Source organism: Desulfonatronum thiosulfatophilum (assembly GCF_900104215.1).
Classification (GTDB): Bacteria; Desulfobacterota; Desulfovibrionia; order Desulfovibrionales; family Desulfonatronaceae; genus Desulfonatronum; species Desulfonatronum thiosulfatophilum.
The window spans coordinates 57672-173014 of sequence record NZ_FMXO01000008.1 but is presented as its reverse complement, the minus strand read 5'-3'; the positions used below and the strand labels follow the sequence as shown (position 1 = coordinate 173014).

At 55.9% G+C, this 115343-nt stretch carries 96 protein-coding genes, 1 tRNA gene, 2 pseudogenes and 1 riboswitch (2 of these 100 cut by a window edge); of the genes and pseudogenes, 61 read left to right on the top strand and 38 right to left on the bottom strand.

What is annotated here, in order from left to right; all coding sequences use genetic code 11:
* Positions 1–1510, top strand: partial view of a putative bifunctional diguanylate cyclase/phosphodiesterase gene (locus BLP93_RS08335; protein ID WP_161946248.1) — the 3' portion only. The gene continues 566 nt to the left of window position 1, outside the view; the window shows 1510 of its 2076 coding nt (coding positions 567–2076); the start codon falls outside the window, past its left edge; it ends in the stop codon at positions 1508–1510.
* A gap of 1 nt (position 1511) precedes the next feature.
* On the opposite strand, the gene BLP93_RS08330 is transcribed toward BLP93_RS08335, so the two are convergent.
* A complete protein-coding gene (locus BLP93_RS08330) occupies positions 1512–3212 on the bottom strand; it encodes an AAA family ATPase (RefSeq protein WP_092119880.1) in 1701 nt (566 codons plus the stop codon).
* Between the two features lie 160 nt (positions 3213–3372).
* Here BLP93_RS08330 and BLP93_RS08325 point away from each other — a divergent pair, with 160 nt between their 5' ends.
* Genes BLP93_RS08325 through BLP93_RS08300 form a run of 6 tightly spaced genes read left to right on the top strand, consistent with a single transcriptional unit; the run spans position 3373 to position 7788 of the window.
* Positions 3373–3921, top strand: coding sequence for an RNA polymerase sigma factor (locus tag BLP93_RS08325; protein WP_092119878.1), 549 nt, complete (start codon positions 3373–3375; stop codon positions 3919–3921).
* Positions 3922–3981: 60 nt separating this feature from the next.
* Complete coding sequence (locus BLP93_RS17015; RefSeq protein ID WP_161946247.1) at positions 3982–4605, top strand: hypothetical protein; 624 nt, start codon at positions 3982–3984, stop codon at positions 4603–4605.
* On the top strand, positions 4580–5035 hold the full coding sequence (locus BLP93_RS08315) for a prepilin-type N-terminal cleavage/methylation domain-containing protein (protein WP_161946246.1): 456 nt from the start codon (positions 4580–4582) through the stop codon (positions 5033–5035). The genes BLP93_RS17015 and BLP93_RS08315 overlap by 26 nt, the downstream gene beginning before the upstream one ends.
* Positions 5032–5409, top strand: a complete 378-nt coding sequence (locus BLP93_RS08310; protein WP_092119869.1) for a prepilin-type N-terminal cleavage/methylation domain-containing protein — start codon at positions 5032–5034, stop codon at positions 5407–5409. The genes BLP93_RS08315 and BLP93_RS08310 overlap by 4 nt, the downstream gene beginning before the upstream one ends.
* 25 nt (positions 5410–5434) lie before the next feature.
* Entirely contained in the window at positions 5435–5908 is a 474-nt protein-coding gene (locus BLP93_RS08305; protein WP_161946245.1) for a type II secretion system protein, read from the top strand.
* Between the two features lie 26 nt (positions 5909–5934).
* Positions 5935–7788: a hypothetical protein gene (locus BLP93_RS08300; protein ID WP_092119863.1), complete on the top strand. Its 1854-nt coding sequence runs from the start codon at positions 5935–5937 to the stop codon at positions 7786–7788.
* A 113-nt stretch (positions 7789–7901) separates the two neighbouring features.
* On the opposite strand, the gene BLP93_RS08295 is transcribed toward BLP93_RS08300, so the two are convergent.
* Positions 7902–8591 carry a S1C family serine protease gene (locus BLP93_RS08295; protein WP_092119861.1) on the bottom strand — a complete coding sequence of 230 codons (690 nt, stop codon included), beginning with the start codon at positions 8589–8591 and terminating at the stop codon, positions 7902–7904.
* Positions 8592–8801: 210 nt separating this feature from the next.
* On the opposite strand from BLP93_RS08295, the pseudogene BLP93_RS08290 reads away from it, so the two are divergent.
* The 4 genes and pseudogenes from BLP93_RS08290 to BLP93_RS08275 form a co-directional block, all read left to right on the top strand.
* A pseudogene (locus tag BLP93_RS08290) lies at positions 8802–9239 on the top strand (PD-(D/E)XK nuclease family transposase); the annotation flags it as partial.
* 1099 nt (positions 9240–10338) lie between these two features.
* A complete protein-coding gene (locus BLP93_RS08285) occupies positions 10339–11574 on the top strand; it encodes a TolC family outer membrane protein (RefSeq protein WP_161946244.1) in 1236 nt (411 codons plus the stop codon).
* Positions 11575–11986: 412 nt separating this feature from the next.
* On the top strand, positions 11987–12655 hold the full coding sequence (locus tag BLP93_RS08280) for a transglutaminase-like cysteine peptidase (protein ID WP_092119962.1): 669 nt from the start codon (positions 11987–11989) through the stop codon (positions 12653–12655).
* A 15-nt stretch (positions 12656–12670) separates the two neighbouring features.
* Positions 12671–14647 (top strand): bifunctional diguanylate cyclase/phosphodiesterase, encoded by a 1977-nt coding sequence (locus tag BLP93_RS08275; protein ID WP_092119852.1) that lies wholly within the window; start codon positions 12671–12673, stop codon positions 14645–14647.
* Between the two features lie 12 nt (positions 14648–14659).
* On the opposite strand, the gene BLP93_RS08270 is transcribed toward BLP93_RS08275, so the two are convergent.
* The gene (locus BLP93_RS08270; RefSeq protein ID WP_092119849.1) at positions 14660–14989 is read right to left on the bottom strand and encodes a hypothetical protein; all 330 of its coding nucleotides are present in this window, start codon (positions 14987–14989) and stop codon (positions 14660–14662) included.
* Between the two features lie 102 nt (positions 14990–15091).
* On the opposite strand from BLP93_RS08270, the gene BLP93_RS08265 reads away from it, so the two are divergent.
* Genes BLP93_RS08265 through BLP93_RS08255 form a run of 3 tightly spaced genes read left to right on the top strand, consistent with a single transcriptional unit; the run spans position 15092 to position 19303 of the window.
* Positions 15092–17272 (top strand): type I secretion system permease/ATPase, encoded by a 2181-nt coding sequence (locus BLP93_RS08265; RefSeq protein ID WP_092119846.1) that lies wholly within the window; start codon positions 15092–15094, stop codon positions 17270–17272.
* A 14-nt stretch (positions 17273–17286) separates the two neighbouring features.
* A complete protein-coding gene (locus tag BLP93_RS08260; RefSeq protein WP_208596597.1) occupies positions 17287–18681 on the top strand; it encodes an HlyD family type I secretion periplasmic adaptor subunit in 1395 nt (464 codons plus the stop codon).
* Positions 18682–18685: 4 nt separating this feature from the next.
* Complete coding sequence (locus tag BLP93_RS08255) at positions 18686–19303, top strand: response regulator transcription factor (protein ID WP_092119843.1); 618 nt, start codon at positions 18686–18688, stop codon at positions 19301–19303.
* A 152-nt stretch (positions 19304–19455) separates the two neighbouring features.
* Here BLP93_RS08255 and BLP93_RS08250 read toward each other — a convergent pair whose 3' ends face one another.
* The gene (locus BLP93_RS08250) at positions 19456–20970 is read right to left on the bottom strand and encodes a retention module-containing protein (RefSeq protein ID WP_092119840.1); all 1515 of its coding nucleotides are present in this window, start codon (positions 20968–20970) and stop codon (positions 19456–19458) included.
* A gap of 834 nt (positions 20971–21804) precedes the next feature.
* On the opposite strand from BLP93_RS08250, the gene BLP93_RS08240 reads away from it, so the two are divergent.
* The 5 genes from BLP93_RS08240 (at position 21805) to BLP93_RS08220 (ending at position 24195) form a co-directional block, all read left to right on the top strand.
* Complete coding sequence (locus BLP93_RS08240; RefSeq protein WP_092119956.1) at positions 21805–22077, top strand: BrnT family toxin; 273 nt, start codon at positions 21805–21807, stop codon at positions 22075–22077.
* A gap of 3 nt (positions 22078–22080) precedes the next feature.
* Positions 22081–22356, top strand: a complete 276-nt coding sequence (locus BLP93_RS08235; protein ID WP_092119837.1) for a hypothetical protein — start codon at positions 22081–22083, stop codon at positions 22354–22356.
* 34 nt (positions 22357–22390) lie between these two features.
* A complete protein-coding gene (locus tag BLP93_RS08230; RefSeq protein WP_092119834.1) occupies positions 22391–23077 on the top strand; it encodes an Rpn family recombination-promoting nuclease/putative transposase in 687 nt (228 codons plus the stop codon).
* A gap of 14 nt (positions 23078–23091) precedes the next feature.
* Positions 23092–23568 carry a nucleoside deaminase gene (locus BLP93_RS08225; protein ID WP_092119831.1) on the top strand — a complete coding sequence of 159 codons (477 nt, stop codon included), beginning with the start codon at positions 23092–23094 and terminating at the stop codon, positions 23566–23568.
* Between the two features lie 138 nt (positions 23569–23706).
* Complete coding sequence (locus tag BLP93_RS08220) at positions 23707–24195, top strand: TspO/MBR family protein (protein ID WP_092119827.1); 489 nt, start codon at positions 23707–23709, stop codon at positions 24193–24195.
* Positions 24196–24255: 60 nt separating this feature from the next.
* On the opposite strand, the gene BLP93_RS08215 is transcribed toward BLP93_RS08220, so the two are convergent.
* The 9 genes from BLP93_RS08215 to BLP93_RS08175 all read right to left on the bottom strand — a co-directional run bounded on the left by BLP93_RS08215 (position 24256) and on the right by BLP93_RS08175 (position 33210).
* On the bottom strand, positions 24256–27684 hold the full coding sequence (locus BLP93_RS08215) for a PAS domain-containing hybrid sensor histidine kinase/response regulator (protein ID WP_092119824.1): 3429 nt from the start codon (positions 27682–27684) through the stop codon (positions 24256–24258).
* Between the two features lie 304 nt (positions 27685–27988).
* Positions 27989–28369 carry a hypothetical protein gene (locus BLP93_RS08210; protein WP_092119821.1) on the bottom strand — a complete coding sequence of 127 codons (381 nt, stop codon included), beginning with the start codon at positions 28367–28369 and terminating at the stop codon, positions 27989–27991.
* Between the two features lie 66 nt (positions 28370–28435).
* Positions 28436–28879 carry an Lcl C-terminal domain-containing protein gene (locus tag BLP93_RS08205; RefSeq protein WP_161946243.1) on the bottom strand — a complete coding sequence of 148 codons (444 nt, stop codon included), beginning with the start codon at positions 28877–28879 and terminating at the stop codon, positions 28436–28438.
* A 565-nt stretch (positions 28880–29444) separates the two neighbouring features.
* Positions 29445–29531: transfer RNA gene (locus tag BLP93_RS08200), tRNA-Leu, on the bottom strand.
* Between the two features lie 9 nt (positions 29532–29540).
* The gene (gene secG, locus BLP93_RS08195; RefSeq protein ID WP_092119815.1) at positions 29541–29912 is read right to left on the bottom strand and encodes a preprotein translocase subunit SecG; all 372 of its coding nucleotides are present in this window, start codon (positions 29910–29912) and stop codon (positions 29541–29543) included.
* Positions 29913–29932: 20 nt separating this feature from the next.
* Positions 29933–30706 carry a triose-phosphate isomerase gene (gene tpiA, locus BLP93_RS08190; RefSeq protein ID WP_092119812.1) on the bottom strand — a complete coding sequence of 258 codons (774 nt, stop codon included), beginning with the start codon at positions 30704–30706 and terminating at the stop codon, positions 29933–29935.
* Positions 30706–31893, bottom strand: coding sequence for a phosphoglycerate kinase (locus BLP93_RS08185; RefSeq protein WP_092119809.1), 1188 nt, complete (start codon positions 31891–31893; stop codon positions 30706–30708). Before BLP93_RS08185 ends, tpiA begins: the two co-directional genes overlap by 1 nt.
* Positions 31894–31938: 45 nt before the next feature.
* A complete protein-coding gene (gene rimI / locus BLP93_RS08180; RefSeq protein ID WP_092119806.1) occupies positions 31939–32379 on the bottom strand; it encodes a ribosomal protein S18-alanine N-acetyltransferase in 441 nt (146 codons plus the stop codon).
* A gap of 9 nt (positions 32380–32388) precedes the next feature.
* Positions 32389–33210, bottom strand: a complete 822-nt coding sequence (locus BLP93_RS08175; protein WP_341844795.1) for an inositol monophosphatase family protein — start codon at positions 33208–33210, stop codon at positions 32389–32391.
* Between the two features lie 535 nt (positions 33211–33745).
* On the opposite strand from BLP93_RS08175, the gene BLP93_RS08170 reads away from it, so the two are divergent.
* Complete coding sequence (locus BLP93_RS08170) at positions 33746–34516, top strand: TlyA family RNA methyltransferase (protein WP_092119801.1); 771 nt, start codon at positions 33746–33748, stop codon at positions 34514–34516.
* Between the two features lie 137 nt (positions 34517–34653).
* Here BLP93_RS08170 and BLP93_RS08165 read toward each other — a convergent pair whose 3' ends face one another.
* From BLP93_RS08165 to BLP93_RS08155, 3 genes are read right to left on the bottom strand one after another with little or no spacing between them, the layout of a single operon-like run.
* The gene (locus BLP93_RS08165; protein ID WP_092119798.1) at positions 34654–34860 is read right to left on the bottom strand and encodes a hypothetical protein; all 207 of its coding nucleotides are present in this window, start codon (positions 34858–34860) and stop codon (positions 34654–34656) included.
* Between the two features lie 24 nt (positions 34861–34884).
* Complete coding sequence (locus tag BLP93_RS08160; protein ID WP_092119795.1) at positions 34885–35265, bottom strand: RidA family protein; 381 nt, start codon at positions 35263–35265, stop codon at positions 34885–34887.
* A gap of 3 nt (positions 35266–35268) precedes the next feature.
* Positions 35269–35577 (bottom strand): hypothetical protein, encoded by a 309-nt coding sequence (locus tag BLP93_RS08155; protein WP_092119792.1) that lies wholly within the window; start codon positions 35575–35577, stop codon positions 35269–35271.
* A gap of 294 nt (positions 35578–35871) precedes the next feature.
* Here BLP93_RS08155 and BLP93_RS08150 point away from each other — a divergent pair, with 294 nt between their 5' ends.
* Together BLP93_RS08150 and BLP93_RS08145 are read left to right on the top strand one after the other, a co-directional pair.
* Positions 35872–36165 (top strand): hypothetical protein, encoded by a 294-nt coding sequence (locus tag BLP93_RS08150; protein WP_092119789.1) that lies wholly within the window; start codon positions 35872–35874, stop codon positions 36163–36165.
* A 502-nt stretch (positions 36166–36667) separates the two neighbouring features.
* Positions 36668–39895, top strand: a complete 3228-nt coding sequence (locus tag BLP93_RS08145) for a PEP/pyruvate-binding domain-containing protein (RefSeq protein ID WP_092119786.1) — start codon at positions 36668–36670, stop codon at positions 39893–39895.
* Between the two features lie 15 nt (positions 39896–39910).
* Here BLP93_RS08145 and BLP93_RS08140 read toward each other — a convergent pair whose 3' ends face one another.
* The gene (locus BLP93_RS08140) at positions 39911–41212 is read right to left on the bottom strand and encodes a VgrG-related protein (RefSeq protein ID WP_092119783.1); all 1302 of its coding nucleotides are present in this window, start codon (positions 41210–41212) and stop codon (positions 39911–39913) included.
* Positions 41213–41364: 152 nt separating this feature from the next.
* Here BLP93_RS08140 and pgm point away from each other — a divergent pair, with 152 nt between their 5' ends.
* The 12 genes from pgm (at position 41365) to gap (ending at position 56603) form a co-directional block, all read left to right on the top strand.
* On the top strand, positions 41365–43014 hold the full coding sequence (gene pgm, locus BLP93_RS08135; protein ID WP_092119781.1) for a phosphoglucomutase (alpha-D-glucose-1,6-bisphosphate-dependent): 1650 nt from the start codon (positions 41365–41367) through the stop codon (positions 43012–43014).
* 66 nt (positions 43015–43080) lie between these two features.
* Positions 43081–44697 carry a B12-binding domain-containing radical SAM protein gene (locus BLP93_RS08130; RefSeq protein WP_139162955.1) on the top strand — a complete coding sequence of 539 codons (1617 nt, stop codon included), beginning with the start codon at positions 43081–43083 and terminating at the stop codon, positions 44695–44697.
* 323 nt (positions 44698–45020) lie between these two features.
* Positions 45021–46490, top strand: coding sequence for a cardiolipin synthase (gene cls / locus BLP93_RS08125; RefSeq protein WP_092119775.1), 1470 nt, complete (start codon positions 45021–45023; stop codon positions 46488–46490).
* 700 nt (positions 46491–47190) lie between these two features.
* Positions 47191–47409, top strand: coding sequence for a dodecin family protein (locus tag BLP93_RS08120; protein ID WP_208596596.1), 219 nt, complete (start codon positions 47191–47193; stop codon positions 47407–47409).
* Positions 47410–47599: 190 nt separating this feature from the next.
* Positions 47600–49741: a VTT domain-containing protein gene (locus BLP93_RS08115; protein ID WP_092119773.1), complete on the top strand. Its 2142-nt coding sequence runs from the start codon at positions 47600–47602 to the stop codon at positions 49739–49741.
* A gap of 6 nt (positions 49742–49747) precedes the next feature.
* Positions 49748–50452, top strand: coding sequence for an endonuclease/exonuclease/phosphatase family protein (locus tag BLP93_RS08110; RefSeq protein WP_092119770.1), 705 nt, complete (start codon positions 49748–49750; stop codon positions 50450–50452).
* Between the two features lie 539 nt (positions 50453–50991).
* Complete coding sequence (gene ppsA / locus BLP93_RS08105; RefSeq protein ID WP_092119767.1) at positions 50992–53385, top strand: phosphoenolpyruvate synthase; 2394 nt, start codon at positions 50992–50994, stop codon at positions 53383–53385.
* A gap of 37 nt (positions 53386–53422) precedes the next feature.
* Positions 53423–54376, top strand: a complete 954-nt coding sequence (locus BLP93_RS08100; RefSeq protein WP_092119765.1) for an L-lactate dehydrogenase — start codon at positions 53423–53425, stop codon at positions 54374–54376.
* A gap of 33 nt (positions 54377–54409) precedes the next feature.
* Positions 54410–54730, top strand: coding sequence for a sll1863 family stress response protein (locus BLP93_RS08095; RefSeq protein ID WP_139162954.1), 321 nt, complete (start codon positions 54410–54412; stop codon positions 54728–54730).
* A 35-nt stretch (positions 54731–54765) separates the two neighbouring features.
* Positions 54766–55014 (top strand): ferredoxin, encoded by a 249-nt coding sequence (locus BLP93_RS08090; RefSeq protein ID WP_092119760.1) that lies wholly within the window; start codon positions 54766–54768, stop codon positions 55012–55014.
* A gap of 246 nt (positions 55015–55260) precedes the next feature.
* Positions 55261–55614 carry a sll1863 family stress response protein gene (locus BLP93_RS08085; protein ID WP_092119757.1) on the top strand — a complete coding sequence of 118 codons (354 nt, stop codon included), beginning with the start codon at positions 55261–55263 and terminating at the stop codon, positions 55612–55614.
* Positions 55611–56603, top strand: a complete 993-nt coding sequence (gene gap, locus BLP93_RS08080; protein ID WP_092119754.1) for a type I glyceraldehyde-3-phosphate dehydrogenase — start codon at positions 55611–55613, stop codon at positions 56601–56603. The genes BLP93_RS08085 and gap overlap by 4 nt, the downstream gene beginning before the upstream one ends.
* A 203-nt stretch (positions 56604–56806) precedes the next feature.
* Here the strand turns inward: gap and BLP93_RS08075 are convergent, their stop codons facing one another.
* The 6 genes from BLP93_RS08075 to BLP93_RS08050 all read right to left on the bottom strand — a co-directional run bounded on the left by BLP93_RS08075 (position 56807) and on the right by BLP93_RS08050 (position 60905).
* The gene (locus tag BLP93_RS08075) at positions 56807–57397 is read right to left on the bottom strand and encodes a PRC-barrel domain-containing protein (RefSeq protein WP_092119751.1); all 591 of its coding nucleotides are present in this window, start codon (positions 57395–57397) and stop codon (positions 56807–56809) included.
* 27 nt (positions 57398–57424) lie between these two features.
* A complete protein-coding gene (locus tag BLP93_RS08070) occupies positions 57425–57628 on the bottom strand; it encodes a DUF3185 family protein (RefSeq protein ID WP_092119748.1) in 204 nt (67 codons plus the stop codon).
* Between the two features lie 121 nt (positions 57629–57749).
* Positions 57750–58652 (bottom strand): PRC-barrel domain-containing protein, encoded by a 903-nt coding sequence (locus BLP93_RS08065; protein ID WP_092119745.1) that lies wholly within the window; start codon positions 58650–58652, stop codon positions 57750–57752.
* Positions 58653–58697: 45 nt separating this feature from the next.
* Complete coding sequence (locus tag BLP93_RS08060; protein WP_139162953.1) at positions 58698–59282, bottom strand: hypothetical protein; 585 nt, start codon at positions 59280–59282, stop codon at positions 58698–58700.
* 281 nt (positions 59283–59563) lie between these two features.
* The gene (locus tag BLP93_RS08055; protein ID WP_092119738.1) at positions 59564–60097 is read right to left on the bottom strand and encodes a PRC-barrel domain-containing protein; all 534 of its coding nucleotides are present in this window, start codon (positions 60095–60097) and stop codon (positions 59564–59566) included.
* 337 nt (positions 60098–60434) lie between these two features.
* Positions 60435–60905, bottom strand: coding sequence for a PRC-barrel domain-containing protein (locus BLP93_RS08050; protein WP_092119735.1), 471 nt, complete (start codon positions 60903–60905; stop codon positions 60435–60437).
* A gap of 155 nt (positions 60906–61060) precedes the next feature.
* On the opposite strand from BLP93_RS08050, the gene BLP93_RS08045 reads away from it, so the two are divergent.
* The 10 genes from BLP93_RS08045 (at position 61061) to BLP93_RS08000 (ending at position 73589) form a co-directional block, all read left to right on the top strand.
* The gene (locus BLP93_RS08045; protein WP_092119732.1) at positions 61061–62218 is read left to right on the top strand and encodes a hypothetical protein; all 1158 of its coding nucleotides are present in this window, start codon (positions 61061–61063) and stop codon (positions 62216–62218) included.
* 930 nt (positions 62219–63148) lie between these two features.
* Positions 63149–63352 carry a DUF1328 domain-containing protein gene (locus BLP93_RS08040; protein WP_092119729.1) on the top strand — a complete coding sequence of 68 codons (204 nt, stop codon included), beginning with the start codon at positions 63149–63151 and terminating at the stop codon, positions 63350–63352.
* A gap of 51 nt (positions 63353–63403) precedes the next feature.
* Positions 63404–63607 (top strand): PLD nuclease N-terminal domain-containing protein, encoded by a 204-nt coding sequence (locus BLP93_RS17685; protein WP_092119726.1) that lies wholly within the window; start codon positions 63404–63406, stop codon positions 63605–63607.
* A gap of 109 nt (positions 63608–63716) precedes the next feature.
* Positions 63717–64115, top strand: coding sequence for a PA2779 family protein (locus BLP93_RS08030; RefSeq protein ID WP_092119723.1), 399 nt, complete (start codon positions 63717–63719; stop codon positions 64113–64115).
* Positions 64090–64647 carry a cysteine peptidase family C39 domain-containing protein gene (locus BLP93_RS08025; protein ID WP_092119720.1) on the top strand — a complete coding sequence of 186 codons (558 nt, stop codon included), beginning with the start codon at positions 64090–64092 and terminating at the stop codon, positions 64645–64647. The genes BLP93_RS08030 and BLP93_RS08025 overlap by 26 nt, the downstream gene beginning before the upstream one ends.
* Before the next feature lie 72 nt (positions 64648–64719).
* Positions 64720–65232 carry a tetratricopeptide repeat protein gene (locus BLP93_RS08020; protein ID WP_244148686.1) on the top strand — a complete coding sequence of 171 codons (513 nt, stop codon included), beginning with the start codon at positions 64720–64722 and terminating at the stop codon, positions 65230–65232.
* 212 nt (positions 65233–65444) lie between these two features.
* Positions 65445–68690, top strand: coding sequence for an AfsR/SARP family transcriptional regulator (locus tag BLP93_RS08015; protein ID WP_092119717.1), 3246 nt, complete (start codon positions 65445–65447; stop codon positions 68688–68690).
* A 317-nt stretch (positions 68691–69007) separates the two neighbouring features.
* Positions 69008–71104 carry an AfsR/SARP family transcriptional regulator gene (locus tag BLP93_RS08010; protein ID WP_092119715.1) on the top strand — a complete coding sequence of 699 codons (2097 nt, stop codon included), beginning with the start codon at positions 69008–69010 and terminating at the stop codon, positions 71102–71104.
* A gap of 575 nt (positions 71105–71679) precedes the next feature.
* Positions 71680–72534 (top strand): Coenzyme F420 hydrogenase/dehydrogenase, beta subunit C-terminal domain, encoded by an 855-nt coding sequence (locus BLP93_RS08005; RefSeq protein WP_161946242.1) that lies wholly within the window; start codon positions 71680–71682, stop codon positions 72532–72534.
* 92 nt (positions 72535–72626) lie between these two features.
* On the top strand, positions 72627–73589 hold the full coding sequence (locus BLP93_RS08000; protein WP_161946241.1) for an LVIVD repeat-containing protein: 963 nt from the start codon (positions 72627–72629) through the stop codon (positions 73587–73589).
* 123 nt (positions 73590–73712) lie between these two features.
* Here BLP93_RS08000 and treZ read toward each other — a convergent pair whose 3' ends face one another.
* The 3 genes and pseudogenes from treZ to BLP93_RS07985 form a co-directional block, all read right to left on the bottom strand.
* Positions 73713–75566, bottom strand: coding sequence for a malto-oligosyltrehalose trehalohydrolase (treZ, locus tag BLP93_RS07995; RefSeq protein ID WP_092119707.1), 1854 nt, complete (start codon positions 75564–75566; stop codon positions 73713–73715).
* Positions 75567–75578: 12 nt separating this feature from the next.
* Positions 75579–77993: a glycoside hydrolase family 65 protein gene (locus tag BLP93_RS07990; protein ID WP_092119704.1), complete on the bottom strand. Its 2415-nt coding sequence runs from the start codon at positions 77991–77993 to the stop codon at positions 75579–75581.
* A gap of 201 nt (positions 77994–78194) precedes the next feature.
* Positions 78195–78548, bottom strand: a pseudogene (locus BLP93_RS07985) (response regulator); the annotation flags it as partial.
* Between the two features lie 327 nt (positions 78549–78875).
* Here BLP93_RS07985 and BLP93_RS07980 point away from each other — a divergent pair.
* From BLP93_RS07980 to BLP93_RS07930, 11 genes are all read left to right on the top strand, one after another.
* Entirely contained in the window at positions 78876–79808 is a 933-nt protein-coding gene (locus tag BLP93_RS07980; RefSeq protein WP_092119699.1) for a 1-phosphofructokinase family hexose kinase, read from the top strand.
* Positions 79809–80135: 327 nt separating this feature from the next.
* Positions 80136–81089 (top strand): TIGR03885 family FMN-dependent LLM class oxidoreductase, encoded by a 954-nt coding sequence (locus BLP93_RS07975; RefSeq protein ID WP_092119696.1) that lies wholly within the window; start codon positions 80136–80138, stop codon positions 81087–81089.
* Between the two features lie 301 nt (positions 81090–81390).
* A complete protein-coding gene (locus BLP93_RS07970) occupies positions 81391–83313 on the top strand; it encodes a glycoside hydrolase family 15 protein (RefSeq protein ID WP_092119694.1) in 1923 nt (640 codons plus the stop codon).
* 331 nt (positions 83314–83644) lie between these two features.
* Positions 83645–84826 carry a D-arabinono-1,4-lactone oxidase gene (locus BLP93_RS07965; protein WP_092119691.1) on the top strand — a complete coding sequence of 394 codons (1182 nt, stop codon included), beginning with the start codon at positions 83645–83647 and terminating at the stop codon, positions 84824–84826.
* Positions 84827–85183: 357 nt separating this feature from the next.
* On the top strand, positions 85184–85546 hold the full coding sequence (locus BLP93_RS07960; protein ID WP_208596595.1) for a sensory rhodopsin transducer: 363 nt from the start codon (positions 85184–85186) through the stop codon (positions 85544–85546).
* Positions 85543–86934, top strand: a complete 1392-nt coding sequence (locus tag BLP93_RS07955; RefSeq protein WP_092119686.1) for an Nramp family divalent metal transporter — start codon at positions 85543–85545, stop codon at positions 86932–86934. Before BLP93_RS07960 ends, BLP93_RS07955 begins: the two co-directional genes overlap by 4 nt.
* Positions 86935–87166: 232 nt before the next feature.
* A complete protein-coding gene (locus BLP93_RS07950) occupies positions 87167–89278 on the top strand; it encodes a heavy metal translocating P-type ATPase (RefSeq protein ID WP_208596594.1) in 2112 nt (703 codons plus the stop codon).
* A 204-nt stretch (positions 89279–89482) separates the two neighbouring features.
* Positions 89483–89971, top strand: a complete 489-nt coding sequence (locus BLP93_RS07945) for a universal stress protein (RefSeq protein WP_092119680.1) — start codon at positions 89483–89485, stop codon at positions 89969–89971.
* 293 nt (positions 89972–90264) lie between these two features.
* Positions 90265–91893, top strand: coding sequence for a hydroxylamine reductase (gene hcp, locus BLP93_RS07940; RefSeq protein WP_092119947.1), 1629 nt, complete (start codon positions 90265–90267; stop codon positions 91891–91893).
* 375 nt (positions 91894–92268) lie between these two features.
* Positions 92269–92360: riboswitch (cyclic di-GMP riboswitch) on the top strand.
* A gap of 161 nt (positions 92361–92521) precedes the next feature.
* The gene (locus BLP93_RS07935) at positions 92522–97453 is read left to right on the top strand and encodes a chemotaxis protein CheB (protein WP_161946240.1); all 4932 of its coding nucleotides are present in this window, start codon (positions 92522–92524) and stop codon (positions 97451–97453) included.
* A gap of 400 nt (positions 97454–97853) precedes the next feature.
* Positions 97854–98162, top strand: a complete 309-nt coding sequence (locus BLP93_RS07930; RefSeq protein WP_092119944.1) for an isoamylase early set domain-containing protein — start codon at positions 97854–97856, stop codon at positions 98160–98162.
* A 440-nt stretch (positions 98163–98602) separates the two neighbouring features.
* Here the strand turns inward: BLP93_RS07930 and BLP93_RS07925 are convergent, their stop codons facing one another.
* Positions 98603–99535: a cation diffusion facilitator family transporter gene (locus tag BLP93_RS07925; protein WP_161946239.1), complete on the bottom strand. Its 933-nt coding sequence runs from the start codon at positions 99533–99535 to the stop codon at positions 98603–98605.
* 86 nt (positions 99536–99621) lie between these two features.
* Between BLP93_RS07925 and BLP93_RS07920 the strand changes: the two genes are divergently transcribed.
* The 6 genes from BLP93_RS07920 (at position 99622) to BLP93_RS07890 (ending at position 104551) form a co-directional block, all read left to right on the top strand.
* On the top strand, positions 99622–100941 hold the full coding sequence (locus BLP93_RS07920; RefSeq protein ID WP_208596593.1) for a multiheme c-type cytochrome: 1320 nt from the start codon (positions 99622–99624) through the stop codon (positions 100939–100941).
* 75 nt (positions 100942–101016) lie between these two features.
* Positions 101017–101685 carry a hypothetical protein gene (locus BLP93_RS07915; protein WP_139162951.1) on the top strand — a complete coding sequence of 223 codons (669 nt, stop codon included), beginning with the start codon at positions 101017–101019 and terminating at the stop codon, positions 101683–101685.
* Entirely contained in the window at positions 101675–102508 is an 834-nt protein-coding gene (locus tag BLP93_RS07910; RefSeq protein WP_092119669.1) for a formate dehydrogenase subunit gamma, read from the top strand. Before BLP93_RS07915 ends, BLP93_RS07910 begins: the two co-directional genes overlap by 11 nt.
* Positions 102509–102930: 422 nt before the next feature.
* Positions 102931–103731 carry an ATP-binding protein gene (locus tag BLP93_RS07900; protein ID WP_092119664.1) on the top strand — a complete coding sequence of 267 codons (801 nt, stop codon included), beginning with the start codon at positions 102931–102933 and terminating at the stop codon, positions 103729–103731.
* Positions 103732–103934: 203 nt separating this feature from the next.
* Positions 103935–104249 (top strand): cupin domain-containing protein, encoded by a 315-nt coding sequence (locus tag BLP93_RS07895; RefSeq protein ID WP_092119661.1) that lies wholly within the window; start codon positions 103935–103937, stop codon positions 104247–104249.
* A gap of 107 nt (positions 104250–104356) precedes the next feature.
* Positions 104357–104551: a ferredoxin gene (locus BLP93_RS07890; protein ID WP_092119658.1), complete on the top strand. Its 195-nt coding sequence runs from the start codon at positions 104357–104359 to the stop codon at positions 104549–104551.
* 117 nt (positions 104552–104668) lie between these two features.
* On the opposite strand, the gene BLP93_RS07885 is transcribed toward BLP93_RS07890, so the two are convergent.
* The 11 genes from BLP93_RS07885 to BLP93_RS07835 form a co-directional block, all read right to left on the bottom strand.
* Positions 104669–105760 carry an AI-2E family transporter gene (locus BLP93_RS07885; protein ID WP_208596592.1) on the bottom strand — a complete coding sequence of 364 codons (1092 nt, stop codon included), beginning with the start codon at positions 105758–105760 and terminating at the stop codon, positions 104669–104671.
* A gap of 28 nt (positions 105761–105788) precedes the next feature.
* Positions 105789–106751, bottom strand: coding sequence for a YbgA family protein (locus BLP93_RS07880; RefSeq protein WP_092119653.1), 963 nt, complete (start codon positions 106749–106751; stop codon positions 105789–105791).
* 84 nt (positions 106752–106835) lie between these two features.
* On the bottom strand, positions 106836–108017 hold the full coding sequence (locus BLP93_RS07875; RefSeq protein ID WP_092119650.1) for an ATP-binding protein: 1182 nt from the start codon (positions 108015–108017) through the stop codon (positions 106836–106838).
* The gene (gene lysA, locus BLP93_RS07870) at positions 108002–109255 is read right to left on the bottom strand and encodes a diaminopimelate decarboxylase (protein ID WP_092119647.1); all 1254 of its coding nucleotides are present in this window, start codon (positions 109253–109255) and stop codon (positions 108002–108004) included. The genes BLP93_RS07875 and lysA overlap by 16 nt, the downstream gene beginning before the upstream one ends.
* Positions 109256–109316: 61 nt before the next feature.
* Entirely contained in the window at positions 109317–111995 is a 2679-nt protein-coding gene (gene mutS, locus BLP93_RS07865) for a DNA mismatch repair protein MutS (RefSeq protein ID WP_092119644.1), read from the bottom strand.
* Positions 111988–113109, bottom strand: coding sequence for a tetratricopeptide repeat protein (locus BLP93_RS07860; RefSeq protein ID WP_092119641.1), 1122 nt, complete (start codon positions 113107–113109; stop codon positions 111988–111990). Before BLP93_RS07860 ends, mutS begins: the two co-directional genes overlap by 8 nt.
* Positions 113093–113392: a hypothetical protein gene (locus BLP93_RS07855; protein WP_092119638.1), complete on the bottom strand. Its 300-nt coding sequence runs from the start codon at positions 113390–113392 to the stop codon at positions 113093–113095. The genes BLP93_RS07860 and BLP93_RS07855 overlap by 17 nt, the downstream gene beginning before the upstream one ends.
* A gap of 73 nt (positions 113393–113465) precedes the next feature.
* A complete protein-coding gene (locus BLP93_RS07850) occupies positions 113466–113963 on the bottom strand; it encodes a LapA family protein (protein ID WP_092119635.1) in 498 nt (165 codons plus the stop codon).
* A 10-nt stretch (positions 113964–113973) separates the two neighbouring features.
* Positions 113974–114474: an HIT family protein gene (locus BLP93_RS07845; protein WP_092119632.1), complete on the bottom strand. Its 501-nt coding sequence runs from the start codon at positions 114472–114474 to the stop codon at positions 113974–113976.
* Positions 114475–114504: 30 nt separating this feature from the next.
* Positions 114505–115245 carry an amino acid ABC transporter ATP-binding protein gene (locus BLP93_RS07840; protein ID WP_092119629.1) on the bottom strand — a complete coding sequence of 247 codons (741 nt, stop codon included), beginning with the start codon at positions 115243–115245 and terminating at the stop codon, positions 114505–114507.
* Positions 115232–115343, bottom strand: partial view of an amino acid ABC transporter permease gene (locus tag BLP93_RS07835; protein WP_092119626.1) — the end only. It continues 716 nt past the right edge of the window; the window shows 112 of its 828 coding nt (coding positions 717–828); its start codon lies off the right edge, out of view; the stop codon is at positions 115232–115234. Before BLP93_RS07835 ends, BLP93_RS07840 begins: the two co-directional genes overlap by 14 nt.

Here is a 115343-nt window from a genome sequence, read left to right as displayed (position 1 = left end):
CCGCTGTTTCGAATCCGCCCTGCAGTGCAAGAACGGCGAGAACAAACACTTCTACGTGACAATGGCCACCATTCTGGGCAGACCCGAAGTCCTTGTTTCCCTGGTGGACATTTCCGAGTTGAAACAGGCCGAGCGCAGGCTCTTCCACCAGGCCTTCCACGATCCCCTGACGGACCTGCCCAACCGGGCCCTGTTCATGGAGGTTCTGGACATGACCCTGAGGCGGTCACGGCGCAATCGAGAATGCCTTTTTTCGGTCCTGTATCTGGACATCGACCGCTTCAAGTATGTCAACGACTCCATGGGCCACCTTTTCGGAGATCAACTCCTGGTGCGCTTTGCCAACGCCATCAAGACGTGCCTGCGGGATTCGGACACGGTGGCCCGCATGGGAGGGGATGAGTTCGCGGTCCTTTTGGATAATGTACAGGGCCTGGAGTATACGGACGTGGTGGTGGAAAGAATCACCACGATGCTCCGCAAGCCCTTGGATATCAACGGTCATGAAATCTTCTGCGCCGTGAGCATGGGCATCATGGCTGATTGCCGCGCCTACGAGAATGCGGACGACATCATCAGGGATGCGGATGCGGCCATGTACGAGGCCAAGTCGGCCGGAGGGGACTGCTGCAAGATGTTCGAGAAACGTATGTACCGGCGTTTCAAGCGCGTCCTGGAGTTGGAAACAGCCATGCGCAAGGCCCTGGAGAACGAGGAGTTCGTCCTGCACTATCAGCCCATCGTGTCCATGAAGTGCGGCGGGGTTTCCAGTTTCGAGGCCTTGGCCCGCTGGCAACGGAAGGGCTTCGGGCTGACCCCCCCCGCGGAGTTTATCCCCGTGGCCGAAGAGACCGGCCTGATCTTGCCTCTGGGCCGTTGGGTCCTAGCCAAGGCCTGCGAGCAGATGAGCCTGTGGCAGAAGACTTATCCCGCCTTGGCCGATTGCTCCGTGTGCGTGAACCTATCCGGCCGCCAATTCAAGGATCCGGACCTCGAAGAGCATATCATGCAGGTCCTCCAAGACACCGGACTGTCTCCGAAAAGCCTCAAGCTGGAGATCACGGAAAACGAGGTGATGCACAATCCGGAGCGGGCCATTGAACTGCTGGGCCGAATTCGCAAGCTGGGCATAAAGATCATGGTGGACGACTTCGGCACCGGTTATTCGTCCTTGAGCTACCTGCATCGCTTCCCCATCGACGTGCTCAAGCTGGACCGCAATTTCGTGGATCGCCTGGACACCTCCACGGTCCCCAGCGACCGCAAGATCGTCGAGGCCATCGTTGCCCTGGCCCACGGCCTGAACCTGGAGGTCGTGGCCGAGGGCGTGGAACGGGTCGCGCAGCGCGAGTTCTTGGCCAAGCTCAACTGTCAGTTCGCCCAGGGTTTTCTGTACTACCGCCCCATGCCCCCGGAAATGATCCGGGAAGGGTACTTGGATAAGAGTTCGGGGAAAATCCTTATGCCTCCGAATACTCATCACCCGTCACTCATCTCTCATCACCCATAACTCATCTATACGGATCAGCGTAGAACACCGCGTCTTGCGGCCATTGATTAAAGACCAGGGTTTCGTATCCCCGATCCCGGGGTACGAGGCTCTGAAGGCGGACGGCCTCGTCTCTGCTCCGGACCGGCTGTCCGAGGACGATCCGGAATTTGTATTCCCGGTTGGTGGAAAACGGGACCAGTAGAGCCGGGGGAGCGCCGGTCGGATATCCGCGCAGCAGCGTGACCGCGGATTGCAGGGTTTCGGTTTCCGCGATCTGAACCCAATGCCACGTTCCGGTCTGCTGACTCACGGGGGCGGGGATGGCCGGAAAGTGCAGCCTATCGCCCCTGAGAATGGTGTCCGGGTGCCCCACCTGCGGATTGGCCCGCAAAACCCGCTCCATGGCGGCCAGGGTGAAGGCCCCATAGATGCGTTGCATCAGGCTGCTTATGGTTTCCCCGGGCAACACCGTGACGACTCCCAGCAAGCCATCTTTCTGGAACATGCCCTGGTCCGGGTTCAGAGCGGGCTCTTGAGCCGTGCTTTGCGTCGTACCCCCTTCATCCTCCGGGGCAAATACTTCACCCGCCGGCGTTTCCTCGAGAAAATCGTCCGGAGCGCTTTCCTCTTTATGAGACAACGCGACCTGATTCTCATCAGTTGCCGCCTCTATCTGGGCCGGAACAGGCCTGAACGTCTCCAAGGCACGGAGCTTTTCGTTCTTTTGCCCGGCCGTGGCGGGCTCGCCTTCGACCACGGGAAGCGTAAGCGCGGCAACCGTGTCCGGATTGCTCGCCGGCCCCCTGACAACCCAGTGGTATGTCGGGATCGCCACGGCCACGGCCAGCAGGATTGCGGCCAGTCCCGCGAACAAGCGCCGTGGGGGCGCGGAAAGTCGGCCTTCCCTGTGGTGCCGAACGCAGAAGGCCACTATTCTGGCGCCAACCCTGGTCTTGTTCTGGATGATCATGGTCAGCAGACAATGATGGCACAGGTGGATGATCCGTCGTGGATATCCCTTAGTGGCTCGATGAATGGCCCAAAGGGCCAGTGGAGTGAAAAGCTCGGCCGACTTGGCCTGGCCGCCGGACAACGCCAGCCTGGAGCGGATCATGCGCGCGGTGTCCCTGAGACTCAACGGACCAAGGCGGTAGGTCAGGTTTACACGATCCGCGAAATTTGGAAATTTATTGACCATATCGGCGAATTCAGACTGCGCGAAGATGACGATCTGCACCAGCTTGTGGTCGTTGGTCTCGTAGTTCAGAAATTCCCGCAGAAATTCCAGGCTGGTTTCCCTGATCTTCTGGCCTTCGTCGATGATCAGGGTCACGGTGCGGCCTTTTTCCACGCCCTCCTGAAACAGATGGTGTTTGATCCGTTCCTTGAGAGTCCACTCGTCCGCATCGCCGGCATCGATGCCCGTGACGGCCTCGGAAACCGCCGAGAGAAACCGGGAGTCGCTGGCGTACAGCGGGTCCATGATCAGGTGGGTGCTGATCATGTCGTCCTCCGCGAGCCTGCGGATCAGCTCCCGGCACAACGTGGACTTGCCCGTGCCTACCTCTCCGAGAATGACGCACAGACCGCGCTTCAGGCGGATGGAGATTTCTATCTTGTTCAGGCACTCGTGGTGCTGCCTGGAATGAAAGAAAAACCGCGGATCAGGGGAATTGGAAAAAGGTTCCCGGTCGAAATTGAGGATGCTGTAGTATTCCATGAGCGTGATCCTTCTTGTAAAGTCAATGTATGAGCGTTACTACTCGGGTCGGAAAGAATGTGTCAATGATGCATGATACGTGAGGAACAATGTCTCATGCGTTACGAACGATGCGTGATGAATAATGCCATGACGAGAAATGAATGATGAGTGCTGAGTGATGGAGGACAAGGTCGCCAAAGCCCTGGTCCGGGAGGTGCTGCAGGGACAAACGCCTTGCTTTGCCGAGCTGGTCAAGGGATTTGAATCCCCGGTGTACAATCTGGCTTTGCGCATGACCGGTTCACCGGCCGACGCCGCGGACCTGTCTCAGGAAACCTTTGTCCGGGCCTGGCTGCACCTGGACAAGTACGACCTGGAGCGCAAGTTTTTCACCTGGCTGTACACCCTCTCCCTGAACCTGATCCGCAACCACCTGGCAAAAACTGGCCGCGCCGTGCTCAGCGGGCAGCCCCATCCAGACCGGGAACTCGTCGAGGAAGCGCGTAATGCCAACCCGGCCCAGTCCCTGGCCGCAAAGCAGGACGGCCTCAAGGTTCAGGACATGTTGCAACGCCTGCCCCTGGAACAACGCGAGGCCTTGTTGCTGCGCTTCTTCCAGGACGTTTCCTTCAAGGACATGGCCGTGATTCTGGGCGTGACCACGAGCGCGGCCAAGATGCGGGTCAGACGGGGGTTGGAGACGATGCGGCGGATGGGTGATGAGTGATGGAAGGACGGATTTATTGGCGGGTTGTGACTTTTTTTCCTCCGGCATTGTATAGCGGGTATGCATCACAATAATTCCTCTCCCGTTGATTTCAAATCCCTGACCCAATCCTTGCGAACCCTCCCCGTTGCCCCAGTGCCCGGCGACCTGTCCGAAAGGATCATGGCCGCCCTGCCGCGCCGCAGGGGGAGGCTGGGCAGCCTGGAGGTCGCGTTGACACGAGACTTGGCCCCAAAGTTCTCCGGATCAAACACGAAGCTTCTGCCCTCAACACCCGGAGAGTTCGGCATAACCACATTCATTGCCGGGTTCTTCTTTTTCCTCCTAGGGCTAGTCTTTGTGATCGTATCCCACAGCACCGGGATGCACGGCATCCTCGCCCACGCCCTCTTTGCCCTGTCTCCGGCCCTGCTTGGGTCAATCCTTCTGGTTATCGCCGGACTGGTGCAGATCAAGTCCCCGCAAGTTGTCGTTCAGCAGAACGCCAGATTCGCGGTGGCGTGTTCCCTGTTCAGCCTGAGCGCGACCATCGGCCTTGTTTCCGGCGGGCATTACCTCGCAAACCTGTCAGCAGCCTTGCTTGGCCTGTCAGGCCTGCTCATCGCCCTGGGCTTATTCTCGATTCCCAAGTTTTCACTTTTCACACGGGAGGTCTACTGTGAAAGAAAACCGTTTACTGCTTAAACACCGCTCCTCCAAAGGCTTCACCTTGCTTGAAGTCGTTGTTGTGCTCATCCTGCTGGGCATCCTGGCGGCTGTAGCTATTGCTCGGGTCGGTAACCATGGGGCGGATGAGCGCGCTGCTGCGGACAAACTCAAGGTGCATTTGCGGTATGCACAAGGGATGGCCATGAATTCGGATATTTCATGGGGAGTCAGTGGAGATGGCACATCCTATTTTCTATTTGACGACGTCAATGATCCTGAAGGCAATAAACGGTTCTTTCCAGGCGAGGATGCTGTAGATGTTGATAATTCACACGCATCTTTTTACGTTCACTTTGATAGTTGGGGCAGACCGAATGACATAAGTTCTGCAATAACAACGCCTATGTCAATATCATTAAATACTCAGACAATTACCATAACACCTGAAACGGGGTTTATACCATGAAAATGATACATCCTCAGAAAGGTTTCACCTTGATCGAGGTGATCATCACCATTGTTATCACCGCTCTGATGGGAGTGGTTGTTTTTACATACATGGGCAACGTATTAACGAGAAGTCATCTGCCTCTGACTGAGGTTAGAAATTTAAGCGAGACGGTAGGGGTAGCGGAGCGTATTGTCAATTCCTACGAGAATTATGTGAAAGATGAGATTGACTGGAATGATTTCAAAGTCGTTTTGGCTACCTACGATGGTGTTCAATGGGTGCCCATTGATAATATAGGAACCGACTTTGAAGATGCCACATTCGAAATCTTGAATGTGACCGTGATTAGAAATAATCAACATGTCTCATTGCTTTTTACGGAAAGGTAAACTTCAGCTTTTGGGAGCATATAAAATGAATAAAGAGCAAGGATTCACCCTTATTGAAGTTATCGTTGTTCTGGTTCTCTTTGGCATCATGGTCGCACTGGCGGGATTAGGGCTCACCACTGGAGTGCGAGGATATCTCATGGCTGCAGAAAACGCCGAAATGACCCAGAAAGCCCAGTTAGCCATGAACAGGCTGAGCCGTGAGGTACGTCAATGCACCACATGTGACTCGGGAACTGTCCTTCTTACGTCTGGGTCTTATGAATACAGCATTTTTACCGAAGAGGAAGATGAGGTAATCGAACGAGAATTGCTGCTTGATGGCACCACATTAAAAATCAGTTCAAGTGGAGGAACACCAAGAATTTTGATTGATCAAATAAACAACTTTGCTTTGATAAGAGAGAGCGACGGCATGATCACCATCACATTGGAACTGGCTCATTCCTTTGGAGCAATACAAGTTTTTGAAACAAGAATACTGCCACGCAATATCTGACGTGGCGTCCCGTATGGAGGTCAGTTATGTTGAGTACAATCAATTCCCATTCGCAGGGTAAATATTGTAGAATGCGCGTTTCCAGGTCGGCAGGCAGTATACTTATCGGGGCTATCGTAGCGATGGTCGTGATGGGGGTCTTGGGGGCCGGAATGGTTTCCATGCTTGGAACTTCGGCTATTTCGGAAGTTAGGGCTAACTACGGAGAAAGGGCCTATCATCTTGCGGAGTCAGGCTTCCGTTTTGCCGCATCCAGTCTGCCACACGTGAATGACCCTCTTGTTGATCTCAATAATATTTATAATGTTCCAAGTGGTGGGACATTTACGCTCCAGTTGACTAATATTTCTGAAGTTGCAGGTTACGATGAAGAAGCAACCGTGATCAGCGATCAAACCATCAATCCCGCGGAAGAGAATGGACAAGCTTTCCTCCAACTAATGGGCGCTCCCAAATTGCCACCCAAATATGGCGCATTCCGCTACGAGGGCAGTTGGTATCGCTATCAGGGCTTTCGTACTGTTGAGGGAATCCCGACAATCACAAAAGTAATGCCTGTTTACACGAAGCGGGTTGTAAGTGTGGAGACGCCGATTGATGATGGAGGCAATTTGCCCCTGAAAGAGGGCCCCTCTATAGCTGCCTCAAATGGGAGCTTCACATACAATGATGGCACTGTAAAACACTATCAATATGTCAAATATGCTAATGGAGTGATGGAAGGAATAACCAGTGCTGATGGTTCATTGCCTATTACATTTGCCGAGAACGCAAAAGTGATCGTTCCTTCTAATTTTCCTCTTTCAACCGCGACCGGAGGCGTAATCACTCTCTCGCCTATTCTTCAAATCCAATCGACAGGCCAATACCCAGAAAGTGGTTTCTTGGCGGCTAGAAGGACGGTGACATATACGTGGCCGGGTGGCCTGCCAAACGTCGCTTCGAGCGGTGGCGAGTTTGGCCCAGGTGATGAACAGAATCTGTTTGAACTTGAAGATATGCAAGGTAGTCTTGTTAAAGATGAGCGATTCCATGTTACCCCAGGAAAATTTCAACAAGAAGCAGTTAGTCACGAACAAGTTGGATTTCCGAATGAGCAAAACCAGCCTGGGATCAAAATTAAACTGCAAAATACCGACAGGGTGTTAGTTAACATAAACTGGTGGGAGATTGACGGTTTCAGTGTTAATGATGCATACCAGCATCAGTCGAGAACTCTAAGCTACGATTTGCAAATTAAGATAGGAGTGGGGGGGAACCATCCGCAATTTAAAACCCTGCTTACTGGAGTTACTGTTCGAGTCGATTCGAACGACATGGAAACCGCTTCCTATTATGGCATGTCTATATTCTATTATGAGAGCAATTTTGATTACAATGACAAAAACAAGGGTGCCCCATGGCTTGCGAAGAGCTCATCGTTAAGAGGACTGGCCCCTGACACATCCTATCTTGTTTTTTGGAAGATGACAGGAAATGATATAGAGGTTTTGGAATCAAAGCCGGTAACATATGATACTAATTGGATAACAGTTATTCTCAGAATTGAAGAAACATTAGCAGGAGATTGGCCATCAAAACAAAATAATATTATTGGAATATTTCAAGATGATAAAAGTCGCAAAGACACGAGCTGGCCCGAAGATTGGGGAACATACACTTTGTCAAAACATTATTCCGAGATTCAAGAACCGGAGCTATCAACAGGAGATACGGATATTATAGAAGAAGATAGGCCCGAGATAGGCTTTCATATATTCTCGAACTTTGGAGCAGCAAATGAACTGCTGATGGATGATTTTGCGGTTCGTATGCGCGGTTCTGGGGGGGGAGGTGAGGAATCAGAAGAATTTCCCTACACCCCGCCAATTCAAAATTAAGGTTCTTCAGGCGATTCCGAATCTGACTCCTAAGATATGTAAAAACAACGAAGGCCGAAACTGGCTTATGTGTGTGCTGGCACGTTTTGAATCTATGCGACGGTCAACCTTTTTCAATCGGTAATGCGGATGACCTTTTGGCCATCCGCATTTTCCGTGATATCCACTCGAAACGCGGAAGGGCGTTGATTCCCGTGACGGTCAAGCAGCTCCGCGATCCACTCAACAGGCAAGGCGAAGTTCAAATTCTGTCCCTTTTCCACGGTGAAACTCATCAGCCCGACCAGCCGGCCATGCTCGTCATAGAGCCCGCCTCCGCTGGAGCCCGGGGAAACCGGCGTCGTCGTCTGGATGTATCGCCCGGTCTTGTCCTGGCGAAAGCCTGAGACAATGCCTTCGGACAAGGTCAGTTCAAGCCCGTGGGGAGTGCCGACGGCGTAGACCCGCGTGCCCACCGTCAGGTTCCCGGAGTTTCCGATGGTCGCCGGGTCGGCGCTGACGTTGCTGACAGTGAGCATGCAGAGATCCCTTTTCGGGTCGGCGAATCCTCTTGAAGCAGGGTACTCCCGTTGTTCAAAACGAACCAGCAGCGAGACCGCCCCGTCGATGACGTGGCAGTTGGTAGCGATGACCCTGTCAGAGAGCACGACCCCGGTGCCGACACTCGTCGAGCCCCGCATACCGTGCGCGAACACGACGACCGTGCTCCTGGCGGCGATCTGAAAGACCGAGCCGGCAGTGCCGGCATGGGCGGGGAGAACACAGAACATGCTTAGCATGGCGAATACGAGCGCCTTTTTCACGAAAAATCCTCCAGCGTTGCATTGATAACGGCGATCTTGGGAATCAGGTTTTTATGATGATTTCCCAGGATAGTATTTAACGCCAAGTTCGTCCACGGCGTCCCCTAGCAAGTGCCGCCATGGCAGATCACCCTGAAGTCTCCTTGATATCCCTGAAGATCGACTACGTCTTCAAGCTGTCTTCGGCGACCCCCGGCAAAGGAGAACACCGTCGCCTTGCTCAGCGCCGTTCTGGGTCTGCCCAAGGAAGACCTAGTCGATTTGGAAATCACCAATTCCGAGCTGCACCGGGAGTTCCGGGAGGACAAGAAGGGCATCCTGGATGTCCGCATCCAGCTCCGGGACGGTCGGCAGATCAACGTGGAAATCCAGATCCTTCCCACGGACCCCATGCCCGAACGAGCCCTGTTTGTTCGCCCGAGGCATGTCTCAGGACGACGTAGCGGCCATCACCGGATTGGACAGGGAGCAGGTGGCCGGACTGCAAGGACAGATGCAGTTTGGGCGGGAGAAAGGCACGTGAAGATTGAACAAAAGCCGGATATTCATCCGGAAGGCAATCGCTCTTCCAAGGAAAACGTGAGTCATGGTCATGATCATGATCAACTTTTAGTTCTCCTCTTGCACTGTCCACTCCCAGCCCAATAGGGGAGGGCCAGAGCGCTAAAAGGCATGCGCTTCAGGACGTATATTTGGACAGAAATTCTCAGCCTCTTCATCGAAAACAGCCCTTCCATCCCTCCCATGGACGTGAACTTGCGCCCGTCCATGGAATCCAGCAGATGCTTCACCCTCTCGAACATCTCGGCCGCGAACTCTTATGAGCCGATGATGCCGGAGTCCCTGACATATCGGCAGCGGTGTCGGAAAACATCGGCGCGGCTTGATTCTTCCGTGTCCATCCCGACAACCAGATGGAAATGGTCGTCATCAGGCGGAGTACCGACAAGTCAATGAAATAAAACCTTATGGACATGAAGACAGTCTTTGTCGAGATGCTCAAGCCAAGCCTTCCAGAGCAGTTCTGGACAGGATGTATGTATCGTTGGACAGTGCGTCCCGCACAAATCCAAATTTGCGGCCCATGTTGCCTTCTTGAAGTGCAGGCTAAACCTGGAAAATAAAAATAATCGCGGAGCTTTACACTTTTGAATCAACCTGTCCAATGTGTTTGACTCCAGCATCGATAGTCCTGAGTGACGATACAGAAACATCTTTACGCGTCATATAATTTGTTGCACCACATATTTAATTTTTATTCCCTCTTGCATTCAAGACAGATCATAACTAGATATATTCCCAGTGATGGAAATCGTTGCTCCTCTTCACCATTTTCCTTCGCCTCACAAATCGGATTTGGCATGACCATGTCATCCTGTGATATTTTTACCCGAAGCTGGTTCTTTTCTCGGTGCATGACAATCGCTCAAGTGGCCTGCACTGCCGGCATATTCACATAGTCCTTTGAATCTAGTTTTTTTATGCACAAATCGTAGGTCAGAATGTTTGCCCTACGAATTGAAGACATGACCAGAAACTGAGGGGTTTCTTTTATCCCGTGCTGAGTCGTGCCAACCCATGGCGGTATATATATCCTGTGAATTAAAACCAGTTTGAGCTATGCGGAGGAGTGATTTTTATGCGGAAACATTTTGTTGCGGTCTTTGTGTGTTTTGCTGGAGCTTTTTTGGCTTGTAACGGCACTGCGTGGTCCGAGTCTCATGAGGGCGAAGGTCAGGTGGTTACAATGAAGAGCGCGATACAGCACGTTCTTCAAACCCATCCAGAAATCAGGGCTGCTTCCTATGGAAGAATCGCCAGGGATTGGGAAGTTGTGCAGGCGCGGGCGAATTATTTTCCGACATTGGATGGCTCGGCTACCTGGGGCTATCAGAAGCAGGTGCGACCAGACGTCTCCGATGATGTCACTCGGCCGCAGCAGCAAACCATCGGTCTGCGCCAGAATGTATTCCGTGGTGGAGCCGACATGGCTGAAGTGAACCGCCAGAAATCCCGTGTCCAGTCGCAAACATATATTGTGCAGGGCACGGCCGACAATCTGGCGCTCTTGACGGCCAGGGTCTACTTGAATGTGTTGCGCAACATGCAACTGCACGAACTTGCCAAGGAAAATCTTCTTAACCATGAACGCATTGCCGACCAGGTGAACTTGAGGATGGAGTCTGGCCTGGACACCCGTGCTGAAATGGATCAGGTCACCGGTCGTATGGCTTTAGCGCGATCCAACATCGTGGCAACGCTGGCGAACCTGAATGATGCCATGACTGATTTTCAGGCCGTCGTGGGCATCTCCCCCGTCGATCTGGATTTGGTTGCTCCACTAGACATTTCCTTTCCAACGTCATTACTGGAAGCGGAAGTTTCGGCCCTGGAGAACCATCCCATCATCAAGTCCGCCATGGCGGATATGGAAGCGAGGGAGAATCAGCACAAAGTAGCCCAGCGTCTGCAGTATCCCCGATTTGACCTCTCCGCGGATTACAACTGGAACAAGGACGTATTTCCTATCGACGGCCGCCGCGACTATTGGGCTGTGGCCGGCACCGTCAGCATGAATTTCTTCAGCGGTGGTCGGGACTATGGACGGACCCAGGAGACCAAGGTCCTTATTCAGGAAGCAAATGAAATCCTGGCGAACGCCCAGCGCGAGACCACCCAGTCCGTTCGCCTTTCCTGGGAAGCCAATCAGGCCGCCAGGGAACGCGTCGCCTACCTACGGGAATATGCCGTAGCGGCCCAGTCCACGGCGGAAGCCTTTTCCACCCAGTGGAACATTGGCCGACGCACCATGTTTGACCTTCTGGACACGCAGGCCGAATCGATCAATTCCAAGTCCGATCTGGTCCGGGCACAGTATGAACTGCTCTATACAGAATACAGAATCCTGAACAGCTTGGGTCAGCTTGTGCCGTCACTGGGTCTGGAGTGGCCCAAGGAAGGCCGCGCCTCCGAAGATGGATAAAACCAAATAACGGATACGACAGCCACCATTTCCGGGCCTCGACCTTCAGATTGCGCTCACCTACGCATCGTGGTCCGGAAATGGGTTTCCTCGGCTGAGCAAACCATGGAGGATGCAGTATAATTGCCTCAAATCAGGCCTGATACCTTTGCATTCCATGACAAACATCTCGACAAACTCGTGTCCACGCTTGGAACCCGCTTTCATCAGGTTGCATGGACAAATGCAGGTCAATGAAAAACGGTTCATGCGCGCGTGATTCTTTCAAAGTCTGTTTCTCTCGCTCCAGTATGATTGAATGCAGGAGGCGGGCCGACATGCCGATATCTTCTGAATGTCAAAATCGCAGTGTTGGTCCGCCTCTTTTTTACTCGTTGCTTGCAATAATCTGGTCAAAACTTTTGTGGTTTTCATGAAGCGACGAAATCATCGTGCATGGCTGTTTGCGTTCCTGATCGCAACGGCGGTTCTCGCCAGCGCTTTTGCCGGAGAAGATTTCCGGATCAGCCGTGAAATATTGAATCAAGCCGAGATCAAGTATGGCGAGGGAGCGGTGACCCGGCTGCTTGAATGGGAGGAGATGATCCGCGCCACGGACAGAACCAAGACGGACCTGGAAAAATTGGAGAAGGTCAACCAGTTCTTCAACACGCGAATCATGTATGTCACTGATATCGAACTTTGGGGCGTAGAGGATTATTGGGCCACTCCCTTTGAGCTCCTGAGCAGAAACGCGGGGGATTGCGAAGACTTTGCCATTGCCAAGTACTTCACCCTCAAAGCCATTGGCGTTAAAGAGGAAAAACTGAATATCATGTACGTCAAAGCTTTGCAGTTCGGGATCGCGCATATGGTTCTGGCGTATTACGATACGCCGGAGGCCGAGCCGTTGATCCTGGACAATTATATCGACTCCATCCTTCCAGCATCCAGAAGAACCGATCTCCTGCCGGTGTTCGGCTTCAACGCCAGCGGACTGCTAACTGCGCGGCAGAGGGCGCAGGGCAGCCTTCCCGGTCGTAGCGATCGGCTGAGGCCCTGGCAGGAACTGCAGTCCAAAATGGCCATGGACAGGCTGTAACATGAGGGGAGAACCGTGACTCTTTTTCGACAACTCATCATCTTCACCTTTGTATTGTTCCTCGTCCTGTTCACCGGGATATGGTTCGCCAAGCTGGAGACGACCAGGGCCTTCCTGCTCGACCAGTTGGAGTCTCACGCGCAGGATACGGCGACGTCCCTCGCGCTCTCCGTGACGCAGCATATGACAGACCGGGAAATGGTGATCATTGAAAGCATGATCAACGCCGTCTTTGATCGCGGCTACTACATGGTCGTCCGGCTCACGGACGTGCATGGCGAAGTGCTCACGGAGCGGGTCATGGACGTGACCATAGAAAGTGTCCCCCCCTGGTTTATCAGATGGATTGATCTGGAAACGCCCGAAGCCGACGCCCATGTCATGGCCGGCTGGCATCAGGCGGGCTTTCTCTATGTGAAGAGCCACCCTGGCTATGCCTACAAAACGCTCTGGCAGAGCGTGGTCAGGACAACGCTCTTGTTTCTGGTCTGCGGGGCCGTCGTGCTTATTGCCGGAGGGTTCGGGTTGCGGTTGCTGCTCCGGCCGCTGGTGATGGTGGAGCGGCAGGCCGACGCCATCTGCCGCAAGAATTATGAAATTCAGGAAAGCATCCCCTGGACCAAGGAGTTCAGGAGGGTTGTCGAGGTCATGAACCGCATGACCTACAAGGTCAAGGAGATGTTCGAGGAGCAGGTGGCGCAGGCGGAAAGTCTCCGGGAGCGGGCCTATACTGATCCGGTTACCGGCCTGGGCAACCGGCGTTACTTTGAATCTCAGGTCACATCACGCCTTGATGGCCCTGATACACCCACGAAAGGAATCTTGTTGCTGGTCAAACTCAACGATCTGGACAGGCTGAATAAAGACAAAGGGTTCCAGGCCGGGGACGATTTCCTGCGACGTGTTGCTCAGCTGCTTCAGCAAACCATGGGCCAAAATGCCAGTTGCGTTCTTGCCCGCCTCAGCGGCGGAGACTTCGGCATTTTTCTTCCGGACGCGCCCGCCTTCGACGCCGCAACCATAGCCAAACATATTGCCGCTGATCTGGGGCGGCTTGCAGCCGAAGAAATTTCTGTAACGGACAATATCGCGTATGTCGGGGCGGCAACGTACACCGCTTCCGTTTCCCTGGGCCGCATGCTCTCCGAAGCCGATCTGGCTCTGTCCATGGCGCGACAGACAGGACCCAACGGATGGAACGTGCGCTCCATCACCGAGGAAACGGACGCCATGCCTCTTGGCCAGCAGAAATGGAAGGAAGTGCTTGAACAGTCCCTGGCGGAGCGCAAGTTCAGCCATGATGCGCAGCCGGTGGTGACAATGTCCGACCGGAACAAGCTGCTGCATCTGGAGGTGTTTTCCCGAATCGTTCTGGAAGGAAACCAGCTCCTCAGCGCCGGCGTGTTCATGTCCTTGGCCGAACGGCTGAGCCTTGTATCCTCCATCGACCGCATCGCCATCGAAGAGGTGATGAAGCTGGATCGCTCTCTGCTTCCAACGGAGAGCGTCGCCGTAAACGTATCGCCCGCTTCGCTTCAGGATGAGGCCTTCAGGGCATGGATCACGTTGGCACTTAAAAATCTGCCCAAGTCCGCTCCTCGCCTCATTTTTGAATTTTCCGAATACAGCGCTGTCCAGAACCTGGAACTGGTCAGGGATTTCAGCCGCATCGCACGCGATAACGGACACGCCACCGGCCTTGATCATTACGGACAGAGCTTTTCCAATCTTGGATATCTCAAATCCATGCGGCCGGATTACGTGAAGATAGACCGGGCCTATACCGGGGAACTCAAGGAAAGGGACAATGACAGCCGGTTTTACATCGCATCGCTGTGCAGCGTTGCGCACAGCATCGACGTGCTGGTCATTGCCGAAGGGGTGGAAACAGAGCAACAGGTCCAGGTTCTCAAGGAACTGAACGTGGATGCGATCCAGGGATATCTCGTGGCTCGGCCAAGTCCGATCCGGGATATGGTGCGCAAGTCGTGAATCGTGGTAATGCTAGAGGATGTCATCCACGGTCAGGGTTTGTGAGCTCACTGTTTCTCGCAACAGTTTTCGCTTCCTGATCTTTTCCTGGGCGTATTCGGGCAACTCGGTGTAGAGAATGACATTCTTGTTGATCAGCAGATCGATCAGATCTTCCACCAACCGGATCATTCCCATGTCCGACAGCGACAGCAGGAGCTTTCTCGTATCAACATGGGTTGTTCTGTGCAGGAACTCCAACAGTTCATCGTCCACGTCATGCTTTACTTCGTCTACGTTAGGTTTGGGAGCGTTGTGTATTGCGGTGATAATGCCGTTTGTGTCGCGTTCCACGTATAACATGACTGTCTCTCCGGATGGATGTGTTTGCCTATTCGGACAGGTAACACCAACCAGCAAAAAAAAACAGGGGGCTTTGGTTGCCTCTGTGCAGGGAATCGATACATGAGCGTAGCTGAAACACATGATCAGGCCGTTTTGGAAGGATGGAAACTCGAGGGAGACATAGACAACAATGACGATCCGCTTCTGGATTGCCTGATCCAGCTGACCAGGCTCCACGGGCTGCCGACGTCCCGGACAGGTCTGGTTTCCGGCCTGCCCCTGGTCAAGAACCGCCTTACCGTAGAACTCTTTTCCAGGGCCGCGGACCGGGCGGACCTGTCCTCCCGCGTCGTGAAAAAGAAATTAAGGAAGATATCCCCGTTGCAGCTCCCGGCCGTTCTTCTGCTCCACGCGCGGCAGGCATGCGTGCTCGTGGGCGTCGAATCCGGGGGTGCTTCTTTCAGGATCCTGCTGCCGGAAACGGGAATGGGCGAGAAGACCGTCACCAGGGAGGAACTGGAACAGCTCTACACGGGCTACGCAATTTTCGCCCGGCCAAAATATCACCTGGAAAGAAAATCCCTGGAGGAACTCAGCCCCGGTGTAGGAATAAGCTGGTTCTGGGGGACTTTCTTCAAGCACTGGCGCATCTACCGGGACGTGATGGTGGCCTCCTTCCTGATCAACGTCTTCGGCCTGATGACCCCGTTCTTCGTCCTGCTGGTGTACGACCGGGTGATCCCCAACCATGCCGTGGAAACGCTGTGGGTCCTGGCCATCGGGATCACGGTCATCTACTTTTTTGCCCTCGTGATGCGTCTCCTGCGCAGCCATTTCATCGACGAGGCCGGAAACAAGGCCAACCTGAAGATCTCCTCCGTCCTGCTGCAGAAGGTCCTTGACCTGAAGATGGAGGCCCGGCCTAAGTCCATGGGCTCTTTTTCCAGAAACATCCAGGAATTTGAAAGCATAAGGGATTTCATTACCTCGTTTTCCATCACCTCGATCATCGACCTGCCTTTCATGATGCTGGCCCTGCTCGTGGTCTGGTACATCGGCGGCGACATCGTGATCATCTTCGGAGTGGCCATTTTCATCCTTGCGGTCCATGCTTGGGCCATCCAGCGCCCCTTGCGCAACGCAGTGAGCAAGACGCTCAAAGCCTCCTCTCAGAAGAACGCCATCCTCGTGGAAGGAATTTCAGGCTTGGAGACCATCAAGACCCTTGGCGCGGAGAGCCAGATGCAGCGCGCATGGGAGGAGTCGGTGAGCTATATTTCTAAGTGGAGCTCCAGAGCCCGAGCCTTGACCAACTCGGTAAACGACGCGGCCTTCTTCTGGCAGAGCGTGGTGGTGGTCGGGGTAGTGGTGGCTGGGGTATACAAGATTCCCGCGGGCGAACTATCCCAGGGCGGGCTGATCGCCCTGGTCATCCTCTCCCGGCAGGCCCTGGCCCCCATGGGACAGGTGGTCAGACTGGCTACACGCTACCAGCGGGCCAAAGAAGCCCTGAAGACCCTCAACGACATCATGAAGCTTCCCGTGGAGCGGCCGGCCGACAAGGTATTTCTGCACAGGACACGATTTGAGGGCGCCATCGGGATCAAGAACCTGACCTTTGCCTACCCCGGGCAGACGGCCAAGGTCTTCAACAACATCTCGCTGGAGGTCCGGACCGGTGAAAAGGTGGGCGTGATCGGCCCCATCGGCTCAGGCAAGACGACCCTGGGCAAGATCATGCTGGGGCTGTACGAACCCCAAAGCGGCATGGTGACCATGGACGGCACGGACATCCGTCAGATCGATCCCACCGAACTGCGCCGGTTCATAGGCTACGTGCCCCAGGACATCCAGCTCTTTCGGGGCACGGTGCGCAACAACATCACCATGGGCACTTATGACGTGGACGACATGACCATTCTGCAGGCCTCCATGGACGCCGGAGTGGATGACTTCGTCAAGAAACACCCCCTGGGCTATGACATGGAAATAGGCGAGTTGGGCCGGGGGCTCTCCGGAGGGCAGCGTCAATGCATCGTTCTGGCCAGGGCCCTGCTGCTCGATCCGCCCGTACTGGTCCTGGACGAGCCCACCAGCAACATGGACAACCGGACCGAGATCCGGATCAGGAAGAGACTGGCGACCCTGATCAAGAACAAGACATTGATCCTGATCACGCACAGGGCCTCCCTGCTGGACATGGTGGACCGCTTGGTAGTCATCGACAATGGGACCATCGTGGCCGACGGGCCCAAGGCATCGGTCATGGAAGCCATGAAAAAGGGCCAGTTGAGAATGTAGCCAGGAGAAGACACGTGAAGGACGAAACGAATACTGAACCCGCGCCAGCGCAGGGGCCGCTGAAAAAACCGAAACCGCGGGAGCTTTTTTACCGGATGGATCCCGAGGACGTGGACTATGCCACGGACATCAGAGCCTCCATTTTGGCCCAATCTCCCCGGGGTGGCAGGGCCATTGTCTGGGCTGTGCTGATCCTCTTATGCGGAGCAGTGTACTGGGCCTCGGTTTCCGAGATCGAGGAAGTGACCCGGGGCGAGGGCAAGGTCATTCCCTCCGGACAGATCCAGGTCGTCCAAAACCTGGAGGGCGGAATCATTTCCGAGATCCTGATCAGGGCCGGGGACACGGTGGAGCGCGGACAGCTGCTGCTGCGCATCGACGAAACCCGCTTTTCTTCGTCGTTTCAGCAGAGCCGCGCCAGATATTTGGCAAATCTGGCCAAGGCGGCCCGCCTCCAGGCCGAGGCCACGGGCACGGCGTTCATCGTGCCCCCGGAGGTGATGGCCGAGTCGCCGGAGATCGGCAACAGCGAAAAGCAGCTCTATGACTCCCGGCAGAACGAACTGCGTTTTGCTGTGAGCATCAGACAGGAGCAGCTCAACCAACGTCGGAGTGAGTTGCGCGAGCTTCAGGTCAAGCTGGAGGAACTGAACAGGACGTATGACCTGTTCGAAAAGGAGCTTGCCCTGCTCAGGCCTCTTGTGGCCAAGGGCGCGGTCTCGGAAATGGAAGTCCTTCAAAACGAACGCAGGGCCAGCGAGATGCGCGGGGAGATGGAGGTCATCAGACAGTCCATTCCCAGAGCCCGCTCCAGGATTGAGGAAAGCACCTCCGCCATCCAGGAAATCAGACTGAATTTCGTCAACAAGGCAAAGGCCGATTTGAACGACGTGCAGTCGCTCCTGGGGGAGGAAACCGCCGCGGCCACTGCCCTGAGGGACCGTCTGGACCGGACCCTGGTCCGATCCCCGGTCAACGGGATCGTGAACCGCGTCCTGGTGAGCACCCTTGGCGGTGTCGTCCAGCCGGGCATGGACCTGATCGAGATCGTCCCGGCCGAGGGCACTCTGCTCATCGAGGCCCGGATTCGGCCCTCGGACATCGCCTTTCTCCGGCCCGCTCAGAAGGCCATGATCAAAATCACGGCCTACGACTTCACGATCTTCGGTGGACTGGAGGCCAAGCTCGAGCATATCGGCGCGGACAGCATCACAGATGAAAAAGGCAACAGCTATTATCTTGTCCAGTTGCGCACGGAAAGGAACTACCTCGGCACGGAAAACAATCCCCTGCCGATCATTCCCGGCATGGTGGCCACGGCGGACATCCTCACAGGCAAGAGGACCGTCCTGTCCTATCTTATGAAACCAATCCTGCGGGCCAAGTATACCGCATTCAGAGAGAGGTGATCACATGAGAATACTGTTTTCCAGCGCGAATCCAGTGGTGCTCAGACGATGGCGAGAACTGCTTTCCTCCACTCCGGGGGAGCAGGCCGCGACCCTGGCAGAAGCGAAGCGACATCTGACCGTAAAGAAATTCGATCTTGTGCTTTTGCACCGGCCCCTCGTTGACCAGCAATCCTTCACCGATTTGCAAGGGATAGATCCCGGGACCCGGTTCATGCTGTTGTCGGACCGGCCTTACGAGGAGGAGGGGCTGTCCTTTCTCAAGGCGGGCATTTCAGGATACGCTAACACGTATATTTCCCCGGACCTGCTCAAGGAGGCGGTGCGCGTCATAATCGGCGGGGGGGTATGGCTGGGACAGCAGATCATTCAGCGGTTGATCCAGGACATGGCCGCCGGAGAGCAGAGACGGCCCGAGGCCGAAGCCGGACAGGCCTTGCCCGGCCTGACAAAGATGGAACGCATGGTTGCCGACATGGTCGCCCGGGGCCTGGCAAACGCGCAAATCGCTGAGGACCTGAAGATCACTGAACGGACCGTGAAGGCGCACCTTACTTCAATCTATGGAAAGACCAAGACCGGCAACCGCCTGGGTCTGGCCGTGCTGATGAACAGGGGATAAAGGTGCTATAATATCTCATTTCCGCCGATCTTCACTGATCTAAAGGGCCACGTCGTCCTGCCAATACCAACAAGGGCTGCGAAGGTGTACCACCCTTCGCAGCCCTTGTTGGCCGTCAGCCCCTGAAAACTCAGGGGACCCGTCTGCTTGTGCTATGTTGTTTCACTTGTATTGTCTGTCATACCATCATCGCCGAACTCGTTAACAGCAAAAACCATCGTGAATAAACCTTCTTCATGCTCGAAATAGCTAGGTGCTGGGCCACCCACTGTTGCGGTGTCGGAGGTGTCTAGGTTGTCATACCCTACTTCATCACCATTGTCGTCATCAATGGAGATTTCAGTCCCCCCCTTGAATTCATCCACCCCCACCGTAAAGGTGGTGGACCCGCTAGTCTCGCCTTGGGGGATCGTGATCGTTTCGCCATTGCTCAAAGTGAGAACCAAGTCGCCTTCCGTTGGAGGATTGTCCACGTCGGCCGTGATGGTGATCTCGTAGTATGATGGTTCAAAGGATGTTTCAGTTCCGTTCCAATCTGGATTTGAATCGCTGTTCTTGTTGTACGCTGTCTTGGCATTACCGCCGAAGGATTGTTCATTATTAGTTAGATAGTCTGAAAGTCCAAGAGAATGCAACTGATCGACAGTCAACTTATTTCCATCACTGTCGAAAAATCCACCTTCCCCGGATTGGCCCTCGCCGGCACCATTTCCTTTACCTGAATTGTCTGAACCCGCCTTGATGTAGTAATTGGTGACAGTGTAGCCATCGTACTGTCCCTGTATCCAATCTGTATATCCTTCAGGATGTTTCGGATCTGTTGTCTCAATGAGGTTTTCGTAATCATCAATTTTGACAGCAATCCTATTTCCGTCCTCATTTTCCAGAATATACAGCACATGAGAGATATCACGAGGAAGCGGCAGCGGCTCAGGAGGTGATATCAACTTGGCCTCGTATGACAGCGTAACAAGCCCGTTATAGGGGTCGTTGGGATCAGGATCCTCGGGATCAGGATCCTCGGGATCAGGATCGTTGGGATCAGGATCGTCGGGATCAGGATCGTCGGGATCGGGATCGTCGGGATCGGGATCGTCGGGATCAGGATCGTCGGGATCGGGATCGTCGGGATCGGGATCGGTTGCTGCGACTGGAGCAGGAGGAGTTGGTTCTCCTTCTTCAATCGTGATTACACCTTCCAATGGGTCAGGCAGGACTACAGAAAAGCCCTCGGTCTCGGCGCCGCTTGTGGGTAGGACCTCTCCGCCGTCCACATCAAACTTGACCAGGGACAGGCCCCCGCCTGCACCGCCGGGACCGCCGGCCGCTGTGGCGTCGATCTCAATCTCCTCTCCCGATTCCAAAGCCTCCATAATCAACTCAGCCTCGGCAAAGAGATCCGTAACCTCGGCCGCCTCGGGAACTCCGGTATAAACGTCCTCGTTCAGGAGCACGTCGCTCATCCTGCCGAGATCCACTTGCATGGGCGGGGGACCGTCCAGCATGATGGATACACTGCCATCGCTTTCCGTTACGATCCGTTCGTTGGCATAGACAATACTGTTGGGACCAAGGACGCGCTCGGTTCCGTCCGGCGCGACGGCCTTAACCGTTCCATACAGAATGACCACTTTTCCTATTGCTTGGGTTCCTGTCGAGACAGCCATTGTGTTCTCCTATTTAAAAGGGTGAAATCGCTTTGTGATAAATTCCTAACTTACGATCAGACATTACATCAACATTATTTCCTGTCTATTGTACTTTGGTACAGTTTTTCGCAGAAATGTGCAGACGCAAGCAGGCGCTTGTTCGGGAATTTGTCAGTCGCGGATTCGTAGTCAATGGGATGGGAACAACGGCCCCTCTGGCTGTATTATGGAACACGGCAGTTTGAGCGAACAGTTAAAAAATCGGAGCACGTTTCATATCCGCTCTTTCGCCTCCCGAAAAGAATATCGCATAAGGGAGGTACTGCCATGGCTTGGGCGATGCTCATATGACAAACTTGACTTGATGCTCAATTTTCTTTGTGACGGCGACCATCGTCGCGGAGTGTCAGTGCGGCCAGCACCTGGGAAATCACCACCAAGCACCGAATCGGCAAGCTGGAACAGGTGCCGGGCGTTGTCGACAGATTTCCTGAACTCGTGGCAGCCGATGGATTCACTCACCTTCCCATGACCTATGTCCATTCCTTGCGTGCAGGTTCCTACTCCATGCAGCACCGCGACCCCTTTGATCGCATGCTTGCGGCCCAAAGCGAACTGGAAATGCTGCCGCTTGTCACTTTGGATCCTGCCTTTTCTGCTTTTCACTGCAAAACATTTTGGTAGCCGGTTTGCCGTGTGGTGCGCTCTGCTCAGTACCGCTTTGTGAACTTCAGCCAACTGCTCGTTCCATAGTGGCGCTATTTGGCTGCTTCAACCAAGATAATGCAGGTGCTTGTTCTGACGGGAAGGGGTCGGGTTGACATTGTCAACTGTCTGTCCCAGATTCAAACCATGCCGAAGTACAAATGGAACGCCGAAAAAAATGCTCTTTTGGCAAAAGAACGTGGAATAACCTTTGATGAGATTGTTAATATAATTGAAGCAGGTGCCCTTGTTATTGAAACGGAACACCCCAACCCGACAAAATACCCCAACCAACGCATCCTCATCGTGGATAGCGACGGCTACGCGTTGCTCGTTCCCTTTGTTCGAGATGGAGCGGATTTTTTCCTGAAAACGATCATTCCCAGCCGCAAAGCCACAAAGAAGTACCTCGGAGGTTGAACCATGCAGCACGAAAAACCTTACCCCCTCGACGATGATGAGCGGGAAATCCTCAAGGCGTATCAGTCTGGAATGTTGACCAGCGTGCCGCCTTCCGGCGATCATCGGACCATAGCTCGCGAGACGCTGAAAAAGAACCGAAAAATCAACATTCGTATATCGGAAAACGACCTGGCCGCGCTGCAGCGAAAAGCCTTGCGGGAAGGCATCCCCTGCCAAACCCTCATCGGCAGCATCCTGCACAAATACGCCAGCGGTTTCCTCAAGGAAGTCAATTGAGAAGCACATATGATGTGCTACTGAGGCATCCCAACTGGATGTCCGCATCCAACTCCAGGACGGTCGGCAGATCAACGTGGAAATCCAGATCCTGCCCACGGACCCCATGCCCGAACGAACCATGTTCTACTGGGCCAAGATGTACGCCGGGCAGATCAAGGCCGGAGATTCCTACCAGAAGCTGAAAAAATGCGTGACCATCAACATCGTGGATTTCCCCTGCATCCCGCTCCAGCAACTCCATTCCTGCTTCCATCTCACCGATGACGCCACCGGCCACCGCCTGACCGACGTCCTGGAAGTGCATTTCCTGGAGTTGCCCAGGCTGCGGGAGGCGATCTTGGCCGGACCTGAAACCGATCCGCTCACGCAATGGATGCTGTTCATCGACGGAGAATCACAGGAGGTCATCAAAATGCTCGCCCACGACAACAAGGACATCAGGCAAGCCTACAATCTTCTCGAAGTCATCTCCAAGGACAAGCTCAAACGCATGGCCTACGAAGCCCGCGAAGCCGAACTCATGGACCAGCGCTCCCGGATACTCTCCGCTGAAATGAAGGGCAGAGAGGAGGGTAGAGTGGAAGGCGAAGAGATTGGAATCAGGAAGATAGTTCAGGCCATGTTCGCCCGAGGCATGTCTCTGGACGACGTAGCGGCCATCACCGGATTGGACAGGGAGCAGGTGGCCGGACTGCAAGGACAGATGCAGTTTGGGTAGGAGAAAAGCACGTGATGATTGAACAAAATCCGGAATTTTTTATGCGCAAGGCAATCGCTCTTTCCAGGGAAAACGTGAAGCAGGGCGGTGGGCCTTTCGCGGCAATCATCGTCAAGGATGGAAAGGTGATCGCCGAGGCTTCGAACAGCGTTACCCGCGACAACGACCCTACGGCGCATGCTGAAATCAACGCCATCAGGCAAGCCTGTAGGGAACTGAACACATATGACCTTTCAGGATGTTCGATATTCACGACTTGTGAACCCTGCCCGATGTGCCTGGGGGCTATTTACTGGGCTCGCCTCGACCGTATCTACTATGGCAACAACAAAACAGACGCCGCTGAGATCGGATTTGATGACGCCTTCATCTACCAGGAATTGAACATTCCTTTGAATGAACGCATAATTTCGATGGTGAACCTCTTACCTGAAGAGGCCGGGGAAGCCTTCAGGGATTGGGAACTGAAGGAAGACAAGGTCACGTACTGAACAGATTCAGTCATACCGGCGAAAACCTGTATCCAGCTCTTTTCCGATTTTGCTGAATAGTTATTTTGTTTTTTGTAGGTCGGCGAAAAGGCAGGTCGCTGAATCAGCATGCCGGTCCCGAATATGGAGGGAGTTGCGATGGAGAAACGCAAACAGATTTTAGGTCTTATCGGCTGGTTGGCCATCACGTATGTTGCCGCTGCAGTCGGAAGCGCGGCCTCGATGGATGCTCCAGCATTATACGCCCAGTTGGATAGGCCGGCATGGTCGCCGCCTGCTCAGCTTTTCGGACCTGTGTGGACGGTCCTGTACACGCTCATGGGAGTGGCGGCGTGGCTTGTCTGGCGTGTTGGAACATTCAGGGAAACGCGGACGGCGCTTGGCCTTTTCATTGTACAGCTTTTCTTCAATGCGCTCTGGTCGTGGCTTTTTTTCGTTTGGAATCTTGGAATGGTTTCCTTTGCGGGAATACTTCTTCTCCTGGGCCTGATCTTCATCACCATGATCAGCTTTTGGAACAAAAGACCATTGGCAGGCGCGCTCCTGATCCCGTATCTGCTCTGGGTTGGATATGCGTCAATTCTGAACTACACGCTCTGGCGGCTCAATCCTCATATCCTTGGTTAATCATGTACAGGAGGGCTTTTCGCGGGGGGGAAGGTGGATTGAGAAAAGGTATGGTGCTCTTCAAGCGAAAGTTCTCTCCAGCACTCTCTGCAAATCCTCCATGTGCATCGGCTTCCCCACGTAGTCGTTCATCCCGGCATCAAGGAACTTCTCCCTGTCTCCAAGCATGGCATAGGCCGTCAGAGCGATGATGGGGATATCCTTCTTGAGACCAAGATCAGTGGACGACCTGATGGCCTTGGCGGCTTCGACGCCGTTCATCACCGGCATCTGGATGTCCATCAGAACAAGATCGAAATCCTGCTGGGAAAGCAGATCCAAAGCCTGACGACCGTTCTCGGCTAGAGTCCCCTTGTGCCCCGCTTTCTGCAGTAGTTTCATGGTCGGAAACGAGTTGGACGGATCATCCTCGACAAGGAGAATACGCAAGCGGGAAGCCGGAGACGAACTTGATGCCCCAATAGACAAGCTCGAATCGTTTGCAACGGGAAGTTTGAAGTACAAAGCGATATGGATCGTGGTTCCCCGGCCCTCCAGGCTTTCGACGCACAGCCGCCCATCCATGAGTTCAACCAGCCGCTTGACTATGGCCAGTCCGAGCCCCGCGCCTTGGTACTTCCGGGTGTACGAGCCGTCCACCTGCACGAAGGGCTTGAACAGGTCGTTGAGTTTGTCATCAGGGATGCCGATGCCCGTGTCGGTTACGGAAAAAAGAATCCTGAAGGCCCCGTTTTTCCAAGAACGGATCGGAGTCATCCTTACGTTGACCTTTCCGCTGTCGCTGTATTTCAAGGAATTGCCGACAACGTTGAACAGCACTTGCCGCAATCGGGCTTCATCTCCGACCAGCCGTTGCGGAATAGCCGGGTCTATAGAACATTCCAGAGTCATCCCTTTGTTTCTGGCTGTCACGGTGAACAGACCGAGAATCGAGTCTTGCAGTTCGATCATACTGAACTCGGACTCGAGGAGTTCCATCTTTCCGACCTCAACCTTGGACAGGTCCAGGATATCGGACAGCAACCTGGTCAGGCGATCCGCGGAGGTTTTGGCCAAATGGACATATTGTTGTTGATCCTCATCCAGGGCAGTGGTGTCCAATAACGCCATCATGCCCATGATGCCGTTGATGGGAGTGCGAATTTCATGGCTCATATTGGCCAGGAATTCGGATTTTGCCAGGTTGGCGGCTTCGGCCGCTTGCTTGGCTTGAAGCATAGCGGCTTCGGTCCGTTTGAGTTCAGTCAGATCGATATCAATGCAAAACAGTTCAGGTTCTTGATCGAATTTGTTAATAATCGCATGACTTGAGTAAACCTGTATGCGTGAGCCGTCCTTGCGCTTCAAACTGAGTTCCGTCGGGGGAATCGGTTTTCCGCCTGCGGACATCACTTGAATTTCACGAAGAACATCCTGTCGCATTTCGTCCGGGATGATCAGGTCCAGGAGATTTTTTCCAATGGCCTCATCAGCGGAATATCCATAGAAGTTCTCGGATGCTTTGTTCCAGAACAGAGTCATGCCGTCCATGCCATATCCCTGTACAGCCACTGTGGGCACATGTTCAAACAGGTTGCTGAAACGCGCCTCACTTTCACGCAGCACTTTTTCAATATTTATTCTCTGTGTAATGTCACGAATAAGTTCAACAGCATACTCAACTTGCCCTGCATCAGAGAGGATTGGATTGGCCCGGCAGCTCAGGTGAACATCAAGCTCAGGCACAAATTTCTCCAATTCCACTGGTTGTTTTGCCTGTATGGCTGCTTGTGTTGCGCAGGGAGAACAGGGCGCTTTCCGGCCAATGTGCTCATAGCATTTGCCGCCAATAACCTGCTCCGGGGACTTGTTCAGAAATGCATAGCCTGCCTTGTTGTAACGCATCACACTCAGATCAGGTCGTTTGACGCCCATGATGTCCGGAATGTTGTCCAGGATGCCCTCAAGCAGGGCCGTCTTTTCCTTGAGTTCGTGCTCGATTCGCTTGCGTTCGGTAACATCGCGACAAACGCAAAATATAAGTTTCCGTCCATTGATTACAGACCCGTTGGAGCTAATTTCAACGTCATAGAATGTGCCATCCTTGCGACGGTGACGAGTTTCAAAAAAATCACCTTTTACATCGATTTTATGAACCATTTCGGCAAGTTGATCTGGATCCCTGTTGATATCCCAATCCCAGAGTGAGAGTTGCTGTATTTCTTCGTGAGAATAACCAAGCATTCCAGCAAAGCGTTTGTTGGCTTCATGAACGCTTCCATCCTGGTTCAAGACAACGATCCCGTCTCTGGAATCATCGACCAGGATACGACGACGAACAGCATCTTCTTGTAACGCCTCTTCCGTCTGTTTGCGCTCAGTAATATCAATGCCATTGCCAAAGACCACAGGTCGTCCATGCCATGTCCCAGACGTGATGGTCAGGATCAGTGTCTTCACCCTGCCGTGGACGAAATATTCTCTCTCCAGAACACCGCCTGTTTCCCATAATGGGAGATGTGTTGCCAACATCTTGTTCTTGCCGGGCGGTATGTAATCAATGACATTCTTTGTCAGTAACTCGCTGCGTGAACACTCAAAAAAATGCAAGGCAGCCTCATTGGCATCGATATAATTGCCTTCGATATCAATAATAGTGATAGGGTTGATCGTTCTCTCGAACAGGGTGAGGTAACGGTTTTCGCTCTCACGCAGTGCATCCTCCGCCTGTTTTTTCTCTGTAACATCCTGGAAAATGCAGTGGGTTCTCTGGAACCGGCCTTGTGCATCTCGCTGGATCTTGCCGTTGAAGTAGACGAGAATTGGCGATCCATCCTTTTTGACCATTTCGAATTCAACACCCAAGATTTCACCAACAGCCTTGAACTTTGGGAAGTTTTCCTTGAAATGATCCCTCCAATCCGGATGCAGGATATCGCCGAAATTCTTGTCGATCAGTTCATCTCGTGAGTATCCCAGCACATCAAGAAATAATTGATTTACGTCGAGAAAGTTTCCCTGTTCGTCCAACGACTGGTAGGGCATGGGAGCGTTTTTGAACATCAACCGAAAGCGCCGCTCGGTTTCCCTCTCGGCCTGCTCGGCATTTTTGCGCGCGGTAATGTCGCTCACAAAGCCTTGAAAATGCAAAACGCTCCCGTCTTCCGCATAGACAGTTCGAATGCTCCCCGATGCCCAGAAACGGGTGCCGTCCTTGCGAACATGTTCGCATTCGAAGTTTTTTACTATTCCTTCAGCCGCCAACAGGCTGGTGACAGTAGGGCCGTCTTTGGGATCAGCGAACAATTCAGCGGCAATGTCCTGGACCGAATTCACCAGATCCAGCGGTGCATTATATCCGAACATCTCCGCCAAGGCCTGATTGGCATAGAGAAAACGTCCCTCCGGTGTTGTCTTGAAGATACCGACAGGTGCGTGGTCCAGGATGTCCTGGGCGTCGGAAAAGCCTGCTTGAGCGGGAGGTGCGGCAGGGGCTTGCTTTTGGTACATCTGGACTCCTGTGCAGTGTGGGATGACAAGTTGCTGCGTTTATAGCGGCCTTGTCATGTCATGGGTGTGTGAACCGTATTCACCTTATGTTAATTATTTTCTTCTTTCCCATTCATGCAACAAGGTCAAGCAAAAGATTCGATCTCAGCCGCGTCCGTCCTTCGCCCTGGTTTGAGACGTCTGAACAACGATCCAAAAAACAGAAAAGCCGCCGATCCCGAAAAGGACAGGCGGCTTTGAGCGGGGAGAGTGGGATGCCCCAGTGCCACCCCCGTCCCGTTAAAGAGTCATTTCATCGAGGAACCTAACGATCATCCTCATGACAAAACCTGCACTCAGATGTCTTCCTCAAACCCAGTGTCTTCGTCAAACCCGGCTGCGGACCGCCAGCCTTCCAGTGCGGACAATCGAAAACCCGCGTGTCCTGCTTAAGGCAATCGTTCCTGGCCATCATGCATGCGTTGAGACAATCCATGTTCCCCGGAGGGCACAGGGCCTCGCAATTGTCACGGTTTGCGTTGCAGGTCGCCAGGATACTGCTGAACGTCTGGTTGCAGCAGTTGGTGCAGACGATCAGGTCGGGGCAGCCGTGGATGCAGTCGATGTAGGTGCCGGTTGCGGCGTGAAGGTTGGGCGTTGCCATGAACAGCAGGGCCAGGGAAGCAGTCAAAAACAGTTTACGCATTTCCAGTCTCCTTGGTTGGTTGAAGGATCAAGTAATCCGAACGGAATGACCAAAGTTCCAATCACCTCACTGTCCGGCGCGGACCGGCCATACGTAGGTGATGTCGATCTTGCGGTAGTGATCCACGCTGCCGTGGCTCATGTTCACGAACCACGCGAAGTCATGGCCGTCCTCGTAGGTCGAGCTGGACCAGTAGGAGGACGACTGGAACCCGGTAAAGGGATGTCCGCCACTCATTGCATGGTATAAAATTAAAAGCTCGTCCTTGCTCGGCAGCCGCCAGCCGCCAATACCGGAGATGCTGAAAGAGCTGCACCTGGACATGGCGTCATCCCAATTCAATCTGCCGAACGGGTTGGCATTGTTGGTCCACATCAGATTGGTTGCAGTATCCATCACTGTACCGTCCCCATAGTCCACAAACCTCTGGGCCTGGGCTTCGCCGGACATGACCAGCCCAGCTATGCAGAGCATAACCGCCATAGCTGCAACCGCGAAAAGCTTCTTCATGGTTTTTTCTCCTGTTGATGGTGGACCGTAATGGTCTTGCATCTATTGAGCACGATACATGCCAGAACAGAAACACCAAATTCCTAGCCGTTGCAGAAAGCGTCAGCCTATATTGGTTGTGTATGCGGCCATTTCGTTGGCACAACTGCCAAAATTCTTGGCAGCCCGAGAGATGTCGTGAAACTGTTGGTGTTGTGTCCGATGCACAAGGGCGCGGGGGCCATGACGATGCTTCACTCCCGGTTGATAGCAGTGCGGGACGGTCAGATCAATCGGGGTCACGGCCAGGTTTGGGACTGTTGCGGATCGACCTGCTGATTCCTGGCGGGATTTGAGGTGGGGTGGTGATCAAGGTATAAGCTTGGAGATCAGACCGGACGGCTTGCTGGATGGCAAGACCGTCCAGGCAGGGCAGGGGCCGGTTCATGCTGAGCATCTTCCAGTTCCTCGGCCAGGCAAACCCGGATGTCAAAAGACAAAAAAAAACGAGGCCGGACAATCTGTCCAGCCTCGTTTAAAATCTATTGACCTTTTGTGTTGAGCCGGTCGGGCTCGGATTGTCTTTTGGTGCCGAAGGGGGGACTCGAACCCCCACGAGGTTTCCCTCACCACCCCCTCAAGATGGCGTGTCTACCAATTCCACCACTTCGGCTTTTTGAAACTATTGCGACTCGGTCGGACCTTGCTGAGGGGCGTTGGAGTCGGCGGGCTCGCGGGGCGTCAGGATCTGCTGTTCGATGGTCCCCGGAGCGGACGGAACTTGCAGCATGTCGCCGGGAATGTCAAGGATGATTGATTCTTCCGCGGTTCGCTGGCCGCTCATGTAGGTGAAGCTCAGCGAGGTGATCAGGAAGACGCTTGCAACGCTGATGGTCAGCTTCTTGAGCAGGCCGCCCGCGCCGCCGCCGCCGAAGACGGAACTGCTGCCCCCGCCGAAGATGACGCCCATCCCTTCCTTGCCCGATTGGAGCAGAATCAGGACGACCAGGGAAATGCACGCGAGAATGTGAATGGTGATGATCAGGGTACTCAAAATTAAAACTCCTTCGTATATCAGTCAGCCGTGGCAATGGCTGTAAAGCTTTCAACCTGCAAACTCGCCCCACCTACCAGCACCCCGTTCACATTGTCAAGGCCGAGAATCGCAGCGGCGTTGTCCGCCTTCACGCTTCCACCGTAAAGTATGCGTATCCCATTGCCGCAATGAGGAAAATGCTCTTCAAGGGTTTTTCGGACAACGGCATGGGCTGAGAGGATGTCCTCGGGCTCGGCCGTTTCTCCGGTACCGATGGCCCAGACCGGCTCGTAGGCGATCGTGAGCTGCTCCGGGGTGACGGTTTCCTTGTTCACCTGGGCCAACCCGAGACGCAGTTGTCCCTTGACCACGTTTTCCATGCTGCCGTGGGTGCGTTGGTCCAGGGTTTCGCCGATGCACAGGATCATGTGCAGTCCGGCCTGCAGGCCGAAGGCGACCTTCTGGGCAATGAACCTGTCGGATTCCTTGATGACGTGGCGGCGTTCGGAGTGTCCGGCCAGAGCATGAGTGCATCCTGCGTCGGCCAGCATGGACGGGGCGATTTCACCGGTGTAAGCGCCTTCCTCTGACGGATAGAAATTCTGTGCTCCCACGAACATGCGCTCTCGGCCACGCAGTTTCTCGGACACGGTCTTGAGCGCCGTGAACGGCGGCAGGATCAGGAGTTCCCGCTCCGGGGGCAAGGCGTCAGCGAGTCCGGCAACCAGGCCGGCAGCCAGTTCAACGGCCTGTCCTTCAGTCTTGTACATCTTCCAGTTGCCGGCGATCAAAGTTCTTGGCTGACTGCTCATTACTTGCACTCCTTGAGGGCTTTGAAGGCTGGGAGATCCTTGCCTTCCATGAATTCCAAAAACGCGCCTCCACCCGTTGAGATGAAGCTGATCTTGTCCGCCATTCCGGATGCGTGCAGCATGGCATCCGTATCACCGCCGCCCACGATGCTGACCTCGGCTAATTCAGCCACGATCTTCGCCATGTGCATCGATCCGGAGGCAAAGGCCGGGTTCTCGAAAGCGCCCATGGGGCCGTTCCAGACAACCGTGCCCGCTCCCTCCAGGACTTCCGTGAACTGGGCCTGGGTAACAGGACCAATGTCCAGGACCATCTGACCTTCAGGAATTTCCTGGTATCCGCAAATGCCCTCGGCCTGTTCGACCTTGAGGCCGGCGGCATGAATGAAGTCCACGGGCAGGTGCAGGTCGACGCCGCGTTCCTTGGCCTTGTCCATGATCTCCCGGGCCGTGTCCAGAAGATCGTTTTCCACCAGGGAGGCGCCGACCGGGTAGCCCTGGGCCTTGATGAAGGTGTTGGCCATGGCGCCGCCGATGATCAGACGGTCAACCTTGTCCAGGAGATTGTTCAGGATTCCGATCTTCCCCGAAACCTTGGCCCCTCCGGATACGGCCACGAAAGGTCGTTTGGGAGCAGCCAGGGCCTGGCCCAGGTATTCCCATTCCTTCTGCATCAGCAACCCGGCGCAGCAATACGGAATAAATTTGGTGATTCCGGAATTGGACGCATGAGCCCGGTGCGCGGTGCCGAAGGCGTCGTTGACGTAGATTTCGGCCAACTTGGCCAGCTTGGCGCTGAAATCCGGATCGTTCTTGGTTTCGCCGGCATGAAAGCGCAGGTTTTCAAGCAGCAGGATCTGTCCCGGTTGAAGGGCCTGCGCCATGGACTCCACTTTCGGCCCGACGCAATCCTTTGCCATGGCCACATCCTGGCCCAGCAGTTCCGACAAGCGCCGGGCAATCGGCTGAAGACTCAGTTCCGGCACGGCTTCGCCCTTGGGCCTGCCCATGTGGGAGCACAGCACCAGGGAAGCCCCCTGGTCCAGGGCCAGCTTCAGCGTGGGCAGGCTGGCCTTGATGCGGGTGTCTTCCTGGATGACCCCCTGGTCAATGGGCACATTGTAGTCCACCCGGATCAGGAGACGTTTTCCCTTGACGTCCATGTCCTTCAAAAATCGCATGCTCATATGGTTTCCTCCTCTGTTCTGTTTCGTGCACTGCCGGCGAGTTCATCAAGGCGAGCACCGCATGAGTATTGCGTCCCTGGCGCCGGAAGGAAAGCGGTAGTATGCCCGTCTTCGTCCCGTCCGGCAAAAATCGAAAAATTCGTAGAGTCCCAGGGCCGCGGTGTTGGCTTCATCCACATCGAGTAAACAGTTTTCGACATTTTCGGCGCGGGCATGTTCCAGCGCTGCTCCGACAAGGGCTTTGCCCAATCCCCGCCTCCTGTGGTCCGGATGAACGGCGATGTTCAGGATTTCCATTTCCGGCGGCAGGACCACAAGACTGATATAGCCGACCAGGACGCCTGATTTGCGCACTCCGAAAATGCAGCTCGATTCCGAATCGAATCCGGAACGGATCTGCTGCAGCGACCAGGGAGCGGCAAAACAAAGGGCTTCCAGTTCGGCCACTTCGGAAAGGTCTTCGTGGGTGAGACGGGCGACTTGCATGGCGCAAGATCATCCTTTGCCGCCTGAAAAATTGCCTCCATACTCCGCCAGCGCTTCCGCCGTTTTGGCATGAATCAGGCTGTTGCCGGCCAGAATGGAGGAAGCGTGCAGGTCGAAGGGGGTCTGGTCGATTCGGCTGACCAGTCCTCCGGCTTCCTGGACCAGAAGCCAGCCCGCGGCCACGTCCCAGGGTTTCAGATCGAGTTCGTAGAAGGCGTCGAACCGGCCGCAGGCCGTATACGCCAGGTCGCAGGCCGCGGAACCGGCTCTGCGGATGCCCCGGGTCGAGGCCAGCATGATTTCCATCCAGGCCAGAATGGGCTCCATCCGTTCCCGGACGGTATAGGGGAAACCCGTGGCCACCAGGGCCTGTTCCAGTTCCCGCGTGCTGGAGACGTGTATCGGAACGTCGTTGACAAATGCGCCATGGCCGCGCGCGGCATGGAACAATTCATTGAGTACGGGCATGTGCACCAGCCCGAGCTGCACCTCGCCTTCGTCCCACAGGGCCACGGAAATGGCCACGAACGGGATGCCGTGGGCGAAATTCGTCGTCCCGTCCAGAGGGTCGATGATCCAGGTCGGTCCTGTGAGAGTGCGTTGCAGATCGTCGGCATCGGCCGATTCCTCGGCAAGAAAACCCGCGCCGGGCAAAATCGACTCCAGGCGCTCCTTGAGCAGCTTCTCCAGAGCGATGTCCGCGCTGGTCACCAGGTCGATACGTCCTTTGTGGCGGATTTCCCGAGGCTCGCGCCAGAACCGCATGAGCATCTCGCCGGCTTCACGGACAACCGTCACCGCATCGGGCATAAGGGATGTGTAGTTGGTCATTGGCATAAGATATGCTCAATTGACACCAAAGCCAAGACATTGAACAGTGACGGTTCCCTCTGGCCCTGGAGCAGCGCCGGATACGAAAACCCCGGGAACGCGGGGCTCCGTACCCGCTCTTCAAGAACTGCGAGTGCAGAGCCTCGCGTTCCCAGCAAAGGCCGCCCATGGCCCTCGAAACCTTCTTCAGAATCGAACCGCCCGCTTCGCTCAAGGCACGGAGGACGCCAAGAAGTAATTTTGGTTTCCGCTGGAAAGATGCGGAACCCAAAAGACTCGCCGCCTATCGGCGTTTCTGATTCCTCCCGGCAGGGAGGGGCAATGTTTTTGGAAAGCAGCTTTTTCCCTGCTTTCCAAAATCTTTTCTTGGCGTCCTTGGCGTCTTGAGCAAAGCGGGCGGTTCAATTGAAAAAATGACAAATTAATGAGGGTGCCCGTAAAAGTTTCAGCCATTTCTCCTATTGAATGGAACCATCCCCATTAACAGATAACCGTATCGCATCCATGCAATCAATAACAGCCAGGGAGGGGAGCATTGGGACGGAAAATCAGGGCGGATCTGGCGCTGGTGGAGCAGGGGCTGGTGGAAAGCCGGGAAAAGGCCGAGCGGCTGATTATGGCTGGCCGGGTGAGCTGCGTTGTAGACGGTTCGCCGCGGCCGGTGGGCAAGCCGGGTCAGGGCGTGGCGCCGGACGCGGAGCTGCGGGTTGTGGCGGGCGAGCGGTTCGTCAGCCGGGGCGGCGAAAAGCTGCTCACGGCCCTGGAGCATTTCGCCGTGAACATCCAAGGACGCATTGCCCTGGACGTGGGGGCCTCCACCGGCGGATTCACCGATTGCCTGCTGCAGCACGGCGCACTCAAGGTCTACGCCGTGGACGTGGGAAAGGGCCAGCTGGATTGGAAACTGCGCCAGGACTCCAGGGTGGTCAACCTGGAAGGGGTGAACTTCCGCCACGCCGGCCCGGATCTGCTGCCCGAACTCGTAGATGTGATCACTGCGGACTGTTCCTTCATCTCCCTGCGTCTGATCCTGCCTCCATGTCTGCATTTCTGCAAACCCTCCACCGACATTTTTGCGCTGATCAAGCCGCAGTTCGAAGCCGATCCCGGAGCCGGGGAGAGGGGAGTGATCCGTGATCCGCTGCTCCGTGAACAGATTCTGAAAGACGTGACCAAATTTGCTCATGACGAACTGGGGCTGGTCTGTCGGGGAATCGTCCCCTCCAAAATACTGGGGCCCAAAGGCAACCAGGAATACCTGGCCTGGTTCCGTCCTGCGGAAACAGGAGATGCCGGTTTGGAATGAACTTGGGATAATTCCGGCTCATCCGTTTCAAGCGCATGTGCCGGGGTAAAAGATAAATAATTTGAACCGCCCGCTACGCTCAAGGCGCGGAGGACGCCAAAAAGAAATTTATGACTTCCGCTGGAAAGATGCGGAAGTCAAAAGGCTTCACGCCTGGCGGCGATTTTTTTGTCTCCCGTCAGGGAGTGGCAATCCTTTTGGAAAGCAGCTCTTTCCCTGCTTTCCAAAATATTTTCCTTGGCGTCCTTTGCCTTGAGCGAAGCGGGCGGTTCAATTTCCTGAAAATGCGCCCCAGCCGGATGAATCGCAAAATTTCCGGCTGCCCGCACGCTCAGCATGGTCACAAGCCTGCTGCTTGATATTTCAGCTCACTCAATCACCGCGACCAATTCAATCTCCACCAGCGCGTCCAGCGGCAGTTTGGCCACCTGGAAGGTGGAACGAGCCGGATGATCTTTCGTGAAAAATTCAGCGTAGACTGTGTTCATTGCGGCGAAGTCATTGATGTCCTTGAGCAGAACCGTGGCCTTGACCACGTTGTCCAGGGTGCCACCGGCGGCCTCAAGAATCGCTCGGGCGTTTGTCAGGACCTGCCTGGTCTGCTCGGTGATGCCGCCGGGAACAAACTGCATGGTTTCCGGGTCAAGCGGCAGTTGGCCGGAAAGAAAGAGCATGTTTCCTGCCCGTACCGCCTGGGAGTAAGGACCTATCGCCTTTGGGGCGTTCGGTGCGGCAATGCATTGTTTCATTGTTCATCCTTTGGTTGAAGTTTTCTCAGGCGACTCGGTCGCCTCCCATGGGCTAATCGGCTGATGATCTCGGTTGCGCACGTCATCTCGCCAGGGGTTCAGCGGCGCGCAGCACCCCTTTCCCTGGAGCAGGGCCTTGCGGGAGGCGAGACCCTGGACCGGGTCCAACATCATGGAACACTGGTACCGCTGTTGAAACGGGTCCCAGAAGACTTCCGGGCAGCGGGGCATGTACCCGTGTTTGCGGTGCGATTCCATGCACTGGTCCGTCAGGCAGCACCAACCGCAGCCGACGCAGGCTTTTGTTTCCATGGCAGTCTTTCTCCCGATCGCTGAAATTAGGACACGTTGAAGCCTTGAGTATGCGCCTGTTTTATGGAAACATCCAGAAATATTCGATTTCAATTTCGATTGCGATCCTGATAACAATGCCAAGTCTCCGTGCATGATCACAATCGCAATCGAAATCGCAATCGCAATCGAAATCGGAAAAAGATAATGAAACTATTGTGATATCGTTTACGATTTCGATACCGATTTCGATTTCGATTTTGATAGACAGAGGCTGGGGTGTGGATCAGTCTGGGCGGCAACAAAGGAGAGGCTATGGATCGTGAAGAAATCGTCAGGATATTCGAAGCGTTTTTTGAGAAGTACAAAAAGACCGAAGGAGACCGCACCTCCTGGTCCGCCCACTGGACCGAGCAGATGCCTTCCGGAACCAGCGTGGAGATCAACATGACCAAGTGCCCGCAAGGGACACGGTTCAAGGTTTTCAAGAACGGCTCGAAGCTCGGAGAAATTTCCGGCTGGGACTCCTTTTTCGTCGAGATTGGGACCATGCTTGGTTCCGACTGGGATCAGGAGGCATTTTTCGGTTCGATGCGCGACATGGCGTAGCAGAGCTTGGTGCAAGAGTCGGTGCATCCGGCTGGAGCATGCTTTTGAAATTGAACCGCCCGCTTCGCTCGAGGCGCAGGGGCCGCCAAGAAGCAAGATTTTCGCCTGGCGGCAATGCTCGTTGTCATACCGCAGGGGTGAGGCAACTTTGAAATGTTGTGTCTACTCAGCACATATCCGTGCATTGCCATAATTGTGCTCCGACGGCACCTCTTCACCTGGGAGCGCCGCACCCCAGTGCGGCACGTCTTGTCATGGGACGGCCGGATGAAATGCCGGCTCAAATTCCCTTGGCCAAGTCTGAACCTGGACCTGGGTCTGACGAATTCTGGTAGATGCGTTTCTTCCGGCGTAAGTTACGTGCCGCACTGGGGTGCGGCGCTCCCAGTGTTTCCAGCATCTGAACCAGGGCCATTGGTGAGTAGTTACAAAATGTTTTCCTTGGCGATCTTCTGCGACTTGAGCGACCAAGGAGCGGGGGGGAGCAGTAGAGGAGTTTTACGTGGCAGCACGTCGAAAATCATGCCGACCGCTGGCTGATCCGGCTTCGGACCATGCCAGGTCGTACGATCTTTTCAAGGAGTTTCTGGCCCATAATTCCGATGCCCTGGAAGCCATGGCCGAAGTGGATCAGGCCTACCGGGGCGGTTGGTCCCTGCGGCCGGTGGACGTGCATGAATACCTGGGCAGGCTGCTCATTTCCGTAAAAGCCATGGTCTCGTCCATGGAGGCCCTGGGCGGCGACAAGTACGCGCCGTTGCGGCAACTGGTGGAACGGATCGGCAGGGAGGTCCTGGTGGAGTTGCAGCCTCTTGCCGCAAGACGCAAGGAACTTGTGCTGCCCCTGCGGGCGGTGACTTCGGAAATGATCAGTTTTACCGGGGCCAAGGCAGCCAATCTTGGGATCATGGCCTCCCAATTGGATATACCCGTTCCGGCGGGATTTGTTGTTACCGCCGAGGCCTTCAGACTGTTCATGCGTGAGAATCAGCTCCAGGAGCGCATTCGGGAAGCCCTGGACGGACTCGATCCGGATGCGGCGGGCGCTCTGGAGGATGTCAGCAGAAACCTGCGGCAGACCATTCTGGAAGCCGAGGTTCCCCGGTCGCTGGCTGAGGAAATTGAGGACGCCTGCCGGGATTTGGAAAAACGGCAGGGTGGCAGACTCCTGGCGGCAGTGCGCAGCAGCGCCGTGGGCGAGGACGGTCGGATCTCCTTTGCCGGGCAATATGTCTCGGTGCTGGGTGTGGACAGGAAAAACATCCTGGCCGACTACCGGCAGGTTCTGGCCGGAAAATACAGTCCCCGAGCCATAGCCTACCGCCTGCACAACCAGCTCGGGGACGATGAAACTCCCATGTGCGCGTTGATCATGGCCATGGTGGATGCTCGAGCCGGCGGCGTCGCCTATTCCGTGAATCCGGCCGGCGAGCAGCGTGAGCAGTCCGGTGCAAAGGACTCCACCGAGTCAGACGGGGCAGATGCCTCAGATCCGGACGTCGTGATGATCTTCGCGGTCCCGGGGCTGGGGGAGACGCTGGTGAGCGGGGTGAACTCACCGGATGTCTACGTCGTGGACAAGAAGGAACTCTCGATCGTGCGGCGGGAGATTGTCGGCAAGACACGCCGGCTTCGTTTGAAGGCCGACGGCGGTACGGAACTCGTGGACGTGGACGAGAACCTCCGGGATAAGCCGGCGATCTCCGATGCTCTCATCCGAAATCTGGCCAGGCATGTGATCCGGCTGGAGCAGTATTTTCAGGCTCCCCAGGACATCGAATGGGCCGAGGACCAACAGGGCCGCATGTTGCTGCTGCAGTCCCGGCCCCTGAAGGTCGTGCAAAGCGCACAGTTCTCCAGGGCTAAGATTGACGACGCGGCGCATCCGGTCCTGCTCAGCGCCGGGAAGACCGCTTCCGTGGGCATTGCCGCGGGCAAGGCGTTCATCCCTCGTGATCCGGCGGAGATGGATCGAATTCCGGAGAATGCGATTCTGGTGGTCCGGAATGCATCGCCGGACTATGCCCGGTACATGCAACGCATCCAGGGCCTGGTCACGGAGACGGGAGGGGTAGGCAGCCACTTGGCTTCGGTGGTGCGGGAATATGGGGTTCCGGCCATTGTGGACGCCAAGGAGGCCGCGGCGCGGATTGAGCAGGGGGTTGAAGTGACCATGGATGCCGGAACAACCACGATCTACCGGGGCCGGATTCAGAAATGGGTGGATGCCGCCAAAAAAATGAGTCCGGGAAGGGCAATGCACGGGCCCATGCAGCATCGTCTGGAAAACATCCTGGAAAAGATCACCCCGTTGCATCTCCTTGATCCTCAATCCGAAACATTCACGCCGGAAAATTGCCGCACCATTCACGATGTGATCCGCTATCTGCACGAAAAAAGCATCACCGAAATGTTCACCCTTTCCGAGGATCGGGGGGCCCATGATCGGCATCCCGCAGCGGTGCTGGCGGCGGATATTCCGCTGCGCATCCGGCTGATCGACCTGGGAGGCGGCTTGCGGGAAGGGCTGACCGACTGCGACGTCGCAACCCCGGACGACATCCGCTCCGTTCCCCTGCGGGCACTCTGGAACGGTCTGACCCATCCCGGTTTGAACTGGTCCAGCACGGTGGATCCGTCGCCGCGCAATCTGGCTGCATTGATGACCAGCGGCGCTTTGGGCCATGCGCAACAGGTTGTTGGCCAGGACAGTTTTGCTCTTGTGGCCGAGGACTATCTGAACCTGAATGCCAAGTTCGGGTATCACTACGCCAACCTGGACGCGCTCTGCACGGACGAGGGTTCGCGGAATTATGTTTCATTCCAGTTTTCCGGAGGCGCAGGCAGCTACTTCGGCAAGTCGCTGCGCGTTCTTCTGCTGGCCGAGATCCTGGAGAGGCTGGAATTCCGAACGGAAATGAAGGGGGATTTCATCACGGCCGTATTGAAAGGCCATGATGCGCTGGTCGTGCAGGAAAAGCTGGATCTGATGGGGCGGCTGCTGGGATGCAGCCGATTGCTGGACGTGGCGTTGAAGGATGAACAGGACGTTCAACGGCTGGCCGGGATGTTTTTCGCCGGGGATTATGATTTCCTGGCCCACACGCCTGATGACGGCATCAGGAATTTTTACGTCCGGGAAGGGCACTGGTCCCGCCATGAAGAGGAGGGTGAAACGATTTGCCGACAGACCGGAAACCGAATGGTTGATCCGGTTTCATCCGGACTGGCCTGTCTTCTGGGGCGGGTAACCGGAGACGGCTACCACTCCTTTCTGGAAACCATCAAGGCCTATTCCTATTTTCCCCTGGCCATCGCCAAGGACAGCCGTTTCTCCAACGGTGAACTGGAGGTCGCCGTCCGCTGCGAATCCGGATGCATCGACATGGCCGCCGGCCTGGCATTCGGACTGCGCAATGCGGGAAACTATTTCGTCTTTCGCATCGATGCGCTGAAAAACAACGCGGTACTGTTGGTCTTCGAACAAGGCCGCCACAAGGAACTGGACAGGGCGGTCATGGAATTCAATCCAGACCAGTGGTACCGCCTCGGCGTCAGCATTGCGGCGCAATCCATTTCGGCTTCCGTGGACGGTGAAATCGTTCTTGAACATCATGCGCCCAAAGCGATTCACGGCTATTGCGGCCTCTGGTCCAAGTCGGATTCCGTGGCGTCATTCAGGAAACTGCACCTGCGCCATGCGCAAGGGGAACGGACGTTTGAATGCTGATATCAACGAAAAACACTATACGAGCACGTCCCGTTCATCCGGGAGAAGGGCCAGGGCGAGTTGCATTTCCTGGTCGAAGCGGGTCTGGACGGCTGAGCGGACAGCCGGAGTGGAGCCGGTGAAGCGGGTCTTGCGTTCGCTGTAGACGGCCTGGATCAGCTCGCTCTCGGAGGGAGTGTTTCCGCCCGCGGACGCCGTATTCAGGGCGCGCTGGAAGACATTGGCCGCGCCGTGCACGCCGTGCTGCACCGCCGTGCTCCAGATCACTTCCCGCAGGGCCGGAGAAGCCTGACTTGGGTCGATGCCGGTTCTCTGCCGCACCAGCCGGGCAGCCGGGTCATAGTAGGCCTTCTGGGTGAAGGCGTGCTGGAGAGCGGCGAATCGCCGCGGGTCTTCCTGGTGAATGCGTTTCCATTCCGCGGGCATGGCGCCGCTGGTCCCCTTGGTGTTGGCCGGACCGGCATTACGCAGGCGCTTGGCCCATTGGGGAGCCTCGGTGTCCAGGAACTTCAGGAAGTTGTCCATGCCGCCCATCCGGGAGGAGAGCTGGTAGGTTCCGTAACAGGTGCCGCCGCGGCGGTCGTAGCCAATGGCGTCGGGACGGTTCGCGGATTCGAACCTTGCCGCCAGAATGCCGGGTTGAACGGGGAACTCCAGGGGTTGCATCCGATCCGCGTGGCGTGGAAAAGCGGACGGGTCATGCTCACGAAATCGAACTCGGGCAGGATTCTTTTCGAGATGCGCCATGGCTTCCGGCGCATCAGCCGGATGTCCAGACATCGTGCCGGTTCGACGATTAAGCAGGTCCGAGCTTGGACTGGCGAGTGTGGCGGATGCCGGTTGGGCATGATTCGCGGCGTGTTTCGTGGAGAAGTCAATCTTTTGGCGCAATCCTTCCGCGGAGTAGTGCGGGGCATAGGCGGAAATGGCCCGGCGCAGGCTGGACGTATTTGCCGGATCGGAGGGAGGCTGGGCCGGATGTTCGACGGTTGCCTGGATCAGGGCAAGCAGGGCCGCGGGGGAGTCCAGGGGCGGTCCGCTGGGCGGGATGCCTGGAAACGGCGGGGTTCCGGCCTGACCATTGATGGTTGAGGGAAGGCGGTTCATTTGCGTCAAAGTCGATTCCAGAGGAGAAGCATCGGTTCCAGGCAGCTCGCCCAACGACTTGATGGCGGATGTGTTCAGCGACAGTTTCAACATTTCCGCCAGAAAGTCGGTATTCCGACGCGTTTCCGCGTCAAGGGGACCATGCTGGGGGAAATTGTGCTGAATCTTGCCCGGCGGAAACAGGGGCGACCAGGGGTAATTGACGATCATCACCTCATCCTTGGTTGTGAATTCTTCCGTGGCATACTACAAAATACGGGCCAGTTCGATTCCATGGAATCCTGTGCCTGAAACTGCTCATTGATGTTCATTGACTTTCGAAAGGTCTCACCATTGACCCCACACTTACCAGGAGGCAATTCATGGCCGTTCATCCCTTGGCGGGGCAGCCAGCGCCCCAGGACATGCTGCCCAACATTCCCCGGAGCCTGTCCAGATACTATGCCCTGGAGCCGGACCCGTCCCAGCCCGAACAGCGCGTGGCCTTCGGCACTTCCGGACATCGGGGCGTGGCCGAGGCCCGTTCATTCAACGAGGCCCACATTCTGGCGGTGAGCCAGGCTGTCTGCGAATATCGCGCTCAAGCCGGGATTCAGGGCCCCCTGTTTCTGGGAATGGACACCCATGCCTTGTCCGAAGCGGCCCTGGTCACGGCTCTGGAAGTGTTCGCGGCCAATGGAGTACAGGTAATGATCCAGAAGGGGCTGGGTTATACGCCGACTCCGGTCGTCTCTCACGCCATCCTGACCTTCAACCGGGACAATCCGGGCCAACAGGCGGACGGGGTCGTGATCACGCCCAGCCACAATCCGCCGGAACATGGCGGGTTCAAGTACAATCCGCCCCATGGCGGGCCGGCGGACACGGACGTCACCAAGGCCGTGGAGAACAGGGCCAATGAACTGCTGGAATCGAAGCTGCGCGGGGTGGAGCGGATCTCCCTGACCAGGGCCCTGGCCGCGGAAACGACCCGTGAGTATGACTACGTCGGCCCCTATGTCGCGGATCTGGTCAATGTGGTGGACATGGGCGCCATTGCCCGAGCCGGTCTGCGCCTGGGAGTGGACCCCATGGGCGGCTCCGGCATCGCCTTTTGGGAGCCCATCGCCGAACGCTACGGCCTGGATCTGACCGTGGTGAACAAATCCGTGGACCCTCGTTTCGCCTTCATGCCCCTGGACAAGGACGGCGTGATCCGCATGGATTGTTCTTCGCCCTATGCCATGGCCGGCCTGCTGAAGCTCAAGGATCGCTTTAACCTTTGTTTCGGCAACGACCCGGATTATGATCGCCATGGCATCGTTACTCCGGCCGGGCTGATGAACCCCAACCATTATCTGGCCGCCGCGACGGCGTATCTTTTCGCCCATCGTCCCCAGTGGGGCAAGAACGTGCGGGTGGGCAAGACGGTTGTCACCAGCGCCATGCTGGACCGGGTGGCCGCAAGCATGGGGCGGGCGGTGCACGAAGTGCCCGTGGGCTTCAAGTGGTTCGTGCCCGGGCTGCTGAAGGGCAGCCTCGGCCTGGGCTGCGAGGAGAGTGCCGGAGCCTCGTTTTTGCGCATGGACGGAACGGTGTGGACCACGGACAAGGACGGCCTGATTATGGATCTGCTGGCCGCGGAAATGCTGGCCGTGACCGGCAAGACGCCACAGGAACTCTACGACGAACTGGCGGACAAGCTGGGCCGGCCCGTGTACGAACGCCGTCAGGCCCCGGCCGGACTGGCCCGGAAGCAGGCCTTTAAAACCATGACGCCGGAGATGATCCGCGCCGACACCCTGGCCGGGGAGCCGATTCAGGCCGTGCTGACCAACGCCCCGGGCAACAACGCCTCCATCGGCGGGCTGAAGGTGGCCACCACCAACGGCTGGTTCGCGGCCCGACCCTCTGGCACCGAGGACATCTACAAAATCTACATCGAAAGTTTTCGGGACAAGGACCACCTTGACCGGTTGGCCCAGGAAGCCCAGGACCTGGTGGACGCGGCCTTCCGCGAGGCCGGGGTGTAGTAAGGCGGAAGGCAGCTGATTTTGAGGGCGACCCTTGCGGTCGCCCTGCCTTTTTCAAGACAAATCATGTCCATTCTCTTGATCCATCCTCCTGTAGCCAAACCCGCCGAGCCGCCGGCGGGGATCGCCATGCTGGCCGGGGTGTTGCGCAGGGCCGGGGTGGCGTGCGCCGTGGCGGATATGAACCTGGAGGGAATACTGGCCTTGATGCGGGGGCCGGCGCATGCCGCTGACACCTGGACCCTGCGCGCCCTGCGTCATCGGGAGAGGAATCTGGAACTGATCCGCCGACCGGAAACGTATGCCGTTCTGGATCGTTATCAACGAACCGTGTTCGACTTGAACAGGGTGCTGGAAAAATCTGTTTCCGTACCCTCCGTGCATTTGAGTCTGGCCAATTATCAGGACGATGCCCTGTCGCCCACACGCAGCGCGGATCTGCTCCGGGCCGCGGAGCATCCCGAAGAAAATCCTTTTTTCCATTATTTTGACCTGCGTCTGACCGAGGTGATGGACGAATTCCAGCCGGACGCAGTGGGATTTTCCCTGAACTACCTGAGTCAGGCCCTGTGCACCTTGGCCATGGTCGGGTACGTCCGTCGCCGGTGGCCGGCAACGGCGATCATCCTGGGCGGCGGGCTGGTGACGTCCTGGATGCAGGGTCCGAGACAGCCTGTTTGCGTCGGCAACAAGTCCGTCGACGCGAACGAGGACCCGCCGATTGGCTCATCCGCACGTCCTTTCAATACTCCTGAGGCAAGTTCCTTCAACCCGTTCGCCGGGCTGGTGGACGAGATGGTTTCCGGTCCTGGCGAGGCCGCGTTGCTGCGCCGATTCGGCAAAATGGACGTACCGGACATGTCTTGTGCAACCCCTGATTTCAGCTCACTGCCCCTGAATACATATTTCGCGCCGGGGCCGATTCTGCCCTACAGCGCTTCCCGGGGCTGCTACTGGAACCGCTGCGCCTTTTGCCCGGAAATGGCCGAGGGCAATCGTTACGCTCCGGTCGGTCGATCTCGGGTCATCGGGGATATACGGATTCTCGTCGACCAAGTCCGACCGGTTTTAATCCATCTCCTGGACAATGCGATCAGTCCGGCCGTGATGCGCGAACTGATCCGCCGTCCGCCCGGGGTGCCCTGGTACGGCTTCACGCGGTTCAACCGACAGCTGGGGGACCCGGATTTTTGCCGTGAACTGCGCCGGGCCGGGTGCGTGATGCTTAAGCTTGGCCTTGAATCCGGCAGCCAGGCCGTGCTGGACGCGGAGTGCAAGGGGGTGGATCTGGAGCTGGCCGAACAAGTTCTGGAGAACATGCGCATTGCGGGCATTGCCGCGTATGTCTATCTGCTCTTCGGTACGCCGTCGGAATCCGAAGCCGAGGCCAAGGCGACCCTGGACTTCGTCGCCAGAAACCATCAGGGCATCGGATTCCTGAACCTGGCCATATTCAACCTGCCCCTGGCTGGAAAAGGGCGGATCGATCTGGACGTCTTTCCGCATAACCATGATGACTTGTCGCTGTATGCCGACTTTCTTCATCCTTTGGGCTGGGACCGGGGCAAGGTTCGCCGCTTTCTGGACCGCGACTTTCGCCGGCATCCGGCCATTGCCCCGATCCTGCGCCGTGACCCGCGGATATTCACCTCGAATCATGCGCCGTTTTTTGTGGGTGGGTGAAGTGGGGAATCGGAATTGTGAGTCGTGCGGGTAAAAGAGTAGGGTAGGGATGAGGGTTACTATTCAGTACATATTGGGTAGAGCCTTATTCACGCTGGATTCCCGCCTTCGCGGGAATGACTTGTTTCCATGCCGTCTCCGAATCAGTCATACCCGCGAAGGCGGGTATCCAGTCCGCTCATACTTGGATTAGCTGAGTAGTTACAGATGAGGTAGATATTTCGATTGCGATTTGGATTGCGTTCGATTTCGATTTGGATTTCGATTTGGATTTCGATTTGGATTTCGATTGATGTTGTTGAGCCTGGAAGTGTTGAGGTGGTATGCGTGGGATGGTGATGGAGTGGCAATTCTTGGAAAGCTGGCCGACGTTTCTGGCGGTGGGCTTTTTTCTCTACTGGCTGATGGTTCTGGTGGTGTTGGTCAATGATCAGCGTGATCCCACCAAGACATTGGCCTGGCTGATCGTCCTCACGATGGTGCCGCTGATCGGGCTGGTCATTTATTATTTTTTTGGCCGGAATTGGCGCAAGATGGCCGAGATGAGCGGATTGCACGAGCTACGCAGGGCATTGGCCGAACCGAGCTTCGAGGCCATTCGGCTGCGCTATGCCGAGGATTCCAACGCAGGTCGCGAATGGGCAGCGGAGCACGGTTACGATGGGCTGGTCCGGCTGATCGAGCAGGCCGAGGGCGTTCAGCCTTTGCCGGCATACGACGTTCGGATTCTGCCTGGCGGGGCGGAAAAATTCGCCTTGCTCAAACAGGAACTGACCGCGGCGACCCAGACCATCAATATCCAGTACTTCATTTGGGAACACGATCAACTGACCGCGGAACTGGTGGATATCCTTCTGGAGCGGATCGCCGCCGGCGTGGAAGTCCGAATGCTCAACGACTTCATCGGCAGCCTGCTTTTTTCCAAATCAAAACTGCGGAAGCTGGTCGCGGCAGGCGCCAAGGTTTATTCCGACGTCAAGCAGATCAACAGGGCCAATTACCGCAACCACCGCAAGATCGTGGTCATTGACGGCCTGTGGGGGTATACCGGCGGGATCAACGTGGGCCAGGAATATGTCGACGGCGGCTCCCGATTTTCCGCCTGGCGCGACACCCATGTCCGGTTCGGGGGCCCGGCTGTTGCCGAGTTGCAGAAACTTTTTGCTTTGCGGTGGTATCAGGCAACCCGGGAAACGCTTTTTCTGCCACGGTTTTTTCCCGAGGAGCATCCTCATGGAGCGTCCAAGGTTCCGGCCTTGACCGTTGCCACCAGCGTCGAGGACAAGTGGCAGTCGGCCCGCCGGGCCCATATCCTGGCCATGAGCAGGGCCCGCGATCGGATCTGGATCCAGACGCCGTATTTCGTTCCCGACGATCAGGTTTACGAAACCATGGTCAACGCCGCTCTGGCCGGTGTCGATGTGCGGCTGATGATGACCGGCATACCGGACAAAAGAACCGCCTGGTACGCAGCCCATACCTATTTCGGCCTGCTTCTGGAGTCGGGCGGACGGATCTTCTTCTATACCCGAGGCTTTTTCCATTCCAAGACCCTGACCGTGGACGGCAACCTCCTGGCCATCGGGACCATGAACATCGACATCCGCAGCCTGGAGTTGCACAAGGAATTGATGGTCTGGTTTCTGGACCAGGGACTCGCCCGCGAACACGAAGTCCTTTTCGAAGCGGATCTGGTCCATTGCGAGGAATATACCCTGGAAAAGCTGCAATCCCTCTCACGATACGAAGTCTTTCGAAATTCCGCCATGCGCCTGGCCTCCAACCTGCTGTAGTCGTTGTCGCTTTAACGACAATTTCAAGGCTCATCCGGTTCGAATGTACTTGCAAAATGAACCGCCCGCTCCCGTTGGTCACTTAAGTCACAAAATTCTTCAAGAAAGACATCTTGGAAAGCAGAGAAAGACTTCTTTTCAAACAGATTGCGTCCTCCCGGTCGGGAGGAAACCGTACATCGCCGTCAGACGTGAGGCCTTTTATCTTTCGCATCTTTCCAGCGGAAGACTAAAATCTTTGTAACTACTCACCCGAGGTCCGGCTGCCTTGATTTTGCGGCCTCGTAAACTCCTTCGCCGGCTTCGTAACATCGAACCATTGCTTTGAATAAACATCATTTTGTGCTCCAAATGTACGGCAATGGTTCGATGAACGAATCCTGGCTCAGTCAAACATGCGAGACCGCAAAATCAAGGCAAGACGGACCAATCCCGTGTACGATTAGAATTTGCTGATTGTTACAAATGTTTCTTCTTGGCGTCCTCCGTGCCCTGAGCGGAGCGGGCGGTTCAATTTTCATTTCTCCTTCTGTTTGCGTGTTTCTTGGAAGTGGTTACATTTTCTGCTAGTCTTGTGACAAACCTTATGGACAATTTCGGCTGAGGAGACAGAAATAAGCTTTTGCTCCGATAGGTTAGGCCTTGAATCAAGCCGCGACGATTTCTCAATCACGCCACATCAACCTTAATGGAGGTGTATATGATGCCTGACAGCGTGTACAAGATCATCGAACTGGTCGGGACGAGTCCGACGTCATGGGAAGACGCGGTCCAGAGGGTCGTGGAAAAATCATCCAAATCATTGCGGGATCTTCGGGTTGCTGAAGTCAACAAGCTCGACGTCAAGATCGAGGACGGCAAGATAATTGCCTATCGGGCCAGGGTTACCGTCTCTTTCAAGTATCATCCCAAGGATTGACGTCCAATTTGCGGTTGATGACGTCCGCCAGGATCGCTTGGACTGTTCCTGGCGGACGCAAGAGCAGAAACAGAAATAGAGAGGAAAGATTTTTTAAACGCGGATGGCGCGGATTTTCGCAGATGAAATCAATGCCAAAAAAATATGCGTTAATCCTGCGTAACCGCGGATAGTTCAACAAGGGAGATGAATGGAGGATATACGAGACAGAATTCTCAGACCGGGCGTGAACTGCGGTCAGCTGGCCAGGGCGCATCGTGCGGCCGTGTTGATCGACGGAGAGAGCTATTTTGCCGCCTTTCGTCAGGCTGCCATGAAAGCCCGCCGGCAAATGTTCATTCTCGGATGGGACATCCACAGCAAGGTCGAGTTGCTGCGCGGGGATGCCGCGGTCAAAGCCGAGACGGACGGCGCACCCATCACGTTGGGACCGTTGCTCAACCATTTGGCCCAGAACAATCCGGAACTGGAAATTTACATCCTGATCTGGAATTATTCCATGCTCTTGAGTCTGGAGCGCGACCCGAACCTGCGCTTCAATCTGGGCTGGACGCTGCATCCCCGGGTTCACTTTCATCTGGACGATGAGCATCCCATCGGCGCTTCCCAGCATCAGAAAATCGTCGTCATCGACGGCCAGATCGGTTTCTGCGGCGGCCTGGACCTGTCGCATTACCGTTGGGATTCTTCCGATCATGAACCCGACGATCCGCGACGCACCACTCCCGCCGGTGATCACTACGGTCCATATCACGATATAATGATGATCGTTGACGGTGAACCTGCCGCGGCCCTGGCCGAGCTGTGCACGGAACGCTGGCAGAGGGCCACCCGTAAATCCATCGACGTACACGGACAAAACCAGTGGGATGCCTGGCCCGAAACCGTCCAGCCCTGGTTCAAAGAGGTGGATGTGGCTGTTGTGCGCACGGAGCCATCCTACAAATCGCGACAGGAGGTCCGGGAAGTCGAAACCCTGTATCGGGACTCGATCCGGTCTGCCCAACGGTCCATATTCATCGAGAACCAGTTTTTCACGTCCACTGTGGTCTGCGAAGCTCTGGAAGAGCGGTTGCGGGAGGAGCATGGTCCGGAAGTCGTGATCATTTTACCGAAAGAGGTTGATGGCTGGGTGGGCAACAAGTTCATGGAATTCCGGCGCGTGAACATCCTGAAAAGGGTGCTCAAGGCGGACGTCCATGGCCGGCTCCGGCTGCGCCATCCCTGGGTTGGGGAACAACCCAAGCATGGGGTGATGATCCATGCCAAGCTGATGGTGGTGGATGATATCTTTCTGCGCATCGGCTCATCGAACCTGTCAAATCGCTCCATGGGCATGGATACGGAATGCGACCTGGCCATCGAGGCGTCATCGCCGGAACAGGAAGCCGGTGTGCGTCGGTTGCGGAACGAGCTGCTGGCCATGCATCTTGGTTTTCCGACGGATGAAGTGGATAATCTGACCAAGGAAACAGGGTCTGTTGTCCGGGTTGTGGATCTGCTTTCCGATCCTGAAAGACCCGACTCGAAACCGCGTGGACTTGGGCCTCTGGAGGCTCAGGAAGAGCAGTTTCCGGAACTGGTCAGCGAAGCGGAAATCGTGGACCCGAAACGCCCCCTGGAAATCGATCGCCTGCTGGATATCTTCATCCCTGACGAGACGACGCAACACAGCTGGCTGCGGGCAAAATGGCTGTGGGTGGTGCTGGGAGTCCTGGCGCTGGTCGGCCTGGCCGGGGCATGGCACTTTACGGCGCTTTCCGATTACGCCAACCGGGAAGTCCTGGCCGAAACCATGGCGGGCATGGCGAGAGGTTGGACCATATATCCGCTGATCGTCCTGGCCTACCTGATCGGAGGGCTGGTCATGTTTCCGGTGACCGTGCTCATCGGAGCCACGGCCATCCTGCTGGAGCCGCTTCCCGCTATGCTCACGGCCTTTGCCGGTACCCAGGTCAGCGCCATTGTCCTGTACTTCGCGGGCATGAAATTGGGACGCGAGCGGATCCAGAGCATGGCCGGCAGCAGGTTGAATCGGATCAGCAAGCATCTGGCCAAACACGGCATGCTCAGCGTAACCTTGATCAGAATACTCCCCGTAGCGCCGTACACGATCGTCAATATCGTGGCCGGCGCATCCCATATTCGTTTTGTACACTATGTTTTCGGCACGCTCCTGGGCATGACCCCCGGTATTCTGGCCGTGACGATATTTACTGATCGGCTGCTGGCCTTCCTGCGGCAGCCTGATTTGAGCAACGTCCTGATCATGATCGCCGCCCTGGTTTTTCTTGTGGTGCTTACCAGGTGGCTTAAACGCAGGTTCACCTGAGGAGCGATGTCCGTACCACTGCTGACCGCGGCGACATATAACGTCCATCAATGGGTGGGCATGGACAGTTTCTATGATCCCTTTCGCGGGCTGAAGGTTCTGAAGGAGCTGGCCGCGGACGTCATCGGTCTCCAGGAAGTCAACTTCCCAAAACACATCAAGCATAAAATCACTCCGTCCATTCTGGCCGAAGAGCTGGATATGCAACTGGTTGTCGGCAAGACCCTGATGCGCAAGGAGGCTTTCTACGGCAATGTTCTGTTGACGAACCTGCCGATTCAAAATGTGCGCCGACACGACATCAGCGTCGGCAGCAACGAACCGCGCGCTGTTCTGGACGTGGATCTTCAAGCCGAAACCGGACTGATCCGCGTTCTGAACACGCATTTCGGCCTGCGGTTCATGGAACGTCGGCGGCAGCACCAGCGATTGTTGGAAATTCTGGAGGAAATTGACCAGCGGGAGACGACCATCCTGATGGGCGATTTCAACGAATGGCTGCCGTTGTGCTTTCCGTTCAGGAAGATAATGTCCATTTTCAAATGCCTGCACGCCCCGAGATCCTTTCCCACCTATTTCCCCCTGCTTGCCCTGGACCGCATTCTGGTCGCCCCTGCCCAAAGCATGATCGAGATTCACGTGCACAAGAGCAGATTGGCAAAGATTACCTCGGACCACTATCCCGTGGTCGCCACGATCAAGTGCTCCTGACCCGCGGATCAGCCTGACCCGGATCACTGCGCGATCCGGAATTTCATCCCAACTCCACGCCGTTCGCGTCACCGCGATTTTAGAGAATTCGTAACTATTCAAAAGCGTTCCGGCTTGTTCTCGATTTTTCGGCCTCGCAACTCCTTCGTCGGCTTCGTAGCATCGAACCATTGCGTGAATAAACAGCATTTGGCGCTTCAAGCGCCCGGGAATGGTTCGATGAACGAATCCTGACTCAGTCCGACAGGCGATGCCAAAAAATCGAGACAAGCCGGACCACTTCATGCCATGCAATCAAAAGTGCTGAATAATTACGAGATTCTTACGAAATACCCGCTATTCATGATCAATATACAGGGAACCATGTATTTCGATCATGCCGTGTATTTGGTTATTCCAAAAAATACGCCCTGCAACTGGTGAAACTCAGGCGGAAGATGTCCGGCCTGAACGCCCTGGATCCCAGGACGGGGATCAATAACGCATCCAAGGACCGGACGAACTCGAACATGTCGAAACCCAAAAGGAATTGACTGGTTATGAATGAATCACGCCAAGATGGTTATATACGGTGGTTTGACGACCTCAGCTCGAATGACGTGGCCCTGGTCGGGGGCAAGAACGCTTCCCTGGGAGAGATGATCACGTCCCTGAAGGAGAAGGACATTCGTGTTCCCGACGGATTCGCCACGACCACGAAAGCGTACCGCGCGTTCCTGGCTGAAAACGACATTGAAGATCGGATCAAGGGACTGCTCGGCGAGTATCAGCAGGGCAAGGCATCACTGAAGGATACGGGCCGGTCCATCCGGGATCTGTTCAAGCAGGGTAAAATGCCCGGGGACGTGGCCGAGGCCATCCGCGAAGCCTACCGGGAACTGGGCAAGCGCTATGATGCAACGGATGTGGACGTGGCGGCCCGTTCCAGCGCCACGGCCGAGGACATGCCCGAAGCCAGTTTTGCCGGTCAGCAGGAATCCTATCTGAACGTGACCGGGGAAGACGACCTCCTGAAGGTTTGCCAGAAGTGTTTCGCCTCCCTGTTCACGAACCGGGCCATCTCGTATCGGGAAGAAAAAGGCTTTGAACACATGAAGGTCGCTTTGTCCGTGGGCATTCAGAAGATGGTCCGCTCGGACCTGGCCGGTTCCGGGGTGCTGTTCACCCTGGATACGGACTCCGGATTTCCGGACGTGGTGCTGATCAACGCGGCCTGGGGCCTTGGCGAGAACGTGGTCCAGGGCACGGTGAATCCGGATCAGTACACCGTGTTCAAGCCCTTTCTGGGCAAGGACGGCATTGTCCCGATCATCGAAAAGACCCGCGGGGCCAAGGAAAAAAAGATGATCTACGCCCGGGAGGGAGACGAGCCGACGAAGAATGTACCGACTTCCGACGATGAGCAAACATCTTTTGTCCTTTCGGACGAGGAAATTCTTCAGCTGGCCCGCTGGAGCAAGGTCATCGAGGATCATTACGGCAAACCCATGGACATCGAATGGGCCAAGGACGGGGAGCAGGACGCGATCTTCATTGTCCAGGCCCGCCCGGAAACGGTGCATTCCAGGAAGACCGGCCAAAGCATGAAGACCTACCGGCTCAAGGGGCAGGGCGAGCGCCTGGTGACCGGTCTGAGCATCGGCCAGGCCATTGCCGCGGGCAAGGTCTGCGTCATCGAGAGCGCGGAGCAGATCGACGACTTCAAGGACGACTGCATCCTGGTGACCACCATGACCGATCCGGATTGGGTTCCGATCATGAAGCGCGCCGCGGCCATCGTCACGGATCACGGCGGACGCACGTCCCATGCCGCCATCGTCAGCCGCGAGCTGGGCATTGCGGCCATTGTGGGCTCCAACGACGCGACAAAAAAGTTGCGCGACGGCCAGGAAGTGACCGTGTCCTGCGCCGAGGGCGAAAAGGCCTACGTCTATGACGGCATCCTCGAGTACGAGGAAGAAGACGTGGATCTGGAGAACGTTCCGGAAACAAAAACCCGGATCATGCTCAACATCGGCGCGCCCCAGGCGGCCATGCGCTGGTGGAAGCTGCCCTGCAAGGGCGTGGGGCTGGCCCGGATGGAGTACCTGGTCAACAATGTGATCAAGATCCATCCCCTGGCTTTGACCCGTTTCGACGAAGTCGAGGACGACAAGGCCAAGGCCCGGATCGAGGAACTGACCCAGGGGTATGCCGACAAGAAGGACTACTTCGTCGAACTGCTGGCCCGGGGCATCGGGACCATTGCCGCTTCCCGCCATCCTCACCCGGTGATCGTGCGCATGAGCGACTTCAAGACCAACGAATACGCCGACCTCATCGGAGGCAGGCAGTTCGAGCCCAAAGAGGAAAACCCCATGCTCGGCTGGCGGGGGGCTTCGCGCTACTACAGCGAGGACTACCGGGACGGCTTTGCCTTGGAATGCAGGGCCATCCATATGGTGCGCGAAAAGATGGGCTTCACCAACGTCCTGATCATGATCCCGTTCTGCCGCACCCCGGCCGAGGCGGACAAGGTTCTGGAAGTCCTGGCCGAAAACGGCCTGAAGCGGGGCGAAAGGGGCCTGGAAGTCTACGTCATGGCCGAGATTCCGACCAACATCCTGGAAGCCGAGGCCTTTGCCGAACGCTTTGACGGATTTTCCATCGGATCCAACGACCTGACCCAGCTCGTTCTGGGCATCAGCCGGGATTCCGAAAAACTGTCCCACCTGTTCGACGAGAGCGAGGAATCGGTCAAGCGCCTGATCCGAATGCTCATTGAAACAGCGCACAAGGCCGGCCGAAAGGTCGGGATTTGCGGCGAGGCGCCCAGCAACAACAGCGAATTCGCTGCTTTTCTCGTCAAATCAGGAATCGACTCGATTTCCTTGCAGCCGGACAGCGTGCTCAAGGTCATTCGCCGCACGGCCGAGGTGGAGCAGGGCGGTTGATGCGGGACATTCACTTGAAACGACATTGGAGATTTTGATGCAACCAAATCAGTACAGCCACCGCAAAGTGACCATCATCGGCACGGGACTGGTGGGCATGTCCTATGCCTATGCCATGACCATCAAGGGCCTGGTCCGGGAAATAGGTTTGATCAACCGTACCGCGGCCAGAGCCGAGGGCGAGGCCATGGATCTGAGTCACGGCCTGCCGTTCGTGAAGCCCATGGATATCCAGGCCGGCGGGTACGAGTTGTGCCGGGATGCGCAGATCGTGGTCATCGCGGCCGGCGCGAACCAGAAGGAAGGGGAGACCCGGCTTGATCTGGCCAAGCGCAACGTCAAGATCGTCGAGGATATCGTGCCCAAAATCCTGGAACACAATTCCAATCCGATCCTGCTTATTGTCAGCAATCCGGTGGACATATTGACCCATGTGGCGCTCAAGGTTTCCGGCCTGCCGTCGCAACGCGTGATCAGTTCAGGCACGGTGCTGGACACGATGCGCTTTCGGCATCTGCTTTCCGAATTCTACGACGTGGATCCGCGCAACGTGCACGGCTACGTCATTGGCGAACACGGTGACAGCGAAGTGCCGGTCTGGAGCCGGGTGAACATCGCGGGCATTCCCCTGGATGATTACTGCGAGTCCTGCGGCAAATCCATCGAAGCCAGAAAAATAGCCATCGAGAACGACGTTCGCACAGCCGCCTATGACGTCATCGAAAAGAAGCAGGCCACCTATTACGCCATCGGCCTGGCCATGATCCGGATCACGGAAGCGGTGCTCATGAATCAGCACAGCGTGTTGACCGTGGGAACCTTGATGCAGGGCGAATACGGCCTGAAGGACGTCTGTCTCTCGTTGCCCAGCATTGTCGGCGCGCAGGGCGTGGACCGCGTTCTGGCAAATCCTCTGGCCGACTCTGAACTGCACGCGCTCCGCGAATCCGCTCGGATTCTGCGCGAGGGTCTGGACTCCATCGGCTATTGATTCGGTTGAAAACAATGTCTTACCGAGACGTTAGTGGAGAAGATCATGACTGAAGCACGTGATGTCTACTTGAAAAGCTTGCAAGCCGAGATCGACAAGTGCAACGCCGAGATCAACAGCCTGGCGTACAAGGTGCATCAATCCGAAGCTGAGATAAAGGCGAAGTATCTTCAGATGGAAGACTTTCGTGCTCAAAAAAGATTTCTTGAAGACAAATTTTCGGAACTGAAGCACTCCGAAGATGTCCCCGATGATGAATCAACGGAAGGCATCGAAACATCCTGGGACAATTGGGTGGAAAATTTCGTGAAATCAAAGTCTGAGTTCAAAAGGGATACGATGAAGGCAGGGTGAAATACATTTGGGTAACCGTTAAAAGGAGTATCAAGATGTTGGGAAAAATAGTGATTGATCAGGAAGAATGTATTGGCTGCGGCACTTGCGAATCCATCTGCCCTCAGGTTTTTCGGCTGGATGAGGATGCGGCGAAGGCCGTGGTGATCATGGCCCGGGGCGGCCCTTCGGAATATATCGAAGAGGCCATGGAAAGCTGCCCCCAGGAAAGCATCCAGATCTCCTGGGCCCGCAGACCGGCAAGGCAGTCCACGGAAATGGAAGCCTTCGGATGGCAAATGTAAATGAGTTTGGCAACCACTCATTCAAGGTCCGGCTTGCTTTGAGTTTTGCGGCCACGCAAACTCAAGGCAAACCGGACCAGATCCCATCTGAGATCAGAATTTGCTGAATAGTTATCCATTGGGATGCATTCGAGCCGCACTCGGAACCATTTTCACATGTGCCCGGCTTTTTGAGCAGATACGGTGTCGCTGTAATGTCAGTGGGCTTGAGAATCAGAAATGGGGCCTCAAGGAGGACGGATCAGCATGGACAACAAAAATTCGATAGAAAACAAGAACGCCTACATTCTGGATATGCAGCGAAGAATTGATGAGTTGTACGGCTATATTGTCCAACTCAGGACAAAAGCCAGCATTTCCAGTCCCGAAAAGAAATACGAATACAACAAACAACTGGAAAGCTTACGTCAAGAGCGGGATGAACTTGAAAAAAAGGTCGCCTCCATGCAGGCAGCCGATGAATCATCCTGGGAAAAGCTCAAGGACGGCATTGAAAGGTCTTGGGAATCCTTCAATGAAAGCTTTGCCTCGTTAAAATCAAAATTTACACATGATTCCGAAAAAGAACGGGATCACGATCAGGAGAGGAGAGAACCATGACATTGCGTATCGGACTCAACGGCTTCGGCCGGATCGGAAAGAATTTCGCCCGCCTGGTGATGCAGGATCCGGATGTGGAACTGGTGGCTTTCAATGCCCGGAAAAGCCCTTCCACCTACGCCTATACTTTCAAGTACGATTCCGTACATGGCAACTGGCCGGGAGAGGTCGGCGCGGACGACGACGGCATTATTATCGACGGCAAGAAGATCAAAATGACCAAGGCCGGCAAGGGCGAGTGGCAGTGGGGCGATCTCGGGGTTGATCTGGTCGTCGAGGCAACGGGAATGTTCGTGGACCGCGAATCCTGCCAGATGCACCTCGACCGGGGAGCCAAAAAAGTAATTATCAGCGCTCCCGGCAAAAAACCGGACCTCACAGTGGTCTACAACGTCAACCACGAACAGTACGACCCGTCGCAGCATTCCATCATCTCCGTGGCCTCCTGCACCACGAATTGTCTGGCGCCGGTGGTTCAGGCCCTGCACAAGGAATTTACCGTCGCGAAGGGATTCATGACCACGGTGCATGCCTATACGACCAGCCAGGCCATTCTTGACAGCACCAATACGAAGGATCCTCGGCGGGGCAGGGCAGCGGCAATCAACATTCTGCCGACGTCCACGGGAGCGGCGAGGATGGTGGGGCAGGTGCTGCCGGAAATGGAAGGGAAGATCGACGGGCTGGCGATCCGCTCGCCCAATCCGAACGGATCCATCGTGGACCTGACCGCGGTTGTGGAAAAACGGACGTCAACGGATGAAGTGAATGAGGCGTTTCGCCGCCTGCAAAGCGAGACCCTGGGCTACACGGATGAATATATCGTTTCCAGCGACATTGTCGGCGATACGCACGGATGCGTGATTGATGGGCGAAGCACCGCGGTGATCCAGGAAAACCTGGTCAAGGTTCTTGCCTGGTACGACAATGAAATGGGTTTCAACAATCAGATGCTCAGAATGGTCAAATACGTGGGATCGAAGCTGTAGGGCAAACATGACCTGGATTCCCGCCTTCGCGGGAATGACTTGTTTTTCCAATGCCCTCTCCAGGTCAGTCATACCCGCGAAGGCGGGTATCCCGTCCGTTTTTACTCGGTTGAGTTGAATAATACAAAAAGTCCAGCATGGAAAACCATGCTGGACTTTTTTTTCAGTTGCTCCGTCTTATCAGCAGCTTCGAAACGAAAAACCTATTCCTGATATTCCGGCTGATTGTTGAATTCTTCCTCGGTCATCTGAATGTAGACCCTGATGTCGTCGTCCAGGCCCAGGAAAATGTCGATGTTGTCCATGTCCACTGCCGCGGTGTGTCCGCCGACTCCAAGAAATCCGCCGGCGCTCACCACCACTTTTTCAACCTGGCCGTCGGACGTCATCAAAACCTGATCCACGTTGCCGATGTTCTCATGGTTGACGTCAAAGACATTGGCGTCCTGTAAATCTTCCACGGTGATGGTTTCCGGAGATACGCGCTCGAAGCCCTGGCCTGGATCGGGTCTGTGATGCTCGCCCTCAGGCAGATGGGTCGTCCCTTCCGGAGACGGCGGATAGGTGGTGCGACGATACACGTCGCCCATTTCCTGCTCATCACCATTGTCCGGCGCGGCTCTCCGTTGTCCATTGGTTCGTTCGTTTGCGCGTTCATCTGAACGTTCATCGGCAGCAGCAAGCACGATGGAAGCATCACTGCCGGGATTGCTCTTGAAGATGGAGGTTTCACTTGCGAACACAGGGTTCAGGGCCAATAAGCCGATTATGATGCTTAGGACCAAAGCTTTCATGAATCACTCCTTTGTTGTGGTGAGTGGTTACTTTTTGACGAACAACAGAGCGAGTCCGACCACGGAGGAAACAGCGCCGAAAATCAGCAGCCACATGGTGGATTCCGTGAATCGACCGGTTAACGTTTCAAAGATTTGATCATCCACGGCTTGCGAAGACTGATATCCGAAAATGAGCATAATGATGCCGATCACAAGAAGTGCAATGCCGAGTACCTGTTGACTGTTCATGAATCTGTCTCCTTCTTGTTGTGATTTGACGGTTCTTTCCGTGGTGGAAACAAAACTGTCCAGGCATCAGATTGCTCCATGCCTGGACAGTGTAGTGGGTCGTGCCTTGGCACGGCCGTAACTAATTGTTTCTTTGGTATTCAGGCTGGTTGCGCAGTTCCTGTTCGGTCATCGGGATGTAGACGCGGAGGTCGTCGTCCCCGTCACGCTGAATGTCGATCTGGTCGATATCCAAAGCAACGCTGCGTCCGCCGAACCCGAGAAATCCGCCCACGTTCACGACCACGCCCTCGACTTCGCCTTCGGGAGAGATCAGCACTTCATCGACGTTGGCGATGTTTTCATTGTTGACGTCGTAGACATCGGCATTTTGCAGGTCATCAGCGGTCATTGTCCGCGGTGATACACGACTGAATCCTTCATGGACAGGTCTGTCGTTGGCATGCTGATCCCTGTCCTGGTACTGATCCTGCTGCCGTTCTTGCGTGTCCTGGGTTGTTCCGGGATCGGTCGGCCTCGGCGCCGTATCCACGCGCGGCTGTCCTTCCCCGCCCATGTGATCGGGAGACTGGCGATCACGCTGGTATCCTTCCCGTCGGTGCTGGTCTTCACTGTATTCCGGAGCATTCTCAAGCTGTTCCCTGGAGGCGGGAATGGCCAGATAGAAATCGTCCTCGCCTTCTCGATGCACGAATTCCATCGTTTCCATGTCAATGGCGATGGTCCGTGCGCCCATGCCGAGGAAGCCGCCGACATCGACCAGTACGGCTTTGACTTCGCCTTCTCGGGACAGGATGATGTCGTCAACGGTTCCGACGTTTTCCCATTCATCGGGTTCCTCGGTCACGGATCCGGGTACATCCCTGCCGCCTGTCGTATAGATATCCTTACCCATAATGTCGGAAACATACGCAAACGCTTCGTCAAGCTGCTGAGGTTCGATAAACACCCTGTCGTTTCTTTCCGCGAATGCAGGACTCAACGCCAGTAACCCGATGATAATGCTGAGAAACAATGTTTTCATGGTGGTTCTCCTTTCCAATAAAAAAGTTAAGTTGATTGATGCGTGTTACTCGCCTGTGTCTCTATGTATCCGGGTTGTGCTGCGACCGATGTCGTTGTCGTGCCGGTCCGCACCACCCTGGATTCCGTGTTCTGAATCCTGAGCATTGGAATCACGAAGGTGGTCTTCTCTCACCTCATCTTGATTCTGCTGCTCTTGGTCGGAACCGGAATATCCCTCGTGAGGTCGTTGATCATTTTCCATTTCACCTTCTCGCGTTTCGCGATCCGGCCCGACGGGGATATGTCCGTACGCCCCTGGCGCACCTTCCGATTGCCACTGCGGCGCCTCGCCATCGCTGGTTCTTGAATGCTCCTGAGCATCAATTTCCTCTTGCGTCGGTCGATCGTTGTTCATGTCGCCTTCCTGGTTTTGGCGATCCGGACCGACGGGGATGTGGCCGTAAGCTCCCGGAGCACCTTCCGGTTGCCACTGTGGCGGTTCACCGTCGCTGGTCCTCGAGTGCTCCTGGGTTTCCGCGTCCTGATGCATTTGCAGATTGTCGGATTGTTGTTCCTGATTCCTCGATTCCGCGAACGCTGGACTTATGGCCAAAGATCCAATGATTAAGCTGAGCATGATTCTTTTCATGGCAGCCTCCTTTGAAAATAGATGATTCCGGAAGAGGAGTCTGATCCAAAGGATTGCCATTCGCGGCTCCATGGATTCGGATATTCCACCTCTTTTTCCCTCATTCCCAGTTATTAAGGTACGGATTATTAGAGTTTAGGAAATGGGGAGATTCCCGTATTCTTCTGCTCAACCTGCCGTATGTCGTCTACTGCCGTAGAAGTGCATGACGATAAAAATGAAAAGTCCAGGCCAATGGACCTGGACTTGGGAACTGTTATGGTCGATCAATGCTGGGCGGATTAGTTGTCCGGCCGGTATTCAGGGTGATTTCTCAATTCTTCCTCGGTCATGGGAACATAGACCCGCAAGTCGTCGTCCGCATCCTGATGGATCTCGAGTTCATCAATACCGATGGCAATGCTGTGGGCGCCCAACCCGAGGAAGCCGCCGACATTCAGCACCACACGTTCAATTTCGCCTTCCTGGCTGATCAGAACTTCGTCCACATTCCCGAGATTCTCATGATTTACGTCGTAAACATCGGCATTGCGAAGATCTTCCACGGTTATGAGCTCCGGGGCGACCCTTTCGTATCCCTCCATGGGATCCACCTCGAGGGTTCGGTGAGGACGAACAGGATCGATAACAACTTCTCGTTCCGAGTCATACCGGGGCAGGATATCCCTGTCGCCGGCCTCTTGGCCCTGAACCTGTCCATCCGTTCCTTCACGCTGCGTCTGAGACGTGGTGCGTTGACCATCATCTTGTGCTGCGGCAAATGCCGGACTCATGGCCAATAAACCGATCATAATGCTTATCATCAATGTTTTCATTATCCCTCCTGATTTTATTTGTTTGTTTTCTTATTTGTTTCCGTAGGAAGACTCGTCCGGATAGCGGAATGTCGTGCCGTTTCGTCCAAACCATGTGATCATGCCGCGGGATTCAAGAAAAAAAGGGGTACTACTCAGCAGAGCCAGAAAAGAAATCTGGATAGCGATAGCGCCGGCCTTCGCAGGCATGACTAACGTGGGTACGGCTTGCTCCGTGCTGGAAAATTGCCATTCGCGATAATGTGCTGAATAGTTAAAATATAAAAGCTGTCCGGGCTTCGGATTATATCGATGCCCGGACAGCTTCAGAATGCCCTACCAAAAACAATCCGCAATATTAGTTGTTGTTGTCTTGGTATTCGGGCTTGTTTTTCAATTCTTCCTTGGACATCTGAACGTTGATCCGGACGTCGTCACCTTCACCCTGGATGTTCAGTTCGTGAAAATCCAGAGCCACTTTGCGGTCGTCAACTTCAACAACCACTTTCTCAACATTGCCTTGCTGATTAATCAGCACTTTTTCGATCGAACCCACATTTTGATCCTGCCGGTCACGGACTTCGGCATCTCTCAGGTCTTCCATGGATATCAGGTCATCAGTGTCCCGCTCCATTCCTACCTGAGGCTGGACATAAGTTCTGTCCTGGTCGGTCTGCCCATGCTGGCCGGGCTGACCTGTCATGCCCTCCTGCTGCATATGCGGGCTCTGCTGGGTTTCGGTCTGTCCGTGTCCCATGCCGCCTTGCTGGGCAAATACGGGGCTCATGGCCAACAATCCAATAATGATGCTTGCAAGTAACGTTTTCATGATGGAACTCCTTGGTTCTTGGTTTATGCATCCGGTCAGGAGGATTCCTGCGAGGATGCACCCCCGTCGGCCGACCCAATGTCGGTCGACGGGTTGGTGATTTGGTTGGCGGGTTACCAGTTGCGCTGCGTGTCGTCTCTCATGAAGGTACCGGGTTGGCGAAGATCATCCCGATGGCGCTGGGGAGCATTGGAGCGATGCGGATCGGCGTCGTCACCGGGGCTCCACTGGTGCTGCCATTCCTGATCCTGCCATCTCCGCTGATCCTGGTCGCGCCACTGCTGGTCCTGATCACGCTGCCACTGCTGGCCCTGGCCGCGCTGCTGCTGGCCACGTTGCCACTGCTGATCCTGGTCACGCCACTGGCCCTGACCGCCCCATTGCTGATCCTGGTCGCGCTGCTGCTGGCCACGCTGCCACTGCTGATCCTGATCGCGCTGCCACTGCTGATCCCGGTATTGCTGCTGCCCGGGAGCGCCAAGAATCTGGGAAGTGGTGGTGCGGCGACCTGTTGGGTCGTCTCGCCAGTCCTGATCCTGATCACGCTGCCACTGCCGCTGGCCGGGCTGCCCTTGCTGATCCTGCTGGCGCTGCCACTGCTGATCCTGACCGCGCCACTGCTGATCCTGCTGGCGCTGCCACTGTTGATCCTGGTCACGCCACTGCTGATCCTGGCCGCGCCACTGCTGGTCCTGTTGGCGCTGCCACTGCTGATCCTGATCGCGCCACTGCTGATTCGTCCGACGATCCCTGTCAGCTGGATCGCCAGGCCGCCACAGACGCTGGTCCTGGTCCTGCTGGCGCTGCCACTGCTGACCCTGCTGATCCTGATCACGCTGCCACTGCTGACCGCGCTGCCATTGCTGATCCTGATCCTGCTGGCGTTGCCACTGCTGACCCTGTTGATCCTGCTGGCGTTGCCACTGCTGTGTGCTTTGATCCTGCTGGCGTTGCCACTGCTGACCCTGTTGATCCTGCTGGCGTTGCCACTGCTGACCCTGTTGATCCTGCTGGCGCTGCCACTGCTGACCCTGCTGATCCTGGCCCTGCTGACCGCGCTGCCACTGCTGACCCTGTTGGTTCTGGTCCTGCTGACGTTGCTGGCGTTGCTGATCCTGTTCCTGCTGACGTTGCTGCTGCAGTCGTTGCTGGTCCTGATCTCTTTGCCGTTGTTGCTGTTGATCCGTGTCTTGCTCACCATTTTGATCCTGCGTTGTTCTTTCTTGCTGGGTCTGGGTGGTGGTGCGACGTTCGGCATCATCGTCTGCAAAGGCGGGATTCATAGCCAGGAGGCCAATGATGATACTCACTAACAATGTCTTCATGGAAATCTCCTTTACGATTTTTAAGGTTGAAATGGCAGAGAGGCGCTGACGACTTGGATCAAAAGGTTAAGGAAAATAATTGCTCATGATCCACCTCCTGGATTGGAGTGTTGAAATTTCCGCGGCCATTGGGCTTGGTTTCGTCCTCTGACCATCAGGCTGACGGTCAAATGATTCAGCCGGCAGTAACCACGAAAACAGCAACAGATCCGATACGCATTGTTGATTTGGATTGTAGATGAATGCTCGACTTCCTGAAGTTCAGCCGGGGGAACTCCCGGCGAAAAAGCCGTTGCCGCAATCACCGCCTCCGTTAGGTAATAAGATTATGTTTTCAGTTTGCTTTGAATATGGGGATAACCCTGTATTTGATCACCACCTCTTACTTAATTGGAAGCTACGGATACCGACAGTGGCAGAAAATTCGCGCATTTATGCCGCCGGATTCACTCACGGCTCAGAGCTCCCAAGATCGCAGCGAGGAACTGGTCCGTCTTGTCTTGCATTTGCTGCTCCGCATGTCTGATGAGCGAAAGGTCAGTGCATTTGCCTAGAATCCTGAATACATTCTTAAGAAACAATAAAGTTGCGCCAGACATGCATCTTTCAGGATGATTGATAAATTTATATAATTCTTAAAACCTAAGAAATTATTGCCTGACCAGCAATCGTCCTGAACAAGATATTCCTGTGTTTACGATATGTTGCATGAACATGAATTTGGCATGGAAATTGAGGCAATTGTGGACCATCAGGGCAGTGAGTGCCTGGATGCCGAGGATTGGCAGTAAATCGAGGAACGTACGAAGGTGAAAAAATGTATTTTGCAATTCCGCAAAATCAAGCTGGCGGAACAATTGAGTCCCATCAACATCACATTGATTCTTCAGAACCATGTGATTACACAAGGAGGTTCGCATGTTAGGCTGGACGGTTGTTTTTCTGATTGTGGCGATCATCGCGGGTATTCTCGGATTTTCCGGGATCGCGGGCACATCCGCATGGATTGCCCAGGTCTTGTTTGTTATTTTTCTCATCTTGCTGATCATCAGCTTCTTTTTTGGAGGTACCCGGGCGCCCGCGGAGGTCGGATATCTCGTTCCATATGTGTTTCTTTCATGAATGTGACGTGCTGATCGCCGGCGATCATTTTAACAACAAAGGTAGGATACCGTGCGAGTAGAAGTTGGCGGTTTTTTAGGACTGATCATTTTCATTCTCTGCATTTGGGCCATCGTCCAGACCATTCAGAGCAGTGCATCCACCGGAGCAAAGGTCTTTTGGACGGTCATCATTCTTATCTTTCCGGTGGTCGGACTGATAATCTGGTACTTTGCGGGGCCTCGTCCGGTCCGGAATCATCCGGTACGAAGGTGATTGGCTTCGGGGATTCATCGTGCGGACGCCGACTGTCATATGGAAGATCGCTCGGATGCGTGGAGCCCCAGGTCGATGATAAATCCCATGGTTACATCAAGGAGCAGATATGAGTAATCGTAGATGGTTTTTCAATCAGCGGATTTGTTGGGTGGTCCTGTTCGCGTACGCGATCTTTGCGTTGATCCCCAGTAATGCCGAGGCGTTTTTAGCCCAGAGCCGTTTTTCATCCGGAGAAGCGATATCCGAACGGACAGTATGCACCGAATCCATCCAGGCAGCCTTGGAGCACAAGATTGTTGCTCAACGACTGGCGGACTACGGGTTGACCCAGGATGAAGTGCTGGCCAAACTGGACGGCATGAGTGACGAACAACTGCACCAGCTGGCCGGCCTGTCCCATGACGTCGGCGGCGGCGCTATCGGCGCGGTGATAGGCGTCCTGGTGATCGTGATCCTGGTCATCGTCATTCTGAGACTCAGTGATCGACGCATTGTCCTTCAATAAGGCGTTCCTTTGCCTTCTCCTTGCCCTCGGACTGTTCGGGCAGGGGTGCGGCTCACATTCAGGATATCAGCCTCTGCCTGAACTTCCGGAAGAGGCTGTTTTCCTGAATGTCCCGTTTGTACCCCAATCCCGGCAAGACGATTGCGGCCCCGCGGCCCTGGCATCCGTTCTGATGTTTCGCGGCCATAATCCTTCGCTGGACGACATCACCCGTGATGTTTTTACGCCGGCTTTGGGCAGAACCCTGCTTCCGGACATGGAAAACCACGCCCGGGATCTCGGTTTCCAGACCAAGGCCGGGAGAGGCGACCCGGAACTGCTCAAGGATCGGATCAATAACGGCAGCCCGGTGATTATTCTGCTGGAAATGGGCCGAGGCGCTCTGAGCCGAGGGCATTACGTCGTTGTCTTCGGCCATACCCGGGAAGGGTATCTGATGCACGTCGGAGAGCTTAGCAATGTCCTGATGCCCACGGACGAGCTTGTGTCCCGCTGGGGAAGAATGAACAACCTGTATCTTGTGGTGGAGTAGGGGAGCGGAATGGTTTTCGGACGTGAACGGATCTGGCTGAGCATGTTGTGTTTGGTAGCGGTGTGTAGTCTCGTGTCCTGTACGGCGCCAAGAATAGTGCTGCTCAGCGATCCCTTGGACGCTCAAGAATACAACGATCTCGGGGTCTCCTACGAGGCTTCCGGAGAGACGGCCTTGGCCCTGGAAGCATACGCGTCGGCCGCGAAAAAAGATCGTGGATGGGATCAGCCCCTGATCAACCAGGGCAACGTCCATGCCGCCCTGGAGGATTGGCGGTCCGCGGAGGCGAGTTACCGTCAGGCGTTGAGGAGAAATCCGGAAAATCCCGAAGGCATGAACAATCTGGCCTACGTTCTGCTCAAGCAAGGTGCTGTTGCCGAAGCAAACCGATGGTCAAGCAGAGCCCTGACTGCCGAACCGGACAACCCCCTTTTCAAAAGCACCAGAGCCATGGTTTTTGCGGCGGCAGGAGATGCCGGGCAGGCACGGAAATACCTGGAATCCGCCATGCAAAACCTCCCCCCTGACGACCCGCTCCATCACGAACTCCTTCTGCTGCAACACCGCCTTCTCCCCCCTCAATGACCATATTGGGCGCCTTGATGGATTCCCAGGCTCGGCCCGTGCAAATTCGACGACGTCTGTCCTGACCGTTCCATATTGACCTGTATTGTTTTGAGGCTTAATCAAAAAGATATTCGTGAAAACGCTGAGTAGTTGCGAATTATTTGTTCAAAGGGTCGCTGGAACATTCAGGGACGAAGGAAACCGATCACCCATGTTTTCGGGAGTCGTTGATGCAGATTTCCTTTGCCAGGTTCATTCCTCCGGAAATCGGGACACTTGTTGTTCGACAGCGGCTTTTTGACTGTCTGGACGAAGCCTCTTCACGGCCCATCATCTGGATTTCCTCACCCCCGGGTTCAGGAAAAACCGTTCTCGTCGCCAGCTATGTTCTCGAGCGGCAGCAACCTCTGATCTGGTATCAGATGGATGAATCCGATATCGAACCTGCCGTATTTTTTTCCCGCCTGGCTCAGGCCTCGACATCCGTCCTGGCCGATGAACACGTGAATCTGCCTTCCTTACAACCTCTTCAAGTCAAAGACCTTTCTTCCTTTACCGATCATTTTTTCAAGCAGCTTGCGCAGCGGCTTCCCGAAAACTGCTTTCTGGTGCTGGACAACTATCAGGTGGAAATGGACAGCAGGGTACACAAACGTATCCTGGAGGCCATTGCAGTCTTGCCGGGAGGCTGCAGGACGTTGATCACCTCACGCAAACAGGCTCCGCGGCATAGCGTGCGCATGCTGGTGGAAAGAAAAATGAGCTTTCTTGATTGGCATGATCTCCGGTTCACTCTGGAAGAGAGCAAGGCCCTGCTCGGATCGGAAAAGTTTTCCAATGAGGTATATGACCAGCTCCATGAAAAAACCGACGGTTGGGCAGCCGGTCTCGTGCTGCTCGGGGAAAGTCTGCGTCGCGGAGGGAGCATTGTCGGAGCTTCCCCGTGGATGCCCATGCGGGATGTTTTTGATTACCTGGATGTGGAACTGTTCGATAAACTGACCCCTGAACTGCGCGATTTCCTGGTCAGGACGTCCTTTCTGCGTACAATGACCCCGGACATGGCCAAGGCCATGTCCGGCTCCGATCATGCCGAAGCCATCCTGATGCAGTTGTTTCGAAACAACCGCTTCACCTTCCGTCGGGTCTCTCCCCATTTTGAATTCGAGTATCACCCGCTGTTCACGCTGTATCTGCAATCCATTGCCGAGAATGAGTATTCAGCTGAAGAACTGAGCATTCTGCGCTGTCGAGCCGCTGAGATTCTGGAATCGTCCGGCCGGATCATGGATGCCGCTGATTTGTGGTTGGCGGCAGGCGCCGCGGAACGTCTGGAGCGACTGATTCTTGAACATGCCGATCAAATGACCCATCAGGGACGTTTTCAGACCCTGGAAAAATGGATCACCGACCTGCCGGCAGATGCACTGGATCAGGAACCCTGGCTCGTGTACTGGCTGGGAATATGCCGTCAGATCGTAGATCCGGAGGGGAGTCGAAAGGAGTTTCGGAAGGCCTTCGAGATGTTTCGACAGCGCCGGGATGAGAATGGCCTGCTGGCCGCCTGGTGCGGTGCGGTGGACACCTTCATGTACGATTGGAGCGATTTTCTCTCCCTGGGGGAATGGATTTCCTTGCTGGAAACATTGCTGGACACGGGGTTGGAGGTTCCTCCCACGGAACTTGGTGTCCGGGCGGCCTCCTGCATGGTCGCGGCACTGGTCTATCAGCATCCGCAGCAATCGCGAAAGATTCAGCAATGGCTGGAAGTGGCCCTGCGGCCAAATTCCCGCTGTTCCGCCGGGTACATCCACCTCCATACACGCTTTCATGCCGCCTATCACGCCATGTGGATGGGCGACCTGACCCGACTCAGAATTATCAACGAAAATGTACAACAGGTGATGGGAAATCCGGATGTGCCCATGGTCCATGTGCTGAATGCCAAATGTCTGGAAGCCATGGTCCACAATCTCTGTTTCGCGCAGGGGGATCAGGCCTTGAAGGTGGTGAAGGAGGGCTTGCAGCTGGCTCGCCGGCATGATCTGAACATCTGGCACTTCATGCTCTACGGTCAGGGCGTATTTGCAGCCCTGACCGTAGGCGACGTCTCCACCGCGGACAAGTATCTCGCGCAGATGGAGCGCATCGCATCACGGAACAAGCGGTTTGCTCGGGGACAATATCATTATATGGCCGCCTCCTACCACCTGTACCGCGGAAACTTTTTGTTGGCGGCCCAGGATGCCGGAAAGGCTCTGCGCATCGCCGAGGAAACGGGTGCCCGTTTCGCATATCCCTTCTTTGCCTTGTCAAAAGCCCAGACCTGTCATGAGATCGAAGAGGTTGACGAACGGGACCGGCTGATGGAGAGCCTGAAAGACTTTATCGACGAATCCGGAAGCAGGCTGTTGGAGTATATGTGGCTGCTTTGCGCCGCGCACTTCGCCCTGGATCAGGACCAGACGGACAAGGCCCTGCGATTGTTGATCAAGGGATTCAACCTGGGACGCCGGGAGGGCTACGTGAACATGTTCTGGCAGTGGCGTCCAAAAATGGTTGCCCGTTTATGTATGGTTGCCCTGCAAAAAAACATTGAGACGGAATACGCAAAGTTGTTGATCCGCCGACGCAACCTCTTTCCCGAATCACCGCCTCTGGAAGTCTCCATTTGGCCCTGGCTGCTTCGGCTTCATACCTTGGGTCGATTCGAGTTGATCCGGGAAGGGGATGTGATTCATTTTTCCGGCAAGTTGCAACGCCGACCCTTGGATCTGTTGAAGATTCTCACCATTAACGAAGATAAGGGCGTCAGCGAGGACGAATTGTGCGATATGCTTTGGCCGGATTCGGATGGAGACCGGGCTCATAGCTCTCTGACCACCACGGTTTCTCGGCTTCGCGGCCTCCTGGGCTGCCATGAAAGCATTGTGGTCAGCAACGCCAGAATCAGCCTCAATGCCCGGCTCTGCTGGGCGGACGCCTGGGCGTTCGTTCATTTGTGCAAACAGATCGCCAAGCTGGAGCAGGAATTCGGCGCAGCCTGCACCAAGCCGCTGCGCAATGGAGATACCGCCCGGTTGTTTTTGTTGGCGCAGCAGGCCCTGGACTTGTACCAAGGGCACTTTCTGCCGGATGACCTGGCTCATTCCTGGACCATACCGGTACGTGAACGTCTGCGCGGCAAGTTTTACGATCTTGTAGCCATTGTCGGGGACGTGCTTGAATTATCCGATAATTGGAGTTCGGCCCGGCGCGTTTATCTGCAGGCCCTGGAAGTGGACGAGCTCCATGAAGATTTCAATGGACGTGCTATCCGATGCGCCCACCTTCTGGACCGAGCCGGCGAGGCGCGAAGTCTGTTTCATCGTTATCGAGAACGATTGAAAACCGAGTTGGGCCTGAACGTCTCGCCCGAACTTCAATCCCTGGTCCGCAAACTGGGTGTTGACGACGCTCAGGACAGTTCTCGTTGATAACCGGACCTGACCGGTGTCTCCTTCCTCGTGCCCCTTCAGGCTGCACGCGGTCATCCGTCCTCCTCGCCGACCAAACGCCAAATCCCCTGGATTCTGTTCAAGAACGCAATCTGTGACCTATTCGTGACTCATCATCCATGAAACTTTGACTCGAGTTTCAGATGCAGAACCTTCAGTTGTGCTTCAGGGTCTGGTGAGTCTTCCGACACTCCTCGCTTGCGCATCCTCTCAAATACCATTGCTGTTGTTACGACACCGCTTTGATTCATTGCTAATCCGGCATTATCAGCTACGTTTCCGAAAGGAGATCGGACATGCGAAAGGTACCTCTGACCCGGCTGCTTAAACCTTTCCAGGTCTGCTACCGGCACGGCCTTTGGGATCAGTACGCTAGATTGATGGAAGATTTCGGCGCTGACTGGCTGCTGGATCTGCACCTGCCCAGGTTGGGCATGCATGTCATGCCGCTGCTGCATGTGGTCAAGGGCTTCGCGGGAACGGCCCGGATACGTTTTCTCATTGATGTCTTCCAGGGGACGGCGGACCAGGAGAAGCTGCTGGCATATCACCGGGAATTTCATGAAGCCGGGGATGCTCTTTATGCAACCGCGGCCATCGAGATGGGCGTGTTCCATATCTGGAGCAGCGGAAACTCCCTTCAACGTCTGGAAAACTGGAACCTGCTCGTCGACGAAACACTAAAATTGACCGAAGTCTCTCATCCGGCGGCTGCCGGCTTATGGCTTGAAAAAGCCTTCATCGTGATGCTGTGCAAAGGAGATTTCGAATCCGCGCTGCACTATGCGAAATTCGCAAATAATCAGGCCGCTCACGCCGGTTCCCCATCCCTGATGCTGCGAGCGGCCTGGATATCCGGGATGCCCCTCACCTTTACCGGTGACTTTCCGGCCCTCCGAATTCTTGTTGATGACGCGCTTCCGCTCTGCGCGGTGGATGACGCATCCTTCGGGGCCGTGTCCCAGCTCAAGACTCTGGACGGGCTGCTGAACTACTTCGAGGGGAGATGCTTCGAAGCGGAGGATAAATTCCGTCAGATATTGGCCTATCCCATGGCGGAGCATCTTCCCGTTTCCGCCCGGCTGCTGATCTCGGGTCCTCTGCTGATGACGGTTTCCGAGCTGGGGAAGAAGGAAGATGCCGAAGAACTGTCCAATGAACTCCGCCGAGAGGCGGTTCCGCAACGCAATCATTATTTTTGCGCATGTGTCCACTACTGCCTCGGCGTCTACGAACTGATCCTCGGAAGACCCTACGAAGCGTTGCTGCATGCGAACGAAGGCATGGAGCGGGGCAATCTCAGCAATGGCCCGCTGCCCGCAAGTCAAAACGCTCTTGTAGCTGCCCAGGCATTAGTGGATCTGGGCAGAACGGATGAAGCGGAATCTTTTCTTTTACAGTGGATCACCCAATGGCGACAAACCGGATTCCAGTATTTCGCCGCTTGCGGCGCCATGGAAATGGTCCGGCTGCAAATTCGCAAGGGAGATACCGCACGGGCCTGGGAGTTCCATGATCTCGGCATGCGTCTCTCAACAAACGGACAAAGTCTGCGCGTGGTCAACAGGCCACCAGGATTTATGGAGAATCTGCGTCGTGAACTGCAATTCAAGGAAAAGTCGACTTTCTCCTGGTCCGATTCCGAAGGCGTGGTTGTTCACGTTCAGACCCTGGGCGATTTCGTGATGACCGTGGGCAACCAGATTTTGTACGACCGGAAATGGCGCGGCGAAAGAACAAAGCTGCTCCTCAAAGCCTTGATCGTAAACGGCGGAACCAAGGTTTCCAAAGAATTGCTCGTGGATCTGCTCTGGCCGGACAAGGATGGAGACATGGCCGCGAACAACCTCAAAGTGGCTATTTCCCGGCTTCGCAAGCTTGTGAACAGGGTATTGGGTGATCAGGTGAATTGGTTGGTCGTTACGGACAGTCGCGTTTCAATGGTCAAGCGGCTGTGCCGGGTTGATTGCCTCAGTTTTCAGGAAATGTTGCAAGATGCGTTGCATGCGGAATGCGCCGTCGATGATCTGGCCGGGATTCTGGACGGATACACGGGCGATTTTATTCCGGCCGACGTGACCGGACAGTGGATTGACGAGTATCGACAGCGTCTTCGCAAGGAGTATGTGCAGGGGGTTGTTTATCTGGCTCAACGCTGTCTGCTGACGGGTGAGTCGGAAAAAGCCCTGGAGTATCTTCTCCGGGTTCAAAACATGTCCATGATCAATGAGCAGATCTTTGCCCTGCTCATGCAGACATACTTAAACATGGGGTATCCTTCGGACGCCCTGGCAGTTTTCCGACAGGCCCGTTTTCGCCTGAAAAAGGATTACGACGTCCTGCCCGGAACCACTCTCTTGTCCTTGGCCCGCCAAGCACGGGAAGCTGTTTGACCAAAGCTGTAAAGATAAGACAGCACGTTGCCGTCCCAGTCTCTCTTGAGCAAGCTGATTCTGATTTCCGTTCATTTGAGACGAACATTCAGTGCATGCTCGATTTCGATCGAGATTTCGATCGAGATTTCGATTGCGATTTCGATTGCGATTGGGATTTTGATTGGAATTTTGAATATTTAAAACACAATCCCTCCCCCCCAGTCCCCACCAGCCGTCTTTCTCCCGCTGAAATAAGTCCCCCCAGAACGTGACTGGCTTCCAGCCTTCCGGCTGATGTTACCGAATCTGTTACGCAACGGATACTCGTCCATCTATAGGATCAAAGCCGACGGGCAAGGAACAATCAATAAAGGGGGAGAGCCATGAGGGTAGATGAGCCACTCAAGAAGACGATGCGAGGATCGGCGAAAAATTCTGGCGGCATGGAAACAGTGGAACAGCGACGATCAACAAAGAGCTCTAGAAAGGGAAAGGCATTTCGTCGTGAAGGAAAAAGTAATTTCAGAGGTGCAGGCCCCCCTGTCTCGGCGGGGCTGGATGTCGAAAGTGTAGATGACAACTCGAAAGGATTCTTGGATCTGGAACGTGAATTCCTCTCTCAAAAACAATGTCGACGTTGCGGGGGATGCGCGACGTACTGCAGCACGACGCAGTACTTTGCACTCGAACTGGGTGAAGACGGATACCCAAATTATACGGATCAGAATCGATGTAGCCAGTGCGGCGTGTGCTACCTGATTTGCCCGGCAAGCGGCGACCTGGATGAACACGTCAAGGAGATGCTGTCCTGGCAAGACCCATGCGGTCGCGTACTGGGCGTTGGTTTGTACAGGGCGAAAGATGAAAAGCTGCGCAAAGAGTCAGGCAACGGTGGAGCCTTGCCTGCTTTACTGATCCATATGCTGAATACGGGCTATCTGCGTGGAATCTGCGTCCCTCGTGCAAACGGAGACCGGCTGCCTCTGGTGGTTCACGAAGAATCGGAAATTGTTCGAAATGAACCACTGTTCATGGAACCGGGTCTTGGGTCGCTTCTGTACCGGGCTGCTCCGAACGGTTCTGGAATTGCGGCGAACGGCGGTCACCCGGGGGGGGGATCCCCTGATTCGGAAAAGCTGGGGTTCGTCGGCAGGCCATGTCAAATCCATGCTCTGCGCAAAATGGAATATCTCGGGGTGATGCCGGCGGAGAGCTTTGCCATGAAAATCGGCATATTTTGCAGCGATGAGGCAATGAACCAGGGACGGGGCAATGGTTGCGGCGGATGCTCGGATCATTATGCGCAATATGCGGACGTGGCGATCAGCGATTATTGCGTAAAAAATGACTACTCCGCGATCATCGCGCGAACGACACTGGGGATGATGGTTCTCTCCGGAGCAGCGGAAGCCGCATTGGAGTACGGTCGAGGCTCTTGCGCAGCGTAATTAAAAGTCACGTCGGGAGCATGTTGCTTTGAGTAATCGTGGCGGCGGCGCAAGTACAACAATATATATCTTCAACGATGGAGGTCATGGTCATGACGAAATGGAAACTGGTATTCGCGGCAGTGGCAATGTTGTTTTGGTGTACCATGGATTGGATCGTTCCCGTAGCCGGCAATACGCAGTGCGGCAATGTGTTCGGTCGCGCCTGCGTTCGCATTGATGGGGTCAACGCCTTTCTTTCCAACACGGAACCGGGATTGACCATCGTCAATATGAACGATCCGAACAATCCAACGGAATTGGGATGCCTCCAGACGAACGGTCGCATCATTGACATGGATTTCTCCAAAGGATTTGCTTACGTGGTCGACGATCGCGAAGGGTTGTTGATCATTGATGTCCGGAATCCTGAACGATGCCTTGAAGAGGGCAGATACGAGGTTTTCGGGGGCGGAATTCAGGCATTCAAGGTTTTTGGCGATTACGCCCTAGCCTCCATCTCCGGACAAGGCTTGCGGATTTATGACATTTCTTGGCCCGGGGCCCCGCGCCAGATCGCCAGGATGGACTCGCCGGCCCAGGTTCAAGGATTTGCCGTTTTCGACGGTTTTGCCTACGTGGCCAATTTCAATGGCGGACTGCATGTTTTCGATCTGAGGCAACCGGACAATCCAAGGGAACTGACGATGATCGACGTCCCCGGACGTCCTCGGAGCCTGGGAGTATCGGAGTCGGTCCTTTTCATGAACACTTCCGAGCGTAAGATGCATATTTTTGACATTCATGCGCCAACAAGTCCGAAACTGACTGCCACCATCGACACCGGCGGGGCTCCCCTGGCCGTTGTTTCCGGAAATCATGCGTTCCTGGCCAGTTCGGACAAGGGGTTCATCATGTACGACATCAGCGATCCAAATGAGATCGTCATGGTGGGCAGGGAGGACCTGGACGGCATCTGTCTGGCAATGTGCATCCACGATACCATCGCGTTCGTGAGCGTCGCGGGACAGGACGAAGTTCGGGTCATCGATTTGCAGCATATGGTGCAACGATGAAATGAGTAGCCACCGCGTTTCGGAAGATACGCAAATTCCAAGCGTCTGAAGCGGCTTGCGCCGTTTCAGACGCTTTTTTCGGCCCTAGTCAAGGCAACGGCCACCCCAGAGCGACCTTTTGCTTCAACGTCCCGCGGTGCACCAGTACACTGCCCAGGGGCCGAGGATGAGGCGTTCCTGTTGTTCAAGGAGAGCGTTGGATGAAGCAAACAGTTCCTCGATCCGGATATTTTTCACATCGACATTCCAGGACTCGATGTCCCGCGGCTCGATGAACAGCGATTGCGAGCCGATATTGGCTGCCAGGACAAGCGACCGGTTGTCGCGAAGCGACCACTGCACCAGGAGCACTGCATCCTGAAGAATCTTCCATCTCGCCTCTCCGGGCCGGATCAGGGGCAGCAGGGGCTGGATCTGACTACGGCGAACCGCAAGCAGTTTCCGGCTCAGGTCCAACCACCGGGCATACTTGGGCTGGACCGGTTCGTTCCAATGCAGGACTGCCTTCTTGAAGGTGTCCGGATGGGTCGGATCGGGGATCTGCTCAAGCATGGCCGGATCGGAGAATTCCGGAAAGCCGGAGAACTCCCTGCGCCGGCCGTCGCGTACGGAGTTGGCCAGGTCGCCTTCGAAATCGCAGAAATAGGGGAAAGGGCGCTGTGTTCCCCATTCCTCGCCCATGAAGAGCAGCGGGATCTGGGGTGAGAGCAGGATGATGGATGCCAGCGCGGTCCGTCGATCCGGAGTGGTCAGCAAGCTCAGTCGCTCGCCCCGGGCCCGATTGCCGATCTGGTCGTGGTTCTGAAGATAGGCGACGAAACTTTCCGGGGGCAGGTGCGCGCTGGGTTCGCCTCTGACCTTGCCGTCGTGATGCTCCGATGGATCGCCCTGGTAGGCGAAACCTTCGGCCAGACACCGCCCCAATCGATGCAGGGGGGCTTCGACGAAGTCCGAATAATAGCCGTGGTGCTCGCCTGTGGCCAGAACATGGCAGGTGTGATGGATGTCGTCGTTCCATTGAGCCGTGTAGAGCTTGGGCCGACTGGTGGTCCGGCTTCGGGCCAGGTAATGGGCCTGGTTGGCGTCGTTCTCCAGGACAAGGTGAACGTGTCGGTCCTGGGGCAGAACCTGCCTGATGCGCTGGGCCATTTCCTCAATGATGTGCGGCGTGGTCGTGTCCTCGATGGCATGCACCGCATCGAAACGCAGACCGTCGAAGCGATATGTTTCCAGCCAGTAGAGAGCGTTGGCAATGTAGAATTCACGCACCTGGGGCATGGTGAAGTCGATGGCCGCTCCCCAGGGGGTGTGCCGCTCCGGGTTGAAGAAGTCCGGAGCGTAGAGGTGCAGGTAGTTCCCTTCCGGGCCGAAATGATTGTAGACCACGTCCAGAAAGACCATGATTCCCAGGCCGTGGGCCTCGTCGATGAGCCACTTCAGTTCCTGGGGCGTTCCATAGATCGAGTCCGGCGCAAAGGGCAGCACGCCGTCGTAGCCCCAGCCGCGACGACCGGGAAAATCCGCCAGGGGCATCAGTTCAATGGCCGTGATGCCCAGGTTCTTGAGGTAATTGAGCCTGGTCCGCCCCCCGTTGTAGGTGCCCTCGGGCGTGAACGCGCCGACATGCAGTTCGTACAGCACGGTTTCGTTCCAGGGCAGTCCCTTCCAGTTGGGATTGTCCCAGCGAAAGGCGGCGGTATCCACAACCTGACTGGGGCCGAAAACATCCTCGGGCTGGAAACGGGAAGCCGGGTCCGGCACCAGGGTTTCCTCGTTGATCAGAAAGTTGTACAGGGTTCCGGCTCCGGCCTCCGGGACCAGGACTTCAAGCCAACCGTCCTCGAGAGGGGTCATTCTTTCCCGGCGATCCGGCCGTTCCCGATCCTTCAAGACCAAATCCACCCGATCGGCGCCGGGAGCCCAAAGCCGGAACCGCACGCCGTTTTCTTCAATGGATGGTCCATACGCATTGATCATGTGCACATCTCCTCATTGTCGCCTGAACGCGATTTCCAGCGTTTTCCCCTCGTCAAGTTCATGGATTGTTCCTTTGTAGCCGATCTTGATGACGTTTTTCCTGGCCCTGCAGGCCGTGATTTTCATGTATTGCGGAAAAATTTCGATACGCAGGTTGTGCCCCCGATAGTGAATATGCATCTCCATCCTGGCGAGATCGCTGGGCAGGCAGGGATCGAACCACAGCACGTCGCCGCGGGTTTCCAGGCCGGTGTAGCCCACCTGGATCATGTTCACGGTGCCGGCCATGGCGCCGAGATGAATTCCCTCGGGCGTCGTCCCCCCCTGGACATCGGAAATGTCGCTTTCCAGAGCCTCGGAGAAAAGCTTCCAAGAATGATCCCGGTTTCTTCTGAGCAGCACCCATGAATGGACCACCTGACTCAGGGTCGATCCGTGGGAAGTGCGTTGTATGTAGTAGTCGATGTTTTTCTGGATGGTTTCATCGTCAAAGGGATAATCGAGCTGCTGAAACAGTTCCCTGAGTTCATCCGCCGAGAAGAGGTAGAACAGCATCAGTACGTCGGCCTGCTTGGAGGCCTTGTAGTGATCCGGGCTGTCGTCCTCGCTTTCCAGAATCCTGTCCAGGCGTTGAATGTCGCCGTATTTTTCCCGATACCCCTCCCAGTCGAATTCCTGGAGCGCATCATAGCCCTCGAACTGGCTGATGATGCCGTCGCCGTGAAAGACCAGTCGCATCCGGCGGCTGATGTGCCGCCACCGCTTGAGTTCTTCCTCCCCCAACGCCAGCTTTTCGCACAGTTCCTTGCGGCGGTCCTCCGGAAGCACCTCCAGCATTTCCAGCGCCTCGTTCAGGACCCAGGCCGCCATGACGTTGGTGTAAGCGTTGTTGTGCAGGCCGGGGGCATCGGAATCCGGGTAGGCTTCATGATACTCGTCCGGCCCCATGACGCCCAGAATCTCGTATCGGTCCATGGTGCTGTTGTAGGTTGCGATGCTGGACCAGAACCGGGCTATTTCCAGAACCATCTCCGCGCCGTGAAAGGAGAGGAATTCCATGTCCTGCGTGGCCTGATAATAGTCGCGGATGTTGTAGACGATGGCCGCGTTGACATGGCGCTGACGGCGGGAATGATCCGGTATCCAGCGGCCGGACTTGGGGTTGAGATGCAGCCGCTGCGATTCCTCGCGGCCGTTGCTGCCGCTTTGCCACGGATACATGGCGCCCCTGTAGCCCGCCTCCGCGGCCGCGGCTCGCGCCTGATCGATGCGGCGGTAGCGGTACATCAGCAAAGACCGGGTTATCTCCGGAACACGGAGGTTCAGAAAGGGGAAGATGAACAGCTCGTCCCAGAAGATGTGGCCGCGATAGGCTTCTCCGTGCCAGCCGCGCGACGGCACGCCCACGTCCAGGTCCATGGTGTGCAGGGAAGTGGTCTGGAGCAGATGAAACGTGTGCAGGTGAAGGATCATGCCGGTCCGATCCTCAATGGGCGGGTTCTTTTCCTCGAAGTCGATGTCGAAGCGCCGCCACAGGTGCTTCCAAGCCAGGATATGGCTATTGCGCAAACTTTCGAAATCCCCGGCACTGCGGACATGATTCATGGCTTCAAGCCTGCACTCGGAAGAGGCCTTGTCACGCGACGTGGTCAGGCTGACGATCTTCTCGACACGAATATCCATGCCTTTGCCGACCTGGACGAGGAAATGTCCGGCAACGTACTTCGGTTCCACCACGTTCTCATGGCGGATGTCCAGCGGTTCGCCATTGCCGCAAAGAGTTGTCCTGGCCGCCTGGGCAATTTCCAGCCGGGACTGGTTCGTCCTGACCTTGAGACGGATCGTTTCCGCGTCCGGCATGTCGCTTTCCACGGGTTCCAGGTGGACGTTGTTGAGATCCCGATACCGATCAACTCCGCCGTTGATCACTCTGCCGTCCAGGGCTGAACGAAACTCCACCTCGCCGGACCAGTTTTCCGGGCTGAAGACCAGACGCAGGGCCGCCAGATGCGGTTGGGCCATGTGCACGAGACGCTGTTCCTTGATCCGGGTCCGTTTGCCCTGGCTGTCCCTGAACCGGACATTGCGGTGCAGGATGCCGCGTTTCATGTCCAGTTCCTGGCGATATTCCAGGATCTCCACATTCTTGAGATGGAACCAGTCCTGGTCCGCGTAGCGGAAGCTCAGGCTGAGCCAGTTGGGAAGGTTCACCAGGTCTTCGTTTTCAATGAACCTGTCCTGCATTTCCGTTTGCAGCCGATTGTATCCTCCCGCCAGATAGGTGCCGGGGTAGTGCGTGTCGTCGGATTGCGCCTCGGATGCCGCTCCTCTGGCGGCAAAGTAGCCATTTCCCAAGGTGCACAGAGCTTCGCGCAACTTCTCCTGTTCAGGGTCGAATTTATTGTAGATCAGAGACCAGACTGTCATGATAATATCTTGTCCTCGGGCATTTTGTCTTGCACATACGAAATGGACGCGAGGAATGCAAACTGCTCAGGCTGCAATGACGCATCAGTGTTAGCTTGACCTGTTGCCTCGCGAACCTATGGGTGAACCATGATGCAGTGCCGTATTGATGTCGGCCAGGATGAATGACAAATCATCGGGTAGAGGTTGTTCATGCAACTGGAGAAGCTTTTTGATTTTTTCCTTCAGTTCTCCCACATTAAATGATTTGACCACATAGTCGTCGGCCGCCATTGTTTTGAGATCATCCTGATAACTTTCATAGGCACTGCAGAGAATGATCGGCAGCGTTTTGTTGTTCATCCTGATTTTTTGCAGCAAGTCCAGGCCGGAGCGATTCTTGCCGAGTTTGATGTCCAGAACCACCAGATCAGGTTTTGTTTCGGCCAGGATATCGAGAATGTTCCCCGATCCATCGGTTGTCCGCACCTCATATCCTTCACTGCTCAGTTCTTCACTATAAAGCATCCGAATGTGGTGCTCATCATCGACGATCAATATTTTTGGTTTGCCCATGAGTGATCCTTTCGGCCGATGGCGATTGAAATGGATTGGCAATGCTTCTTCAGGAGTTGTACCTTTATGTCTTTATTATCTTTTTATAGAAACACAGGCATGGGGAAAAGTCTGTATTTGCCCACCTGATCAACGGTAATCAATCTGTACCGCCGACGAAGCGGCTATGAGTTTAGATATCTTTTGCGATGAAGTGATATTGGCTTTTGATACAGGCCTGCTTCAGGATACATGTTGGGAAACCCTGAACTACGGGAAACTCCTACTGTTCTTTCATTTATCTATGTCTGAGAATTCATTGGACTAAAAAAACTTTCAGGAGGCATCATGTCTGGAATCGTAACGCTGACCATGAATCCGACCATCGACAAGAGTACGTCCATCAACAACGTTGTGGCGGAGCGCAAATTGCGTTGCGATCGTCCCCGGTATGAGCCGGGAGGAGGCGGCGTCAACGTGTCCAGAGCCGTCAAGAAGCTCGGAGAGGATTCCCTGGCCGTCTATCTTGCAGGTGGGCCTCCGGGCGACATGCTCAAAAGGCTCCTGGACGCGGAGGAAATCCGCCAGGATCCCTACCAAATCAAGGGGTTGACCAGAGAAAATCTCGTGGTTTTCGAAACATCCACGCAACAACAATACCGCTTCGGCATGCCCGGTCCGGAGATCCAGGTGCACGAATGGCAAGGCTGCCTGGACAGGCTGGAACAGATGGACCCGACTCCGGGATTTCTTGTCTGTAGCGGGAGCCTGCCGCCTGGAGTACCGCCGGATTTTTACGCCAGGATCGCCGGATTCGCAAAAAAAACCGGGTCAAAGGTCATCCTCGACACTTCCGGGGACCCCCTGACAATTGCTTCCGAAACAGGCGTCTTCCTGATGAAGCCGAACCATCCGGAACTGGAAAGTCTGGCCGGGAAGGCCCTCGAAAATGAACAGGAGCAGGAAGAACTGCTGCAAGACCTGGTTGAGGCGGGACGCGCCGAGGTGATCGTCGCCTCCCTTGGAGCAGCCGGTGCGCTTCTCGTCTGGAAGGAGGGCGTTTTCAGGACAAGAGCACCCAACGTGCCCATCAAAAGCAAGGTGGGGGCGGGTGACAGCATGGTGGCCGGCATGGTCACGGCACTGTTCCGGGGGTGGAACATGCCGGACGCGGTGCGCTTCGGCGTGGCCGCCGGCGCGGCCGCGGTGATGACGCCGGGGTCCGAGCTATGCCGCCGGGAGGATACGGAGCGTTTGTACAAGAAGATCAAAGACGAATGAAGAAAGAAGAATGAAGAGTGAAGAAGGAAGAATAAGAAGGAACCGCCCGCTTCGCTCAAGGCGCGGAGGACGCCAAGAAGAACATTTTGGAAAGCAGGGAAAAACTGCTTTCCAAAAAGATGCCTCACCCCTGGCGGGGTGATGACGAGTTCGCCGACAGGCGTGAAGCCTTTTGCCTTCCGCATCTTTCCAGCGGAAGGCAAAAATCCTTCTTCTTGGCGTCCTCTGCGCCTTGAGCGAAGCGGGCGGTTCAATTTGTTTTAGCTCATCCTGTCATGTACGCTTGAACCGGATGTGCCGGAAGTTTGGATTGCAAGGAGACAAACCATGATCAGTTATCACGCATCCCACGAGCAGTTTCCCCCGGGAAAAATGCTTGAGCTTGCCCAATTTGCGGAGGATTCCGGCTTTCAAAGCATAACCTGTTCGGATCACTTCAATCCCTGGAGCACCCAGCAGGGGCAGAGCGGCTTTGCCCTGTCCTGGCTTGGAGCGTCCCTGCAGGCAACGGGGGTGCCCCACGGCGTGGTCACTGCTCCCGGATGGCGGTATCACCCGGCCATCCTGGCCCAGGCCGGGGCCACGCTTTCGGAAATGTTTCCCGGCCGGTTTTGGATGGCCCTGGGCAGCGGCGAACTGCTCAATGAAGGCGTCGTGGGACAGCGTTGGCCCGCCAAAGCGGTTCGGATGATCATGCTGCACGAATCCGCGCAAATCGTCCGCTCGCTCTGGGCCGGCGAAACCGTGACCCATTACGGCCATGTGAAGGTCGAGGAGGCGAAACTCTATTCCTTGCCCGCGCAGACCCCCATGCTCATCGGAGCGGCCATCAGTCCGGAGACGGCGGAATGGATCGGTGGATGGGCAGACGGGATGATCACCATATCCGCGGAAAGGGAGAAAATGAACAAGGTGGTCGAGGCGTTTCATCGCGGCGGCGGCAAAGACAAGCCCATGATCCTCAAGGCGCAAATATCCTATGCCCAAACCGACGAGGCGGCCTTGCAAGGAGCGTGGCAGGAATGGAGAACCAACATTTTCGACAGCTCCCTGCTGGCCCAGTTGCGGTTGCCCAGCGAATTCGAAGAGGCCGGGAAATATGTCCGTCCGGACGACATGCACGGTCATGTCCGCATTTCTTCTGATCTTGGAAAGCAACTGGAATGGATCAAGGAGGACATGGATATGGGTTTTTCCACGATCACGCTCCACAACGTCAATCGGGAACAGGATGTTTTTGTCCGTGATTTCGGCCCGGAGATCAGCGGCCTTGCAAAGTAATGGCTTCGTAATTTTTTTGAACCGCCCGCTTCGCTCAAGGCGCGGAGGACGCCAAGGAAAACATTTAGGAAGCAGGGAAAGAGCTGCTTTCCTAAAGGATGCCTCACCCCCCTGTCGGGGTGATTTCAAATTTGCCGCAGGCGTGAAGCCTTTTGCCTTCCGCATCTTTCCAGCGGAAGGCAAAAATTCTTTCTTCTTGGCGTCCTCCGCGCCTTGAGCGAAGCGGGCGGTTCAATTCTTCATTCACGTTCCAGCCGAATGAACCGCTAATATATCCCACACTGAAAAAGGAGTCAGCAGGATGAACATCCAGGATTACAAGCCCATTTCCGATTACGGCATCATCGGCAATCTGAAAAGCGTCGCCCTGATCGCCAGGGACGGTTCCATCGACTGGTGCTGTCTGCCCAAAATGGACAGTCCCAGCGTGTTTGGAGCCATCCTGGATGCCCGGCGTGGAGGTTTTTTCCGGATCGGTCCAGCGGGGGGGGGCAGCGGCAATCAGGAATATGTCCAGAAAAGCAACGTCCTGAAGACCAGCTTCGAACTGGAGGGCGCCGTCCTCACGGTGACCGACTTCATGCCCCTGGAAGGCGACATTAACGGGCGTAACGGCTCCTATGCGCCACCGGAGATTCACCGGCTGATCGAATGCCACGGGGATTCCGTGGACGTCGAGGTCCTGTGGTGTCCCCGATTCGATTACGCCAGGAAAACCGTCGCCCTGGAACAAGCCCCAGGAGGATGGATTGCCCGGAGCGACGAAGACGCCATGCGCCTGGAAGGTCTGAATAACGCGGAGCTGAGCGAGGACGATCACGGCCCCCTGATCCGGGCTCGGTTCCGGATCAATCCCGGAGAGAGCAAGGCCATCGTCGTGTGCTGGGGTGAGGATGACGGGAAGGACGGGTATGAAACCGCTCTCGCGCTCAAATCCACCCTGGAGTGCTGGAACGGCTGGCTGCATCAGGAAGGCAGCGTCATGAAGCAGGCCTGGGCCGGGGATCAGATCAACATGGTCATCCGTTCGGCGCTGGTCATCAAGCTGATGTGCATCGGCGACGTTGGTTCCATTGCCGCTGCGCCCACCACGTCCCTGCCGGAAGAGATCGGGGGGGTGCGCAACTGGGACTATCGCTATGCCTGGATCCGGGATGCGGCCATGACCGGACAGGCCCTGATTACCATCGGCCATGAAGCGGAAGCCGTGGACCTGATGCGCTGGTTCGAGGAAGTTTCCAAATCCTGCAAGTCCTGCCAGCGGGATCTGCAGATCATGTACGGCCTGCACGGCGAATTGAAACTGACCGAGCAGCAGCTCGAGCATCTGGAGGGCTACAAGGGATCGAAGCCGGTGAACATCGGCAACGAAGCATACGGTCAGTTCCAGCTTGAGGTCTACGGCGAGCTGGTCAGTACGGCGTACGAACTGGCCCGGAGAGGCCATCCGCTCACCGAAGACATCACGGAATTCATCGCCTGGATCGCCGACCACGTGGTGGAAGTGTGGGAGCGGCCCGACTACGGCATCTGGGAGGTTCGGGGAGAGGCGCGCCATTTCGTCTACTCCAAGGCCATGGCCTGGGTTGCCCTGGACAAGGCCCTGCTTCTGGCCAAGCATTACAAACTCAAGGGCAATGTGGACCTGTGGGACGAAACCCGGACCAAGATCCGGGAAGAGGTTATGCAAAAGGGGTTCGATACCGAACTGAACGCTTTTGTTCAGTCCTACGGCTCCAAGGACATGGATGCCGCCAATCTCCGCCTGGCGCTGGTGGAGTTTCTGCCCGCGGACGACCCCAAGATTCAGGGCACCGTGAACCGGATCATGGAGGAGCTGATGTTTGACCATCTGATCCGTCGCTACATCGCTGATGACGGCCTGCCCGGAGAAGAGGGGGCGTGGGGGTTGTGCACCTTCTGGTTGGTGGACGTTCTGGCGCTTTCCGGGCGGATCGAGGAAGCCGAAAAGATCTTCAGGAACATTGTCCAACACGCCAATCATCTCGGCCTTTTTTCCGAACAGGTGGATCCGGAGACGGGCGAGTTTCTCGGTAATTTTCCCCAGGCCTTCACGCACATCGGCCTGATCAACAGCACTTTGTATCTGGCCTACGCTAAGGGATTGGACGTGCCGGTGCATGATCCGATCGGCACTCCAGGACACAGGGAATTCCGGAACAATGGGGATACTGCCGGGAAATCCGTCGCGACAAAGGAGTGAGGTCCGCAGGTAGTGCATTTTGTCGGTTTGCCGTTGCGGATCACCCTGGATGCGTGTCTTTGGCTCAAGCGTACGGGGGTTATGATAGGAAGAGTGAACCGCCCGCTTCGCTCAAGGCGCGGAGGGCGCCAAGAAGAATTTTCTGGCTTCCGCTGGAAAGATGCGGAAACCAAAAGGCTTCACGCCTGACGGCAACTTGACATCACCCCGACAGGGGTGGGGCATCCTTTTGGAAAGCAGCTTTTTCCCTGCTTTCCAAAATGTTTTCCTTGGCGTCCTCCGCGCCTTGAGCGAAGCGGGCGGTTCATCTTTAATCAAAGGAGAGCGCACGATGAGCGAATGGTCGAACTGGTCCGGAAGCTTGCGGTTTACCCCGGCTGCCGTGGTTGTGCCCGAGAACGAAGAAGAGCTTGCCCGGATCATCCGCCGAGCCGGCGAGGAGGGCAAGACCGTTCGGGTCAGCGGAGCGGGGCATTCCTCGACGCCTTTGGTGCAAACGCCGGACATCCTGGTGTCCATGAAACACTTCAAGGGCTTTGTGGCCAAAGATGGAGCGAATATCGCCATCCGGGGCGGAACGATGCTCAAGGAGGCCAACGAGATTTTTCTCGAGCATGGCCTGGCTCTCGAGAACCTCGGAGACGTTGATCTTCAGGCCCTGGCCGGGGCCATTGGCACGGGAACCCACGGTACGGGACGTAACTTGCGGATCATCTCCAATCATCTCGTGGGGGGCAGGCTGGTCAACGGCAAAGGCGAGATCGTCGATTTCAACATCAAGGACGATCCAGATTTGACCCTGGCCGCCCGGGTGGCCCTGGGAACCCTGGGCATCTTCACCGAGCTGCGGCTCAGGCTGCTGCCGGCCTTCCACCTGCACCGCAAGGAATGGTGCACCCACATCGAGGACTGCATGGTCAACCTGGACAAGCTCATCGCCTCGAACCGTAATTTCGACTTTTACTGGTACCCTCGTAGCGACGAGGCCAAGCTGAGGACCCTGAACATTCCCGGTACAGGGCCGGAGGACATCCCGTATGCCTGGTGCCAGAAGGAGCGAGTGGGATGGAGTGGCGATGTCATTCCCCGATCGCGGGACAATAAGTTTGATGAAATTGAATTTTGGCTGCCCATCGATAACGGTCCACCCTGTTTCGAGGAGATCCGCCAGCGGATCAAGGAAGTCCACAGGAAGGACGTGGGATGGCGTGTTCTGTATCGGACCGTGGCCGCGGACGAGGCCATGCTGAGCGGAGCCCACGGCCGGGCCACGGCCACCATTTCCATGCACCACAACGCTTCCCTGCCGCACGACGCCTTCTTCAAAGACATCGAACCGTACCTGACCAAATACGGCGGCCGGCCGCACTGGGGCAAGAAGCACTACCGGACCGCCACTGATCTGAAAAAGCTGTACCCGCGCTGGGATCACTTCCAGGAGATCCGCAGATCCATGGATCCGGAAGGGGTGTTCATGAACGAATACCTTCGGACGATATTCGAGGAAGGGTAGAAGGGAGTGGGATAGAGGGCAGAGGGCGGAAGTCAGAGGTGAGGTATACTGTTTTTGGTTGATTGTTAGAATTTACGGAAAATTATTCAGCACATCTTGGGGAAAAGGCTCATTAGGGCACTGGATTCCCGCCTTCGCGGGAATGACTTGATTTTTCCATGCCGCCTCTGAATCAGTCATACCCGCGAAGGCGGGTATCCAGGTCATGCTTGTCCGGAGTTTTGGGTTTGTTTCGGCGAGATTTTTTTTTTCGATTGGGATTTCGATTGCGATTACGATGGCGATTTCGATTGGGGTTTAGATTGGGGTTTCGGTGGTGGATGCTGATAATATGATGGGGGTGGGGAGATGACGAAAATGGGACGGACTACCTGGATGATCTCGGCGGGGCATATTCCGTTGCGCAGCACCGGCCGGGAGCCGGAAAACACCAGCAGGGACGAGTTGTGTTTCCTCAATGCCGGGTACCGGGAGGCGCAGGTGGAGGTGACCCTGTTCTATGCCGATCGCGAACCGGTGGGGCCGTACAGGCTGGAAATTCCGCCGCGCCGGATTCGGCGGGTGCGCGTCAACAACCTGATCAATCCCGAAGCTCCGCCGCTGGATACGGATTACGGGGCGGTGATCGAATCCAATGTTCCCATCGTGGTCCAGTTCGAGCGGACGGATACCAGCGACGCAAAACCGGCCATGCCCGCAATTATGGGATTTGCGACATGAATCAGGAAGCGGACTACACGAGCCAGGAGCAGCGCAGGGCATTCGTTGCGCCCGTGCCCACGAAGTGGGACCGGCTGAAATGGTACGGTCCCGGATTTGTCTGGATGGTCTCTTCGGTGGGTTCCGGTTCGATCCTGTTCACGCCCAGGGTCGGCTCCCGGTACGGCTACGACCTGCTCTGGGCAGCGCTCATCGTGACGTTTCTGACCTGGGTGATCATTCGGGAGATAGGACGCTACACCGTGGTTTCCGGCCGCACGATCCTGGAGGGGTACGAGGGGATGAAGGGCCCCAGGGGGTGGGCCGTATGGCTGATCTTCGTGCCCGGCATCATCAGCGGGATCGTGGTGGTATCCGGCATCGCGGCCCTTGTGGGAAGCGCGCTGGTGATCGTGCTGCCCCTGAATCAGGCCGTCACTTCGGTGGGCATCATCATTGTTTCCGCGGCGCTGGTGATCAGCGGCCACTACAAGAAGCTGGAGCTGGTTACCACAGTCATGGCGGTGATCATGATTATTTCCGTGTTTCTGACCGCGATCGCCGTCTTTCCGGGGTGGGAAGCCTACGGCAGGGGCCTGGTTCCCACGGCGGTTCCGGATTTCGACCTCTACTTCATTCTGCCCTGGTTCGGCTTCCTCCTGGCCGGCGCCGCGGGCATGATGTGGTTCTCCTACTGGGTCGCGGCCCGAGGTTACGGCGGGGAGGTCATCGAAGGAGACGCCACCTTGCCTCCGGAATCCCCGGCTGTACGCAGCGATGCGGACGCGCGGCTGCGCCGCTGGCTGGTCATCATGTCCACCACGGCGGCCATCGGCGTGCTCGGCGCCACCATGGTCAACTTTTCTTTCCTCACCCTGGGTGCGGAGCTGCTCCGCCCCCAGGGCGTCATTCCAGAAGGCATCCGGGTGGCCGAGGATCTGGCCAGGCTGCTGGGCGAGGTCTGGGGCGGGCCAGGACAATACCTGCTGGTAGCGGGCATTTTCGTAGCCTTGTGGGGATCAATTCTTTCCAATCAGGACGGCTGGGGCAGGATGTACGCGGACGCAACATTCATGCTGCTGCCGCGGACCATGCAACGGTTCGAGAGGGGCACTTCCCGAGCCAAATTGCGTCGGCGGCTGATGAACCTGTACATCATTATAATTCTGACTGTAATTCCGATCATCGTCTTCCTGCTGCTGCGCAACCCCGTTGCCATCCTGTCCGTGGCAGGAATCATCACCGCGGCCCATCTGCCGATCATGGTTTCACTGACGCTCTACCTGAACCTGAGCCGTCTTCCGCGCCATCACGGTCCCGGCATCTTTTTCATCATCGCAACCGGATTTGCGATCGTCTTCTACGCATTTTTCTCGATCCTGTTTTTTTATAACCTGCTGTTTGCCTGACAATTCGGTAACAACTCAGCCTCAGAGCGGGAAAGGTTGCTTTCAAACGCTTGAGGCAAGCATGACCTGGATTCCCGCCTTCGCGGGAATGACTTGCTGAAGCCGTCTCCGGGTCAGTCATACCCGCGAAGGCAGGGTATTAGTCCGCTTTTACCCGGATGAGCTGAGTGGTTGCTTTTTTTTCGGGGTGAACATGCTGTTTACTGAGACACGAGCATAGGAGGTACATGACATGACAGCACCAAAACAGCGTCATCACCACCCATCCAGTGACCGGAATCATTCCAGTCGATCAAAACACGCCGAAGATCACGGCAATCACGGCGAACACAAGAAGCAGGACAACGGCGGGCATGGCGACGATCATTCCGGCCACGACAAGCACGCCGGCCACAGCGTAGAAATGTTCCGCACAAAATTCCTGGTCTGCCTGGTGCTCAGCATTCCGGCGCTGATCTGGGAACCGATGCTCATGGACTGGTTCGGATACACCGCTCCGCGGTTCCCCGGTTCCGACCTGATTCCAGCGATCTTCGGGACCCTTGTTTTTATTTATGGAGGTTTGGTCTTTTTGAAAGGGGCGGTGCGCGAACTGGCGGATCGCCTGCCGGGCATGATGACCCTGATCTCTTTGGCCATCACCGTGGCCTTTGTCTACAGCGTTGCCGTGACCCTGGGCTTTGACGGTCATGCCCTGTGGTGGGAACTGGCGACGCTGGTCACGATCATGCTGCTGGGCCACTGGATCGAAATGCGTTCCATAACCCAGGCTCAGGGATCGTTGAAGGAACTGGCCAAACTTCTGCCGGACAAGGCGGAACGAATTCTGGAAGGGGACCGGACCGAAGAGGTCCCGGTGGACCAACTGCAGGAAGGAGATCTGGTGCTGATCCGACCCGGTGCGAACATCCCCGCGGACGGAATCGTGGAGGACGGGAAGAGCTCAGTAAATGAAGCCATGGTCACCGGGGAGTCCCGCCCCGTGAAAAAACACCAGGGCGACAAAGTCACAGCCGGAACGATCAATGGGGACGGCTCGTTGCGCGTGAAAGTGGAAGGCGTCGGCGACGAGACCGCCCTGGCCGGAATCATGAGGATGGTGGAGCAGGCCCAGGGTTCGCGCTCCCGTGCCCAGACTCTGGCTGACCGGGCTGCGTTCTATCTGACCCTGGTGGCTATCGGAGCAGGGGGAGTGACGTTCATCGCCTGGCTTGTCTTCGGTGCCACGCTGGACTTCACTATCACCCGCATGGTGACCGTGCTGGTTATTGCCTGCCCGCATGCCCTGGGGCTGGCGGTACCTTTGGTAATTGCCATTTCGACGACCGTGGGCGCGCGAAACGGCTTGCTTGTCCGCGACAGACGCGGACTGGAGGAAGCGCGGAAGCTTGATGTCGTGGTTTTCGACAAGACCGGCACCCTGACCATGGGAGAGCATCGGGTCGTGAACAGCGCGGTCCTGTCCGATATTGAAGCAAATGAGGCCCTACGCCTGGCCGCCGCGGTGGAGCACGACGCAGAGCATCCGATTGCAAAAGCTCTGCTCGGCAGCGCCCGGGAGAAGGAACTCGACATCCCGCAATCGCGGGACTTCCAATCCATCCCCGGACACGGGGTGCAGGCCGTGGTTGACGGGCAAACGATGAAGGTCGGCGGCCCGGCGCTGCTGCGGGAACTCAAAATCAGTCCACCTGACCAGATTCGTGATTCCGCCGAACGCTTTGAAAATGACGGCCAGGCCGTGGTTTATCTGGTCAGGGACAACCAGGTCGTAGCCGTGTTCGCCCTGGCCGACGCGATCCGTCCGGAGTCCCGTGACGCGGTGCAGCATCTCCATCAACTCAAGATCGAGGTGGCCATGCTGACGGGAGATTCCCGGGCCGTGGCCGACAGCGTGGCGCGGGAGCTGGGCATTGATACGGTGTTTGCCGAAGTGCTGCCCGAGGATAAGGCCAAGAAAATTCAGGAACTGCAACACGACGGCAGGCGGGTGGCCATGGTCGGAGACGGGGTGAACGACGCACCGGCGCTGGCCACGGCGGATATCGGCATTGCCATCGGCGCGGGAACGGATGTGGCCGTGGAGGCCGGTGACGTGGTTTTGGTGCGTAGCGATCCTCGGGACGTCTCGCGGATCGTGAAGCTGAGCAGGGCCACCAATCGCAAAATGATCCAGAACCTGTGGTGGGCGGCGGGGTACAATATCGCGGCCATCCCCCTGGCCGCCGGGGTCTTGGCCTGGGCCGGCATCATCCTTGCCCCGGCCACGGGCGCGATCCTGATGTCCGCGAGCACGGTGATTGTGGCTGTGAATGCGCAATTGTTGCGGCGGGTTGGATTTTAGACGGGGGGAAGTGGGGCGATTTCGATAGCGATTTCGATAGCGATTTCGATTGTTTGCGATGGGACAATGGACGCAGCCTGGGACCGCCGAACCCCAGTGCGGCCAACATATGAGCGCGAACATCCCAGGTGACGCGTAATTCCCCAGATTGTCGCATTGGAGTGCGGCGGTCCCAGGAACTCAACATTTTCCGGAGGTATCATTATGAACTTAAAAAAAATCCTTGTCGCCGTGGACGCATCTGAAAATTCGACCAGGGCCGTGGATTACGTCGGCGCCATGATCGGCAGTTCCCCCGGCTTTGCAATTCAACTGCTCTATGTGGAACGCAACCCAGAGCGCGATACGTTTCCGGATGACGCAGCATGGAAAAAATCCTGCGAGCAGGAGGAGAAGAAGATGCGTGAATATCTCGACCAAGCCAGGGACGCACTACAGGGGCACGGCGTCGCGTCGAAGACGGTTTCCACCGAGTACTACGTGCCGACCTTCAATGCCGTGCCGTCCCAGACCGGCTTCAAATCTCCCCTCGGCGTGGCGGACCACATCCTGCGCGTGATTCGGGAAGGTGATTTCGGAACCGTGGTGGTCGGCCGCAGAGGCATGTCCAAGGCTGAGGAGTTCCTGTTCGGCAGCGTATCCACCAAGATTGTCCACAATACGAAAAACTGCACGGTCTGGGTGGTGGAATAGCCGCCTAAAGTATTCCGGTTCGAATTCCGATTTTTCCAGATCATCCGCATGCTGTGCAACAACCAGTTACAAAAGTGTTGCAGCGGAACACTTTTTTGCACATGAAGGGTTCCTTCTGCTCATGTCAGAAAAGATTTAATTTTAATAATTCTAGATTGTTAAGAAATTAAAATTCAATTCATCCGTGAGGAACGACTTTTGCTAGCCTAAACGTTGGGCGCAAAATCTCAAAAATCTGGAAGATGCTCTGCATAAATTGAGCAACTGAAACCAGGGAGGGTAATACAATGAACATGTTTTGTTACCAATGCGAACAGACTGCCAAGGGCGAAGGCTGCGAAAAAATAGGTGTTTGCGGAAAACAGCCGGATGTCGCGGCGCTCCAGGATCTGCTGGTCCACGCGCTGCAAGGCCTGGGAATCGTGGCCCATGAAGGGCGCAAGGTGGGCGTAAAGCGGGCGGACGCGGACGCCTTTGTCTGCGAGGCCCTGTTTTCCACCCTGACCAATGTAGATTTCGATCCGGAACGATTCAAGCCGTTGATCGAACAGGCCGTAAAATATCGCGAGGAGGTGCGGTCTGAAGTCAAGGCCGCGGGAGGAGCCGCCGAGTTCGACGCGCCGGAAACGAATTTCGAACCGGCTCCGTCCCTGGATGGCATGATCCGCCAGGGCGAGGAGCACGGTCTGCTCAACGACAAGGAAACCGACACTGACAAGCGCTCCCTGAAGCACACGCTGCTCTTCGGGTTGAAGGGCATTTCCGCCTATGCGGACCATGCCCGGATACTCGGGCAGACCGACGACTCCATCTATGCCTTTCTCCATGAGAGCATGGCCGCGCTGGCCCGCACGGATCTGTCCCTGGAGGACTGGCTGAGTCTGGTGCTGCGCTGCGGCGAAGCCAACCTGAAGACCATGGAGATCCTGGATAAGGCCAACACCGGCGCCTACGGCGATCCCGTGCCCACGGAAGTGCCCCTGGGCCCGAAGAAGGGCAAGGCCATCCTGATTTCCGGACATGACCTGAAGGATCTGGAAGACCTGCTCAAACAGACTGAGGGCAAGGGCATCAACATCTATACCCACGGCGAAATGCTGCCGACCCATGGCTATCCCAAGTTGAAGGCCTATCCGCATTTCTACGGCCATTACGGCACGGCGTGGCAGAATCAACACAAGGAGTTCAGCGCTTTTCCCGGCGCCATCCTGATGACCACGAACTGTCTGATGCGCCCCCAGGAAAAGTACAGGGACAATCTCTTCACCACCGGTCTGGTGGGGTGGCCAGAAATCAAGCACGTCAAGAACGGGGACTTCGGGCCGGTCGTCGAAAAGGCCCTGGAAATGCCGGGATTCACCGAGGACGTGCAGGACAAGACCGTGATGGTCGGCTTCGGGCACAATGCCGTAATGTCCGTGGCGGACAAGGTTATCGACCTGGTCAAGTCCAAAAAGATCCGCCACTTCTTCCTGGTGGCCGGATGCGACGGGGCCAAACCGGGCCGCAACTACTACACGGAATTCGTGGAAAAGGTGCCCAAGGACTGCGTGGTGATGACCCTTGCCTGCGGCAAGTTCCGCTTTTTTGACAAGGACCTGGGCGACATCGAAGGCCTGCCCCGGCTTCTGGACATCGGTCAGTGCAACGATTCCTACTCTGCAATCCAGATTGCCGTGGCCCTGTCCAAAGCGTTTGGCGTGGGGGTGAACGAACTGCCGCTGTCCATGATCCTGTCCTGGTACGAGCAAAAAGCCGTGGCCATCCTGCTCACGCTATTGTATCTGGGTATCCAGGACATCCGACTCGGTCCGTCATTGCCCGCCTTCACCTCGCCCAATGTCCTCCAGGTGCTGGTAGACAAGTTCAACATCAAGCCCATCACCACTCCGGATGAAGATCTGAAAGCCATTCTCGGATAGAGAGTGATGCAAATACGCAATTTTTGCGGCATGCAACGGAATCTGTCGAACAGGGATCCCGGGAGCAGGAAAGATGAACATCTCTCCTGCTCCCGGGATGAATCATGGTTGTATGAGATGCGCATCCACCTATGCTTTCTGCTGTTTTCGACCTTCTTTTTTTTACCGCCCATATTCCTTCTAACCAAAATTTTTTTTTCTACCCCAAATGCATACTTTACCATTCAGCTAAACGTAAAAAAAGCAACCTCTCAGGTTGGAACACAACCTGAGAGGTTGCTTTTTGTTCAATTAATTATCTTAAGCAGTGTGTATTTGTTACAAAATGCATATAATATCGACAACACTTCCGGGAAATTATAGATAATAAAAAGACATCCGCAAGGGCAAAGCATTTCGAAAGGGTGCGACGCAAAACCACCGGCCTACGTTCCCGGCATTGGGAATAGGGTAGCGGGGTTGCCGGACTAAACGCCTCAGAAGCCGTGCTTCTGCTTTTCTGTGCTGCCTTTAGCGCTCCGGTCCCTGCCAGTTGATGACCTTGTTGATTACCTGTTAGACTGAAGTTCAATCTGAGCCGCCGCAAGACGGTGCTCGAGAGGCCATCATGTCAAGAAGAAGGCGAGTCATGGGGATTCATGCAGGTTTCTCGAACCAGGCCGGGATTTCCCCCATGCAAGCTGCAGCGCAACATCACGAGGCGACACCTGCGAAAGACCCGTCGACCGGCTTTCCGGTGATGGGTATCGGCGCTTCCGCCGGAGGGCTGGCGGCTCTGGAGGCTTTCTTTTCCGGCATGCCGCCGGGTGCTGAACCGGGCATGGCCTTTGTCCTGGTGCAGCATCTGGCTCCGGACCACAGCAGCGTGCTCGCCGATCTGCTCAAGCAGACCATCCCTATGGAAGTTCACGAGATCAGGGATGGAATGCAGATTCGTCCCAACCACGTCTACGTCATTCCTTCGGGCCATGATCTGGCCTTGCTGGGCGGCACTCTCCACCTTCTCCAACCCACAATGCCGCCCAGCCAGCGGATGCCCATCGACTTCTTCTTCCGCTCCCTGGCCCGGGATCAACACGAACAGGCCATCGGCATCGTCCTTTCCGGCACAGGAAGCGACGGTGCGCAAGGCGTACGGGACATCAAGGGCGAAGGGGGCATGGTCATGGTCCAGGATCCCACTTCAGCTGAATTCAGCGGCATGCCCCGCGCCGTGATTCAAACGGGACTGACCGACTACGTCCTGCCGCCGGACGCGATGTTTCCCCGGCTCATCGCCTATGCCTCCCAAGCCCTGGGCAAGCCGCACCAATCCGCCTCCGGCCCATCGCAGCAGGATTCGAGCTTGCTGCAGAAAATCCTGGTCCTGGTGCGCGACGAAAGCGGCCATGATTTTTCCCAGTACCATCTTGCCATCACCTATCGCCGAGTTCTACGGCGCATGGCCGTCCATCAGATAGAGTTTATGGACGGGTATCTGAAATACCTTCGCCGTACGCCCGAAGAAATCCGGACTCTGCTGCGCGACCTGCGCATCGGCGTAACAAGTTTTTTCCGTGATCCCGACGCATTCAAGGCCCTTGAGCAGCAGGTCATCCCCAAGCTCTTTGCCGGAAAAATCTCCGGATCGAATATCCGGGTCTGGTCCGTGGGATGCTCCACCGGAGAGGAAGCCTACTCCCTGGCCATGCTCTTGAGCGAACGCCGGCAGAACTTGCAAAAAAACTTCAAGATCCAGATTTTCGCCACGGACCTGGACAGCGAGGCAATCGCCACGGCCCGGGCGGGTCTCTATCCGGTAAGCATTGCCTCGGATATCGGATCCAAACGGTTGGCCCGTTTTTTTACCATGGACAGGGAAACCGGCGCTTACCGGATCAACCAGGATATTCGGGACATGGTGGTCTTTTCCGAACATGACATGATCCGGGATTATCCGCTCTCCCGGCTCGATCTGATCTGTTGCCGCTATGTCCTGATCTACATGAACGAAGACCTGCAGAACAAACTCATTGCCAATCTCCATTACGCACTGGTTCCGAATGGTTTTCTTTTCCTGTGTCCCACCGGGACAGTGAAGGACATCGACGACCTTTTTCTGACTTTGGACGCCAAAATGAAACTGTATCAACACAAGCAGAAACACATCGCCGCGCATCCGTCGTCACCGACTGTAGACAGCTCGGGATTAATTCCAAGTCATGAGGAAAAGAAATGGACCGCGGGATTGCCGCTGCGGGAATTGACCGAGCAGGCGCTTCTGCAGGAGGTCGGCCTGGCAGCCGCGCTGGTCAACGGCTCGGGCGACATTCTCTATCTGCACGGTCGTACCTGCCTCTACCTGGAATCTCCTTCGGGCGTGTCCGGGGTGAACAACATCCTGAACATGGCCCGCCCCGGGTTGCGCAACGATTTGAGGACGGCGCTGCATCGGGCCGATGCGGGTGGAAAAACCGTGCATTGCCCTGGATTGCGCGTCAAATCCGACGGTGACGTGCAGCCGGTCAATCTGACGGTACGGCCCGTGTCCACGGATTTCATTTCCGGAATCAAGACCGATCTCTCGAAAAAAAACGGCGCCTCCTTGTACCTGATCATTCTGGAGCCGGGCCGGTTCTTCGAACAGCAACCGTCCTTATCGCGTTCTGACCTTGAAGGAGTGAATGCTTTCGAAACTTCGACCGGATACGACCAAGACAACGAGTCCGAGATCTGGATCGCCGCACTCCAGCAACAACTGCTGGACAAGGAAGAACAACTCCGGGTCGCCTTGATCGAACTGCGCAAAGCCAATGCGGAACTCAAATCCTCGAACGAGGAAATGTATTCCGTGAACCAGGAGTTGTCCTTCTCCAATGAGAAACTCAGCTCATCCAAGAAGGAACTGGAATCAGTCAATGTCGCGCTGCAGGCCAAAATCGCCGAACTGTCCCGCGCGAACAACGACATGAATAATTTGTTCGCCGGAACCGGGGTCGGAACCTTGTTCGTGGACATGGACCTGCGCATCGTCCGGTTCACTCCGGACATCACCAGCGTGATCAACCTGATCGAGGCCGACATCGGCCGACCCGTGGGCCACATTCTGTCCAACCTGGAAAACTATGACGACCTGGTGGCGGATACGCGCATCGTCATCAATACCTTGACCGCCATGGACGTGGAAGTGCTGTGCACGAACGGCTTATGGTACCTGATGCACATCCGGCCCTACCGGACCATGGAGAACAGGGTTGAAGGCGCGGTGATCTCCTTTGTGAACATCACCCACCGCAAGAAGATTGAAGAAGAGAAACAAAAAAGCGAAGAACATTTCAAGCAGATGTTCCTGAACGCTCCCATGCCGTATCAGTCTCTGGATGAAGAGGCGAATTTCCTGGACGTCAATCAGGCCTTCATGAACATGCTGGGCTATTCGACCGAGGAGTTGATCGGTGAGAGTGTGGAAAGATTCCTGCCGCCGGAGCTTGTCGAGGGCTTTCGCGCGGAATTTGCCAAGTTGAAAATAACCGGCGAGATCCACAACGTTGAATTCAAGATGGTCAGAAAGGACGGGGCGGTCATCCTCGTGTCCCTCAGCAGCAAGGTCCAGCGCGACAATGAAGGCCGGTTCGTGCGAACCCACTGCATCCTGCAGGACATCACGGAGAAGAATCGCGCAGACAGGGAACTCAAGGAAGCGCTGGACCAGTTGTCGGCCACCCTCAACGCCCTGCCGGACATCATGTTCGAGATCGACATCGAAGGCCGCATCATCGACTACCGGACGTCAAATCCGGAACTGCTCTTTGCTCCGCCGGAGCAGTTTCTGTTCAAAACCGTTCACGAGGTGCTCCCGGAAGAGGTGGTGATCATCATTGACGAAGCAATCGCCGAAGCTGCTGCCGACGGCACTAACAAGGGTGCTGAGTACTGCCTGAGGACCGGCGACAAATCGCGCTGGTTCGAGCTGTCCATCGCCGTGAAGGGCGACCCCCTGGCCGCAATGCCCCGGTTCATCGTCTTGGTCCGGGATATCACCGACCGCAAGCACGCCGAGCAGGAACTGCAGGCAGCCCGCGACCAGCTCACCGCAACCTTGAACACCTTGCCGGACCTCCTGATCGAGGTCGACGACAACGGTCTGATCCATGATTATCGCGCTCCGGTCCAGGAACTGCTCTACCGTCCCCGCACGGATTTTCTCTCTGAGAGCATGCACGATGTCCTGCCCATCAACATGAGCCGGGTGATCGAGGAAGCCTTAACCGAAGTCAAGTTCGAAGGATTGCGTAAAGGAATTGTCTTTTCACTCTATCTTGGAGAAGATCTGCATTTCTTTGAAATGTCCGTGGCCGTCAAAGGAGACCCTCATGTAGCCAATCCTCATTTCATCATCCTGGCCCGGGACATCACCGAACGACGCCAGGCCGAAGAGGCGCTGCAAAAAAGCCAAATGGAGTTCCAGACCCTTGCGGAAAAATGTCCAATATCCATCATGCGCTTCGACAAGTATGGCCAAGTTACATTCGTCAACGAATGGCATATCAGAACGTTTGGGCAAGACAAGATGGACAAGAGTTTTTTCCTGGGAAAATACATCCATGAGCTGCCCGGACTGGTCAAGGCGGGAATCGGCGACGCCGTCAGAGATCTTGTTCAAGGCCAACCGCTCGACATGGACGAGGTGTTTTTTCCCGAGTTCACCGGCGGTCATTCCGGCTGGGTCAGCGTCCGGGGCGTTCCGATACTCCAGGACGACATCCCCACCGGAGGCATCCTGATCCGGGAGGACGTCACCGAGCGCAGAAGGTTCGAGGAAGAGATCATTGAATACAATGCCCAACTTCAGAAGGCCCTGGCGGAACGGGACAAGTTCTTTTCCATCATCGCCCACGACCTGAGATCGCCGTTCATCGGCTTCCTGGTCTTCATCAAGATGCTGACCGAGCGGATCGAGAATCTCTGCCTGGAGGACATCCAGAGACTGTCCCAAGACATGCAGCAGTCCGCGGAGAACTTGTACAATCTTCTGGAAAACCTCCTCGAATGGGCCATCATCCAACGCGGAGAAGCCAGATTCATGCCGCAACACCACAACCTGGCGAAACTGGTCAAACATAACATCGACCTGATGCATGCTCCAGCATACCAGAAGAATGTTCAACTCAAGTACGACATTCCAAAGAACCTGAGGGTGTATGTGGACCAGCCTATGTTTAACATGATCCTGCGCAATCTGCTCTCCAACGCCGTCAAGTTCACCAAGAGCGGGGAAATGGTGTTGGTGACCGCCACAAAACGAGACTCCATGGTTGTGATCTCGGTGGAAGACAACGGCATGGGCATGGACCAGACCGCGCTGTCCAAGCTGTTCATGCTGGACAAGGTTTCTTCTCGCAAGGGCACGGCCGGGGAAAAGGGAACCGGGCTGGGGCTTTTGCTATGCAAGGAGTTCGTCCAGATGCATGGCGGAAAGATCTGGGCCCAAAGCAAGCACAACGAAGGCTCAACATTCTATTTCACTCTGCCGGCCCACAAGCCGGATGAAGCACCAGATCAGCAAGCACTACCAAACTAAAGAGCCCCCGGGACCGCCGCACCACAGTGCGGCCCCTCTTGCTCCGGCACGGCCAGACGACAGATGGACCAGTGATCGCTGTATTCCTGGCGGGGAGTGTTCCTTTACGCCTTTAACCGCGGACCGCACTGGGGTGCTGCGATCCCGATTTTTTCATTTTTCTTTTCTGGTAAGAAACATATTATCGCGATAAAAGAAAAAGCTCCTCTTCTCGTTGCTTCTCGCCAAACAAAACAATAAAAAACAACTTGTTGTCACGCCCCCTCCCTTGGCATCGATATTGAATCCGTGATGTTGGTTCTCGACTGATCCATTGCTGGATCCGCCGTGGATCGCGCAACCGGCTTTCCCCGACTGGAGCCAGCCGCATTCCATCACCAAATTACGGAGGATAATGTTGATGTCCCTGGCGAAAAACTACCCGAAAAACAGCTCCAAGTGCAGAGTCACCTTCAAGATTCCGAAGGACGTCGCGAACAACGCGGAACAGGCGTCCGTGGTCGGCGATTTCAATGGTTGGGATGCCTCGGCCGCGCAGATGAAAAAGCTCAAGACCGGTTGTTTTTCATTAACTTTGAGCCTTCCCGTGGGATCGACGTACCAGTTCCGCTATCTGCTGAACGACGACTCCTGGATGAGCGATTCCGAAGCCGACGGCTACGCCTACTGCACCTATGCAAATTGTGAGAATTCCATTCTCACGATCTGAGGTCCCGGACGTAAACCGACGCCTGATCGAGACGCCGGCGTCTTTGCCGGATTTTGTTCTGAACGGCGGTTGCCGCACGATGCGGTCATCCGTCATCGAGAACATATCACGCTTTTTTATCGGGCTGTTCAGGAAACCGGTCGCGGTATTGCGGCTGGAAATAACGCCAATACGACATCATTTTGGAGGAAATATGCGTAATGAATATATGACGACAATTGAAGCTGAAGATACGGTCGGCATCAAGACAAGAGTTCCGGCACGGCACTTGGTTGCCGCGAGCCGTTCTTCAGAGACCATCACGATGACCCAACACAAGCGGGAAATGCGCATGGTGATCGCGAAGACGCTCTCCTGGTGCGACTATTTCATGCAGTTGCAGAAAGATTTGCACGAAAGTTTTCAATCCGAAGAGGAAGCGGAGCAGGTAACGGAAGATATCAGCCCTCGCGACAGCGCCGCTCCTCGTCGCAAGTCATCTCGCAGAGTAGCGTCCCGCGACCGCAGGTCCGGGTTTCGAACTGCAAGACGGGATGATCGATTCCGAACCGAGAATTCAGCATCTTGTTGATGGTTTCGGCGAGATGCTCCGTGGCGCTGATCATCTGATCCGGAACCACCACATGGGCGGTCAGGGCCACGGACTGATCGCTGATGTTCCAGACATGGAGGTAGTGGATGCTCTCGACGCCTTCCAGAGCCTCCAGTTCGGCCTGGACTGTTCTCAGATCCAGACCCTTGGGGGTCGCATTAAGCAGAACCCGGGTCGCTTCGCGGAGCAGATAGACGCAGTTGAAAAGAATGTAGGCCACGATCACCAGACTTAGGGCCGGGTCCAGCCAGGGCATGTCCGTGAAGCGTATCACCAGCGCGGAGACCAGAACGGCCACGGAGGTCAGCATGTCTCCAACCATGTGCAGGAACGCCCCCCGGGCATTCAGGCTGTGTCGGGAGTCGTCGTGGAGCAGCCAGGCGGACAGTCCGTTGCCGATGATGCCCAACAGGGCCAGGGCCATGACCAGCTCCGTGATCACGGGCGTGGGGGCGAGCAGGCGCTTTACGGCCTCGATTGAGATATACACGGCCGCGCCGCCCAGCAACGCCGCATTGATCACGGCGGCGAAAATTTCCACCCGGCGGATGCCGAAGGTATGCTTGAGAGACGGGCTGCGCCTGCCGAGCTTGTGAGCGACAAAGGCGAGCAGCAGGGCCATGAAGTCGCCGATGTTGTGCACCGCGTCCGAAATCAGGGCGACGCTTCCGGCAGCAAGCCCGCCAATGATCTGGAAAAAAGGAATCACGATATTGATCCCCATGCAGATCAACAGCCGCTTGCCGAATCGTTCCGTTGAGCGATCGTGATTATGACGCATAATTTTCTCCGAACCACATGACGTAGCAAGCTTCATCGGTTTTCAGGCAATTGTCCAACCCCACCTTTCATAAAATGGAGGTATTCATGTTTCGGGAAATAATTTTCACGACAATGGTGGGGTTGTTGGCGACTGCCCTGATCCTGACGGCCTGCGGCAGAGAGCAGACGACCGTGGACATGCAGGCGGTGATGGACGCGCCGGCGACCTTTATCGGGTCGACAACCTGTCGAAATTGCCACCTTGAGCATTATGATTCCTGGAAAATGACCTTGCACAGCCGCATGCTCATCGACGTGCGGGAAAATCCCCACGCAATCGTGGCGGACCTGAACCCCGACCTGATCAGGGCCGATCTGGAAAAGATTCAAGACAGACTCAAAGTACCGGTGGAAGAGATCTATATTCCCACCAGGGATGAAATTATCTACGCCATCGGCACGCAATGGAAACAGCGATACGTGGTCCAGGTCGACGGGGTCTATCATGTCGCTCCGATACAGTACAACATCCAGACGAGACGCTGGGTCAACTACTACGAACACGCCTGGGACGAGCGCGACTGGCTGGTGCGTTGCGGGGGCTGTCATGCCACAGGCGTCAATCTTGACGAGTACGAATTTGCCGAAACGTCCATCGGTTGCGAGGCCTGTCACGGCCCCGGTTCCCGGCACACGGACATTCCCCGGACCGCGGTATTCGAGAAGCGAGAAACCATCGTCAACCCGGCCAAGATGACAGCCGGCATTGCCGTGCAGATTTGCGGATCCTGCCATACCCGCGGCAATGCCAAACACGAAGATTATCCGGAGGCCGGCTGGCCCGTGGGATTTACTCCAGGAATGGTCATGGAGCCGATTTATGAAAGCTCCTACGACAAGGCCGACATGCGCCGCCTTTATCCGGATTTCGCATCGCGCTCGCACCATCAGCAGTACATCGACTGGATTCAGTCCGAGCACGCCGTGCAGGGCGTAACCTGTACGTCCTGCCATGCCGTGCACCGCCTGGGCATCGCGCCGACACGCTTTCAGACCAAGGAAGCCGGTTCCAGCCAATGTCTGAGCTGCCATACCATGGTCAATGCCAACCGAGCCCATTCCATCCACTCATTCGCCAACTGTCTGGGTTGTCACATGCCGCGCATTGCCAGCACGGCCGAACCCAATGACATCCGCAGCCACACGTTCAATGCCCGGGCTCCCATGGACACCATCAACGACCCCGACCTGCCCAACTCCTGCCAGATCTGCCACTACCATCGCGACGACGATCTGGAAGAACTGCAGCGCAAGTACGAAATCCTGACCCAACTGCCCCAGCCTCAGGGGAGGATGATTCCGGCCGTATCTCAGGATACCTTCGGACAGATGGACGAAGAGGTTCCGTATGCCATGCCTGAATAGTACGTCGGCTGCATAATCAAGATTGCATCCGGAAGATACATAATCCGGATGCAACAAGACAACGGGGGAGACATCATGTGGAAAAAATGCTTCCTTCCCCTGTTCATTCTGATGTTCTTCCTGCCCGAATTCTCATTCGGGCAGGAAGAGATGGCCTCCCGGTATTACCGCTATCGCAGCACGGAAATGAGCACGGGCATCTATGAGGAGTACGAAGTTCGTCCTCGAGGCACGGAAGGGCGGATCGAGTCGCCGGATATTCGCGGACGCGGCATCAGCAGGGTATTTGAGGAAGAAAACCGGGCCTTGAATCGGTTCCTTCTGGACGATGCACACCGGGGATTGCGTTTTTACGAGCAGCGTCGCTGTGTATCCTGCCATGTCGAGGAAGCGCAAAACAATCGCCATTTCGTCAGACACAACATCACCTGCCGGCAATGCCATGGCCAGGAACCCATCGCCAGCAGCGGACATTTCTTTTCCCGGCTGAATCCCATTCGCAGACATACCCATGTCTGCGCACAGTGCCATGAAGGGGCAGGCCCTTCCTTTGCCTTGTACAGGATTCATGAACCCAATCCGGCCAGGGCCGCGACAGCCGATGTACTGCCGGTCCTCTATTATGCCTTCTGGATCATGATCGTCATTGCCGTGGGCACGTTCGCTTTGTTCCTGCCCCATACCATTCTCTGGGGCATTCGTGAACTCTTCATAAAGAAAGAGAGGTCCCCGGATGACCAATGACGCCAAAACCCGGATCAAACGATTCACCCTGACGCAGCGTCTGTTTCATTTGGTGCTCATGGTCACCTTTCTGATCCAGGCCGCCACCGGCTTGGCCAGAATGTATCATGAAACAGGCTGGGGACAGGGTGTGGGCAACCTCTTCGGAGGATTCGACGCATCCCTGACCGTGCACATTTATGTGGGCATCTTCATGATCGTCGCTTTCCTGGTGCATGTGATTTATGCACTGTTCAAGATCAAGTGGCGTCCGTTTCCCTCTGCGTTGTTCGGTCCGGATTCGATAATGCCGCGATTCAGCGACTTGAAACAGTTTTTTCTTCATCTGCGATGGATTTTCGGAGGATCTCAACATCCTCCGATAGATCGCTGGGGGTATTGGGAAAAATTCGATTATTGGGCTGTCTTCTGGGGCATGGTCATCCTCGGCATCACCGGCTTGTTGCTGGCCTATCCCCTGACGTCCAGCAAGTACATCCCGGGCTGGGGCTTGAACGTGGCTTTCTGGATTCACCGGATTGAAGCCATCCTGGCCATGGCCCACATTTTCATCATCCACTACTTCATTGCCCACCTTCGGCGCACCAACTTCCCCATGGACCGCACGATGTTTGAAGGCAGCGCGGATTTGCATGTCGCCAGACACGAACGTCCGGCCTGGATTTCCCGCCTGACCAATAGCGGTGAAATCGATCACATGATCGTGGCGGAAGCCCCGGCATACAAGAGGGTCGTTTTCCTGGTCGTCGGATATGCGGCGGTGCTTTCCGGCCTGTACCTGCTGGTCGGCGGTTTGATGCATGCATTACGGATAACCTGGTAAAATTATTTCGGATAAATAGGAGCCTCCAAATTTCGGATTTGGAGGCTCTTTTTCATTGTCAGCAATCGCAATCGCAATCGAAATCGTAACTTTTTATAACCAAAGGATATTTCTTTTCGATTCCGATTACGATTACGATTGCGATTTCGGTTTTGATCCCGAACATGCACTGGCTCTTCGTCTTAACACGCAAATGAGGATTTATCCTTGCGGTCCGTGGGAAGGAGGACAACGAAAGGTGAGGAAGGCAAAAAAATTGGACTGATATATTTTCGGACACTTGATCCATGTCAAGGCGCTCCTATTTTACTCCTGGCATACAGGACTCGCGTAGGGAGAAAAAAAAAGCGGCGGCGACAAAACGAATCATCAAACATCACCGTCCAGCCATGAAAAAATATCAGCCCAAGGAGAATCGGATTATGAAAAAGGAACTGAGAGATATCGTACGGATCGACGAAGAATTATGCGATGGTTGCGGCGTCTGCGTGCCCAGTTGCGCGGAAGGAGCCATTGAGATTCAGGCCGGAAAAGCCATCCTGGTGGCCGAAAAGTTTTGCGATGGGCTGGGGGCGTGCCTGGGGCAGTGTCCGAAGGACGCCATCACGATCATCAAGCGGGAAGCGGACGCCTTTGACGAAGAGGCGGTGGAGGAGCGGCTGGAGGAATTGCAAGCAGGTGAGCAGGCCGAGGGAACGTCTTCAACCAAGCCCTTGCCCAATCTTGGCTGCGGCTGCCCCGGATCGGCCATGGCCACCTTTGCTCCGGCCAAGCCCGGTGCAATGCCCCACGCCGGAACACAATCTGAAGCCGTAGAAACGCCTGGAGAGTCGGCTCTGAGCCACTGGCCGATCCAGATCCGCCTGATTCCGCCCCAGGCGCCGTTTCTGAAGGGAGCGAATCTGCTGGTGGCGGCGGACTGCGCGCCCGCTGCCTATCCGGCCCTGCACCAGGAATTGCTGCCGGGAAAGGTGATCATGCTCGGTTGCCCCAAGTTTGATGATTTCCAGGCCTATGTGCAACGATTTGTGGATATATTCAATGTTGCCGGCATCAACAGCGTCACGGTGTTGTCTATGGAAGTGCCGTGCTGCGCCGGACTGGCGGAAATCGTCCGACAAGCCATGCTCGTTTCCGGCAAGCGGATTCCGTTCCAGGAAATCAGGATATCCCGCCAGGGCCAGATCCTGCCCGAGAACGCCAGCGGGATGAGACCCCTGTAAGCATCTGCTCATCGCGATAACATCAACCTATAAGGTAACTGTCCAGCTCAACAGCAAAAAAGAAACTGGATACCCGCCTTCGCGGGTATGACTGATCGGAGACGGCATGATTAAAACAAGTCATTCCCGCGAAGGCGGGAATCCAGCGGCGGATGATGCATACACTGAATGTGCTGAGCAGTTACACCATAAGGAGAATCACCATGAAGACGGTCAACTTGTTCGAAGCCAATGGGTTCAATGACCTGGGGCTGAAGAAATTTCTGGTTCACGATTCGCCCTATTTCAAGATTCTGAACTTCAACTTCAAGGCCGGCCAGCAACTCCCCGTGCATTCCCACGACATCGAGGGGCAGCTCTCCATCCTGATCCTGGAAGGGGAGGGGGAGTTTCTGGCCAAGGACGGGTCCCTGCCGGCCAAGGCCGGAGACGTTCTGGTCTGCGACATCAGCGTTCCCCACGGCATCAAGGCGACCACGGACATGCGCACCGTGGTCACCATTGCCCCGCCGATCTGATGCAGCGCGCAGATGATACTCCGACAGGAAATGGTTCATGCAAAGCATCGGTCCGGCACCAATCGGACCGGTAGTTTTTGATCAACAAATAATATTGGAGGTCCATCATGGCACGGCAGGTTTATGTCGATTTGGATGAATGCATCGGATGTGAGAGTTGCGTGGAAATATGCCCGGAAGTTTTCAAAATGGATGAGCAATCCGGAAAGGCGGAAGTCATTATGCCTGAAGGCGGCCCGGAGGATCAGATTGAGGAAGCCATGGAAACGTGTCCGGTGCAGTGCATTCACTGGCAAGAATAGCAGATTGATTCCGCTCGTCAGGTGCGAGAAGCATCCTGAACCAAGAACGGCCCCCGAGGGATTATCCCATGGGGGCCGTTGTACGTGGTGCACGATCAAAAAAACTCGGAGCTTGATTCAGTCCGCGATCACAACCTTCGGTCCCCTTTGCTCCGGAGGAGTGTCCATGGTTCTTGGCCAGGCCCGAAGTACAGCCTGAACCACTGTGGCCAGGGGAATGGCGAAAAAAATGCCCCAGAAGCCCCAGAGTCCGCCAAAAACGAGAATGGCCAGGATGATGGCCACGGGGTGGATGTTCACCGCCTCGGAAAAGAGCAGCGGAGCCAGGATGTTCCCGTCCACGGCCTGAATGACGGCATAGGCGATGAGCACGTAGAGCATTTCGTCCCCGAACCCCCACTGGGCATAGGCCACCAGGGCCACGGGCAGGGTGATCACCGCCGCGCCGATGTAGGGGATCAGCACGGACAGGCCCACCACCAGGCCGAGCAACATAGCGTACTGCATGCCGAGCCAGAGGAAGGTGGCGTAGGTGACGCCCCAGACGATCATGATTTCCCAGAATTTACCGCGCACATAGTTGCCGATCTGGCTGTTCACCTCGGCCCAGACCTGGGAAGCCAGGCGACGTTCATGGGGCAGGAAGGAAGCGACCCAGGCCGTGATCTTGTCCCTGTCCTTGAGAAAGAAAAAAACCAGCATGGGCACGATGATCAAATATACGATGATGGTGATCAACCCCATGACCGAGGCCACGGAAAAGGAGAGCAGCTTTTGTCCGAAGTTGAAGAGTTCGGTGCGCAAGACGCTGGTGAACTGTACCACCTGCTCGTCGGTAATCAGCTTGGGATAGCGATCCGGGAGCTGAAGCAACAAGGATTGCGTCTGGGTGATCAGCCCCGGAATCTGTTGGACGAGTTGGGCGACCTGCTTGGTAAGCAAGGGCAGCAGCCAGAACAGGGCGAAAAACATCCCGGTCATGAAGGTAAGAAAAACCACAAGAACTGCAAGCAGTCTGGGAATCCGCAACCGGGTCAGAAACTGAACAAGGCCTTCCAGCAGATACGCCACCACCAGTCCCGCCAGAAACGGAACCACCATCCGCCCCAGAAAAAAGAGCGCGGCAAAACATATTGTCAGCATGCCCACCAGGATCACCACCTGGGGGTCGTTGAACTGGCGTTGAAACCAGGCGCGAATCAATTGCATGATCTTGGATAGGGTGTGATGTCAATCATCAGACATGGTTGCGAAGCTTGAGTTCCAGGGGGTGCGGGTCAAAGAAATACTGGTCCTTAAGATAAGGCTCATCAAACTTTCGGATGTAATGGTTGAGCAGGACAATGGGCACAATGAGCGGAATCCGCCCCTCCTTGAAATTCCGGAAAACCTCCAGCAGTTCCTGTTTTTCCCAGGCCGTGAGCTGCTTCTTGAAGTAGCCCATGCATTTTTCCAGCACATTGAAAAGTTTGGCCTTGGTGGTGCGCAGCTGCAACGCCTCGGCCAGTTGTCTGGCGTATTCGGCAAAGACCTCCTCGCGCTCCATCTCCGAGGCATGCGCCACCAGGGCTCCCATGGACTGATAATGCTTCGTGCTGTGCGACAATATAAGATATTTGTGGCGGGAGTGAAAGGCAATCAAGGGTGCCAGGGCCGGTTTGAACGCTTCCACATCCTGCCAACGCCGCATCACGAATATCCGCTCGATGAAATTCTCCCGGAGGCCCGGGTCATGCAGGCGGCCGTCATCCTCTACGGGCAACAGGGGAAAACGTTGGATGAAAGTTTGGGCAAAGATGCCCACGCCGGCTTGCTTCGGCATGCCTTTTTCCGAGTAGACCTTGACCCCCTGCATGCCACTGGAGGGTGATTTGCTCTTGAAAATGAACCCGCACAGATCCTGCTGCGCCAACCAGGCGTTCTTCTCCGCGGCCCAGGCCTGCATCTGGTCCGTGAAGTCATGGCCTGAACGGATGGTCACCAGACGCGGGTTGTCGATTTCACCCACCAAACGCATGGCTTCACGGGGCACGGGCATCCCGCATTCCACTTCCGGACAGACCGGAACGAATTCCACATACTTGCCCAATGTATCGCGCAGGAAACGATCCAGCTTGTGCCCACCGTCATAGCGCACGTTATTTCCCATCAAACAGGAGCTGATCCCCAGTCGCAAAGGCCTGTCCAAGGTACTGTTCATGATTTCCCTCTCTTTACTTGACGACAATCACCCACGCTCCGACTGTTCCCCTGCCATCTGAATCCTGGCTTCCGACACCTCTGCCTAACTGACCGGCAGGGTTACCAAGCAGGTGGTTCCAACGCCGGGCTCGGAATGCAAGGATAGGTGTCCAAGATTCTTGCGCACGGCCAGCCTGGCAATGGGTAGCCCAAAGCCGGTTCCCAGGGCTTTCGTGGAAAAGAAGGGGGTGAAAAGGCTTTCCAGACTGTCCGGGTCCGGTGCCGGACCATTATTGAAGATGCTGACATCCAGAAATTTTTGATTGTTCGCGCTTTGTTCCGATGTGACGCGAATCATCGGCGGATGGACGTCCATAACATTTTCCAGGCTGTTCTGCAGCAGATGAAAGAATATGATCCGCAGGTCGTCGGTATCGGCCAAAACTGTCGGATGATCGGAATCAAGGCGGATATCAATGCTGAACGTCTCGGCGGGATGAAGTTCCTGCACAACCGTTTTCAGACAGGCCTCCAGATCACAGGAAACCGCCTGGGGCTCGCGCTGAAAGACTTCGTTGTAGGTGGCCACGTTGCGAACCATGCGTTCCAGGCGATTGGCCTCCAGAAGCATCGTGTCATAGACCCCTTGCTTGGGATCGTCCTGCGGGATCTGCCGCCGCAGCCGCAGCACGTTGCCCCCGATGACCATCAGCGGGTTGCGCACCTGATGGGCGATGCCGCGGATGATCTCGTGGTCGCATTTGGTCAGGGACGTGATGAAGGCGTCGGTTTCCACCAGCAGGCACAGATCCAGGACCCGGTCCATGAGGTCCAGGGCCTGAATGCCTTCATCCGGTTCGAATTTGGCCGCGGCAATTTCGCGGATGAACTTGCGGACCAGGGCATAGGCCAGACTGATGTAGCGATGGTCGATGCCCGCCGCGACATGATTCAGGCCGCTGCGCCATTGCGAAACCAGAAACGCTTCCTCGTTGCGGTTGCGGAAAAAGGATTCGTACCAATGGCTCCAGACCTGGATCATCCGCTCCTGTGACGGTCCGTGGTCCAGAATGATCCGGGTTGCCGGGATGGAATGAAAATGGTCGAAGATGCGGTGGGCAAACTCGATTTTTTCCGGCAAAAACACCTCTGAAAAAGCGTTTATCCGGGCAAAGTCCTCCTCAACGACGCCCAGTTGATTCTGGAAGCTGCGCAGGCGGTCCAACGGCGCGGGCATGCCCGCAAACGCGGCCTTGTTCAAGGAAGCGCTTATTCCTGAAGGCATTGCCGCTCCAGAGCGACCAGATCCGCGTAGGTTTCCCGTTTTCTGGCCAGGATGACGTTGGCGCCGTCCACCAGGATTTCCGCGGCCCTGGTGCGCGAATTGTACTGGGAGGACATGGTGAAGCCGTAGGCGCCGGCGGAAAACACGGCCAGCAACTCTCCGGATTTGACCTCCGGCAGCTCGCGATCCCGGGCCAGAAAGTCTCCGGTTTCGCAAATCGGTCCGACAACGTCCACGTTGCGAACGGGCCGCTGCTGGGGAACGACTTCGGCAATGCCATGGTGGGACTGGTACAGCGAAGGACGGATCAGATCGTTCATGGCCGCGTCCACAATGACGAAATGTTTGGTCTTCGTGGATTTCGTGTACACGACCTCGGTCACCAGAATGCCGGTGTTGCCGGCGATAACCCGTCCCGGTTCCAAAATCAGCGTCAGGTCCATGTCCTTGAGTTCCTGAACCAGGGCCTGGCCGAACTCCTTGGGATGCGGCGGCTCCTCCTGGTCGTAGGTGATCCCAAGCCCGCCTCCCAGGTCAAGAAACCGAATGTCCAGGCCCAGGGTCTTGAGTTTTTTATGGAAATCCTTGATGCGCCGGAGCGCTTCGAGAAATGGCTCAAGGGTCGTAAGCTGGGATCCGATATGGCAGTCGATGCCCACCGGCTCGATGCCCGGCAGGGTCTGAGCCAGCTTGTACGCTTCCAGGGACTGCTCGATGTCCAGGCCGAACTTGTTTTTCTCCATGCCCGTGGAAATGTAGGGATGGGTTTTCGGGTCCACGTCCGGGTTGATGCGCAGGCTGATCCGGGCCACCTTGTCCATCTCCAGGGCGATCTCGTTGATGCGGCGCAGTTCGTCCACGGATTCGACATTGAACATCAAGATGTCCGCCAGCAACGCTTCCCGTATTTCTTCGGCCCGTTTGCCCACCCCGGAATAGACGATCTTGCGGGCCGGTACCTTGGCGGAAAGCGCACGAAACAGTTCACCGCCGGAAACGATGTCCATGCCCGCGCCCAGATCGCTCAACAGACGCAGAATGCACAGATTGGAATTGGCCTTAACCGAAAAACAGGTCAGATGGTGCAGATCGGCAAAGGCCGAGTCAAAGGCCTGGAAGTGACGCTTGAAGGTCGCCGTGGAATACACATACAACGGCGTACCATATTGCGCGGCCAGTTCCCGGACCGCCACATCCTCCGCGTACAATTCGCCGTCACGATATGTAAAGTGATGCATTAAGATTTCTCCTTGAATGGGTGGTTATCTGGGTTGATGGTTGCGCCGCGGAACTGGATCTTCACCCGGACTCAAGCTGTTCCCGCCAGCTTTGGAGCAGGGTCAGGGCCTGCATCGGGCTGAGGTGAGCGGGGTCCAGTTTGCGAAGTTGATCCAGGATTTCGCTTTCCGGTCCCGGCACTGTCGCGGCAGGCGCCGGCGCCATGCCCGGCAGGCTTTCCCGGAGCCGGTTTTTTTCGCGGGGTGAAACCTTGTTCGGTTTTCCGGCATCCAGACCTTCGAGAATTTCCTTGGCTCGGGCAATGACTCCGCGAGGCAGTCCGGCCAGCTTGGCCACCTCGATGCCGTAACTGCGATCCGACGGCCCGGGCACCAGCCGACGCAAAAAAATGATCTCGCCCTTCCATTCCTTGACCGCGATATTATAGTTGCGCACCCCCGCCAACCGGCCCTCCAGGGAGGTCAGCTCATGGTAATGGGTGGCGAAAAGGGTCCGAACTCCGCCCTGGCCCTGCCGGACCAGCTCTTCCACCACGGCCCAGGCCAGAGCCAAACCGTCGTAGGTGCTCGTTCCGCGGCCGATCTCATCCAGGATGACGAGGCTGCTCCGGGTGGATTGCCGGAGAATGCGAGCCGTCTCGATCATCTCCACCATAAAGGTGCTTTGCCCAAGACTCAAGTTGTCCGATGCGCCGACCCGCGTGAAAATGCGGTCCGTCAGTCCGAGTTCGGCCTTGGCGGCGGGAACGAAGGAGCCGATCTGCGCCAGGATGCAGATCAGGGCGGTCTGGCGCAGGACGGTGGATTTGCCGCCCATGTTCGGACCAGTGATGATCAGCACCCGACGTTGGGCGTCCATGGTGACGTCGTTGGGAATGTAGTCCGCGGTTCCCTGGCAGGCCTCGATGACCGGGTGGCGTCCCGCGGTGACCGTGATGTCCAATTCCGCGGTGATCACCGGTCGCGACCAGGACCATTTCCGGGCCGCCTCGGCCAGGGCCAGCCAGACGTCCAGACGGGCCACGGCGTCGGCCATGCGCATCACCCTGGGGCGGTACTGGTCCACGATCTCCCGCAGATCCTGAAACAGACGGTACTCCAGCGACTTGCGCTCGTCCGAGGCCCCGAGGAGGCGATCCTCCAGCTGCTTGAGCTCCCCTGTGATGAACCGTTCGCTGGACACCAGGGATTGACGCCGCTCAAATCGTTCGGGCAGGGCTCCGGACTGGGACCGGGAGAGTTCGAAATAGTAACCAAAGACTCGGTTGTAGCCCAACTTCAGCTTGGACAGTCCAGTCTGTTCCTGCTCCCGTTGCAGGATTTCCTGCAGCTTGCCCCGGCCGTGCTCGACCAGCTCCAGCAAGGTATCCAGTTCGGCATGATATCCTGAACGGAAAATGCCGCCGTCGGTGATCAGCAGGGGAGGGGAGTCCACCAGGGCCCGGCCCAGCAGATCGGTCAGCTCCGGCAGATTGTCCCAGGAACCCAGAGCGTCCCGGAGCAGGGTCGGCAATTCCGCATGTTGCGCGTCCGGATGTTGCCTGTCCGGCAGTTGCGTTTGCGGCAGGTTGCGGAGCAGGTTCTCGATTTCGGGCAGATGCCGGATGCCCTGGAGCAGGGCGACAAAGTCGCGGGGCGAGGTCCGGTTCATGGATATCCGTGTGCAGATCCGCTCCAGGTCCGTGGTCTTGGCCAGCAGGCGGTTCAGTTCGCCGCGCAGTTGCTCCTGGTGGAGAAAAAAGGCGACCACGGCTTGGTTGTCCTGGATGGGTCGGAGTTCCTTCCAGGGATACTGCAATCTGGTCTCCAGCAGTCGGCCACCCATGGGGGTCCGGGTCTGGTCCAGGACATGCCACAAGGTGCCCGGCCCCCTTCCGCCGTCCATGCGCCGAAATATCTCCAGGTTGCGCAGGGTGACCTCGTCCAGGAGCAGAAAATCCCCGGGATGAATGATGCGCAAGGACTGCAGGTGATCCGGATCCCGTTTCTGAGTCTGCTTCAGATAGGCCAGCAGCGCGCCGAAAGCCTGGATGAGTTGCGGCTTGTTTTCCAGATCCAGGACCTGGAGGTCCGCGACGCCCTGGCTTTTGAGAACCCGTTCTTTGGCCTGACCGAATTCAAAAAATCCGCGTTGGGGCAGGGGAGTGATCCGGGATGCGATGTCTCCGGCCTGGATGGGCGGACGCTGGTGATCCGGCAACAGGAGTTCCCGGGGCTGCAGCTTGGAAATCCAGGACCAGAGCTGCATCTGTCCGCGAATCCGGATGCCGGTGCACTCTCCGGTGGAGACGTCCACCCAGGCAAGGCCCCCCCAGTCGGTCTGGGTGTCCCGGAACAGGGCGGCCAGATAGTGGTGCTCCTTGGCTTCCAAACCGGCGTCTTCGATCAGGGTGCCCGGGGTCAGGACCCGGGTCACGGCCCGCTTGACCAGCCCCTTGGCCTCTCGCGGGTCTTCGACCTGATCACAGATAGCTACCTTGATCCCCTTTTTCAGCAGTTGCGTCAGATAGGAATCGCAGGCGTGGTAGGGCACTCCGCACATGGGCACGGGATGTTCGGCATTGGGGTTCCGGCTGGTCAGGGCGATCTGCAATTCTCCGGCGGCCCGTTCCGCGTCCTCGAAGAAGAGCTCGTAGAAATCGCCCATGCGGAAAAAGAGCAGGGCATCGGGGTGTTCGGCCTTGATGCTCAGATACTGCTCCAGCATGGGAGTCAGTTTGAGGGGGGTGGGATCACTCATTCAGGTTGTGACGAAAAGAGATGGAGTGCCAAGCGCCGCAGCGGGGGCAGACAAAAAAGACCATTTCGCGTTTCAGGCCGCATTGCCGGCAGGCGTAGTTCTTGACCTCCCGAGCCCGGGAAATGAAGAAGTCCAGCTGGACATCCAGGCTTCTGGGCAGATCATGTCTCTTCCGCGCCAGCGCCAGGAGTTCAAGCCGAGCCAACCAGAAATTGGAATCCAGAAGCAGACATTTTTCGAACCAGATCCGGGCATCCTCCAGGCGGCCGTGGTCCAACAGGAGCAGCCCCCCGTAGTACTGAAGCAGCATGTCCTGAGGATAACCGGAAAGGATGGCCAAAATGTCTTCCAGCTCGTTCATGTCGCTCACGACGCCCGCTGTGCAGGAGCCTTCCCGTGAGGTGGTCAACAAGCCTTCGAGAAGGACGAATCGCATCTGCTCCGGAACCTGGCCCATGGCCTGATCCAGGATCTTGGAAGGCTTGCCTTTTTCCAACCCCTTCCAGACGCGTTGCAATTTTTCCAGCCAGGCCTCGGTGGAGCCGGGAAACACCTTCAGGGCCCGGTCGATCCATTTGGCAATCTGTGAACTTTTCGGATTGTCCCGGCATTCCTTCTGGGCTTGTCTGACGAGATAATGCGCCTCGGCAATGCTGTTCCCGAGTTCGCCATAATATTTGGCTGCCTGAAGGAACTCTTCGGAGTCGGCGCTGAGTCTGGCCAGTTCGTGATTGATGGCCGGATTGTTGCCGGCGATTTTCCGCGCCTGCTGAAAGGCGTCAAAAGCCCGGTCCACAAAGCCGCCGCGCTTGTAGTCGCGGCCGAGTTCATACAAGGCCCGGGCTTTGAACTCCGGGTGCAGCCCGGGGCGAAGAATCAAATTCTGGCGAATGTGCACCGCCCGCTCAATTTCTCCCTGGGAACGATACAGGTTGCCCAGGGCCAGGTAGATCTCCACCGCGTCAGGATTGTTCTTGACCACCCGACTCAGCTCGTTGATGGCCGAAAACGTATCCTCCGAGGGCGGGAGAAGTCCGTCGGCGTGCACTTCGCCTGGAAAGCGTTCTCCGCCGGTGCTCCTGGAGGAAAAGAAAGTTTTAATCCACCCCGACATATCTGATTTTCCTGGGATTATCGTACATGAAACAGGAAGGAAAAAGCATGAGATTGAAAAATGAACGACTGCAAAGCAGTTTCAGAAATGATCTCATGAAAAGCAGCCCCTGTTTTTCCATGTTCGTGAATCGGGCAGGGTTGTCCAGCGGATGGAAAGCCGCCGGCTGTTGTGTTTTCAGAAACCGCGAGGTCAGCTGACGATGCCGAAACACCGGCAGGTCGTCTGGCTCACGGATCTGAATGTCTTTCTCACGTTCAGCCGGCGGGATTGTTCCGCGCATGCGAGTATGCTTATTTCAACACGCTGATGGAAAGAGTACTGTGGTTTCGTGTGAGATGCGCAACACTCAAGATCTACGTATTTTCTTCACGCTTTTTCTCCTCCGGAGAAGAGGCTCCCTTTTCCTTCTCGGCCACTGTCTTCGCGAAAATAGTCGGAGGTTGCACTTCTTCCTTTGCGGTCACTGTCTTCGGGGGAGTAGTCGGAGTTTTTTCGGCTTCTTTCGCAGCGACGGTTTTTTGGGGAGCCGTGGGATACGTTTCCTCTTCCAGGGGCAAATTACGCAACGAAGTCACTTCCTGCTCCAAAGCGGCTCGCTTGTTGTTGGCGGCTTTGAGTTCACGGCTCAAGCGGATCTTCTCGCCAATAAAATAGGCCAGGCTGAAAAGCGATCCAGCCACGAAACTCAACAGCACAACCAGATAGAATGGCAGTTCCCTGGAGGCAACGTGCCAATCGAACAACTCCAATTGCAGAACGAGTTCCTCGGAAAGCACTTCGTTGTTCTGAATGAAAAAAAGCATGGAAACGAAGAAAAACAGGATCAGAAGCAGGACCTTGAGGTAGCGCATACGCCTCTCCTTACAAGAGTGTTGAGGGTGATAAGGATACAAACAACGGGGCCAGTCTCGCGTACGTTGATGAAAGGTGCTCGGGCACGACCCGGGTATGTCCGCAGACCGTCATGAAGGACGTATCGCCATGCCAGCGGGGCACGACATGCACATGCAGGTGTTCCTGAATGCCCGCGCCGGCGACGTCGCCAAGGTTGACCCCGACATTGAAACCTTCCGGGTTCAAGGCCTGGCGCAAGGCCTGCACGGCGCCCCGAATCCAGTACATCATTTCGGCGGATTCCCGGTCGTCCAGGTCGGTCAGGTCAGGGACATGGCGGAATGGGGCCACCATCAGGTGGCCGTTGGCATATGGATACCTGTTCATGATCACAAAGCAAAGCGTCCCCCGGACCAGAACATACCCTTCACTGTCGGTGGCGGTGGATTCCGGAATGCAGAAGACGCAGTCGTCCGCCTTGGGGCCAAGTATATATTCCATTCTCCAGGGCGCGAAAAGGGTATCCATGGGCTGATAATATCCAGAGGGCTCAAATCCCTAGAGGATCTGGCTCAGGAATTTTTGGGTCCGGGGGTGCCGGGTCTGTTCAAAAAACTGTTGCGGCGTGCCCACCTCGACAATCTCTCCCTGGTCCATGAAGACGATTCTGTCCGCCACCTCGCGGGCAAAACCCATTTCATGCGTTACCACGGCCATGGTCATGCCTTCCCGGGCCAAAGTGACCATGACGTCCAGCACTTCGCCGATCATCTCCGGGTCCAGGGCGGAGGTCGGCTCGTCGAAAAGCATGATCTTCGGGCTCATGGCCAGGGCCCGAGCGATGGCGACCCGCTGTTTCTGCCCGCCGGAAAGCTGAGCCGGATAGACGCTCGACTTCTCATCGATCCCGACCTTTTTCAACAACGCCATGGCCATGGTTTCGGCCTTGTCCCGCGGCATCTTGCGGAGCTTGATGGGGGCCATGGTCAGGTTTTCCAGAGCCGTCCTGTGGGGGAACAGGTTGAAGCTTTGAAACACCATGCCCATGTCCATGCGCATGGCATTAATGTCGTTTTTCGAGTCGTTGATGTCCTTGCCGTCCACGGTTATGGTCCCGGAATCAATGGTTTCCAGGCGGTTAATGGATCGCAGGAGAGTACTTTTGCCCGAGCCGCTGGGGCCGATGATGACGACTTTCTCCCCAGCGTGAATGTCCAGGGAGACATTATTCAGCGCCTTCAGCGGGCCGAAAAATTTGTAGACGTTGGCTATGCTGATGATCTTGCTAGCGTCGCTCATAGTAGTTCAACCTTTCTTCCATGGTGCTGACGATTTTGGACAGCAGCAGGGTGATCACCAGATAGACCAGGGCAACCATCGTGTATGTCTCGAAATAG

Coding starts and splice junctions, on each gene's coding strand:
- BLP93_RS08330 (WP_092119880.1), bottom strand. CDS start 3,212: ATGGAATACTACAGCATCCTCAATTTCGACCGGGAACCTTTTTCCAAT.
- BLP93_RS08325 (WP_092119878.1), top strand. CDS start 3,373: ATGGAGGACAAGGTCGCCAAAGCCCTGGTCCGGGAGGTGCTGCAGGGA.
- BLP93_RS17015 (WP_161946247.1), top strand. CDS start 3,982: ATGCATCACAATAATTCCTCTCCCGTTGATTTCAAATCCCTGACCCAA.
- BLP93_RS08310 (WP_092119869.1), top strand. CDS start 5,032: ATGAAAATGATACATCCTCAGAAAGGTTTCACCTTGATCGAGGTGATC.
- BLP93_RS08305 (WP_161946245.1), top strand. CDS start 5,435: ATGAATAAAGAGCAAGGATTCACCCTTATTGAAGTTATCGTTGTTCTG.
- BLP93_RS08300 (WP_092119863.1), top strand. CDS start 5,935: ATGTTGAGTACAATCAATTCCCATTCGCAGGGTAAATATTGTAGAATG.
- BLP93_RS08285 (WP_161946244.1), top strand. CDS start 10,339: ATGAAGAGCGCGATACAGCACGTTCTTCAAACCCATCCAGAAATCAGG.
- BLP93_RS08280 (WP_092119962.1), top strand. CDS start 11,987: ATGAAGCGACGAAATCATCGTGCATGGCTGTTTGCGTTCCTGATCGCA.
- BLP93_RS08270 (WP_092119849.1), bottom strand. CDS start 14,989: ATGTTATACGTGGAACGCGACACAAACGGCATTATCACCGCAATACAC.
- BLP93_RS08265 (WP_092119846.1), top strand. CDS start 15,092: ATGAGCGTAGCTGAAACACATGATCAGGCCGTTTTGGAAGGATGGAAA.
- BLP93_RS08255 (WP_092119843.1), top strand. CDS start 18,686: ATGAGAATACTGTTTTCCAGCGCGAATCCAGTGGTGCTCAGACGATGG.
- BLP93_RS08250 (WP_092119840.1), bottom strand. CDS start 20,970: ATGGCTGTCTCGACAGGAACCCAAGCAATAGGAAAAGTGGTCATTCTG.
- BLP93_RS08240 (WP_092119956.1), top strand. CDS start 21,805: ATGCCGAAGTACAAATGGAACGCCGAAAAAAATGCTCTTTTGGCAAAA.
- BLP93_RS08235 (WP_092119837.1), top strand. CDS start 22,081: ATGCAGCACGAAAAACCTTACCCCCTCGACGATGATGAGCGGGAAATC.
- BLP93_RS08225 (WP_092119831.1), top strand. CDS start 23,092: ATGATTGAACAAAATCCGGAATTTTTTATGCGCAAGGCAATCGCTCTT.
- BLP93_RS08220 (WP_092119827.1), top strand. CDS start 23,707: ATGGAGAAACGCAAACAGATTTTAGGTCTTATCGGCTGGTTGGCCATC.
- BLP93_RS08215 (WP_092119824.1), bottom strand. CDS start 27,684: ATGTACCAAAAGCAAGCCCCTGCCGCACCTCCCGCTCAAGCAGGCTTT.
- BLP93_RS08210 (WP_092119821.1), bottom strand. CDS start 28,369: ATGCGTAAACTGTTTTTGACTGCTTCCCTGGCCCTGCTGTTCATGGCA.
- BLP93_RS08205 (WP_161946243.1), bottom strand. CDS start 28,879: ATGAAGAAGCTTTTCGCGGTTGCAGCTATGGCGGTTATGCTCTGCATA.
- tpiA (WP_092119812.1), bottom strand. CDS start 30,706: ATGAGCAGTCAGCCAAGAACTTTGATCGCCGGCAACTGGAAGATGTAC.
- BLP93_RS08185 (WP_092119809.1), bottom strand. CDS start 31,893: ATGAGCATGCGATTTTTGAAGGACATGGACGTCAAGGGAAAACGTCTC.
- rimI (WP_092119806.1), bottom strand. CDS start 32,379: ATGCAAGTCGCCCGTCTCACCCACGAAGACCTTTCCGAAGTGGCCGAA.
- BLP93_RS08175 (WP_341844795.1), bottom strand. CDS start 33,210: ATGACCAACTACACATCCCTTATGCCCGATGCGGTGACGGTTGTCCGT.
- BLP93_RS08160 (WP_092119795.1), bottom strand. CDS start 35,265: ATGAAACAATGCATTGCCGCACCGAACGCCCCAAAGGCGATAGGTCCT.
- BLP93_RS08155 (WP_092119792.1), bottom strand. CDS start 35,577: ATGGAAACAAAAGCCTGCGTCGGCTGCGGTTGGTGCTGCCTGACGGAC.
- BLP93_RS08150 (WP_092119789.1), top strand. CDS start 35,872: ATGGATCGTGAAGAAATCGTCAGGATATTCGAAGCGTTTTTTGAGAAG.
- BLP93_RS08140 (WP_092119783.1), bottom strand. CDS start 41,212: ATGATCGTCAATTACCCCTGGTCGCCCCTGTTTCCGCCGGGCAAGATT.
- pgm (WP_092119781.1), top strand. CDS start 41,365: ATGGCCGTTCATCCCTTGGCGGGGCAGCCAGCGCCCCAGGACATGCTG.
- BLP93_RS08130 (WP_139162955.1), top strand. CDS start 43,081: ATGTCCATTCTCTTGATCCATCCTCCTGTAGCCAAACCCGCCGAGCCG.
- cls (WP_092119775.1), top strand. CDS start 45,021: ATGCGTGGGATGGTGATGGAGTGGCAATTCTTGGAAAGCTGGCCGACG.
- BLP93_RS08120 (WP_208596596.1), top strand. CDS start 47,191: ATGATGCCTGACAGCGTGTACAAGATCATCGAACTGGTCGGGACGAGT.
- BLP93_RS08115 (WP_092119773.1), top strand. CDS start 47,600: ATGGAGGATATACGAGACAGAATTCTCAGACCGGGCGTGAACTGCGGT.
- BLP93_RS08110 (WP_092119770.1), top strand. CDS start 49,748: ATGTCCGTACCACTGCTGACCGCGGCGACATATAACGTCCATCAATGG.
- ppsA (WP_092119767.1), top strand. CDS start 50,992: ATGAATGAATCACGCCAAGATGGTTATATACGGTGGTTTGACGACCTC.
- BLP93_RS08100 (WP_092119765.1), top strand. CDS start 53,423: ATGCAACCAAATCAGTACAGCCACCGCAAAGTGACCATCATCGGCACG.
- BLP93_RS08090 (WP_092119760.1), top strand. CDS start 54,766: ATGTTGGGAAAAATAGTGATTGATCAGGAAGAATGTATTGGCTGCGGC.
- BLP93_RS08085 (WP_092119757.1), top strand. CDS start 55,261: ATGGACAACAAAAATTCGATAGAAAACAAGAACGCCTACATTCTGGAT.
- gap (WP_092119754.1), top strand. CDS start 55,611: ATGACATTGCGTATCGGACTCAACGGCTTCGGCCGGATCGGAAAGAAT.
- BLP93_RS08075 (WP_092119751.1), bottom strand. CDS start 57,397: ATGAAAGCTTTGGTCCTAAGCATCATAATCGGCTTATTGGCCCTGAAC.
- BLP93_RS08070 (WP_092119748.1), bottom strand. CDS start 57,628: ATGAACAGTCAACAGGTACTCGGCATTGCACTTCTTGTGATCGGCATC.
- BLP93_RS08065 (WP_092119745.1), bottom strand. CDS start 58,652: ATGAAAACATTGTTTCTCAGCATTATCATCGGGTTACTGGCGTTGAGT.
- BLP93_RS08060 (WP_139162953.1), bottom strand. CDS start 59,282: ATGAAAAGAATCATGCTCAGCTTAATCATTGGATCTTTGGCCATAAGT.
- BLP93_RS08055 (WP_092119738.1), bottom strand. CDS start 60,097: ATGAAAACATTGATGATAAGCATTATGATCGGTTTATTGGCCATGAGT.
- BLP93_RS08050 (WP_092119735.1), bottom strand. CDS start 60,905: ATGAAAACGTTACTTGCAAGCATCATTATTGGATTGTTGGCCATGAGC.
- BLP93_RS08040 (WP_092119729.1), top strand. CDS start 63,149: ATGTTAGGCTGGACGGTTGTTTTTCTGATTGTGGCGATCATCGCGGGT.
- BLP93_RS08030 (WP_092119723.1), top strand. CDS start 63,717: ATGAGTAATCGTAGATGGTTTTTCAATCAGCGGATTTGTTGGGTGGTC.
- BLP93_RS08015 (WP_092119717.1), top strand. CDS start 65,445: ATGCAGATTTCCTTTGCCAGGTTCATTCCTCCGGAAATCGGGACACTT.
- BLP93_RS08010 (WP_092119715.1), top strand. CDS start 69,008: ATGCGAAAGGTACCTCTGACCCGGCTGCTTAAACCTTTCCAGGTCTGC.
- BLP93_RS08000 (WP_161946241.1), top strand. CDS start 72,627: ATGACGAAATGGAAACTGGTATTCGCGGCAGTGGCAATGTTGTTTTGG.
- treZ (WP_092119707.1), bottom strand. CDS start 75,566: ATGATCAATGCGTATGGACCATCCATTGAAGAAAACGGCGTGCGGTTC.
- BLP93_RS07990 (WP_092119704.1), bottom strand. CDS start 77,993: ATGACAGTCTGGTCTCTGATCTACAATAAATTCGACCCTGAACAGGAG.
- BLP93_RS07980 (WP_092119699.1), top strand. CDS start 78,876: ATGTCTGGAATCGTAACGCTGACCATGAATCCGACCATCGACAAGAGT.
- BLP93_RS07975 (WP_092119696.1), top strand. CDS start 80,136: ATGATCAGTTATCACGCATCCCACGAGCAGTTTCCCCCGGGAAAAATG.
- BLP93_RS07970 (WP_092119694.1), top strand. CDS start 81,391: ATGAACATCCAGGATTACAAGCCCATTTCCGATTACGGCATCATCGGC.
- BLP93_RS07965 (WP_092119691.1), top strand. CDS start 83,645: ATGAGCGAATGGTCGAACTGGTCCGGAAGCTTGCGGTTTACCCCGGCT.
- BLP93_RS07960 (WP_208596595.1), top strand. CDS start 85,184: ATGGGACGGACTACCTGGATGATCTCGGCGGGGCATATTCCGTTGCGC.
- BLP93_RS07955 (WP_092119686.1), top strand. CDS start 85,543: ATGAATCAGGAAGCGGACTACACGAGCCAGGAGCAGCGCAGGGCATTC.
- BLP93_RS07950 (WP_208596594.1), top strand. CDS start 87,167: ATGACAGCACCAAAACAGCGTCATCACCACCCATCCAGTGACCGGAAT.
- BLP93_RS07945 (WP_092119680.1), top strand. CDS start 89,483: ATGAACTTAAAAAAAATCCTTGTCGCCGTGGACGCATCTGAAAATTCG.
- hcp (WP_092119947.1), top strand. CDS start 90,265: ATGTTTTGTTACCAATGCGAACAGACTGCCAAGGGCGAAGGCTGCGAA.
- BLP93_RS07935 (WP_161946240.1), top strand. CDS start 92,522: ATGGGGATTCATGCAGGTTTCTCGAACCAGGCCGGGATTTCCCCCATG.
- BLP93_RS07930 (WP_092119944.1), top strand. CDS start 97,854: ATGTCCCTGGCGAAAAACTACCCGAAAAACAGCTCCAAGTGCAGAGTC.
- BLP93_RS07925 (WP_161946239.1), bottom strand. CDS start 99,535: ATGCGTCATAATCACGATCGCTCAACGGAACGATTCGGCAAGCGGCTG.
- BLP93_RS07920 (WP_208596593.1), top strand. CDS start 99,622: ATGTTTCGGGAAATAATTTTCACGACAATGGTGGGGTTGTTGGCGACT.
- BLP93_RS07915 (WP_139162951.1), top strand. CDS start 101,017: ATGTGGAAAAAATGCTTCCTTCCCCTGTTCATTCTGATGTTCTTCCTG.
- BLP93_RS07910 (WP_092119669.1), top strand. CDS start 101,675: ATGACCAATGACGCCAAAACCCGGATCAAACGATTCACCCTGACGCAG.
- BLP93_RS07900 (WP_092119664.1), top strand. CDS start 102,931: ATGAAAAAGGAACTGAGAGATATCGTACGGATCGACGAAGAATTATGC.
- BLP93_RS07895 (WP_092119661.1), top strand. CDS start 103,935: ATGAAGACGGTCAACTTGTTCGAAGCCAATGGGTTCAATGACCTGGGG.
- BLP93_RS07890 (WP_092119658.1), top strand. CDS start 104,357: ATGGCACGGCAGGTTTATGTCGATTTGGATGAATGCATCGGATGTGAG.
- BLP93_RS07885 (WP_208596592.1), bottom strand. CDS start 105,760: ATGCAATTGATTCGCGCCTGGTTTCAACGCCAGTTCAACGACCCCCAG.
- BLP93_RS07880 (WP_092119653.1), bottom strand. CDS start 106,751: ATGAACAGTACCTTGGACAGGCCTTTGCGACTGGGGATCAGCTCCTGT.
- BLP93_RS07875 (WP_092119650.1), bottom strand. CDS start 108,017: ATGCCTTCAGGAATAAGCGCTTCCTTGAACAAGGCCGCGTTTGCGGGC.
- lysA (WP_092119647.1), bottom strand. CDS start 109,255: ATGCATCACTTTACATATCGTGACGGCGAATTGTACGCGGAGGATGTG.
- mutS (WP_092119644.1), bottom strand. CDS start 111,995: ATGAGTGATCCCACCCCCCTCAAACTGACTCCCATGCTGGAGCAGTAT.
- BLP93_RS07860 (WP_092119641.1), bottom strand. CDS start 113,109: ATGTCGGGGTGGATTAAAACTTTCTTTTCCTCCAGGAGCACCGGCGGA.
- BLP93_RS07855 (WP_092119638.1), bottom strand. CDS start 113,392: ATGCGCGGAACAATCCCGCCGGCTGAACGTGAGAAAGACATTCAGATC.
- BLP93_RS07850 (WP_092119635.1), bottom strand. CDS start 113,963: ATGCGCTACCTCAAGGTCCTGCTTCTGATCCTGTTTTTCTTCGTTTCC.
- BLP93_RS07845 (WP_092119632.1), bottom strand. CDS start 114,474: ATGGATACCCTTTTCGCGCCCTGGAGAATGGAATATATACTTGGCCCC.
- BLP93_RS07840 (WP_092119629.1), bottom strand. CDS start 115,245: ATGAGCGACGCTAGCAAGATCATCAGCATAGCCAACGTCTACAAATTT.